Source organism: Franconibacter helveticus LMG 23732 (assembly GCF_000463115.2).
GTDB classification, from domain to species: Bacteria; Pseudomonadota; Gammaproteobacteria; order Enterobacterales; family Enterobacteriaceae; genus Franconibacter; species Franconibacter helveticus.
In genome coordinates this window covers 1-114426 of record NZ_AWFX01000049.1, presented here as the reverse complement: position 1 = coordinate 114426, position 114426 = coordinate 1, and the positions used below count along the sequence as shown (strand labels likewise).

The 114426-nt window shown below is 57.1% G+C and carries 104 protein-coding genes and 1 pseudogene (1 of these 105 only partly in view); 39 read left to right on the top strand and 66 right to left on the bottom strand.

Going from position 1 to position 114426, the window contains the following annotated elements; genetic code table 11:
* On the bottom strand, window positions 1-500 hold the 5' portion of the coding sequence (locus DW56_RS15595) for a YbaY family lipoprotein (protein ID WP_024551982.1). The gene continues 73 nt to the left of window position 1, outside the view; the window shows 500 of its 573 coding nt (coding positions 1-500); the start codon lies at window positions 498-500; the stop codon falls past the left edge of the window.
* 223 nt (window positions 501-723) lie between these two features.
* Between DW56_RS15595 and tesB the strand changes: the two genes are divergently transcribed.
* Window positions 724-1584: an acyl-CoA thioesterase II gene (gene tesB / locus DW56_RS15590; RefSeq protein ID WP_024551983.1), complete on the top strand. Its 861-nt coding sequence runs from the start codon at window positions 724-726 to the stop codon at window positions 1582-1584.
* 138 nt (window positions 1585-1722) lie between these two features.
* Here tesB and amtB read toward each other — a convergent pair whose 3' ends face one another.
* The 5 genes from amtB to DW56_RS15565 form a co-directional block, all read right to left on the bottom strand.
* On the bottom strand, window positions 1723-3009 hold the full coding sequence (gene amtB, locus DW56_RS15585) for an ammonium transporter AmtB (RefSeq protein WP_024551984.1): 1287 nt from the start codon (window positions 3007-3009) through the stop codon (window positions 1723-1725).
* Between the two features lie 28 nt (window positions 3010-3037).
* Entirely contained in the window at window positions 3038-3376 is a 339-nt protein-coding gene (gene glnK / locus DW56_RS15580) for a P-II family nitrogen regulator (protein WP_002891893.1), read from the bottom strand.
* 252 nt (window positions 3377-3628) lie between these two features.
* Window positions 3629-5407: a SmdB family multidrug efflux ABC transporter permease/ATP-binding protein gene (locus DW56_RS15575; protein WP_024551985.1), complete on the bottom strand. Its 1779-nt coding sequence runs from the start codon at window positions 5405-5407 to the stop codon at window positions 3629-3631.
* Window positions 5400-7175 carry a SmdA family multidrug ABC transporter permease/ATP-binding protein gene (locus DW56_RS15570; protein ID WP_024551986.1) on the bottom strand — a complete coding sequence of 592 codons (1776 nt, stop codon included), beginning with the start codon at window positions 7173-7175 and terminating at the stop codon, window positions 5400-5402. Before DW56_RS15570 ends, DW56_RS15575 begins: the two co-directional genes overlap by 8 nt.
* 60 nt (window positions 7176-7235) lie before the next feature.
* Window positions 7236-7703: an Lrp/AsnC family transcriptional regulator gene (locus DW56_RS15565; RefSeq protein WP_024551987.1), complete on the bottom strand. Its 468-nt coding sequence runs from the start codon at window positions 7701-7703 to the stop codon at window positions 7236-7238.
* Window positions 7704-7818: 115 nt separating this feature from the next.
* On the opposite strand from DW56_RS15565, the gene DW56_RS15560 reads away from it, so the two are divergent.
* Window positions 7819-8880 (top strand): PLP-dependent cysteine synthase family protein, encoded by a 1062-nt coding sequence (locus tag DW56_RS15560; protein WP_024551988.1) that lies wholly within the window; start codon window positions 7819-7821, stop codon window positions 8878-8880.
* 22 nt (window positions 8881-8902) lie between these two features.
* Here the strand turns inward: DW56_RS15560 and cof are convergent, their stop codons facing one another.
* A complete protein-coding gene (cof, locus tag DW56_RS15555; RefSeq protein WP_024551989.1) occupies window positions 8903-9721 on the bottom strand; it encodes an HMP-PP phosphatase in 819 nt (272 codons plus the stop codon).
* Window positions 9722-9820: 99 nt separating this feature from the next.
* Between cof and DW56_RS15550 the strand changes: the two genes are divergently transcribed.
* Complete coding sequence (locus DW56_RS15550) at window positions 9821-11533, top strand: SgrR family transcriptional regulator (protein ID WP_024551990.1); 1713 nt, start codon at window positions 9821-9823, stop codon at window positions 11531-11533.
* A 56-nt stretch (window positions 11534-11589) separates the two neighbouring features.
* Window positions 11590-12285 carry a 7-cyano-7-deazaguanine synthase QueC gene (gene queC, locus DW56_RS15545; protein WP_024551991.1) on the top strand — a complete coding sequence of 232 codons (696 nt, stop codon included), beginning with the start codon at window positions 11590-11592 and terminating at the stop codon, window positions 12283-12285.
* Here queC and DW56_RS15540 read toward each other — a convergent pair.
* The 10 genes from DW56_RS15540 to bolA form a co-directional block, all read right to left on the bottom strand.
* Complete coding sequence (locus DW56_RS15540) at window positions 12277-13116, bottom strand: MBL fold metallo-hydrolase (protein WP_024562045.1); 840 nt, start codon at window positions 13114-13116, stop codon at window positions 12277-12279. The two genes, queC and DW56_RS15540, sit on opposite strands and share 9 nt — an antisense overlap.
* Window positions 13117-13266: 150 nt before the next feature.
* Window positions 13267-13665: a YbgC/FadM family acyl-CoA thioesterase gene (locus DW56_RS15535; protein WP_024554062.1), complete on the bottom strand. Its 399-nt coding sequence runs from the start codon at window positions 13663-13665 to the stop codon at window positions 13267-13269.
* A gap of 104 nt (window positions 13666-13769) precedes the next feature.
* On the bottom strand, window positions 13770-14138 hold the full coding sequence (locus tag DW56_RS15530; RefSeq protein ID WP_024554061.1) for a ComEA family DNA-binding protein: 369 nt from the start codon (window positions 14136-14138) through the stop codon (window positions 13770-13772).
* A 145-nt stretch (window positions 14139-14283) separates the two neighbouring features.
* Entirely contained in the window at window positions 14284-16161 is a 1878-nt protein-coding gene (ppiD, locus tag DW56_RS15525) for a peptidylprolyl isomerase (protein ID WP_024554060.1), read from the bottom strand.
* Window positions 16162-16384: 223 nt separating this feature from the next.
* Entirely contained in the window at window positions 16385-16657 is a 273-nt protein-coding gene (gene hupB / locus DW56_RS15520) for a nucleoid-associated protein HU-beta (RefSeq protein WP_024554059.1), read from the bottom strand.
* A gap of 210 nt (window positions 16658-16867) precedes the next feature.
* A complete protein-coding gene (gene lon, locus DW56_RS15515; RefSeq protein WP_024554058.1) occupies window positions 16868-19222 on the bottom strand; it encodes an endopeptidase La in 2355 nt (784 codons plus the stop codon).
* Between the two features lie 185 nt (window positions 19223-19407).
* Window positions 19408-20682, bottom strand: coding sequence for an ATP-dependent protease ATP-binding subunit ClpX (gene clpX, locus DW56_RS15510; RefSeq protein WP_024554057.1), 1275 nt, complete (start codon window positions 20680-20682; stop codon window positions 19408-19410).
* Between the two features lie 128 nt (window positions 20683-20810).
* Window positions 20811-21434 (bottom strand): ATP-dependent Clp endopeptidase proteolytic subunit ClpP, encoded by a 624-nt coding sequence (clpP, locus tag DW56_RS15505; protein ID WP_024554056.1) that lies wholly within the window; start codon window positions 21432-21434, stop codon window positions 20811-20813.
* A 303-nt stretch (window positions 21435-21737) separates the two neighbouring features.
* Window positions 21738-23036: a trigger factor gene (tig, locus tag DW56_RS15500; RefSeq protein WP_024554055.1), complete on the bottom strand. Its 1299-nt coding sequence runs from the start codon at window positions 23034-23036 to the stop codon at window positions 21738-21740.
* Window positions 23037-23387: 351 nt separating this feature from the next.
* Window positions 23388-23705, bottom strand: coding sequence for a transcriptional regulator BolA (gene bolA, locus DW56_RS15495; RefSeq protein WP_024554054.1), 318 nt, complete (start codon window positions 23703-23705; stop codon window positions 23388-23390).
* Between the two features lie 301 nt (window positions 23706-24006).
* Between bolA and DW56_RS15490 the strand changes: the two genes are divergently transcribed.
* From DW56_RS15490 to DW56_RS15455, 8 genes are all read left to right on the top strand, one after another.
* On the top strand, window positions 24007-24585 hold the full coding sequence (locus DW56_RS15490; protein WP_024554053.1) for a lipoprotein: 579 nt from the start codon (window positions 24007-24009) through the stop codon (window positions 24583-24585).
* A gap of 46 nt (window positions 24586-24631) precedes the next feature.
* Entirely contained in the window at window positions 24632-26101 is a 1470-nt protein-coding gene (gene ampG, locus DW56_RS15485; RefSeq protein WP_024554052.1) for a muropeptide MFS transporter AmpG, read from the top strand.
* A gap of 502 nt (window positions 26102-26603) precedes the next feature.
* The gene (gene cyoA, locus DW56_RS15480) at window positions 26604-27551 is read left to right on the top strand and encodes a cytochrome o ubiquinol oxidase subunit II (RefSeq protein WP_035890128.1); all 948 of its coding nucleotides are present in this window, start codon (window positions 26604-26606) and stop codon (window positions 27549-27551) included.
* Window positions 27552-27570: 19 nt separating this feature from the next.
* Window positions 27571-29562, top strand: coding sequence for a cytochrome o ubiquinol oxidase subunit I (gene cyoB / locus DW56_RS15475; RefSeq protein ID WP_024554050.1), 1992 nt, complete (start codon window positions 27571-27573; stop codon window positions 29560-29562).
* On the top strand, window positions 29552-30166 hold the full coding sequence (locus DW56_RS15470) for a cytochrome o ubiquinol oxidase subunit III (RefSeq protein WP_024562044.1): 615 nt from the start codon (window positions 29552-29554) through the stop codon (window positions 30164-30166). Before cyoB ends, DW56_RS15470 begins: the two co-directional genes overlap by 11 nt.
* Complete coding sequence (locus DW56_RS15465) at window positions 30166-30495, top strand: cytochrome o ubiquinol oxidase subunit IV (RefSeq protein WP_024552980.1); 330 nt, start codon at window positions 30166-30168, stop codon at window positions 30493-30495. Before DW56_RS15470 ends, DW56_RS15465 begins: the two co-directional genes overlap by 1 nt.
* An 11-nt stretch (window positions 30496-30506) precedes the next feature.
* The gene (cyoE, locus tag DW56_RS15460) at window positions 30507-31394 is read left to right on the top strand and encodes a heme o synthase (protein WP_024552981.1); all 888 of its coding nucleotides are present in this window, start codon (window positions 30507-30509) and stop codon (window positions 31392-31394) included.
* Window positions 31395-31541: 147 nt separating this feature from the next.
* Window positions 31542-32906 (top strand): MFS transporter, encoded by a 1365-nt coding sequence (locus DW56_RS15455; protein WP_024552982.1) that lies wholly within the window; start codon window positions 31542-31544, stop codon window positions 32904-32906.
* 31 nt (window positions 32907-32937) lie between these two features.
* Here DW56_RS15455 and DW56_RS15450 read toward each other — a convergent pair whose 3' ends face one another.
* Complete coding sequence (locus tag DW56_RS15450; protein WP_024552983.1) at window positions 32938-33429, bottom strand: YajQ family cyclic di-GMP-binding protein; 492 nt, start codon at window positions 33427-33429, stop codon at window positions 32938-32940.
* Window positions 33430-33582: 153 nt separating this feature from the next.
* On the opposite strand from DW56_RS15450, the gene panE reads away from it, so the two are divergent.
* The gene (panE, locus tag DW56_RS15445) at window positions 33583-34497 is read left to right on the top strand and encodes a 2-dehydropantoate 2-reductase (protein ID WP_024552984.1); all 915 of its coding nucleotides are present in this window, start codon (window positions 33583-33585) and stop codon (window positions 34495-34497) included.
* Entirely contained in the window at window positions 34457-35050 is a 594-nt protein-coding gene (yajL, locus tag DW56_RS15440) for a protein deglycase YajL (RefSeq protein WP_024552985.1), read from the top strand. The genes panE and yajL overlap by 41 nt, the downstream gene beginning before the upstream one ends.
* Before the next feature lie 46 nt (window positions 35051-35096).
* On the opposite strand, the gene thiI is transcribed toward yajL, so the two are convergent.
* Window positions 35097-36545: a tRNA uracil 4-sulfurtransferase ThiI gene (gene thiI, locus DW56_RS15435; RefSeq protein WP_024552986.1), complete on the bottom strand. Its 1449-nt coding sequence runs from the start codon at window positions 36543-36545 to the stop codon at window positions 35097-35099.
* 213 nt (window positions 36546-36758) lie between these two features.
* On the opposite strand from thiI, the gene xseB reads away from it, so the two are divergent.
* The 4 genes from xseB (at window position 36759) to DW56_RS15415 (ending at window position 40844) form a co-directional block, all read left to right on the top strand.
* The gene (gene xseB, locus DW56_RS15430) at window positions 36759-37001 is read left to right on the top strand and encodes an exodeoxyribonuclease VII small subunit (RefSeq protein ID WP_024552987.1); all 243 of its coding nucleotides are present in this window, start codon (window positions 36759-36761) and stop codon (window positions 36999-37001) included.
* 4 nt (window positions 37002-37005) lie between these two features.
* Window positions 37006-37905, top strand: coding sequence for a (2E,6E)-farnesyl diphosphate synthase (gene ispA, locus DW56_RS15425; RefSeq protein WP_024562043.1), 900 nt, complete (start codon window positions 37006-37008; stop codon window positions 37903-37905).
* Window positions 37906-37931: 26 nt separating this feature from the next.
* A complete protein-coding gene (dxs, locus tag DW56_RS15420) occupies window positions 37932-39794 on the top strand; it encodes a 1-deoxy-D-xylulose-5-phosphate synthase (RefSeq protein ID WP_024552989.1) in 1863 nt (620 codons plus the stop codon).
* Window positions 39795-39869: 75 nt separating this feature from the next.
* Window positions 39870-40844: an aldo/keto reductase gene (locus DW56_RS15415; RefSeq protein ID WP_024552990.1), complete on the top strand. Its 975-nt coding sequence runs from the start codon at window positions 39870-39872 to the stop codon at window positions 40842-40844.
* Between the two features lie 34 nt (window positions 40845-40878).
* On the opposite strand, the gene pgpA is transcribed toward DW56_RS15415, so the two are convergent.
* The 6 genes from pgpA to nrdR all read right to left on the bottom strand — a co-directional run bounded on the left by pgpA (window position 40879) and on the right by nrdR (window position 44958).
* Window positions 40879-41394 carry a phosphatidylglycerophosphatase A gene (pgpA, locus tag DW56_RS15410; protein WP_024562042.1) on the bottom strand — a complete coding sequence of 172 codons (516 nt, stop codon included), beginning with the start codon at window positions 41392-41394 and terminating at the stop codon, window positions 40879-40881.
* A complete protein-coding gene (thiL, locus tag DW56_RS15405) occupies window positions 41372-42349 on the bottom strand; it encodes a thiamine-phosphate kinase (RefSeq protein ID WP_024552991.1) in 978 nt (325 codons plus the stop codon). Before thiL ends, pgpA begins: the two co-directional genes overlap by 23 nt.
* A gap of 52 nt (window positions 42350-42401) precedes the next feature.
* Window positions 42402-42821 carry a transcription antitermination factor NusB gene (gene nusB, locus DW56_RS15400; RefSeq protein ID WP_024552992.1) on the bottom strand — a complete coding sequence of 140 codons (420 nt, stop codon included), beginning with the start codon at window positions 42819-42821 and terminating at the stop codon, window positions 42402-42404.
* 19 nt (window positions 42822-42840) lie between these two features.
* A complete protein-coding gene (gene ribH / locus DW56_RS15395) occupies window positions 42841-43311 on the bottom strand; it encodes a 6,7-dimethyl-8-ribityllumazine synthase (RefSeq protein WP_024552993.1) in 471 nt (156 codons plus the stop codon).
* 90 nt (window positions 43312-43401) lie between these two features.
* A complete protein-coding gene (gene ribD / locus DW56_RS15390; protein WP_024552994.1) occupies window positions 43402-44505 on the bottom strand; it encodes a bifunctional diaminohydroxyphosphoribosylaminopyrimidine deaminase/5-amino-6-(5-phosphoribosylamino)uracil reductase RibD in 1104 nt (367 codons plus the stop codon).
* Window positions 44506-44508: 3 nt separating this feature from the next.
* Entirely contained in the window at window positions 44509-44958 is a 450-nt protein-coding gene (gene nrdR / locus DW56_RS15385; protein WP_024552995.1) for a transcriptional regulator NrdR, read from the bottom strand.
* Between the two features lie 151 nt (window positions 44959-45109).
* On the opposite strand from nrdR, the gene DW56_RS15380 reads away from it, so the two are divergent.
* Window positions 45110-45649, top strand: a complete 540-nt coding sequence (locus DW56_RS15380; RefSeq protein WP_024552996.1) for a SadB/YajI family lipoprotein — start codon at window positions 45110-45112, stop codon at window positions 45647-45649.
* A 349-nt stretch (window positions 45650-45998) separates the two neighbouring features.
* Complete coding sequence (locus tag DW56_RS15375) at window positions 45999-46877, top strand: nucleoside-specific channel-forming protein Tsx (RefSeq protein ID WP_024552997.1); 879 nt, start codon at window positions 45999-46001, stop codon at window positions 46875-46877.
* A 377-nt stretch (window positions 46878-47254) separates the two neighbouring features.
* Here DW56_RS15375 and secF read toward each other — a convergent pair whose 3' ends face one another.
* The 5 genes from secF to queA all read right to left on the bottom strand — a co-directional run bounded on the left by secF (window position 47255) and on the right by queA (window position 52771).
* Window positions 47255-48226, bottom strand: a complete 972-nt coding sequence (gene secF / locus DW56_RS15370; RefSeq protein WP_024552998.1) for a protein translocase subunit SecF — start codon at window positions 48224-48226, stop codon at window positions 47255-47257.
* 10 nt (window positions 48227-48236) lie between these two features.
* Complete coding sequence (gene secD, locus DW56_RS15365) at window positions 48237-50084, bottom strand: protein translocase subunit SecD (RefSeq protein ID WP_071789764.1); 1848 nt, start codon at window positions 50082-50084, stop codon at window positions 48237-48239.
* Between the two features lie 27 nt (window positions 50085-50111).
* Window positions 50112-50444: a preprotein translocase subunit YajC gene (yajC, locus tag DW56_RS15360; protein ID WP_024553000.1), complete on the bottom strand. Its 333-nt coding sequence runs from the start codon at window positions 50442-50444 to the stop codon at window positions 50112-50114.
* A 21-nt stretch (window positions 50445-50465) separates the two neighbouring features.
* Entirely contained in the window at window positions 50466-51593 is a 1128-nt protein-coding gene (gene tgt / locus DW56_RS15355) for a tRNA guanosine(34) transglycosylase Tgt (RefSeq protein ID WP_024553001.1), read from the bottom strand.
* 107 nt (window positions 51594-51700) lie between these two features.
* On the bottom strand, window positions 51701-52771 hold the full coding sequence (queA, locus tag DW56_RS15350; RefSeq protein ID WP_024553002.1) for a tRNA preQ1(34) S-adenosylmethionine ribosyltransferase-isomerase QueA: 1071 nt from the start codon (window positions 52769-52771) through the stop codon (window positions 51701-51703).
* Window positions 52772-52873: 102 nt separating this feature from the next.
* Between queA and acpH the strand changes: the two genes are divergently transcribed.
* The gene (gene acpH / locus DW56_RS15345; protein ID WP_024553003.1) at window positions 52874-53455 is read left to right on the top strand and encodes an ACP phosphodiesterase; all 582 of its coding nucleotides are present in this window, start codon (window positions 52874-52876) and stop codon (window positions 53453-53455) included.
* A 1-nt stretch (window position 53456) separates the two neighbouring features.
* On the opposite strand, the gene DW56_RS15340 is transcribed toward acpH, so the two are convergent.
* The 7 genes from DW56_RS15340 to phoB all read right to left on the bottom strand — a co-directional run bounded on the left by DW56_RS15340 (window position 53457) and on the right by phoB (window position 64823).
* Window positions 53457-54839 (bottom strand): DUF3999 family protein, encoded by a 1383-nt coding sequence (locus DW56_RS15340; RefSeq protein ID WP_024553004.1) that lies wholly within the window; start codon window positions 54837-54839, stop codon window positions 53457-53459.
* Window positions 54836-57571, bottom strand: a complete 2736-nt coding sequence (locus DW56_RS15335) for a DUF2339 domain-containing protein (RefSeq protein ID WP_024553005.1) — start codon at window positions 57569-57571, stop codon at window positions 54836-54838. Before DW56_RS15335 ends, DW56_RS15340 begins: the two co-directional genes overlap by 4 nt.
* 88 nt (window positions 57572-57659) lie before the next feature.
* The gene (gene malZ, locus DW56_RS15330) at window positions 57660-59477 is read right to left on the bottom strand and encodes a maltodextrin glucosidase (protein WP_024553006.1); all 1818 of its coding nucleotides are present in this window, start codon (window positions 59475-59477) and stop codon (window positions 57660-57662) included.
* A 166-nt stretch (window positions 59478-59643) separates the two neighbouring features.
* Window positions 59644-61008, bottom strand: coding sequence for a proline-specific permease ProY (gene proY, locus DW56_RS15325; RefSeq protein ID WP_024553007.1), 1365 nt, complete (start codon window positions 61006-61008; stop codon window positions 59644-59646).
* A gap of 71 nt (window positions 61009-61079) precedes the next feature.
* Window positions 61080-62399, bottom strand: coding sequence for a branched-chain amino acid transporter carrier protein BrnQ (brnQ, locus tag DW56_RS15320; RefSeq protein WP_024553008.1), 1320 nt, complete (start codon window positions 62397-62399; stop codon window positions 61080-61082).
* A gap of 407 nt (window positions 62400-62806) precedes the next feature.
* Window positions 62807-64111, bottom strand: a complete 1305-nt coding sequence (gene phoR / locus DW56_RS15315) for a phosphate regulon sensor histidine kinase PhoR (protein ID WP_024553009.1) — start codon at window positions 64109-64111, stop codon at window positions 62807-62809.
* Between the two features lie 22 nt (window positions 64112-64133).
* Entirely contained in the window at window positions 64134-64823 is a 690-nt protein-coding gene (gene phoB / locus DW56_RS15310) for a phosphate response regulator transcription factor PhoB (protein ID WP_024553010.1), read from the bottom strand.
* Window positions 64824-65022: 199 nt separating this feature from the next.
* Here phoB and sbcD point away from each other — a divergent pair, with 199 nt between their 5' ends.
* Both sbcD and sbcC read left to right on the top strand, forming a co-directional pair.
* Complete coding sequence (gene sbcD, locus DW56_RS15305) at window positions 65023-66237, top strand: exonuclease subunit SbcD (RefSeq protein WP_024553011.1); 1215 nt, start codon at window positions 65023-65025, stop codon at window positions 66235-66237.
* Window positions 66234-69386, top strand: a complete 3153-nt coding sequence (gene sbcC / locus DW56_RS15300; RefSeq protein WP_024553012.1) for an exonuclease subunit SbcC — start codon at window positions 66234-66236, stop codon at window positions 69384-69386. Before sbcD ends, sbcC begins: the two co-directional genes overlap by 4 nt.
* A gap of 25 nt (window positions 69387-69411) precedes the next feature.
* Here the strand turns inward: sbcC and mak are convergent, their stop codons facing one another.
* Window positions 69412-70323, bottom strand: coding sequence for a fructokinase (gene mak / locus DW56_RS15295; protein ID WP_029697309.1), 912 nt, complete (start codon window positions 70321-70323; stop codon window positions 69412-69414).
* 126 nt (window positions 70324-70449) lie between these two features.
* Between mak and rdgC the strand changes: the two genes are divergently transcribed.
* Window positions 70450-71361 (top strand): recombination-associated protein RdgC, encoded by a 912-nt coding sequence (gene rdgC / locus DW56_RS15290; protein WP_035888395.1) that lies wholly within the window; start codon window positions 70450-70452, stop codon window positions 71359-71361.
* 62 nt (window positions 71362-71423) lie between these two features.
* Here the strand turns inward: rdgC and ppnP are convergent, their stop codons facing one another.
* The 4 genes from ppnP to aroL form a co-directional block, all read right to left on the bottom strand.
* On the bottom strand, window positions 71424-71708 hold the full coding sequence (gene ppnP, locus DW56_RS15285) for a pyrimidine/purine nucleoside phosphorylase (RefSeq protein WP_024553014.1): 285 nt from the start codon (window positions 71706-71708) through the stop codon (window positions 71424-71426).
* Between the two features lie 82 nt (window positions 71709-71790).
* Window positions 71791-72468 (bottom strand): AroM family protein, encoded by a 678-nt coding sequence (locus tag DW56_RS15280; RefSeq protein ID WP_024553015.1) that lies wholly within the window; start codon window positions 72466-72468, stop codon window positions 71791-71793.
* A 263-nt stretch (window positions 72469-72731) separates the two neighbouring features.
* Window positions 72732-72923: a YaiA family protein gene (locus DW56_RS15275; RefSeq protein ID WP_024553016.1), complete on the bottom strand. Its 192-nt coding sequence runs from the start codon at window positions 72921-72923 to the stop codon at window positions 72732-72734.
* Window positions 72924-72974: 51 nt separating this feature from the next.
* Window positions 72975-73499 (bottom strand): shikimate kinase AroL, encoded by a 525-nt coding sequence (gene aroL / locus DW56_RS15270; protein WP_024553017.1) that lies wholly within the window; start codon window positions 73497-73499, stop codon window positions 72975-72977.
* 351 nt (window positions 73500-73850) lie between these two features.
* Here aroL and DW56_RS15265 point away from each other — a divergent pair, with 351 nt between their 5' ends.
* Complete coding sequence (locus tag DW56_RS15265) at window positions 73851-74624, top strand: DUF2076 domain-containing protein (RefSeq protein WP_024553018.1); 774 nt, start codon at window positions 73851-73853, stop codon at window positions 74622-74624.
* Window positions 74625-74627: 3 nt separating this feature from the next.
* On the opposite strand, the gene DW56_RS15260 is transcribed toward DW56_RS15265, so the two are convergent.
* Genes DW56_RS15260 through DW56_RS15250 form a run of 3 tightly spaced genes read right to left on the bottom strand, consistent with a single transcriptional unit; the run spans window position 74628 to window position 76054 of the window.
* Entirely contained in the window at window positions 74628-75077 is a 450-nt protein-coding gene (locus DW56_RS15260) for a YaiI/YqxD family protein (RefSeq protein WP_024553019.1), read from the bottom strand.
* Complete coding sequence (locus DW56_RS15255; protein ID WP_024553020.1) at window positions 75077-75532, bottom strand: DUF421 domain-containing protein; 456 nt, start codon at window positions 75530-75532, stop codon at window positions 75077-75079. The genes DW56_RS15260 and DW56_RS15255 overlap by 1 nt, the downstream gene beginning before the upstream one ends.
* Before the next feature lie 9 nt (window positions 75533-75541).
* Window positions 75542-76054, bottom strand: a complete 513-nt coding sequence (locus tag DW56_RS15250) for a hypothetical protein (RefSeq protein WP_024553021.1) — start codon at window positions 76052-76054, stop codon at window positions 75542-75544.
* 108 nt (window positions 76055-76162) lie between these two features.
* Between DW56_RS15250 and proC the strand changes: the two genes are divergently transcribed.
* On the top strand, window positions 76163-76972 hold the full coding sequence (gene proC, locus DW56_RS15245) for a pyrroline-5-carboxylate reductase (RefSeq protein ID WP_024553022.1): 810 nt from the start codon (window positions 76163-76165) through the stop codon (window positions 76970-76972).
* Between the two features lie 26 nt (window positions 76973-76998).
* Here proC and DW56_RS15240 read toward each other — a convergent pair whose 3' ends face one another.
* The 8 genes and pseudogenes from DW56_RS15240 to DW56_RS15210 all read right to left on the bottom strand — a co-directional run bounded on the left by DW56_RS15240 (window position 76999) and on the right by DW56_RS15210 (window position 85158).
* Window positions 76999-78417 carry a sugar porter family MFS transporter gene (locus DW56_RS15240; RefSeq protein WP_024554107.1) on the bottom strand — a complete coding sequence of 473 codons (1419 nt, stop codon included), beginning with the start codon at window positions 78415-78417 and terminating at the stop codon, window positions 76999-77001.
* Window positions 78418-78783: 366 nt separating this feature from the next.
* Window positions 78784-80319, bottom strand: coding sequence for an FAD-dependent oxidoreductase (locus DW56_RS15235; RefSeq protein WP_024554106.1), 1536 nt, complete (start codon window positions 80317-80319; stop codon window positions 78784-78786).
* A gap of 126 nt (window positions 80320-80445) precedes the next feature.
* The gene (gene adrA / locus DW56_RS15230) at window positions 80446-81546 is read right to left on the bottom strand and encodes a diguanylate cyclase AdrA (protein WP_024554105.1); all 1101 of its coding nucleotides are present in this window, start codon (window positions 81544-81546) and stop codon (window positions 80446-80448) included.
* A 103-nt stretch (window positions 81547-81649) separates the two neighbouring features.
* Entirely contained in the window at window positions 81650-81964 is a 315-nt protein-coding gene (locus DW56_RS15225; RefSeq protein WP_024554104.1) for a PsiF family protein, read from the bottom strand.
* Window positions 81965-82158: 194 nt separating this feature from the next.
* A pseudogene (locus DW56_RS23195) lies at window positions 82159-82414 on the bottom strand (alkaline phosphatase); the annotation flags it as partial.
* A 167-nt stretch (window positions 82415-82581) separates the two neighbouring features.
* The gene (iraP, locus tag DW56_RS15220) at window positions 82582-82842 is read right to left on the bottom strand and encodes an anti-adapter protein IraP (protein ID WP_024554103.1); all 261 of its coding nucleotides are present in this window, start codon (window positions 82840-82842) and stop codon (window positions 82582-82584) included.
* Window positions 82843-83089: 247 nt separating this feature from the next.
* A complete protein-coding gene (locus tag DW56_RS15215; RefSeq protein WP_024554102.1) occupies window positions 83090-84295 on the bottom strand; it encodes a multidrug efflux MFS transporter in 1206 nt (401 codons plus the stop codon).
* A gap of 164 nt (window positions 84296-84459) precedes the next feature.
* The gene (locus tag DW56_RS15210; protein WP_024554101.1) at window positions 84460-85158 is read right to left on the bottom strand and encodes an extensin-like domain-containing protein; all 699 of its coding nucleotides are present in this window, start codon (window positions 85156-85158) and stop codon (window positions 84460-84462) included.
* 131 nt (window positions 85159-85289) lie between these two features.
* On the opposite strand from DW56_RS15210, the gene ddlA reads away from it, so the two are divergent.
* Window positions 85290-86390 (top strand): D-alanine--D-alanine ligase, encoded by a 1101-nt coding sequence (gene ddlA / locus DW56_RS15205; protein ID WP_024554100.1) that lies wholly within the window; start codon window positions 85290-85292, stop codon window positions 86388-86390.
* Window positions 86391-86393: 3 nt separating this feature from the next.
* Here ddlA and DW56_RS15200 read toward each other — a convergent pair whose 3' ends face one another.
* Window positions 86394-86615 (bottom strand): DUF2754 domain-containing protein, encoded by a 222-nt coding sequence (locus DW56_RS15200; protein ID WP_024554099.1) that lies wholly within the window; start codon window positions 86613-86615, stop codon window positions 86394-86396.
* Between the two features lie 266 nt (window positions 86616-86881).
* Here DW56_RS15200 and DW56_RS15195 point away from each other — a divergent pair, with 266 nt between their 5' ends.
* On the top strand, window positions 86882-87187 hold the full coding sequence (locus tag DW56_RS15195; protein WP_024554098.1) for a DUF2755 family protein: 306 nt from the start codon (window positions 86882-86884) through the stop codon (window positions 87185-87187).
* Here the strand turns inward: DW56_RS15195 and DW56_RS15190 are convergent.
* The 3 genes from DW56_RS15190 to DW56_RS15180 form a co-directional block, all read right to left on the bottom strand.
* Window positions 87184-88305, bottom strand: a complete 1122-nt coding sequence (locus DW56_RS15190; protein ID WP_024554097.1) for a DUF1615 domain-containing protein — start codon at window positions 88303-88305, stop codon at window positions 87184-87186. The genes DW56_RS15195 and DW56_RS15190 overlap by 4 nt on opposite strands.
* Before the next feature lie 114 nt (window positions 88306-88419).
* The gene (sbmA, locus tag DW56_RS15185; protein ID WP_024554096.1) at window positions 88420-89637 is read right to left on the bottom strand and encodes a peptide antibiotic transporter SbmA; all 1218 of its coding nucleotides are present in this window, start codon (window positions 89635-89637) and stop codon (window positions 88420-88422) included.
* 167 nt (window positions 89638-89804) lie between these two features.
* Window positions 89805-90338, bottom strand: a complete 534-nt coding sequence (locus DW56_RS15180; RefSeq protein ID WP_024554095.1) for an isochorismatase family protein — start codon at window positions 90336-90338, stop codon at window positions 89805-89807.
* 205 nt (window positions 90339-90543) lie between these two features.
* Here DW56_RS15180 and ampH point away from each other — a divergent pair, with 205 nt between their 5' ends.
* Window positions 90544-91701, top strand: coding sequence for a D-alanyl-D-alanine-carboxypeptidase/endopeptidase AmpH (gene ampH / locus DW56_RS15175; RefSeq protein WP_024554094.1), 1158 nt, complete (start codon window positions 90544-90546; stop codon window positions 91699-91701).
* A gap of 35 nt (window positions 91702-91736) precedes the next feature.
* Here ampH and DW56_RS15170 read toward each other — a convergent pair whose 3' ends face one another.
* Both DW56_RS15170 and DW56_RS15165 read right to left on the bottom strand, forming a co-directional pair.
* Window positions 91737-92372 (bottom strand): helix-turn-helix domain-containing protein, encoded by a 636-nt coding sequence (locus DW56_RS15170; protein WP_234409223.1) that lies wholly within the window; start codon window positions 92370-92372, stop codon window positions 91737-91739.
* A 98-nt stretch (window positions 92373-92470) separates the two neighbouring features.
* Window positions 92471-95245, bottom strand: coding sequence for an autotransporter outer membrane beta-barrel domain-containing protein (locus DW56_RS15165; RefSeq protein WP_024554092.1), 2775 nt, complete (start codon window positions 95243-95245; stop codon window positions 92471-92473).
* 499 nt (window positions 95246-95744) lie between these two features.
* Here DW56_RS15165 and DW56_RS15160 point away from each other — a divergent pair, with 499 nt between their 5' ends.
* The 4 genes from DW56_RS15160 to olsF all read left to right on the top strand — a co-directional run bounded on the left by DW56_RS15160 (window position 95745) and on the right by olsF (window position 99981).
* Complete coding sequence (locus DW56_RS15160; RefSeq protein ID WP_024554091.1) at window positions 95745-96239, top strand: 2-oxo-tetronate isomerase; 495 nt, start codon at window positions 95745-95747, stop codon at window positions 96237-96239.
* Between the two features lie 105 nt (window positions 96240-96344).
* On the top strand, window positions 96345-96824 hold the full coding sequence (locus DW56_RS15155) for a carboxymuconolactone decarboxylase family protein (protein ID WP_024554090.1): 480 nt from the start codon (window positions 96345-96347) through the stop codon (window positions 96822-96824).
* Window positions 96825-96927: 103 nt separating this feature from the next.
* On the top strand, window positions 96928-97905 hold the full coding sequence (gene hemB, locus DW56_RS15150; protein ID WP_024562040.1) for a porphobilinogen synthase: 978 nt from the start codon (window positions 96928-96930) through the stop codon (window positions 97903-97905).
* 363 nt (window positions 97906-98268) lie between these two features.
* A complete protein-coding gene (gene olsF, locus DW56_RS15145; protein ID WP_024554696.1) occupies window positions 98269-99981 on the top strand; it encodes a bifunctional ornithine lipid synthase OlsF in 1713 nt (570 codons plus the stop codon).
* A gap of 119 nt (window positions 99982-100100) precedes the next feature.
* Here olsF and asr read toward each other — a convergent pair whose 3' ends face one another.
* On the bottom strand, window positions 100101-100496 hold the full coding sequence (gene asr, locus DW56_RS15140; protein ID WP_029589956.1) for an acid resistance repetitive basic protein Asr: 396 nt from the start codon (window positions 100494-100496) through the stop codon (window positions 100101-100103).
* A 211-nt stretch (window positions 100497-100707) separates the two neighbouring features.
* Between asr and DW56_RS15135 the strand changes: the two genes are divergently transcribed.
* Entirely contained in the window at window positions 100708-101250 is a 543-nt protein-coding gene (locus DW56_RS15135) for a GNAT family N-acetyltransferase (protein WP_024554694.1), read from the top strand.
* Between the two features lie 4 nt (window positions 101251-101254).
* Here the strand turns inward: DW56_RS15135 and mmuM are convergent, their stop codons facing one another.
* Together mmuM and mmuP are read right to left on the bottom strand one after the other, a co-directional pair.
* A complete protein-coding gene (mmuM, locus tag DW56_RS15130; protein WP_024554693.1) occupies window positions 101255-102193 on the bottom strand; it encodes a homocysteine S-methyltransferase in 939 nt (312 codons plus the stop codon).
* Window positions 102180-103583 carry an S-methylmethionine permease gene (gene mmuP / locus DW56_RS15125; protein ID WP_024554692.1) on the bottom strand — a complete coding sequence of 468 codons (1404 nt, stop codon included), beginning with the start codon at window positions 103581-103583 and terminating at the stop codon, window positions 102180-102182. Before mmuP ends, mmuM begins: the two co-directional genes overlap by 14 nt.
* 293 nt (window positions 103584-103876) lie before the next feature.
* Between mmuP and fdhF the strand changes: the two genes are divergently transcribed.
* From fdhF to DW56_RS15105, 4 genes are read left to right on the top strand one after another with little or no spacing between them, the layout of a single operon-like run.
* Complete coding sequence (fdhF, locus tag DW56_RS15120) at window positions 103877-106849, top strand: formate dehydrogenase subunit alpha (protein WP_024554691.1); 2973 nt, start codon at window positions 103877-103879, stop codon at window positions 106847-106849.
* Entirely contained in the window at window positions 106849-107337 is a 489-nt protein-coding gene (locus DW56_RS15115; protein ID WP_024554690.1) for a helical membrane plugin domain-containing protein, read from the top strand. Before fdhF ends, DW56_RS15115 begins: the two co-directional genes overlap by 1 nt.
* Before the next feature lie 17 nt (window positions 107338-107354).
* Window positions 107355-108767 carry a cytochrome ubiquinol oxidase subunit I gene (locus DW56_RS15110; protein ID WP_024554689.1) on the top strand — a complete coding sequence of 471 codons (1413 nt, stop codon included), beginning with the start codon at window positions 107355-107357 and terminating at the stop codon, window positions 108765-108767.
* Window positions 108760-109767, top strand: coding sequence for a cytochrome d ubiquinol oxidase subunit II (locus DW56_RS15105; protein WP_024562339.1), 1008 nt, complete (start codon window positions 108760-108762; stop codon window positions 109765-109767). The genes DW56_RS15110 and DW56_RS15105 overlap by 8 nt, the downstream gene beginning before the upstream one ends.
* Here the strand turns inward: DW56_RS15105 and DW56_RS15100 are convergent.
* The 4 genes from DW56_RS15100 to DW56_RS15085 are packed head-to-tail and all read right to left on the bottom strand — an operon-like array spanning window position 109737 to window position 113572.
* Window positions 109737-110690, bottom strand: coding sequence for a GlxA family transcriptional regulator (locus DW56_RS15100; protein ID WP_024554375.1), 954 nt, complete (start codon window positions 110688-110690; stop codon window positions 109737-109739). The genes DW56_RS15105 and DW56_RS15100 overlap by 31 nt on opposite strands.
* 32 nt (window positions 110691-110722) lie before the next feature.
* Window positions 110723-111937 carry an MFS transporter gene (locus DW56_RS15095; protein WP_024554376.1) on the bottom strand — a complete coding sequence of 405 codons (1215 nt, stop codon included), beginning with the start codon at window positions 111935-111937 and terminating at the stop codon, window positions 110723-110725.
* A gap of 48 nt (window positions 111938-111985) precedes the next feature.
* The gene (locus tag DW56_RS15090; protein WP_024554377.1) at window positions 111986-112747 is read right to left on the bottom strand and encodes an SDR family oxidoreductase; all 762 of its coding nucleotides are present in this window, start codon (window positions 112745-112747) and stop codon (window positions 111986-111988) included.
* Between the two features lie 15 nt (window positions 112748-112762).
* On the bottom strand, window positions 112763-113572 hold the full coding sequence (locus tag DW56_RS15085; protein ID WP_024554378.1) for an SDR family NAD(P)-dependent oxidoreductase: 810 nt from the start codon (window positions 113570-113572) through the stop codon (window positions 112763-112765).
* Window positions 113573-113998: 426 nt separating this feature from the next.
* Between DW56_RS15085 and DW56_RS15080 the strand changes: the two genes are divergently transcribed.
* Entirely contained in the window at window positions 113999-114205 is a 207-nt protein-coding gene (locus DW56_RS15080; protein WP_328586000.1) for a Hok/Gef family protein, read from the top strand.
* Window positions 114206-114426 lie beyond the last annotated feature (221 nt).

Below are 114426 nucleotides of genomic sequence, written 5' to 3'. Positions count from 1 at the left end.
GCCGCGCCGCCGCCTTCCTGCAACGGAATGGCTGTCTGCTGCACCGGAACCAGGTTCAGGTCAATTTTGGTGCCGCCCTGGTTCACCGCCGGTTTCACCTGATCGGTCACGAAGACCACTTTATTATCGATAGAGATAGCGCCACTCAGCAGAATGCGGGCATTCGGCTGAATGTCGGCCGGGTTGAACGGCAGCACAAAGCTAAACGGCGCCTGCTTACCTTCAGTGCGTACCGCTTTCTGGGCGATGACGCGGGAAGGCGCGTTAGACTGCGAAGCGTCGGCCAGCGTCACGGTCAGTACCGCATCCGGCGGCAAAGCCACTTTCTGGCGGATCCAGACTGTACCTGAAACGTTAGGCTGTTTGATTACCGGCTGCGTCGCCACGCCAGCTGTGTTCGGATTCGGCGCCGGGACCGCTATGTCCGCGCTTTTATCCTGTGCGCAACCCGCCAGAGCAACCGCAACCGCTAAACCACTTAACATGTGCACGAGTTTCATTGCGTTCTCCTTATTTTCAATGCACCAGTGAGCGCGATAACTCACCAGAAGTGAGTGGTCAGAACTTGCTTGTCGTGCTAAGTGTGGCACAGGTCACTGATTTTCGCCTGGTATTGGCCCGCCATTAAGACAATTCCACCCCTCTGACCAGTTACCGTTCTGCGTTATACTCACCTTACTTTCCCGGCACCGCTGTGCTTTTTTTTGTTGTTGAGGACCCGTTATGAGTCAGGCGCTGAGCAACCTGCTGTCACTGTTAAATCTGGAAAAAATTGAAGAAGGGCTGTTTCGCGGCCAGAGCGAAGATTTAGGCCTGCGCCAGGTGTTTGGCGGCCAGGTCGTCGGGCAGGCGCTTTATGCAGCGAAAGAAACCGTACCGGCAGAGCGCCTGGTGCACTCTTTCCACAGCTATTTTCTGCGCCCGGGCGACAGCCAGAAGCCGATTGTCTATGACGTCGAAGTGCTGCGCGACGGCAACAGCTTCAGCGCCCGTCGCGTGGCGGCCATTCAGAACGGCAAGCCTATTTTTTATATGACCGCCTCGTTCCAGGCGCCGGAAGAAGGGTTTGAGCACCAGAAAACCATGCCCTCAGCGCCTTCACCGGAAGGGTTGAAATCAGAAACCGACATCGCCCGCGCGCTGGAAAAATTTCTGCCGCCGCAGGTAAAAGAGAAGTTCATGTGCGATAAGCCGCTGGAGATCCGCCCGGTAGAGTTTCATAACCCGCTTAAAGGGCATGTGGCAGAGCCTGCGCGCCAGGTCTGGATCCGCGCCAGCGGCGCCATGCCTGACGATTTCCGCGTTCATCAGTCGCTGCTCGGCTACGCTTCTGATTTCAACTTTCTGGTGGTGGCGCTGCAACCGCACGGCGTGGGTTTCCTGGAGCCTGGCATGCAGGTGGCGACTATCGACCATTCCATGTGGTTCCATCGCCCTTTCAACATGAACGAGTGGCTGCTCTACAGCGTGGAAAGCACCTCCGCTTCCAGCGCGCGCGGTTTTGTGCGCGGCGAGTTCTGGAGTATGGACGGCAAGCTGGTGGCCTCCACCGTGCAGGAAGGGGTAATGAGGAAACGCAGTTAACCTGCGTGACTCTGCGCGACAAAGAAAACGGCGGACCGCGCTTACGCTCATCCGCCCTGCCCGCGCACTCTGCCTCCCCCATAAAAAAACCTCCCGCAAGCGGGAGGTTTTGGGCTAAGGAGATACTCAATACTTAACTTATGCGTTGTAAGCGTTCTCGCCGTGGCTGTTGACGTCCAGACCTTCGCGCTCCTGGTCTTCCGGTACGCGCAGGCCAACCGTCATATCCGCCAGTTTGTAGCCGATGAACGCGACCACGCCGGACCAGACCACGGTAACCGCAATACTTTCAAGCTGCACCAGCACCTGGTGCCCCATGGTCACGCCTTCTGCATAACCCACGCCGCCAAGCGAGCTGGCCGCAAATACGCCGGTCAGGATGCAACCTACGATACCGCACACGCCATGCACGCCGAACACGTCGCACGGGTCATCCACGCGCAGCCAGCGCTTCAGCATGGTGACGCCCCACAGCCCTGCGAGGCCCGCTGCGACGCCCACAATTAATGAGCCGCCGACGCCGATGTAGCCGCAAGCCGGGGTAACGCCTACCAGCCCGGCGATTGCGCCGGAGCAGGCGCCCAGCAGAGAAGGTTTGCCGCGCAGCGCCCATTCGCCGAATACCCAGGCGAGGATTGCCGCAGCGGTCGCCACCACGGTGTTCACGAAAGCAAGACCGGCGATTTCGTTCGCAGCACTTGCAGAGCCGGCGTTGAAGCCAAACCAGCCAAAATAGAGGATCGCGGTGCCGATAAAGACCATCGGCAGGTTATGCGGCTTGAACGCCTCTTTGCCGAACCCTACGCGTTTGCCCACGAGGTAAGCGCCCACCAAGCCCGCTACCGCCGCGTTAATATGCACAACGGTGCCGCCTGCGAAATCCAGCGCGCCGTGAGAGGCCAGCAGGCCGCCGCCCCAGACCATATGCGCGACAGGCACATAAGAAAGCGTCAGCCACACCACCACAAAGATAAGCACGGCGGAGAAACGGATACGTTCCGCCAGCGCGCCGACAATCAGCCCCACGGTGATACAGGCAAACGAGCCCTGGAACGCCACGTGGATGTACTGGTAGAAACTCCCCATCAGATCGGTGATGTTAATGCCTTTCAGCAGGATCCAGTTCAGGTTGCCGAAGAAGCTGCCGCCCGCGCCAAACGCCAGCGAGTATCCGTAAACCACCCAGAGAATGCAGACCAGCGCGAAAGTCACGGAAACCTGCGTCAGCATAGAGAGGACGTTTTTACCGCGCAGCAGGCCGCCGTAAAAGAGCGCGAGGCCAGGCACAGTCATAAAGAGCACCAGCGCGGTGCAGATCATCATAAAAGCGTTGTCCGCTTTGTCTGCCACCGCCGGAGCGGCCATGGCAAGGCCAGGCAGAAGCGCAAGCAGGCCGAGGCCAGATTTCAGTGCTGTGTGTTTCATCTTTTCCATTCCTGTCACGGTTGGCCAGTTACAGTGCCGCTTCGTCGGCTTCGCCGGTACGAATACGAATCACGCGTTGCAGCTCGGCTACGAAAATTTTGCCGTCGCCAATTTTGCCGGTGTAGGCAGCCTTACTGATTACATCAATCACTTCATCGAGCTGATCGTCTGCAATGGCAACGTCAATCTTCACTTTGGGCAGGAAGTTAACGCTGTACTCGGCACCGCGGTATAGCTCGGCGTGGCCTTTCTGGCGGCCAAAGCCTTTCACCTCGGTCACCGTCAGGCCCTGAATGCCAATTGAAGAGAGCGCCTCGCGCACGTCTTCCAGTTTGAATGGTTTGATTACCACGGTAACCAGCTTCATAAATCCCCTCCAGTCGAATTGGGTAATGGCCGCAGCTAACGCATGAACTAAAGCAAGCGGCGTGCCAGGAATGATGAAGCGAGGGATTTCGCCTGCTGCGGGCGGGCATTCACGCAGTGAATACGTAAGAGAAAAGTGTGACCGGGATTCAGATTGTTCCTGGAAAGCAAAAACGCACCATGCTGGTGCAGGGTGCGTTGCAATTTTGCACCAGCGAAGCAAGCGGCGGGTGCGGCGCGTTTTTTTAGTGCATCAGGCGATAAGCGACTCTTCACGCCCGCTGGCTTCAAGCTCTTCGCCCGCCAGCTGGAGCTGATACATCTGCCAGTACCGCCCTTTCGCGGCGAGCAACGCCTGGTGCGTACCGCGTTCAACGGCCTGACCGCGATGCAACACCATGATGGTATCCGCTTCCACAATAGTAGAAAGGCGGTGGGCGATAACCACCAGCGTGGTGCGTTCGCGTACTGCCGCCAGCGCCTGCTGAATGGCCTGCTCGGTGCCGGAATCAATATTGGCCGTGGCTTCATCCAGAATAAGGATTTGCGGCGTATCGACCAGCACCCGCGCCATCGCCAGCAGCTGTTTTTGCCCCACCGAGAGGTTGTTCCCCTGCTCGCCAAGCCGGGTATGGATGCCCTGGGCCATGCCGCGCGCCAGCTCCGCCAGTTGAACGGTTTCCAGCGCCTGCCAGACCTGCGCTTCGCTGATGTCGCGCCCCAGCGTCACGTTGGCGAAGAACGAGTCCGCCAGCACCACCGGGTCTTGCTGCACCATCGCCACGCCCTGGCGCAGCACGCCGTGGCTCAGGCTATGGAGCGGCCTGCCGTCAAGACGGATTTCGCCGCGGGTAAGCGGGTAATAGCCCATCAACAGGTTCGCCAGCGTGCTTTTGCCGCTGCCGGTATGGCCGACCAGCGCGACGAAATGGCGTGACGGCACGCGCAGATCGATATCCTGCAAAACCAGCCGATCGTCGCGATAGGCAAACGAGACATTATCAATATCGATCGATCCGCTTTGCAGCGGGCGTTCATCCTCGCCATAGTTCTGGCGCGGCCTGTCCATCAGCTCAAAAACGCGCTCGCCCGCTACCACCGCCTGTTGCAGTATCGACTGCTGGGTGGTGAGTTCGATTAGCGGTTCATTGAGCCGCCCAAGGTAGCTGATGAAGGCATACAGCACCCCCACCTCAATTGTGCCGACGGAAGTAAAGCCGAACAGCATCAGCAGACCGCAGAGCACCAGCGCGGAAAAGAGGCTCAACAGCGGGCGAAGCAGGAAACCATCCAGGCGCAGCGTCTGCATACGCGCCAGGTAGTGCGAATGGCTCGCTTCATTCATCCGCTCGCCGAAGCGCGCCTGCTGGCGAAACTGCTGAATAACGCTCATGCCGTTGATCACTTCGTTAAAGCCGTCGTTGATGTCCGCCAGATAAGCGCGCACCCGGCGTACTATCGGCGTGCTGTAGCGCTGATAAATCAGCATCACAATCAGCACCGCCGGGAAGATAGCGATGGCAACCAGCGCCATGCGCCAGTCGAGGCTGAACATCGCCACCAGCATCGCGCCGATGAGCGCCGCGCTGCGCAGCACCGTCGCCACAACGGTGACGTAGAGATCGCGAATGACTTCGGTGTCGTTGGTGACGCGGGAAATCAACTGGCCCACCGGTTGCGTGTCGAAGGCGCCGAGCGGCTGGCGCAGCGCGGCGTCCATGGCGTCGGTGCGCAACTGCTGCACCACGCCTACCGCCGCTTCATTAAACAGCAGCGCCTGCCAGTAATGCAGCCCGGCGGCCAGCAGTTGCAGCAAAATGTAAACCGCCGCCAGGCCGCTCACCAGCGCAAGCGGCATGCGGTGTTGCGCCACGAGATTATCAATAAAGTAGCTGATAAGCGCCGGGCCGCTGACTTCGGCCGCAGCAGCCACCCAAAGCATCACGACCGCCATGGAAAGCGGTTTGCGCCAGGGATTGCCATACGCCAGCAGACGTTTTAACGTCGGCCAGAGTTGACCAAAGTTACGCATCCAGCGCCTCCTGTGGGTTTTCTTCCGGCGCGTCGTCCAGCGCCGCTTCAAGCTGTTGATAGCGGTACATATCGCGATACCAGCCCGGCTGGCTCGCCAGCTGTTCGTGCTGGCCGCGCTGGGCCACATGGCCATGTTGCAACACCAGGATTTCGCTTGCTTCGGTCAGCGCTGAAAGGCGGTGCGCGCTGATGATAACGGTGCGATCCTCTCCCCACTGGCGCAGATTATGCAGGATCTGGTGTTCAGTGCGGCCGTCCACGGCGGAAAGCGCATCATCAAGAATCAGCATTTCCGCATTCAGCAGCAGCGCCCTGGCAATAGAGATTCGCTGTTTTTGCCCGCCGGAAAGCATAACGCCGCGCTCACCCACTTCGGTATCGTACCCTTGCGGCAGGCGCAGAATGTCGTCATGCACGCAGGCGAGCTTCGCCACATGCTCGATTTCCTGCTGCGTGGCTTCCGGTTTGCCGAGGGCGATGTTGTTCGCTACGGTGTCTGAAAAGAGAAATGGCGTCTGGTTCACAACCGCGAGCCGCGCGCGCCAGTCGTCCAGCTTCAGCCGCGGCAGCGGAATATCGTGAAAGCGAATATCGCCTTCATCGACGTCAAAATGGCGCTGGATAAGCGTCAGCACCGTGCTTTTTCCGGCGCCCGTCGGCCCGCAAAGCCCCAGCATCTGCCCCGGCTTCAGGGTGAAGTTGAGATTTTGCAGCGTCGGCTGCGTGGTTTGCGGATAGCGGAACGCGCGAATGGCGACGCGCAGTTCGCCGCGCTCCGGCGGCGCGCTTTCGTTACCGTCATTCACGACCGGCGCTTCCGCAAGCGTGGCGCGAATACGGCTGTAAGCGGCGCTGCCGCGCTCGACGATATTAAACATCCAGGCCAGCGCCAGCATCGGCCAGATCATCAGCCCCAGATACATAGTAAAGCTGGTGAGCTGGCCGAGCGTCAGCGTGCCGTTCATTACCATCCAGCTGCCGCCGCCGATTGCCAGCAGGTTCGCCATGCCGATAGCGATGTAAATCGTCGGGTCAAAGCGGGCGTCGACTCGCGCCACCCGCAGGTTTTTTTGCCCTGTCTCGCGGGCATCTTCGGCGAAGAGCGCCGACTGGCGGTCTTCAAGGCCGAACGCTTTAATCATGCGGATGCTGGTCATGCTCTCCTGGGTGCGATCGTTAAGCGAGGAGAACGCCGCCTGCGCCGCCTTGAAGCGCTGGTGCAACTGGTCGCCGTAACGCTTAATCACCATCGCCATAACCGGCATCGGCAACAGCGCCAGCAGCGTAAGCTGCCAGCTTATCTGCGTGCTCATGACTATCAGCACCGCGCAGCCCATCACCAGCGAATCCACCAGCGTTAATACCCCTTCGCCGGCGGCAAAGACTACGCGGTCAACGTCGTTGGTGGCGCGCGCCATTAAATCGCCAGTGCGATGACGCAGATAAAATTCCGGATGCTGGCGGCTGAGCTGGCGATAAAAATCCCGGCGCAGTTCAACGGCCAGTTGATAAGAGGCTCCGAACAGCAGTACGCGCCAGACATAGCGCAACAGATAGACAACGACCGCAATCGCCACCATCACGCCTGTCCATTGCAGGATCTGCCCGGCGGTGTAATGGCGTTGGGTTACGCCATCCACAATCACACCTACCAGCTTCGGCGGTATGAGTTGCAGAATGGCGATAATGATAAGCAGGGCTACGGCGCCGAGATAGCGTCGCCACTCCCGGCCGAAATACCAGCTTAACTGAGCAAATAATCGCAAAACGTTTTGTCCTGAGTCTCTTGAATGACGATAAAAGCAGGAATGGCGTACAGGTGGCCGCTAAAGGTTAGCCTCTACCGACAGGGCTGTGGTGTATTTTATCTGCTCCATGGCAAAACTCGAAGTGACCTCAGAAAAACCGGGTACCTGGTTTACCAGTCGCTTGTAAAATTCGTCATAGCGTTTCATATCCGCTACCTGGACCCGCATCAGGTAGTCGTACTCCCCCGCCATGCGCCAGAAGCCCAGCACTTCCGGCATGCTGCTCACGACCGAGACGAAGTGGCTATACCATTCGCGGTTATGGTGCTGTGTCTTAATCAACATAAACGCGGTCAGGCCGAGCCCCAGTTTTTCCGGGTTCAATAATGCGACCTTCGCGGTAATGTAGCCCTCTTCTTCCAGCCGACGCAGCCGTTTCCAGCAGGGAGTAGTAGTGAGATTAACGGCATCTGCCAGCGCCTGCAAAGAGCGGGTGCAGTCGCTTTGCAACAATGAAAGCAGTTTACGATCGATTTTATCTAACATACGGCTTTCCTGGAGAAAAATATTCTCTAATTCAAGCCAGGCTAAGGAAAATTGGCAACCATTTTCCCCGCGCTCTTCGCTACTCTAAGCACAAATTGACAAACGGGAAATGCTTATGAACCGCGCCTGGGTACGCCATGCCATCAGTGAAATCAATGCCGATAATCAGCGTTCCGCAGACACGCATCTGCTGCGCCTGCCGCTGCCCGCGTTTCCGGGCATTTACCTTTATCTGAAAGATGAGAGCACTCACCCAACCGGCAGCCTGAAGCATCGTCTTGCCCGCTCGCTTTTTCTTTATGCCCTGAGCAATGGCTGGATCAACGAAGGCACGCCGATTATCGAAGCCTCATCCGGTTCTACCGCCGTTTCTGAAGCCTGGTTCGCCCGGCTGCTGGGCCTGCCGTTTATCGCCGTTATGCCTGCCTGTACGGCGAAGCGCAAAGTGGAGCAGATTGAATTTTACGGCGGCCGCTGCCACTTCGTGGAAAGCGCGTGTGAAATTTACGATGCCTCCGAGACGCTGGCGCGCGAGCTTGGCGGTCATTATATGGACCAGTTTACCTATGCCGAGCGCGCTACTGACTGGCGGGGCAATAACAATATCGCCGACAGCATTTTTCGCCAGATGCGCCATGAGCCGCATCCGGTGCCGGATTATCTCGTCATGAGCGCCGGTACCGGCGGGACTTCCGCGACGCTTGGCCGCTATCTGCGATACCAGGGCTACAGCACGAAGCTGATGGTTGTTGACCCGCAAAATTCGGTGTTTATGGATTACTGGCACTCACGCGATAAAACCCTGCGAAGCGGGATCGGCAGTAAAATAGAAGGGATTGGCCGCCCGCGCGTCGAGCCGTCGTTTATTCCTGACGTCGTGGATGAAATGCTGCGTGTGCCGGATGCGGCAAGCATCGCCACTATGCAGTGGCTGGAGACGCAGCTTGGCCGTAAGGTGGGCGCATCTACCGGCACCAATATGTGGGGCGCGTTGCAACTGGCGGCGCGCATGCGCGACGAAGGCCGTCAGGGCGCGATAGTCACCCTGCTCTGCGACAGCGGCGAACGCTATCTCGATACCTATTATCAGCCGGAGTGGGTAGCGAAAAACATCGGCGATCTGACGCCGTACCAGCACAAACTGGCTACGCTGCTGGAAGAAAAGAAGCCGGGCTAACCCGGCTTGCTGGAAAGCCTCATCATTCGGGGGAATAAGTAAGGTGCGGTGTATCCAGCCAATGCGTCAAATAGTGGGAAACCGCCTGACGGCTACAGTGGCCGATGACCGGCAGATGGGGTAAATCGGCAATCAGCTGCGGCATGGCGTTGCCCATAATCAAACCATGGCCGACCAGCGAGAGCATTTCACGGTCGTTCATGGCATCGCCAAAGGCCATGCACTCCGCCAGGGTGTAACCGAGGTGCTCGCTTAGTACCGTCAGCGCCGCCCCCTTGTTGCACCCGGGCGGCAACACTTCCAGACAATCCGTGGCCGAGAAACATAAATGCGCCTCATTCCCTAGCGCTTCATTAAGCTGAACGCGCAGGCGACAGAGATCGTCGTGATCGCCGCAAAAGCAGATTTTAGTCACCCGGTGCGCCGGGATCCGCCTGAGATCGACCAACTGATAACGAAAGCCGCTGTAAAGATGCGCGACCAGCAACTCTGGCATGTCGCGATCGGTCATCCAGCCATCGTCATTAAACACATGGGTGCTTGCCTGCGTTTCCCAGTGGCTGTGCAGCACCGTTTCCGCCACCGCAGGAGAGAGATCCTGGCTGTGCAACAGCTCCCCTTCAAGGGTATGGATACGGGTGCCGTTGCCGGTTATCAAAAAAGCGTCCAGAGAAAATTGACCGAGGATGGGGCGCATTTCCATGACGTGTCGGCCTGTCGCGAAAGCCAGCGCCACTTCCCGCTCGCGCAGGCGACGCAGCACGTTAATGGTTTTATCGCCCAGCCGGTGGTCTGGCATTAACAAGGTGCCGTCCATATCAAAAGCAGCGAGTTTCGCCATGGTTATCTCCCGTCTGAAGCCGAAGGCATGCCGGGAAGTATTGCCTGGCATATGCGGAACTAATAGTGAATACTTTGCAGAAACAGTTCCGGGTTTTGTATGCGACTGCTCAACCGTCTTAATCAGTTCCAGCGTCTCTGGCAGCCCTCGTCAGGCGCCCCTCAGCAAACCACCGTGGCAGAGCTGGCGGCGCGCTGCTTTTGCAGCGAACGCCATACCCGCTCGCTTTTGCGCCAGTTAGAAGCGGCAGGCTGGCTTAGCTGGCAGGCGCAGTCGGGCCGGGGAAAAAGAGGCACCCTGCGCTTTCTGGTCACGCCGCAAAGCGTGCGGGCCAGCATGATGGAACAGGTATTAAACCAGGGGGAACACCATAACGCCTTAACGCTCGCGCAACTGGCGCCGGAACAGCTTCGCCATCTGCTGACGCCTTTCCTGGGCGGGCAGTGGCAAAACGATACGCCAACGCTTCGTATCCCTTATTACCGACCGCTGGAGCCGCTAACGCCCGGGTTTCTGCCAGGCCGGGCCGAGCAGCATCTGGCGGGCCAGATTTTTGCAGGACTGACGCGATTCGATGCCGCAAGCCTGCGCCCACAAGGCGACATGGCGCATCACTGGGATATTTCATCCGATGGGCTTATCTGGCGATTTTATCTGCGCCCTACCCTGCACTGGCATGACGGCAAGCCTGTAGAAACAGGCCAGTTGCTCGCAAGCCTTAACCAGCTTTTGGCCGTTCCGGCGCTGCGCCAGCTTTTCGCCAGCGTGAAAGCTGTCGATTCGCCGCATGCGCAGTGTTTGCGCTTTACGCTCTTCAGGCCTGACTACTGGCTTGCCTGGCGTCTCGCCAGCTATTGCAGCTTTCTTGCGCATCCGCAGAGTAATCAGACAGGCTGCGGCCCGTTTCGGCTGACCGGTTTTTCTCCTGAACTGGTACGGCTTGAGAGCCATGAGTTTTACCATCTTCAACATCCGTTGCTGAAAGCGGTGGAGTACTGGATAACACCTTTGCTTTTCGACCGCGCGCTCGGTACCAGTTGCCGTCATCCGGTTCAGATAGCGCTAGGTCAGGAAGAAGAGCTGGCGAACCTGCGCCCCATCAGCAACAGCGTCAGCCTCGGGTTTTGTTATCTCGGCGTACGTCAGGGAGGCCGCCTTTCGCCCGCACAGGCGCGGCGGCTTATTAGCCTGATCCGTGAAAGCGGCATGATTGAGGCGCTGCCGCTGGATGAGGGCCTTATTACGCCGAGCCGGGAAATGCTGCCGGGCTGGGCTTTGCCACTCTGGACGCCAGAAGCGGTGACATTGCCGCCGCGGCTGACGCTTTTTTATCACCTGCCGGTTGAGCTGCATGTTATGGCGCAGCAGTTACGCGAACAGCTGGCGATACTGGGCTGCGAGCTAACGGTTCACTTTCACGATGCGAAAAACTGGGACGGTTGCGGTGAGCTGGACAGCGCCGATATTGTGATGGGCGACAGGCTGATTGGCGAAGCGCCAGAGTATACGCTGGAGCAGTGGCTGCGCTGCGACGCGCTCTGGCCGCACCTGCTGACGCCTTCGCAACAGCATCATCTGCACGCCACGCTGGATTCAGTGCAGCGCTACCCTGACGACGAAACGCGGAATACCGCCCTGAAAGCGGTGTTTTATGAACTGATGTCCGACGGAGTTATTACCCCGCTCTTTAATTATCGTTATCAGATAAGTGCGCCGCCGGGCATCAACGGTGTAGAACTCAATGCGCGCGGCTGGTTTGATTTCACCCGCGCCTGGCTGCCGCCGCCGGCAAGCGGCGAAGAAGCTGGTTAGCGTGGCGTTACGGCGCTACCATACCGTTTTTGCGATTAAGAACCACAGGGTTGACTATGAAACGTGCCGTTGTTGTCTTCAGCGGAGGACAAGACTCCACCACCTGCCTGATTCAGGCGCTACAGCAGTATGACGAAGTGCACTGCGTGACGTTTGATTACGGCCAGCGCCACCGTGCTGAAATTGATATCGCCCGCGAACTGGCCGTCAGGCTGGGCGCCCGGGCGCACAAAGTGCTGGATGTCACGCTGCTGAATGAACTGGCGGTAAGCAGCCTCACCCGCGACAGTATCCCGGTGCCGGATTACGACCCGCAAGCAAGCGGTATTCCCAGCACTTTTGTTCCGGGCCGCAATATTCTTTTCCTGACGCTGGCGGCCATTTACGCTTATCAGGTGCAGGCGCAGGTGGTTATTACCGGCGTTTGCGAGACCGACTTTTCCGGCTACCCGGACTGTCGCGATGAATTCGTTAAAGCGCTCAACCACGCGGTAAGCCTTGGCATGGCGCGGGATGTCCGTTTTGAAACGCCGCTGATGTGGCTGGATAAAGCCGAGACCTGGGCGCTGGCAGACTACTGGGGCAAGCTTGAGCTGGTTCGCCATGACACGCTGACTTGTTACAACGGCATTAAGGGCGAAGGCTGCGGCGACTGCGCCGCCTGCAACCTGCGCGCCAACGGTCTGAACCGTTATCTGAACGATAAAACGGCTGTGATGACCGCCCTCAGGCAAAAAACCGGGTTACGCTAACCGCGCTTCGTCCGCTTTCAACCGCTCGAACTCTTTGGCGTCATGGCTGCAAAACAAGGTGACGCCAGCATGAGTATCCGCAGCCAGCGCTCTTAAACGGCGCTGGTTATTTAAACGCGCCGTTTTGTCGGTCTGCATCATGGTCTGGTAAAAGCGCAGCCCTGGGGTACAGCGATACGTGGGCGCCATCTCTTCGCGAAAAAACCATGCATCACCGCCGTGCAGCAGCCAGCCATCCGGGGTATCGATCGCTACGCCTGCATGCCCCTGGGTATGTCCCGGCAGTGGAATAAGCAAAATTTCCGGCGGCAGGCCTTTTAAGTCTCTGACCGTATCGAAACCGAACCACGCCTCTCCTTTTGCCTGATAGCCGTGCCAGCCTGATACCGCCCCCCACTGGCCTGGGCGATAGCGTTCCCGCGCCAGCCAGCCATGCCGGTCGCTGGCGGTATCGATTTCCGCTTCCATTAAGTGGATTTGCGCATTGGGAAAATCACTTAAGCCCCCCGCATGGTCAAAATCGAGATGCGTGAGAACAATGTGGCGGACGTCGCCTGGCGTAAAGCCCAGCGCCGCAAGCTGATAAGCGGCCGTCAGCTCTTTGCGGTACTGAATGTTATTCATAGCCCGGAAAAACCACGGCAAACGGTGAGACGGCTCCGCCATATCTTCCAGCCCAAAGCCGGTATCAACCAGCACAAGGCCATGCTGGTCTGTTTCTATCAGCAGGCAGTGGCAAATTAAATGCGCATGCGCCCCCTTACTAAACCCGTCGTAAAGTTTGCCGCCAAGTGGGCACATACAGCCGCAGTTAAGATGGTGGATCCGCATTACACCTCCGCTCTGTTTCACAGGATATTGATTAAAAAGTATAAGCCCGACTCGCGAAAAACAGCGACACGGCAAGGGTGGATAAATCCTGAGAGAAGAAACGAAGAGTGGCAGGAGGCGTTTGCCGTCATGACAAACGCCTTTGTGACTTCAGACGATCATGGCGTTAAGCTTTTCACGCAGTTCGCCTTCAATCGGCAACGCTTTTTGCGTTTTAAGATCGATGCAGACAAAGGTTATTAACGCATCAGCGACTTCCTGTCCTTCCGGATCAAGCGTTATAACCTGGCTTAAAACACCGCTTTTGCCGTTAAGCTGCTTCATTTCGCTGGTTATGGTCAGGCGATCGCCCAGTACAGCGGGACGGCGATAGTTGATATTAATATTCACGACCACAAAAGCGATGTTGTTGGCCGTCATCCACTGGAAGCCCTCTTCATGCTCCAGCCCATCCCAACGCGCTTCCTCAAGAAATTCCAGATAACGGGCGTTATTAACGTGTTGATAAACGTCGAGGTGAAAACCCCGCACTTTAATTTGTGTCTGCATAGCGCAAAAACCCTTGTCATTGTTTTAATGGATACAGAGGCCACACCACTGGTATGACCTCTTTAGTCTGGCAAAAGTTTTTAACTCTGCAAGAACAGATGTCGTTAAAGTTTGAGGTTAGACAGGTTTCGCTCCACCAGTGAATCGCCCATGCCCGGCACCTGTTTGAGATCGTCCAGCGCTTTGAAAGGACCATGCTCTTCACGGTAGCTGACAATAGCCTGCGCTTTTTTCTTCCCGACGCCGTTCATCGCTTTCGCCAGTTCATCAACTGTGGCGGTGTTAATGCTGACGGTCGTTTCTTCGCTTTCTGCTGCGTTTGCAGTGGACTTCATGGCTTTGTTATCAGCACTGTCGGGCCGGGCTTGCGTCATTTGCGCTTTACCTGCGGAAGGCGCCGCCAGCGAAGTGCTGCTAAGGCCGCAACTTGCTACAGCCAATGCCAGACAGAGTGCTTTGATTCCACGTTTCATGCTGTTTTCTCCTTGTTTGTTGACAGCAAAGCCACCTTATTGCGCGCGTCACAAACAGACAAACAGCAAACCTTAAAAATGGAAAAGGCCGCGTAAGCGGCCTTTGTTGGTTGCAATCCATTGCACAAATGTGCGAGATGTCTCGTTACTGCTGCTGCTCTGTCACGATATCGCCCATTTTAATTTTGGCGTCTTTACGCAGGTTGCTCATCAGCGCTTCAAAAGCGACCTGCGCGTTATTCTGCGTGATCCCCTGCACCATCGCTTTTTTCTGTTCTTCCGGCAGCGTGCCGCTGCGCACTTCGTCCAGCGCAAGCAGAACTACATTGCCCTGCATATCGTTGCCGATACCGTAGGCTGGCTTGTCTTTCGCCGGCAGCGGCAGCGTAAAGGCGGTCTGGCTCAGCGGATCTTGTCCGGTACGGCTTAACGTTTTCACTTCGCCGAAGCTCAACCCTGCCGCTTTCAGCGCCTCATCGCCTTTGCCTGCTTTCAGCGCGCTCAGCAGTTTCTCTGCGTCAGCTTTCGCTTGCTGCTCCGCTTTCTGATGCTTAACCGCGTTCACAACCTCGTTGCGTACTTCATCCAGCGGCTTTGTTGCTTCCGCTTTGTGGTCGGTAATACGCAGTACAAAAGCGCGATCGCCTTCCACGGTGATGATGTCAGAGTTACTGCCCGGCGTGCCGTTCTCGCCAACCAGGTTGCCGCTGAAAATCGCATCTGCAACCGGTTTGAAATCCAGCGCCTGCGGCAGATTATCGCGACCGAACCAGTCGGTTTGCACAGCTTTCACACCGGCCGCCTGCTCAGCGCCCGCCAGCGATTCATTATCATTGCTGGCCGCCTCGCTCACTTTCTGTTGCAGGGCGAAATAAGCGTCCAGCGCTTTTTCATGTTTCACTTTATCGGCAATGGCATCATGCACTTCCGCCAGCGGTTTGACCTGCGCTGGCTGCACGTCGTCGAGACGCACCACCAGGAAGCCAACGGAAGATTTAATGACGCCGGAAAGCTGGCCTTTTTCTTTGAGACCGGCGTTTTTCAGTTCTTCCGGCGTAGTGGCAGGCTCAAGCCAGCCCATATCGCCGCCGTTGCGGGCAGAGATGATGTCAGCCGACTTTTCTTTCGCCAGCGTCGCGAAATCACCGCCCTGCTTTAGCGCATCCAGCACCGCTTTAGCTTCAGCTTCCGTTTTGGTCTGAATCACGCTGTAGCGGCTGCGCTGCGGTTGAGTGAACTCATCCTGATGCTGGTCGTAATAAGACTGAATATCCGCCTCGCTCGCGTTCTCCGGCATAGCGGCAGCATCCAGCTTGATGTAGCTTACGCGGAACTGTTCCGGCGCCACGAAGCGATCTTTGTTCTGCTGGTAGTAGTTGTTGATTTCCGCATCGGAAACCTGCTGTTTCGCCGCCAGCGCGTTGACGTCAATCGTGGCTTCACGTACCAGGCGCTGCTGGGAAACCAGCGCCGCCAGCTCGTCAGTCTCGCCATTGAGCATAAAATCGGTGCCGACCACAGCGTTAATCAGCTGTTGAGTCGTAAGCTGGTTACGCAGAGCCTGCGCGTATTGATCCGCCGTCATTCCCATCTGGTTGACGATAGCGTTATAGCGCGTGTTGTCGAATTTGCCGTCGCTCTGGAAAGCGGGCTGCTTAAAGATGGCCTGCTTCACCTGCTCATCGCTGATGCCAAGCCCCAGCTTTTTCGCATACTGATCAAGGAGGGTTTCATCGATCATGCGCTGGAGTACTTGCTGGCGCATGTTTTTCATGTAGTTTTCATTCGCCGCCAGCGCAGAGAATTGATCGCCCAGCTGCTGCTGCATGCGGTTGCGCTCGCCTGCGACCGCGTTTTCGAACTGCGCCCGGTTGATCTCCTGGCCGTTAACTTTTGCGGCATAATTATTGTTACCGCCAATCAGGTAATTACCCACGCCCGTCAGAATGAACGAGACGATAATTAGTCCCAATATGATTTTGAGCACGACGTGATTCGCCGCCGCGCGTAAATTGTCCATCATGGTGTAACAACACTCCGCTGTAGTGTGACTCGTAAACTCTGCACAGAAACGTCTCGCGTCCTTCGGAACACGGCTCTGCCGCTGCGCCCTGAGACGTATTGTGACAAGAAAACGGGGCGGTTGTCAGCCCACGCGCCGCATAAAATTCCGGGCATATAAAAAAGGCACATCTGACGATGCGCCCTTACTTTCGAAAACCTTACGGATTGTCCGCAAGCGTTTCTTAGTTTACCGCGTCTTTGAGTGCTTTACCGGCGCGAAAGCCTGGCACTTTAGCCGCAGCAATAGTGATTTCTTTGCCTGTTTGCGGGTTGCGGCCGGTGCGGGCAGCACGTTCACGAACAGCAAAAGTACCAAATCCTACCAGAGCCACTTCGTCCCCAGCTTGCAGAGATTCAGTAACGGAAACAATTAAAGCATCTAACGCACGTCCAGCCGCGGCTTTAGAAATATCAGCGCTTGCGGCAATTTTGTCTATCAGTTGAGATTTATTCACTCTTCTCTTCCTCTCTTTATTATTTATATCGCACCAGATCCCTTCGTGGCGCGACCGCGCAGCAGTTATAACAGGCATGCATCGCCCTTACAACATCAGTTATTGATGGCACGCCTGGTCAGCAATCTAAATTAGCTATACAAAAAAAAGCTGGCAAGTGACAAATCACTCGCCAGCCCTGTTTTTATCAAGGGTCTTTGCGTCAGGTCACTATTTCGCGGTGACCACCTGCATACCGAATGGCTCGTTCTGCAACGCCAGCGTCAGCACCTCTTCGATGCGTTTCACCGGATGGATGTCGAGATCGGCAATCACGTTTTCCGGGATCTCTTCCAGGTCGCGCTTGTTGTCGTACGGGATCAGGACGGTTTTGATGCCGCCGCGATGCGCCGCCAGCAGTTTTTCTTTCAGACCGCCGATAGGCAGCACCTGGCCGCGCAGCGTGATCTCGCCTGTCATAGCGACATCAGCGCGTACCGGGTTGCCGGTCAGGCAGGAGACCAGCGCAGTACACATGGCGATACCTGCACTCGGGCCATCTTTCGGAGTAGCGCCTTCCGGCACATGAACGTGAATATCGCGTTTTTCGTAGAAATCCCCGTTGATGCCGAGTTTTTCCGCGCGCGCGCGCACCACGGTCAGCGCCGCCTGAATAGATTCCTGCATCACTTCGCCAAGCGAACCGGTATAGGTCAGCTTGCCTTTACCCGGCACGCAAGCGGTTTCAATCGTCAGCAGATCGCCGCCCACTTCCGTCCAGGCAAGGCCAGTCACCTGTCCCACACGGTTTTCATTATCGGCGCGACCATAGTCGAAGCGTTGAACGCCCAGATAATCTTTCAGGTTATCGCCAGTAATGGTGATGTGCTTAAGCGTCGGCTCCATCAGCAACTGCTTCACCGCTTTACGGCACAGCTTGGAGATTTCACGCTCAAGGCTGCGCACGCCCGCTTCGCGGGTGTAGTAACGGATGATGCCGATGATGGCGCTGTCTTCAACAGTCAGCTCATTGGCTTTTAAAGCGTTACGCTCAATCTGCTTCGGCAGCAGATGGCGTTTCGCAATATTCAGCTTTTCATCTTCGGTATAACCGGAGAGACGAATGACTTCCATACGGTCCAGCAGCGGCGCAGGAATGTTCATAGAGTTAGAAGTCGCCACGAACATAACATCGCTGAGATCGTAATCCACTTCCAGATAGTGGTCGTTAAAGGCCACGTTCTGTTCGGGATCAAGCACCTCAAGCAGCGCAGAAGCCGGGTCGCCGCGCATGTCAGACGACATTTTGTCAATCTCATCCAGCAGGAACAGCGGGTTTTTCACGCCCACTTTCGCCATCTTCTGGATAAGTTTGCCCGGCATGGAGCCGATGTAAGTGCGGCGGTGACCGCGAATTTCCGCTTCATCACGTACGCCGCCCAGCGCCATACGGACATATTTACGCCCGGTGGCCTTGGCAATGGACTGGCCCAGCGAGGTTTTACCTACCCCCGGCGGCCCTACCAGGCACAGAATCGGCCCTTTGATTTTATTCACGCGACTCTGTACAGCGAGATATTCCAGGATGCGGTCTTTTACGCGGCCAAGACCGTAATGGTCGGTATCCAGGATCTCCTGCGCCTGGCGCAGGTCTTTTTTCACTTTGCTGCGCGCGTTCCACGGAACCTGAACCATCCAGTCGATATAGCCGCGCACTACGGTTGCTTCCGCAGACATCGGCGACATCATTTTCAGCTTCTGTAGTTCCGCTTCCGTTTTTTCTTTCGCCTCTTTCGGCATTTTCGCCGCGTCGATTTTGCGCTTCAGCGCTTCGTTCTCGTCCGGCGCATCGTCCATTTCGCCCAGTTCTTTCTGAATGGCTTTCATTTGCTCATTCAGATAGTACTCGCGCTGGCTCTTTTCCATCTGCTTTTTAACGCGGTTGCGAATACGCTTTTCAACCTGCAACAGATCGATTTCCGACTCCATCATCGCCATGAGGTATTCCAGACGCTCGTTGACGTCGGACATTTCAAGCACGGACTGTTTGTCGGCAAGCTTAAGCGGCATGTGGGCAGCGATGGTATCCGCCAGGCGCGCCGGGTCGTCGATGCTGTTCAGTGAAGTCAGCACCTCCGGAGGGATCTTTTTGTTGAGTTTGATGTAGCCTTCAAACTGGCTGATTGCGGTGCGAACCAGCACTTCCTGCTCGCGCTCGTCGATAGCCGGCGAGTTCAGGTATTCGGCTTTCGCCGCAAAGTGTTCGCCGTTATCCGACAGGGTAGTAATACGCGCGCGCTGTAAACCTTCCACCAGCACTTTCACAGTGCCATCCGGCAGTTTCAGCATCTGGAGGATGGAGGCCACTGTACCTACAGTGAAAAGATCGTTCACACCCGGCTCATCCGTTGAAGCTTCTTTCTGCGCTACGAGCATGACTTTTTTGTCATTATCCATAGCCGCTTCAAGACAACGAATGGATTTTTCCCGTCCCACGAATAAAGGAATAACCATGTGCGGATAAACCACCACATCGCGCAACGGCAATACGGGGATTTCAATGCGTTCAGAACGCTCAGGATTCATAGAGCTCTCTCTTAGTTTAGTTTCCGCCAGGTGATGGGTGCACGTGAACGCATTTCACGGCATCACCAACAAGTAAGTCAGTATATGGGGATGTTTCCCGGACATTCAATGTCAGGATGGCAGGAAAAATAAATGGGGGATTATTTCCCCCATTTATTGTTTAACGGATTGTATAAAGAGGCTATTTATTCGCCGGATGCCTGCTGGGCTTCCGGTTTGCCATAAATCAGCAGCGGTTCAGACTGGCCGGCAATGACCGATTCGTCGATAACCACTTTCTCGACTTCTTCCATCGAGGGCAGGTCGTACATCGTATCCAGCAACGCGCCTTCGACGATAGAACGCAGGCCGCGAGCGCCGGTTTTACGCGACATCGCTTTCTTAGCGATAGCCTCAAGCGCTTCGTCGCGGAACTCAAGCTCAACGCCTTCCAGGTTGAACAGCGCCTGGTACTGTTTAGTGAGGGCGTTCTTCGGCTCTTTGAGAATCTGAATCAGCGCTTCTTCGCTCAGTTCGTTCAGCGTCGCCACAACCGGCAGACGACCGATAAACTCAGGGATTAAGCCGAACTTGATGAGATCTTCCGGTTCAACCTGGGAAAGCAGCTCGCCTTCCGTCGCCTTTTGCGACTTACCTTTTACCGTTGCGCCAAAACCAATGCCGGAGCCAGTTTCCACACGGTTTGCGATAACTTTATCCAGCCCGGCAAATGCGCCACCGCAAATAAAGAGGATTTTGGAGGTGTCGACCTGCAAAAACTCCTGTTGCGGATGCTTGCGCCCGCCCTGCGGCGGTACGGCCGCCACGGTGCCTTCGATCAGTTTCAGCAGCGCCTGCTGTACGCCTTCGCCGGAAACATCGCGAGTGATAGACGGGTTGTCGGATTTACGGGAGATTTTATCAATCTCATCAATGTAAACGATGCCGCGCTGCGCTTTCTGTACATCGTAATCGCATTTTTGCAGCAGCTTCTGGATGATGTTTTCCACATCCTCGCCCACATACCCCGCTTCAGTCAGCGTGGTAGCGTCCGCCATAGTGAATGGCACATCCAGCAGACGGGCCAGCGTTTCGGCAAGCAGCGTTTTACCGCTACCGGTCGGGCCAATCAGCAGAATGTTGCTTTTGCCCAGCTCAACGCCGTTTGAGCTGTCGCCGTTACGCAGACGCTTGTAGTGGTTATATACCGCTACCGCCAGCACTTTTTTGGCTTTTTCCTGACCAATTACATAATCATCAAGATGGCTGCGGATCTCATGCGGCGTAGGCAATGCGCTACGTTCGCGATGCGGAGCCACTTCTTTAATCTCTTCGCGAATAATGTCGTTACATAAATCGACACACTCGTCGCAGATATACACGGACGGCCCGGCAATTAGCTTACGCACTTCATGCTGGCTCTTGCCGCAAAAAGAGCAGTACAACAGTTTGCCTGAACCGTCTTTGCGCTTATCTGTCATGAGTCAAAACCTCTTTTCTGTTCTTTGTGCCGCACGCGACCACGCAATGCCCCATACAGGCGCCAGCCGCCAGGGTGACTAAGGCAGCCGCTCACTAACTATAGTATAGCGGCGGCCTGTGGCGGGCATTAGTTACGATGGGTCAAAATGGAGTCGACCAGGCCATACTCTACCGCTTCATTAGCAGAGAGGAAGCGGTCGCGCTCAGTGTCTCTTTCAATTTGCTCAAGAGATTGACCCGTATGTTGCGCCATAAGTTCATTCATGCGTGCTTTCACTTTCAGGATTTCACGGGCGTGGATTTCGATATCCGTCGCCTGTCCCTGATAACCGCCGAGCGGCTGATGAATCATCACACGAGAGTTGGGCAGGCAGAAGCGCTTACCTTTAGCCCCCGCCGTCAGCAGGAAGGCGCCCATCGAAGCCGCCTGGCCCATACAAATGGTGCTGACGTCCGGCTTAATAAATTGCATGGTGTCGTAAATAGACATCCCGGCGGTAATGACGCCGCCCGGCGAGTTAATGTAGAGATAGATGTCTTTTTCCGGGTTTTCCGCTTCCAGAAACAGCATCTGCGCCACAATCAGGTTAGCCATCTGGTCTTCGACCTGGCCTGTCAGAAAAATGACACGTTCTTTAAGCAGACGGGAGTAGATATCGTAAGAACGCTCACCGCGTGAGGTTTGTTCAACCACCATCGGCACCAGCGCCATATGGGGTGCAAATTGATCTCGTTCGCCACTGTATGACATATCCGTCTCCTGGATAAAAATTCTGAGTAACCTGCTGTACTGATCCTACATGAACCGGCTTTCAGGATAACGATGCTCAAAGCGGCTCTCAACCTTTACGGACGGATTATCAGTCAGGGTCTTTACGCTGCCTAACCCTTTAATGGGGATAAGTTTGGCCTGTTTCAAGCATAACAATCTTTTGCTGTTACGCTAACACCCAAAGACGCTATTTGGACCTGTTGATGTCGGTTGTCGCATAAAAAAGCCCGCCACCACCGGTGACGGGCCGATAAAGCACTTCCTGAGTCGATGAAAACGGGCTTATGCCTGTTGGTTCATCAGCTCGTTGAAAGAGGTCGCTTTTTCAGAGACTTTCGCTTTAGCGAGTACCGCTTCGACAGCCTGCTCTTCCAGCGCGACGTTGCGCATATTGTCCATCAGCTCTTTGTTTTTGCTGTAGAACTCAACAACTTCGCTCGGATCTTCGTAAGCGGAAGCCATCTCTTCGATCAGAGACTGTACGCGCGCTTCGTCAGCTTTCAGCTCGTGGGTGCGGATAACCTCGCCCAGCAGCAGACCAACGATAACGCGGCGTTTAGCCTGCTCTTCAAACAGCTCGCGCGGCAGTTCCAGCGCCTGCTTCTCGTTGCCGCCGAAACGCTGTGCAGCCTGACGACGCAGTACGTCGATTTCGCCGTCGATCAGCGCAGCCGGCACGTCGATAGCGTTAGCGTTGACCAGACCGTCGATAGCCTGAGACTTGATGCGGTTACGCACAGCGCCTTTCAGCTCGCGCTCCATGTTTTTACGCACTTCCGCGCGCAGACCGTCAACAGAGCCATCTTCCACGCCGAAACGCTTGATGAAATCGGCAGTCAGTTCCGGCAGCTCACGCTCTTCCACTTTCTTCAGGTTGATAGCGAACTTCGCTGCTTTACCTTTCAGATTTTCTGCGTGGTACTCTTCCGGGAAGGTCACGTCGATGGTGAATTCTTCGCCCGCTTTGTGGCCTTTGATGCCTTCTTCAAAGCCCGGGATCATACGACCCTGGCCCATCGCCAGAACGAAGTCAGAGGCTTTGCCGCCTTCAAACTCTTCGCCGTCGACAGAACCGGTGAAATCGATGGTAACACGGTCTTCAGCGTCAGCTGCGCCGTCTTTGTCTTTCCAGGTCGCCTGCTGTTTGCGCAGGGTATCAAGCATGGTGTCCACGTCAGCTTCGGTCACTTCTACAACCGGCTTCTCAACTTCAATGGATTCCAGACCTTGCAGTTCTACTTCCGGATAAACTTCGAACTCCACCGCGTAGGTGAAATCTTCACCCAGCTTATATTCGCCCGGAACATAGTTCGGCGCGCCAGCCGGATTGATTTTTTCTTTGATGATGGCGTCAACGAAGTGACGGCTCATCAGGTCGCCCAGCACGTCCTGGCGAACAGAGGCGCCATAACGCTGAGCAACGACATTCATCGGTACCTTGCCCTTACGGAAGCCATCGATACGCACTTTTTTCGCCACGTTGACCAGCTCGCTTTTTACAGCGTTTTCGATGCTGTCAGCAGGGATAGTAATCGTTACACGGCGCCCAAGGCCCTGAGTGGTTTCAACTGAAACTTGCATCTTGTTACCTCAAAAAATCACAGTGCTCGGTCAACTCTGGAAGCCCTTATGATGGTCATCGCTTCGCAGAACCGGGATCTCTTCTGAATCAGAATCACAATCCCTGTCGCCAGAATCATCCCAAGACATTCCGAAAAATAAGACGCGCATTATAGCGGCATCCCTGGGGGTAGTCGAGAAAAGCAAATGTGCCGCTTTGCGGCTTTTTTCACACTTCCCGGCTGTTTTTTGCCTGAACAGGCGTTAATGTGCGCAAAATTCAGACAAAATAAAACGGCCCGCAGGCCGTTTTATACGTTTAGCTATGGCGCAACATACTGGAAAAAGCGTAGCGGTTGCAAATTCCTCTGTTCAGGCGATGCTGCCCGCGCCGCGACAAGGCGGAGAGGCGAAAACCGTATCCTGCAATCCTTCCCACTCTTTGATGGTATAGGTATGCAGCGCAAGAGCATGAACAGAGCCGGCCAGCTCTTCGCTCAGCGTGCCGTAAATCAGACGGTGACGGTTTAAAAAACGCTCGCCGGTGAAGCGATCGCTGACCAGCACAACTTTAAAGTGGCTTTCGGAGCCAGCGGGAACATTGTGACGATAGCTTTCATCCACCACTTCCAGAAATACGGGATCAAACGCTGCCCTTAATTTTGATTCTATTTGCTCGCGTACCATCATAACGATCTCCTCGACAACGCTGTGATGCCTGCCATCACTGTAAAGGTTAGCCGCATTTGCCGTTTCCATAACCGGCAGGCAACAAAATTTTAGCTTTTCATTCCATTATTTCGATGAATGCCTCATAGCGTAAAGCTAAACGGCTGCGTCGACGCGTTTTTCTGGCAAAAAACAGGTTGCTTGCTCAGAAAAAGCCCAACGCGATGAATTTACATCCATTACCTCTTCCCCTTGCGCATGGCGATGTTATGATGGCGAGAATTTTATTCTTGACAGCCCAAGGTATTCCGAGAGCCACAACATGTTAAAAAAACTCTTTTTCCCGCTGGTTGCCCTTTTTATGCTGGCTGGTTGCGCTACACCGCCTACCACTATTGATGTTTCGCCGAAAATCACGCTGCCGCAGCAGGATCCAAGCCTGATGGGCGTTACCATCAGCATTAACGGCGCCGATCAGCGTCCCGATCAGGCGTTGGCTAAAGTAACGCGTGATAACCAACTCGTTACGCTGACCGCAACCCGCGACCTGCGTTTCCTGTTACAGGAAGTGCTGGAGAAACAGATGAGCGCCCGCGGTTATATGATTGGGCCGAGCGGCGCGGTGGATTTGCAGATCATCGTTAATCAGCTGTATGCCGACGTTTCTCAGGGCAATGTGCGTTACAACATCGCGACGAAAGCCGACATCTCTATCATCGCCACGGCGAAGACAGGTAACAAGATGACGAAAAACTACCGTGCAAGCTACTCCGTTGAAGGGGCGTTGCAGGCGTCCAATAAAAACATTGCCGACGCGGTCAACTCTGTCCTGACTGATACTATTGCCGATATGGCGCAGGACACCAGCGTTCACGAGTTCATTAAACAGAACGCCCGTTAATCTTACCTTCACTGGCCCGGCATCCCGGGCCAGTCTTTAAATGCCCATGTCCAGTCACGCGCTTCGTATTTTTCAGCAGCCTAAATCCGCCATCCTTCTTATGCTGGGCTTTGCCTCAGGTTTGCCGCTTGCGCTGACCTCCGGCACTCTGCAAGCCTGGATGACAGTTGAAAACATAGATCTGAAAACCATCGGCTTTTTTTCGCTGGTGGGGCAGGCCTATGTTTTTAAATTTCTCTGGTCGCCGCTTATGGACCGCTACACGCCGCCGCTGTTCGGGCGTCGCCGGGGCTGGCTGTTACTGACCCAGCTTCTGTTGCTGGTCGCTATCGCGGCGATGGGCTTTCTGGAGCCGGCAAGCCAACTGCGCTGGATGGCGGCGCTGGCGGTGATCATCGCGTTTTGTTCAGCGTCGCAAGATATTGTGTTCGATGCCTGGAAAACGGATGTTTTACCTGCTGAAGAACGCGGCGCGGGCGCAGCCATAAGCGTATTGGGCTACCGTCTCGCCATGCTGGTGTCCGGCGGGCTGGCGCTCTGGCTTGCCGATCGCTGGCTTGGGTGGCAGGCGACATACTGGCTGATGGCTGCATTGCTCATTCCCTGTATCATTGCAACGCTCCTTGCGCCAGAACCGCACAACGCGGCCCCCGTTCCGCGCAGCCTTGAACAGGCGGTAGTCGAGCCGCTACGTGATTTTTTCGGTCGCAACAATGCCTGGCTTATTCTGCTGTTGATTGTGCTTTATAAACTTGGCGATGCCTTTGCCATGAGCCTGACCACCACCTTTCTTATTCGCGGCGTAGGGTTTGATGCAGGCCAGGTCGGCGTGGTGAACAAAACGCTTGGTCTGTTCGCGACTATCGTGGGTGCGCTTTATGGCGGTGTATTAATGCAGCGCCTTTCTCTGTTTCGCGCGCTACTGATTTTTGGCGTGTTGCAGGGCGCTTCTAATGCCGGCTACTGGCTGCTCTCTGTTACAGATAAACAGATGATCAGCATGGCGGCGGCGGTATTCTTTGAAAACCTCTGCGGCGGCATGGGCACTGCGGCGTTTGTCGCTCTGTTGATGACGTTGTGCAATAAATCCTTCTCCGCCACCCAGTTCGCTCTGCTTTCTGCCCTTTCTGCCGTAGGCCGCGTCTATGTCGGGCCGATTGCTGGCTGGTTTGTGGAAAGTCACGGCTGGCCGAGCTTTTACCTCTTCTCTGTTGTAGCGGCGGTGCCAGGGATTTTATTGCTGCTGGTTTGTCGCAACACGCTGGATTACACCCAACGAACCGACAGTTTTCAACCCCGTAGCGCTTTTCGACAGGCTTATCGCTTCGCCCTGTGGTTGCTGAGCGCAGGCGCGCTGCTGTTGGGCGCATGGCTGCTGTTGCTTATCGCCGATTCGCTGGGCCTGTTCGCTTTCGCCTGGAGCGCAATGTTGCTTGAAGCTGGCGCACTGCTCGCCGTAGCAGGCGTGATGACAGGCGCTGCGCTGGATTATTTCGCGCTGCGTAAGGAAGCCTGACGGTTCGCTTAAGGCGGAATTACGCAGTCATAAAAAAATGTTATTTGCCGTGGCAATCACGAAGCGTAATTATGACGGCGAAATAAGCAACAATTTATTTACCGCGATTTTTGTTTTTTTGTGCGACTAAAATTGGCGAAAATTATTCAACCAAAAAATATGAATAAATTACCTTTATCGATTCAGCTCAGGTAATATTAATTTTAGGTTTTTAATTTGTCCTTTTATTGATAATTAATTGTTAATTATTTGTGTGTTTAATTTCGCCTTTATGCCCTTACCCGGCTGGTTTTCCCTCCTAAAGCCTCTTTCGTTATAAGCCTTCTCAGTTGGCGATTCATTGTATAAATTTGAAATGCGCTGAAACAGCTGTGACACAGGCGGCAGAAGCCGCTAACGCGGGCCTGACACTACTTCAACCATGTTTACAGTAATGTAACCTTCCCGTAAAATGCCGCCACACTTTAAGCGACAATAGAGCCCCCTGAATTGAGGTCGTTAAATGAGACTCAGGAAATACAATAAAACTTTGGGATTGTTGTCATTATTCGCAGGCACTGTATTACTCAGTGGTTGCGATGCTGCACTTCTCAATCCAAAAGGACAGGTTGGACTGGAGCAACGTTCGCTGATACTGACGGCCCTCGGGCTGATGTTGATTGTCGTTATTCCGGCCATCGTGATGGCGATTGGCTTTGCCTGGAAATATCGGGCAACCAATAAGGACGCTAAATACAGCCCCAACTGGTCGCACTCGAACAAAGTTGAAGCTGTAGTCTGGACCATTCCTATCCTTATCATTATCTTCCTTGCAGTACTGACGTGGAAAACCACGCATTCGCTTGAGCCCAGCCGTCCGCTGGCGCATGAAGCGAAGCCGGTTACCATTGAAGTGGTTGCACTGGACTGGAAATGGTTCTTCATTTATCCGGAGCAAGGTATCGCTACGGTGAATGAGATCGCCTTCCCGGCAAACACCCCGGTGGAATTCAAAATCACCTCTAACTCGGTGATGAACTCCTTCTTTATTCCGCGCCTTGGTAGCCAGATCTACGCGATGGCGGGCATGCAGACTCAGCTGCACCTGATCGCTAACGAAGCCGGCACCTATAACGGCATCTCCGCTAACTACAGCGGTCGCGGCTTCTCCGGCATGAAGTTTAAAGCCATCGCCACGCCGGATACCGAAACCTTCAACCAGTGGGTTGCGAAAGCGAAGCAGTCTCCGAACGCCATTAATGATATGGCGACCTACGAGAAACTGGCCGCGCCGAGCGAATACAACAAGGTTGAATACTTCTCCAGCGTCAAACCGGGTTTGTTTAAAGATGTTATTAACAAATTCATGGGACACGGGAAAAGCATGGACATGACCCAGCCGGAAGGGGAACACGCGTCCCATGAAGGTATGGAAGGCATGGACATGAGCAAAGCGGAAACCTCTCACTAAGGGGCCGAGGAATATTACGATGTTCGGAAAACTTACACTGGATGCAATCCCGTACCATGAGCCGATTATCATGGTTACGGTGGCTGCGATTATCGTCGGGGGACTGGCGCTGGTTGCAGGTATCACTTACTTCGGTAAGTGGTCATATTTATGGAACGAGTGGCTCACCTCCGTGGACCACAAACGCCTCGGGGTTATGTATATCCTCGTCGCTATCGTCATGCTGGTGCGCGGCTTCGCCGACGCCATTATGATGCGTACCCAGCAATTGCTGGTTTCCGCTGGCGAACAAGGCTTCTTGCCGCCGCACCACTACGACCAGATCTTTACCGCCCACGGCGTTATCATGATCTTCTTCGTGGCGATGCCGTTTGTTATCGGTCTGATGAACCTCGTGGTGCCGCTGCAAATCGGCGCTCGCGACGTGGCCTTCCCTTTCCTGAACAACCTGAGCTTCTGGTTCACTGTTGTCGGGGTTATCCTGGTGAACGTATCGCTGGGTGTGGGCGAGTTCGCGCAGACCGGTTGGGTGGCTTATCCGCCGCTTTCGGGCATTGAATACAGTCCGGGCGTGGGTGTTGACTACTGGATCTGGAGCCTCCAGCTCTCTGGTATCGGTACGACGCTGACCGGTATTAACTTCTTCGTCACCATCCTGCGCATGCGTGCGCCGGGCATGACAATGTTTAAAATGCCGGTATTTACCTGGGCGGCGCTGTGCACCAACGTGCTGATTATCGTCTCCTTCCCGATCCTGACCGTTACCATTGCGTTGCTAACCCTGGACCGCTATCTGGGCACCCATTTCTTTACCAATGATATGGGCGGCAACATGATGATGTACGTGAACCTGATCTGGGCCTGGGGCCATCCGGAAGTGTACATCCTGGTTCTGCCGGTGTTCGGTGTCTTCTCTGAAGTAACCGCCACCTTCTCCAGAAAGCGTCTGTTTGGTTACACCTCACTCGTTTGGGCGACTATCGCGATTACCGTGCTGTCGTTCATCGTGTGGCTGCACCACTTCTTTACCATGGGCAGCGGTGCGAACGTTAACGCCTTCTTCGGTATCACCACGATGATTATCGCCATCCCGACCGGGGTGAAGATCTTCAACTGGCTGTTTACCATGTATCAGGGCCGTATTCAGTTCCACTCCGCTATGCTGTGGACCATCGGCTTTATTATCACCTTCTCTATCGGTGGTATGACCGGCGTGCTGCTGGCCGTTCCGGGCGCAGACTTCGTTCTGCACAACAGTCTGTTCCTGATTGCGCACTTCCATAACGTGATTATCGGCGGTGTGGTGTTCGGTTGCTTCGCAGGTATGACTTACTGGTGGCCGAAAGCCTTTGGCTACACCATGAACGAAACCTGGGGCAAACGCGCCTTCTGGTTCTGGATCATCGGCTTCTTCGTTACCTTTATGCCGCTGTACATCATGGGCTTCATGGGCATGACCCGTCGCGTAAGCCAGGACATCGACCCGATGTTCGAACCGCTGATGATTGTGGCTGAAATCGGCGCGCTGCTGATTGCCTGCGGTATCTTCAGCATCGTTATGCAGATTTACACCTCTGTACGCGATCGCAATAAGAACCGTGACCTGACCGGTGACCCGTGGGGCGGCCGTACGCTGGAGTGGGCAACCTCTTCTCCGCCGCCGTTCTATAACTTTGCCGTAGTGCCGGAAATCCAGGAGCGCGACGCGTTCTGGGAAATGAAGAACAAAGGCGAAGCGTATAAGCAGCCAGCGCATTATGAAGAAATTCATATGCCGAAAAACAGCGCTGCGGGTATCTACATCGGCTTGTTCAGCACCATCTTCGGTTTCGCCATGATCTGGCATATCTGGTGGCTGGCTATCGTTGGCTTCGCAGGCATCGTTATCACCTGGATTGCGAAGAGCTTCGATGAGGACGTGGATTACTACGTACCGGTCGCTACCGTTGAGAAACTGGAAAACCAGCACTTTGATGAAATTAGCAAAGCAGGGCTGAAAAATGTCAACTGATTCTCTTGCACACTCCGGAGCCCATGCGCACGATGTAGGGCACCACGATGCGGGAGCCAATAAAGTCTTTGGCTTCTGGATCTACCTGATGAGCGACTGCATTCTGTTTGCATGTCTGTTCGCCACCTATGCCGTTCTTGTGAACGGCACGGCGGGGGGCCCGACCGGGAAAGATATTTTTGAACTGCCGTTTGTGCTGGTTGAAACTTTCCTGCTGCTGTTCTCCTCCATTACTTATGGCATGGCGGTTATCGCCATGAACAAAGACAACCGCAGCCAGGTTATGGCCTGGCTCGGTCTGACTTTCCTGTTCGGCGCAGGCTTCGTCGCGATGGAAATTTATGAGTTCCATCATCTGATCGCCGAAGGCTTCGGTCCCGATCGCAGCGCGTTCCTCTCCGGGTTCTTCACCCTGGTAGGCACCCACGGCGTTCACGTGACCTCTGGCCTTATCTGGATGGCGGTGATGATGTTCCAGATTTCCCGTCGCGGTCTGTCCAGCATGAACCGCACCCGTCTGCTGTGCCTGAGCCTGTTCTGGCACTTCCTGGACGTGGTCTGGATCTGCGTATTCTCTGTAGTCTATCTGATGGGGGCGATGTAATGAGTCATTCTACCGATCACGCAGGCGCCCACCACGGCAGCGTAAAAACCTATCTGACCGGCTTTATCCTTTCCATCATCCTGACGGTTATCCCGTTCTGGATGGTGATGAATGGCTCTGCGTCTCACGCGGCCATTCTGGGTACCGTACTGGTGACGGCGGTGGTACAGATTCTGGTTCACCTGGTGTGCTTCCTGCACATGAACACCTCTTCTGAAGAGCGCTGGAACCTGGTGGCCTTTGTCTTTACCGTGCTGATTATCGCCATCCTGGTGGTAGGCTCAATCTGGATTATGTGGAACCTCAACTACAACATGATGGTTCACTAAGAGCGGCGAGTATGTTTAAGCAATACCTGCAAGTAACGAAACCAGGCATCATTTTCGGCAACCTGATCTCCGTGATCGGGGGGTTCTTGCTGGCCTCTAAAGGCAGCATTGACTATCCCCTCTTCCTCTTCACGCTGGTTGGGGTGTCGCTGGTAGTGGCGTCGGGTTGTGTGTTCAACAACTACATCGATCGCGATATCGATCGCAAGATGGAAAGGACCAAGAATCGGGTGCTGGTAAAAGGCCTGATCTCTCCGCAGGTCTCGCTGGTGTACGCCGCGTTGCTGGGTATTGCTGGCTTTATGCTGCTGTGGTTTGGCGCCAATCCCCTGGCCTGCTGGCTGGGGGTGATGGGGTTCGTGGTCTATGTGGGCGTTTACAGTCTGTATATGAAACGCCACTCCGTCTACGGCACGCTGATTGGTTCGCTTTCCGGCGCTGCGCCGCCGGTAATTGGCTACTGCGCCGTGACGAATGAGTTCGACAGCGGCGCGCTCATTCTGCTGGCTATTTTTAGCCTGTGGCAGATGCCTCACTCGTATGCCATCGCGATTTTCCGCTTTAAGGATTATCAGGCGGCGAACATTCCGGTACTGCCGGTCGTGAAAGGCATCTCTGTCGCCAAAAACCATATCACGCTTTATATCATCGCATTTGCTGTCGCTACGCTGATGTTGTCGCTTGGCGGTTACGCCGGCTACAAATATCTGGTGGTGGCGGCGGCGGTAAGCGTCTGGTGGCTCGGCATGGCCTTGCGAGGCTATAAAACCGAGAACGACAAGGTGTGGGCGCGCAAGCTGTTCGTCTTCTCCATTGTCGCTATCACCTCGCTTAGCGTAATGATGTCGGTCGACTTTATGGTGCCTGACTCACATAATCTGCTGACTTACGTCTGGTAAGACGTAAGAGCGTTAAAAGGGTGCTTCGGCACCCTTTTTTATTAGCAGCATCAATAGATAACCCCTGAAATATTTCCTAAATAACGGATTATTTACCCTCCCCCGCCGTGGCACTACACTAGGGCCTGCTTTTTATCTGAGGTGGTAATGAACGATAACAAAATGACGCCCGTCGAGCTGCGAGCGACGTGGGGTTTAGGGACGGTATTCTCGCTGCGCATGCTCGGCATGTTTATGGTGCTGCCGGTTCTTACTACTTACGGTATGGCGCTCCAGGGCGCGAGCGAAGCGCTGATAGGCTTCGCGATTGGCATTTACGGCCTGATGCAGGCCATTTTCCAAATTCCTTTCGGCTTGCTTTCCGATCGCATCGGCCGCAAGCCGCTGATTGTAGGCGGCCTCGCTATTTTCGTTGCTGGCAGCGTACTGGCTGCGCTGTCCGACTCCATCTGGGGTATTATCCTTGGCCGTGCGCTACAGGGCTCCGGGGCGATTGCCGCCGCGGTTATGGCGCTGCTTTCCGATCTCACCCGCGAGCAAAACCGCACGAAAGCGATGGCGTTTATCGGCGTGAGTTTTGGCATAACCTTCGCCATCGCCATGGTGCTGGGGCCAATAATTACCCATGCGCTGGGCCTACAGGCGCTTTTCTGGATGATAGCCCTGCTCGCCACCTGCGGCATCGCTCTTACCCTTTGGGTGGTGCCAGACAGCACGACGCACGTGCTGAACCGCGATTCCGCGATGGTAAAAGGCTGCTTTACCAGGGTGTTAGCTAACCCGCAGTTGCTTAAGCTGAACTTCGGCATTATGTGCCTGCATATTTTGCTGATGTCGACGTTTGTCGCCCTGCCCGGCCAGCTTGAAGCCGCTGGCTTTGCCGCCGCGCAGCACTGGAAAATTTACCTCTGCACCATGCTGATCTCGTTTGCTTCTGTGGTGCCTTTCATTATTTATGCTGAAGTGAAACGCCGCATGAAGCGCGTATTCCTGTTCTGCATCGCCGTGCTGCTGATTGCTGAAATCGTGCTCTGGGGCTCCGGTCCGCACTTTTGGGAGTTAGTCGCTGGCGTGCAGCTTTTCTTCCTTGCCTTCAACCTGATGGAGGCGTTGCTTCCTTCGCTTATCAGCAAAGAAGCCCCGGCGGGTTATAAAGGCACGGCCATGGGCGTTTATTCCACCAGCCAGTTTCTCGGCGTGGCGATTGGCGGCTCGCTTGGCGGCTGGATAGACGGGCTCTTTGATTCTCAGACGGTCTTTTTGATTGGCGCGCTGCTGGCGACCTTCTGGTTATTAGTGAGTTCCACGATGAAAGAGCCGCGCTATGTCAGCAGCCTGCGAATTGAATTGCCGGAAGGCGCAGAAAACGATGACGGGTTGCAGCAGCGCCTGTTGGCGAAAGACGGGGTGAGCGAGGCGGTGATCGTCGCCCAGGAGCGCAGCGCCTACGTTAAAATCGACAGTAAAGTGACGAATCGCTTTGAGATTGAACAGTTAGTGAAAGGCGCATAAAAAAAGGGCGGAATATCCGCCCTTTCTTTGCTTAGTCGCGGAAGTTTTTAAACTGGAACGGCTGCCCCAGGTTACCGCCGCGCACCAGCGCCATTGCAGATTGCAGGTCATCACGGGATTTGCCCGTTACGCGGATCTCTTCGCCCTGAATCTGAGTTTGCACCTTGAGCTTGCTGTCTTTAATCAGCTTAACGATCTTTTTGGCCACGCTGGCCTCAATGCCCTGCTTGAGCTTCGCTTCCACGCTCCAGGTTTTGCCGCTGTGCTCAAACTCTTCCGGCACATCCAGCGAGCTGTTTTCAATGCCGCGTTTCAGCAGCTTAGCGCGCAGGATATCCAGCAACTGGTTCACCTGAAAATCGGACTCGCTCAGTACTTTGATAGACTTGTTAGCATCATTCAGCTCAAAGCTTGCAGTCACATTGCGAAAATCAAAGCGCGTATCAAGTTCGCGGGTGGCATTTTCCACCGCGTTGCGCACTTCCTGTAGATCAACTTCCGACACAATATCAAAAGATGGCATGTTTTCTTCTCCCTCTCTTTTTGTTGCGATGCATAATACCCGCAAAGTGGCATAAAACAACCCGTAATCAGGCCGCCAGCCGCGGCCTGAATTGATAACGCTATAATAGACGCAGTATAAGACGCCTGGCGCCGTTGCAGGTGGGGAGGAGCAATGAAAATTACCGTACTGGGGTGCGGTGCGCTGGGGCAATTGTGGCTTTGCGCGCTAATGAAGCAAGGCCATGAGGTGCAGGGCTGGCTGCGGGTGCCGCAACCTTTTTGTCAGGTTACGCTTCAGGAAACGAACGGCGCCCTGTTTAACGCCTCGGTTATGGCGAACAACGCCGCTTTCCTGGCGCAAAGCGACCTGCTTGTGGTCACGCTAAAAGCCTGGCAGGTCTCCGGCGCGGTGAAAGCGCTGGCCGAGCGCCTGCCAGCTACCAGCCCGGTTCTGCTCATCCATAACGGCATGGGCACGATTGAAGAGCTGAAAAACCTGGCGCAGCCGCTGTTGATGGGCGTAACCACGCATGCGGCACGCCGTGAAGGCCATCTGATTATTCATGTTGCCGGCGGCGTTACGCATATCGGTCCGGCCTCTTCCTGTCGGCAGGATTACAACCCGCTTGCGAAGGTGTTGCATTGCGCCCTGCCCGACGTCGCCTGGCATGAAGATATCAGCGCCGCCAGCTGGAAAAAACTGGCCGTAAACTGCGTCATTAACCCGCTAACCGCGCTTTATGATTGCCCTAACGGCGAACTGCGGCAACGCCCGGATGAAATTCGGGAGATTTGCGAGGAAGTGGCGCAGGTTATGGTGAGCGAAGGCCTGCATACCTCCGCCGAAAGCCTGTTTTTCTATGTTGAGCAGGTTATGGAAAGCACGGCGCAAAACATCTCTTCCATGTTGCAGGACATTCGCCAGCAGCGGCACACGGAAATCGACTATATCACCGGCTACCTGTTGCGCCGCGCCCGGGCGCATGGGCTGACGCTGCCCGTCAACACTCGCCTGTATGAACAAATTAAGCGTAAGGAGAATCACTATGAGCGCATCGGCGCTGGTCTGCCTCGCCCCTGGCACTGAAGAGACCGAAGCGGTCACCACTATCGACTTGCTGGTACGGGGCGGTATAAAAGTCACCACGGCAAGCGTGGCGAGCGACGGCGATCGGGTTATTACCTGTTCTCGCGGCGTAAAACTGCTGGCGGATGCGCCGCTGGTGGAAGTGGCGGACGGCGATTACGACGTCATTGTCCTGCCGGGCGGGCTGAAAGGGGCCGAATGTTTTCGCGACAGTCCGTTGCTGGTGGAAACCGTCCGACAGTTTCATCTCTCAGGCCGCATTGTCGCGGCAATTTGCGCCGCCGCGGGCACGGTGCTGGTGCCGCACGATCTCTTCCCCATCGGGAATATGACCGGCTTTCCGGGGCTGAAAGAGACGATTCCGCAGGAAAAGTGGATGGATAAACGCGTTGTCTGGGACCCGCGCGTTAAGCTGCTGACCAGTCAGGGACCCGGCACGGCGATGGATTTTGCGCTAAAGATCATCGACCTGGTTGTGGGACGTGATAAAGCGCGCGAGGTGGCGGAACAACTGGTATTGCCGCCCGGCATTTACAACTATCACGACGAATAAAAAAAGCCTCCGCAAAGGAGGCTTTTTCTTTACGCGCAATACCGCGTTACGGGCGATAAACTTTCACGTTTTTAAAGCCCTGCTCATGCAGATAGAGCGCCTGCAAACGGCTCATCACACCGCGCTCGCACCACAGCAGGTACGTTTTGCTCTGGTCAAGATCGCCGAATTTGGTGCTGAGCTTATAGAACGGCAGGCAAACCACCTCCACGCCTTCTACCTTCAGCGGCTTGTCGTCCTGTTCGTCGATGGAGCGAATATCCAGAATGGCGTCGTCAGGGCCAAAACCGCTTACGGTTTCAACTTCCACGACTTCCTGTTCTGTCTGCTCGGCGATTTCGCGAATATCCACGTTAGTGGCGTTTTCCACTACGCTGTCGAGGATAGAGAAATCGAAGTTCGCCTCTTCCGCTTCAATTTTCGCTTTTACAGCCTTAACCGTCGGGCTTTTGGAAATGACGCCGCAATATTCCGGCATCGTGCGGGCAAAATCTTCGGTGCCGATTTTACGCGCAATATCAATAATATGCTCTTTATCGTGAGAGATAAGCGGACGCAGGATAAGCGTATCAGAGACGTTATCAATAAGACGCAGGTTGGTCAGCGTCTGGCTGGAGACCTGGCCCAGCGCTTCGCCAGTCACCAGCGCCTGCACGCCGTAGCGCTCGGCGATTTTCGACGCCGCGCGCACCATCATGCGCTTAAGCACCACGCCCATCTGGCCGTCATCCACTTTCTCGAGAATTTCGCCCACTACCGGTTCGAAGTTAATGGCGACAAAACGCACGCGGTGGGAGCTGCCAAAGCGGTTCCACAGATAATGCGCCACCTGACGCACGCCGATTTCATGCGCCGCGCCGCCCAGGTTAAAGAAGCAGTAATGCACGCGGCAGCCGCGACGCATTAACATATAGCTGGAAACGCCGGAGTCGAAGCCGCCGGAGATCAGCGACATCACATCTTCCTGGGTGCCGATAGGGAAGCCGCCGATGCCTTCATAACGCCCTTTTACCAGCAGCAGACGGTCATCTTCGATCTCCAGATGCACGGTGACATCCGGGTGCGTCAGTTTCACCTTCGCGGATTCAATGTGCTGATTGAGGCCGCCGCCGACGTAGCGTTCTACTTCAATAGAGCTAAACTCATGCGTACCGCGACGCTTTACGCGCACGCAGAACGTTTTGTTTTCCAGCTTGTCACGCCAGTCGGCAAGCGTTTTTTCGAAAATATCGTGCAGGTCGGTAAAGGGTACGTCCTCTACTTCCAGAATATGGTGAATGCCCGGAATACGGGTCAGCGCGTCGCGCACGACCGGACGCTGTTTTTCTTCTTTAGCGCGGACTTCGATATGGTCCCAGTGGCGGACCACGGCGATCTCTTCGCTGTAAGGTTTCAGGACGTTACGGATGTTCCCGGTCAGAATTTTAATAAAGCGCAAACGCACAGATTGGCTTTTAATGGTGATTTCCGGGAACAATTTAATGATAAACTTCATGGCGGCTATGATTCGTTGGCAAGCCCTTCGGGGCTCAGAAAGAAGTACCGCAAGGCAACCATCGCGCTTGCATCGTGAGCGCGCAAGTATATCACCATCGTGATGCGACTGCGCACATAACCAACCCACAAGGCGTTATTTGCTAATCATTTCGTCTCCGCTACCATGCAATGTTGCGAAGATGATAATTAACCCAAGAGTCAGACACTCACTATGCCGAAGAAAAACGAACGCCCGGCCAGCTTTGAAACGGCGCTGGCGGAGCTTGAGCAGATTGTCAGCCGTCTGGAAAGTGGCGATCTGCCGCTGGAAGAGGCGTTAAACGAATTTGAACGCGGCGTGCAGCTGGCGCGCCAGGGGCAGGTGAAACTGCAACAGGCCGAACAGCGGGTGCAAATCCTGCTCTCTGACAGCGAAGAGGCGCCGCTGACGCCTTTCACCCCGGACGCTGAGTAACGCAATGGATTTCAATCAACAGCTCAAGCGGCAGGCTGAACGGGCTAACGCCGCGCTACAACACTTTCTTTCCCCCCTGCCGTTTCAGAACAGTCCACTGGTTGAAGCGATGCACTACGGCGCACTATTAGGCGGAAAGCGCCTGCGCCCGTTTCTGGTTTACGCCATCGGCGAGATGTTTAATGTCTCTCCCCAGGCGCTGGATGCGCCCGCCGCCGCGGTTGAATGCATTCATGCTTATTCGCTGATGCACGACGACCTGCCTGCGATGGATGACGACGATCTGCGCCGCGGCCAGCCAACCTGCCACATTAAATTTGGCGAAGCTAACGCAATTCTCGCCGGTGACGCGCTGCAAACGCTCGCTTTCTCTATACTTACGGATGCGCCGATGCCCGACGTTGCGCTGCGCGATCGGCTGGCGATGGTTTCTGAGCTGGCGCGCGCAAGCGGCGTGGCGGGGATGTGCGGCGGGCAGGCATTGGATCTCGCGGCGGAAGGCCAGCAGGTGTCGCTGGAAGCGCTTGAGCGCATTCATCGCCATAAAACCGGGGCGCTAATCCTTGCGGCGGCGCGCATGGGCGCGTTCTGCGCAGGCGACGCCGGACGCGAAGCGATGCCTTATCTCGACCGCTACGCGCAGAGCATCGGCCTCGCGTTCCAGGTACAGGATGACATTCTGGATGTGGTGGGGGATACTGCGACCCTTGGTAAACGTCAGGGCGCCGATCAGCAACTTGGCAAAAGCACCTACCCTGCCCTGCTGGGTCTTGAGCAAGCCCAGGCCAAAGCGCGGGATCTCTGCAATGATGCCCTCGCGGCCCTGCAACCGCTGGCCGCACAGTCGCGAAATACCGCGACACTGGAAGCGTTAGCGAATTATATAATTCAACGTGATAAATAACGTATAAACACCACGACGAGTCTCTGATGAGTTTTGATACAGCCAAATACCCGACCCTGGCACTGGTGAACGCCACGCAGGAGTTGCGCCTGTTGCCGAAAGAAAGCCTGCCGAAGCTGTGCGACGAACTGCGTCGCTACCTGCTCGACAGCGTGAGCCGCTCCAGCGGCCACTTCGCCTCCGGGCTTGGCGCAGTGGAACTGACCGTGGCGCTGCATTATGTCTATAACACGCCTTTCGACCAGCTTATCTGGGATGTCGGCCACCAGGCTTACCCGCACAAAATCCTGACCGGACGACGCGACCGCATCGGCACCATTCGCCAGAAAGGCGGCCTGCATCCTTTTCCCTGGCGCGGCGAGAGCGAATATGACGTACTGAGCGTCGGTCACTCCTCCACGTCCATCAGCGCAGGCATTGGCGTGGCTATCGCGGCGGAGAAAGAAGGTAAAGACCGCCGCACCGTCTGCGTGATCGGCGACGGGGCGATCACAGCCGGCATGGCGTTTGAAGCGATGAACCATGCGGGGGATATTCGCCCTAATATGCTGGTTATCCTTAACGACAACGAAATGTCGATTTCCGAAAACGTCGGCGCGCTGAATAACCATCTGGCGCAGCTGCTTTCCGGCAAGCTCTACTCCACGCTGCGCGAAGGCGGAAAAAAAGTGTTTTCCGGCGTGCCGCCGATCAAAGAGCTGCTTAAGCGCACCGAAGAGCATATCAAAGGCATGGTGGTGCCGGGCACGCTGTTTGAAGAGCTGGGCTTTAACTACATCGGGCCGGTGGATGGCCATGATGTGCTGGGGCTGGTGCATACGCTTAAGAACATGCGCGACCTGAAAGGCCCGCAATTCCTGCATATCATGACCAAAAAAGGCCGGGGTTATCTGCCGGCGGAAAAAGATCCTATTACCTTTCACGCCGTGCCGAAATTCGACCCGAAAAGCGGCACGCTGCCGAAAAGCAGCGGCGGTCAGCCGAGCTATTCGAAAATCTTTGGCGACTGGCTTTGCGAAACCGCGGCGAAAGACGACAAGCTGCTGGCGATTACCCCCGCCATGCGCGAAGGCTCCGGCATGGTGGAATTTTCCCGCCAGTACCCGAGCCAGTATTTTGATGTGGCGATTGCCGAGCAGCATGCAGTGACGCTGGCGGCGGGCTTCGCTATTGGCGGCTATAAACCGGTTGTCGCCATTTACTCAACCTTCTTACAACGCGCCTACGATCAGGTTATCCACGATGTGGCTATCCAGAAGCTGCCGGTGCTGTTCGCCATCGACCGTGCCGGCATTGTGGGCGCCGACGGGCAAACTCACCAGGGCGCTTTTGATCTCTCCTTCCTGCGCTGTGTGCCGGATATGGTCATCATGACGCCAAGCGATGAAAACGAGTGTCGCCAGATGCTCTTCACCGGCTATCACTACAGCGAAGGCCCAAGCGCGGTACGTTACCCGCGCGGCAATGCGCTGGGCGTGGAGCTTGAGCCATTGCAGAAGCTGCCGATAGGCAAAGGCGTGATTAAGCGCCAGGGAGAGAAGGTCGCTATCCTGAACTTCGGCACTCTGCTGCCGGAAGCGGCAAAAGCGGCCGAAGCGCTGGGCGCCACGCTGGTTGACATGCGCTTTGTGAAACCGCTGGATGAAGCGTTGATTCTGGAGCTGGCGGCGCGTCACGAGTCGCTGGTGACGGTAGAAGAGAACGCCGTTATGGGCGGCGCGGGCAGCGGCGTAAACGAGGTGCTGATGGCCCACCGCAAGCCCGTACCGGTGCTTAATATCGGCCTCCCGGACTGGTTTATTCCGCAGGGTACTCAGGACGAAGCCCGTGAAGAGATCGGCCTTGACGCCGCCGGTATGGAAGCCAAAATCCGCGCCTGGCTCGCCTGAGCCTTCCCGCCCTCCCCTTTCCGCTCCTGCTATGCTTAAAGGTAACCTTTGTTACCCTATGGCAGGAGTGGAACCATGCAATACAATACGTTAGGAAAAACCGACCTCAGGGTTTCCCGGCTGTGCCTTGGCTGCATGACTTTCGGCGAACCCGACCGCGGCAAGCACGCCTGGACGCTTCCCGAAGAGAGTAGCCGGCTTATCATCAGGCACGCCCTGAACAGCGGCATTAACTTTTTCGACACCGCCAACAGCTATTCCGACGGCAGCAGCGAAGAGATCCTTGGCCGCGCGCTGAAAGATTTTGCCCGTCGCGATGAAGTCGTGGTCGCCACCAAGGTTTATCACCAGGTGGGCGATTTGCCTGAAGGGCTTTCCCGCGCGCAAATTCTGCGCTCCATCGATGACAGCCTTACGCGGCTCGGCATGGACTATGTCGACCTTTTGCAGATCCACCGCTGGGATTACAACACGCCAATTGAAGAGACGCTCGAAGCGCTTAACGATGTCGTAAAAGCGGGTAAAGCGCGTTATATCGGCGCCTCTTCCATGCACCCTGAACAGTTTGAGCAGGCGCTGACTCTTCAGCAGAGCAACGGCTGGGCGCGCTTTGTCACGATGCAAAATCACTACAACCTGATTTATCGTGAAGAAGAGCTGGAGATGTTGCCGCTCTGCCTGCGCGAAGGCGTTGCGGTGATCCCCTGGAGCCCGCTGGCTCGTGGCCGTCTGACGCGTCCGTGGGGTGAAACCACGGCCCGCTCCGTGTCTGATGAATTCGGCAAAACGCTTTATGATGAAAACGACCAGACCGACGCCCAGATTGCCGAGCGCCTGGGCCGTATCGCAGAAGATAAAGGCGCGACCCGCGCGCAGGTGGCTATCGCTTGGGTGTTAAGCAAGCCAGGCATCGCGGCGCCGATTATCGGCGCATCCCGCGAAGAACAGCTTGAAGAGTTAGTGCAGGCGGTGGAAATCACGCTAAGCGAGAGCGAAATCGCCGAACTGGAGATGCCTTACCAGCGCCATGCGGTGGTGGGCTTTAAATAACAGGCTTCCCCTCTCCTGCCAGAGAGGGGAATACTCAGATAATGCCAATCGGCCAGTGATGGCCAATGTAGTAAAGGATCCCGGCGGAGATAATACCGGCGACAATATCATCCACCATGATCCCCATGCCGCCGTGGACGTTGCGGTCAAACCAGCGGATCGGCCACGGCTTCCACATATCAAGAATGCGGAAAATCACGAAACCTGCCGCGACCCATTGCCAGTCATTGGTGGGCAGCGCCATCAGCGTAATCCACATGCCGATAAATTCATCCCAGACGATGGCGCCATGGTCATGCACGCCCATATCCCGCGCAGTCTGGTGGCAAAGATAAACGCCAAGACTGATGCCGAGCATGACCACCAGCGAGTAAAGCTGCCAGGGCAAAAAAGTCATCAGATACCAGAACGGGATAGCGGCAAGCGACCCCATGGTGCCGGGCACCCAGGGGCTTAACCCGCTGCCGAACCCTGTCGCCAGCAGGTGCCAGGGATTACTCAGTTTCAGGCGGCCTTTCGCCACATCCTTAAGCGGTTTTGAAGTGGTCATAGCCTTTCCAGTTCAGGTTTACCGGCTCGCCGTCGCGCACAAACTGCATGCCTTCGGATGGCGGCATCACCTGGCCGATGCAGGTAAAAGGCACGCCAAGGTGTCCGAGCGCCACATCCAGCGCGCCGCGGTTAAGCTCCGGCACAGTAAAGCAGAGTTCATAATCTTCGCCGCCGGAAAGCGCCCAGCGCTGCGCCTGTTCGAGGGTCGTCACGCTGCGCAGCGATTCCGAGAGCGGCAAATCGTTGAGTTCTATGCGCGCGCCGCAGTCGCTCGCCTTAAGAATATGACCGAGGTCGGAGATGAGCCCGTCGGAAAGATCGATGGCGGCGCTGGCGCGCTCGCGAAGCGCCTGACCCTGCAACACGCGCGGCGTGGGCCGCAAATGCCGCTGCACCAGATAATCGGCGCATTGGGCGTGTGAAACGTGAAGTTCTTTTTGCAGGATAGCCAGCCCAGCCGCGCTGTCGCCCGGCGTGCCGGTGACATAAATCCAGTCGCCTGGACGGGCGCCCGAGCGTTTAAGCGCGCGCCCGACCGGTACAAGCCCGTGAATGCCAAGCGTCATGGAAAGCGGCCCGCGGGTGGTATCGCCGCCAATCAGCTGCATTTCGTAATAGCTCAGTTGCTCAAACAGGCTGTCGCTGAATGCGGAAAGCCAGGCTTCGTCCACTTCCGGCAAGGTGAGCGCCAGCGTCAGCCAGGCGGGGGTCGCGCCCATCGCGGCAAGATCGCTTAAGTTAACCGCCAGCGCCTTGTAGCCCAGATCGCGCGGGTCGATATCCGGCAGAAAATGGATGCCTGAAACGAGCGTATCGGTGCTTATCGCCAGCGTCTGTTTTTCCGGCACGTTCAGCAGCGCGCAGTCGTCGCCAATCCCGGCTTCCACATCCAGGCGGGCCGTTCTGACGCGATCAAAATAGCGAGCAATTAATGAAAATTCGCCGCAAGCCATACGTTATGCCTCAGCAGGAAAAAGAAGAAAGGGCCGGAAACCGGCCCTGATGTTACTTTTTGTGGGGGCGGATCTGCGGGGCGGCTTTATCGAGAACGCCGTTGACGAACTTGTGGCTGTCTTCAGCGCCGAAGGTTTTCGCCAGCTCGATCGCTTCGTTGATGGCGACTTTATACGGCACATCGTCACGTTTAGAGAGTTCGAACAGCGCGATACGCAGCACCGCTTTCTCGACCTGGCCCAGCTCTTCAAGCTGACGGGACAGGTAAGGCTTCATCAGCCCATCGAGATATGCGCTGTTGGTCGCCACCCCGGAGAGCAGTTCGCGGAAATACATGACGTCCACATCTTTTACGTCCTGTTCCGCCAGGAACTGGTATTCAACATCAGCGATGTCGTTCTGGGACAACTGCCAGGAGTAGAGCGCCTGGACGGCACACTCACGGGCGCGGCGACGAGCAGCAGGTTTCACGGAATTCCCCTTACAAAATTCAGGCTTTGATAGCTTTCAGGACATTAATCATTTCAAGCGCGGTAAGCGCCGCTTCGGCGCCTTTGTTACCGGCTTTAGTGCCAGCGCGTTCGATGGCTTGTTCAATACTTTCAGTGGTGAGTACGCCAAAGGCTACCGGGATTTCGCTCTCGTGTGCTACGTGAGCCAGGCCATTGCTGGCGCCGCCCGCCACATATTCAAAGTGGGCGGTGCCGCCGCGAATCACCGTGCCGAGCGCGATAACCGCGTCGTACTTGCCGGTTTTGGCCAGCGCCTGCGCCGCCAGCGGCAGCTCATAAGCGCCAGGCACCCAGACCACGGTGATATTTTCATCTTTTACCTGACCGATGCGCTTGAGCGCGTCGACCGCGCCTTCAAGCAGGCTGTCGTTGATGAAGTTGTTAAAACGCGCGATGGTGATGGCGACGCGAGCGTCCGGGGCAGCAACGGTAGCTTCAATAATGTTCATACTCTTCCTTAACGGGTTCGTTTAGCCCCCGCAGGGGGGCGGATTTTATCATAATCTTTGCAGCACTGCTTACGTTTTACCGCGTGGGTTTCACACAGGCGCTAAATGCAAACAGACGTCGGGGCCGACGTGGCGTATCTCTTTGAATGTAAACTGCGGCGCGTCGGCAAGCCGATCAAGGCCTGGCAGGTGAAACAGGCCGCGCGCATCATCGCCCAGCAGTTTCGGCGCCAGGTAAACTATCAGCTCGTCCACCAGACCTGCCTGCAACAGCGCGCCCGCCAGCTGCGCGCCCGCCTCCACCCAAATGCTGTTAATCTGCCGCTTGCCGAGCTGCATCATCAGCAAGACTAAATCGAGATGGCCGTTATGCTCCGGCACAATAAGCTGTTCAACAGACTGCGGCCAGGTTTCGTCGCCGCTACGGGTGCGGGCAAGCCACGTTTCCCCCGGCTCCTGCACGATGCGATGCGCTGGCGTAACGCGATTCTGGCTGTCGATGATAATGCGCACCGGCTGGCGAAGGTTGTCTTGCGGGTAGAGCGCCTGGGTATCCGCCCCAAGCTCATTCCAGCGCACCGTGAGCGCCGGGTCGTCCGCCAGTACCGTTGCGCTGGTAGAGAGAATGGCGTGGCTTTGCGCCCGCAGGCGCTGCACGTCGCGACGCGCTTGCGGCGAGGTGATCCACTGGCTCTCGCCATTCGCCATTGCCGTGCGCCCATCCAGCGATGCGCCAAGCTTTAGCTGGATATACGGAAAGCCGGTGCGCATGCGCTTAAGAAAGCCTTTATTTAGCGCTTCGGCTTCGCTCATCATCAGCCCGTGGCTGACTTTGACGCCCTCCTGTTGCAGGCGATACAGCCCGCGCCCGGCAACCTGCGGGTTCGGGTCTTGCATCGCGGCCACAACGCGGGTAACGCCTGCGGCGATAAGCGCTTCGCAGCAGGGCGGCGTGCGCCCATGATGGCTGCATGGCTCAAGCGTGACGTACGCCGTCGCGCCGCGCGCTTTCTCCCCCGCCATACGCAGGGCATGCACTTCCGCATGCGGCTCGCCGGCGCGAAGATGAAACCCTTCGCCGACAACTTCGCCATCCTTAACGATAACGCTGCCGACATTAGGGTTAGGATGCGTGGTAAAACGGCCATGGCCCGCAAGCTTTAGCGCGCGCGCCATGTAAAGTTCATCGGACATGCATTAATCCTGTAAGCGGGCGATCTCTTCGCCAAATTCGCGGATATCTTCAAAGCTGCGGTAAACCGAGGCGAAGCGGATGTAGGCGACTTTATCGAGCTTTTTCAACTGATCCATCACCAGATTGCCGATCATTTTGCTGGGCACTTCGCGCTCGCCAGTGGCGCGCAGATGCGATTTGATATGGTTGATGGCCATCTCCACGTCGTCGGAGCTGACCGGGCGCTTCTCCAGCGCCTTTTGCATCCCGCTGCGCAGCTTGTCCTCATTAAAGGGTTCGCGCACATCATTGCTCTTTACCACGCGCGGCATAACCAGCTCCGCCACTTCAAAGGTGGTGAAACGCTCGTGGCAAACCAGGCACTGGCGACGACGGCGAACCGAAGAACCTTCGCCTACCAGGCGGGAATCAATGACTTTGGTATCCACAGCGAGACAAAATGGGCAATGCATAGCGCTTCCTGAAAGACAAAGTTAACTTTCGGTAGTTTACCCTGAACTGCCGGGACTACAAAGGCGCAGCGTTTTTGAGAATAAATCGCTATGGCAACAAGGGTAGCCCGTTCTACGCTTAGCAGAGACACTTTTTTAAGGAATATCTGCAATGACAAGACGTTACCTGAAGCTGTTAACCGCCGCCAGCGCGCTGGTACTGAGCGCCTGCGCGCCGCAAAGCGAAGTGCGGCAGATGCACCAGAGCGTGAGCACCTTAAACAATGAAATGACCCAGCTGAAAAAAGAAACGGTAAAAATCACCCAGCAAAACGCACTTAATGCCAAATCCGCCAGCGGCGTTTACCTGCTGCCGGGCGCCAATACCCCGGCGCGGCTTAACAGCCAGCTTGGCATGCTGCGCATGTCGGTAAGTAATATCAGCGCCACGGCTAACGGCACGCAGATTACGCTTAATATTCACGGGGAATCCAACACGGCGCTGCCCGCTTTTAACGGCACCGTAGAATGGGGGCAGTTGCAGGGCACGACCGAAAATTATCAGGAGGTCAACGTCCAGAACCAGCAGTTCAGCGCCCCGGCAAGCCAGCTGGCGCCGAGCGATCTCGCCATCCCGCTTACGCTTAGCGGTATCACGCCGGACCAGCTGGGCTTTGTGCGCGTTCACGATATCCAGCCGCTGTTGCAGTAACCTTTTCCTGAAGGCCGGGCAGAAACCGGCCTTGCCTTTTTGTTACAAATCGCCACGGCTCGCCTGTTCGCCTTCTTATATTTTTCGTACAAATTTCATCCAGACGTCATACATTTCTGCCGTTTTGTTTGGCTTGAAAAACCAAAGCCGCTAGAATCGCGACGTTCAATCTACGCAAACGTGAACGCAATCGATTACGTTGGTGAGAAGAATGTGAAACAACACATATTTTTGTGAGCGAGGATTTCTATAATAGGGGCCTCATCCAGACGGTATCGGTTGTTCGCGAATTACCGGGTGCGTTTTACTCTCCCCGCTTACGGGATTTCCTAAAAACAGTGGCATAATTATGAAAAAAATTATTCTGGCTGCCGGTGCTGCACTGGCGCTTTCCGCTTCTTTCACTGCAAACGCGGCTGAGACCAGCAACAGTGAGTTCGTTTCTGACTGGTGGCACCAGAGCGTTAACGTCGTAGGCAGCTATCACACCCGCTTCGGACCGACTATCCGCAACGATACCTATCTGGAATACGAAGCGTTCGCGAAAAAAGACTGGTTTGATTTCTATGGTTATCTGGATGCGCCGGTGTTCTTCGGCGGCAATACCGATGCAAAAGGTATCTGGAACCATGGCTCCCCGCTGTTTATGGAGATCGAACCACGTTTTTCCATCGACAAGCTGACCGGCACCAGCCTGGCGTTCGGTCCGTTTAAAGAGTGGTATTTCGCCAACAACTACATCTACGACATGGGCCGCAATGAGTCTGGCCGTCAGAGCACCTGGTATATGGGTCTGGGCACTGATATCGAGACGGGCCTGCCGATGAGCCTCTCCCTGAACGTGTATGCCAAATACCAGTGGCAAAACTATGGCGCGGAAAACCAGAACGAGTGGGATGGTTATCGCTTCAAAGTGAAATACTTTGTGCCTATTACCCAGCTGTGGGGCGGTAACCTGAGCTATATCGGCTTTACCAACTTTGACTGGGGCTCAGATCTTGGCGATGAATCTGGCTATGCGCTGAATGGCGTGAAGTCTCGTACTAACGACTCTATTGCCTCCAGCCATATTCTGGCGCTGAACTACGACCACTGGCACTACTCAGTTGTGGCCCGTTACTGGCACAACGGCGGCCAGTGGAATGACGATGCCGAACTGGCCTTTACCCGCTACAACACGCGCACTACCGGCTGGGGTGGTTACTTGGTTGTGGGTTATAACTTCTGATAATCCTTTAAGCCAGCCGTTATTTAGCGGCTGGCTTTTTCTACCCTGCCTTTTCTTTCCTCCTGCGCAAAAATCTTGTATCGCTACTCTTCCCGCTCGCAAATCCGCCGCCAGCGGGTACCGATAGCAGGCATACCATAACCACCGTTTCTCGCCAGACGGACACGGCGAACCATTTCACATAAAAGGCGCAAGCGCTTCCTGGCTCTGGAGCTGGATTTCAAAGCAGTTAAGCAGCGTAGCCATTCTCTTGTTCTGTTTGTTTCTCATCGAGACAAGCGTAACGTTTCGCGCCTGCAAATGGCCTGTCAGACGCTTTTCTTCAGGCGAAAAAAAACCGCAGGTATAAACCTGCGGTTTTTATCTGTTGCCTGAGCTTAAGGCAGAATGGACGGCTGATCCGCCCCTTCCTTCTCGACCTTCTGCTGTAACAGATGTTCGCGCTTCATACCCAGCTTCAGCGCCAGCGCGGAAGCCACGTAGATGGACGACGCGGTACCGATGGAAACACCGATAAGCATCGTCAGCGAGAAGCCCTGCAACATTGCGCCGCCAAAGAGGTAAAGCATCAGGATCACCACAAGCGTTGTGCCGGAAGTGATTAAGGTCCTGTGCAGCGTCTGGGTCAGAGACACGTTAAAGATTTCGTAAGGCGTTCCACGGCGGATCTTGCGGAAGTTTTCACGAATACGGTCGGAAACCACGATACTGTCGTTCAGCGAGTAACCAATAACCGACATCAGCGAGGCGATGATGGTCAGGTCAATCTCAATATGAAAGAGCGACAGTACGCCCATCGTAATCACCACGTCGTGCGCCAGCGCGATAACCACGCCCGCCGCCAGGCGCCACTCAAAGCGGAAGCCTACGTAGACGAGAATGGAGATCAGCGCGACCAGCAGAGCCATCGCGCCCGCCTGGGCGAGATCAGCGCCAACGCTTGGGCCGACAAACTCGATACGTTTCACCGCGGCGTTCTGGCTGGTGGCCTCGTTAATGATGTTGACCACTTTACTGCCGAGTTCCTGACCGCCGGTTTCACCCTGGGCAGGCGGCATGCGCACCATGATATCGCGGCTGCTGCCGAAGTTTTGCAGCAGCGGCTCTTCAAAGCCCGCTTTCTCCAGCGCTTCACGCATCAAATCCATGTCCGCTGGTTTTTCCAGCGAAATTTCAATGACCGTACCGCCGGTGAAATCCAGCCCCCAGTTAAAGCCGCGCACGCCCATGATCACAATGGCGGCGACGAGCAGCAGACCAGAGATGGCGAAGGCCCAGTAGTCCCAGCGCATAAAGTCATAGACTTTACGGCCATGGTTCAATTGTTCAACGGTATATTCCTGTGCCACAACGCACTCCTCAGATAGACAGCTTGTTGATGCGTTTGCCGCCGTACAACAGGTTTACGATGGCACGGGTGCCGACGATGGCAGTAAACATAGAGGTCGCCACGCCAATACCGGTGGTGATGGCGAACCCTTTGATCGCGCCCGTCCCCACAGCATACAGAATGATAACCTTGATAAGCGTCGTGACGTTCGCATCGAAAATTGAACTGAACGCGCCGCGGTAGCCTTCGTCAATCGCTTGTTGCACCGTACGACCGTTCTTAAGCTCTTCTTTAATACGCTCGTTGATCAGCACGTTGGCGTCCACCGCGACCGCAAGGGTTAGTACGATACCCGCAATCCCTGGCATGGTCAGCGTGGCGCCCGGCAGCAGCGACATGATGCCGACAATCAGCACCAGGTTGGCAATCAGCGCGCTGGTCGCGATAAGACCAAACTTCTTGTAGAAGAAGACCATAAAAATAATCGAAACAGCGAGACCGGCGAGGCAAGCTTCCAGACCCTGCTTGATGTTTTCCATCCCAAGGGTTGGACCGATGGTGCGCTCTTCAACAATCTGGATCGGCGCAATCAGCGCGCCCGCACGCAGCAGCAGCGAAAGCTGACGCGCTTCGTTCGGGTTGTTGATGCCGGTAATACGGAAGCTGTTGCCCAGACGCGACTGAATATTCGCCACGTTGATGACTTCTTCCTGCTTCACCAGCACCGCGCGGCCATTGGCGTCTTTCTTACCGCTGTCCTTGTACTCCACAAACAGGGTCGCCATCGGCTTGCCGATGTTGTCCTTAGTGAAGTTGGACATGATGTTGCCGCCCGCGCTGTCCAGCGAAATGTTAACCTGCGGCTGGTTGTACTCGTCCATGCTGGAGGTGGAGTCGGTGATATGGTCACCGGTCAGAATAACGCGTTTATACAGCACGACCGGCTGGCCTTCGCGCATCTGCTTCACTTCGGAGTCGCCCGGAACGCGGCCTGAAGCGGCGGCAGACTGGTCGACATTGGTGTTCACCAGACGGAATTCCAGCGTCGCGGTCGCGCCCAGAATCTCTTTCGCGCGCGCGGTATCCTGAATGCCTGGCAGTTCAACCACGATGCGATCAGCGCCCTGGCGCTGCACCAGCGGTTCGGCAACGCCGAGCTGGTTTACACGGTTACGCAGGATATTGATGTTCTGCTGCACCGCATATTCGCGCGCTTCTTTCAGACGAGCGTCGGTCATTACCGCACGCAGGCTGGTGTCGCCCTGATTAGAGATAACCAGATCGCGGTGGCGGCCCGTGAGCCAGGTGACCGCGTTATCACGCGCGGAAGCATCGCGAAACGCGATGGTCACGCCATAGTTATCCGCTTTGCGTACGTTGGTGTAAGGGATGCCTTTTTCGCGCAGGTCGCTGCGCAGGCCGTCGATATTCTGCTCCTGCAACTTGCCGAGCGCGGTATCCATATCCACTTCCATCAGGAAGTGAACGCCGCCGCGCAGGTCAAGACCCAGCTTCATCGGTTCGGCGCTCAGCGCCGTCAGCCAGCGGGGCGTTGCGGGCGCGAGGTTGAGCGCGACGACATAGTTGTCGCCCAGCACGCCCATCAGCGCTTCACGGGCACGAAGCTGTGTGTCGGTGGAGTCAAAACGGGCGAGAATAGCGCCCTCTTCCAGTGCCACAGACCTGGCGGTAATTTTTTCTTCTTTTAAGGTGTTCTGGACCTGGATCAGCGTTTGCTCACTGGCGGCGACGCCGCGCGCGCCAGTGATCTGAACAGCCGGATCCTCACCATACAGGTTGGGAAGTGCGTAAAGCAGGCCGACGAGAATCACGACGACCAGCATGATGTACTTCCACAAAGGATAACGGTTTAACACGGCAGTTCCCTTTGGGAAAACGAAAGATTACAGCGCCTTCATGGTGCCTTTCGGCAGGACGGCTGCGACGAAGTCACGTTTAATAACCACTTCGGTGGTGTCGTTCAGCGCGATAGCAATGTAGCCGTTTTCCGCTACTTTGGTCACGCGGCCGACCAGGCCACCGTTGGTCAGCACTTCATCGCCTTTCGCGATGGAGTCCATCAGCTTTTTATGCTCTTTGGTGCGCTTCTGCTGCGGGCGCAGGATCATGAAATAGAAGATCAGACCAAAAACCACCAGCATCAGGATCAGTGACATCGGGCTGCTCTGTCCCGGAGCACCTGTCGCCGCTACCGCATCAGAAATAAAAAAGCTCATTAAAATTCCCTCATTATTAAATTAATCAACGTTCAACGGAGGCACCGGCCGCCCCTGACGTTGGTAGAAGTCCGCTACGAAGTGCTCTAATTTACCCTCTTCAATAGCCTTGCGTAAACCAGCCATTACGCGCTGGTAGTAGCGCAGGTTATGAATGGTATTCAGCCGCGCGCCCAATATTTCGTTGCAACGATCGAGATGATGCAAGTAGGCGCGTGAATAATTGCGACAGGTATAGCAATCACACTCTTCATCAAGCGGCGCCGTGTCGCTTTTGTACTTCGCGTTACGGATTTTTACCACGCCGGTGGTGACGAAAAGATGGCCGTTGCGGGCGTTGCGCGTCGGCATGACGCAGTCGAACATATCGATGCCGCGGCGCACCCCTTCAACCAGGTCTTCCGGTTTGCCCACGCCCATCAGGTATCGTGGCTTGTCCGCCGGGATCTGCGGGCAGACATGCTCCAGAATGCGGTGCATATCTTCCTTCGGTTCGCCGACCGCCAGGCCGCCGACAGCGTAGCCATCAAAGCCAATCTCTACCAGCCCCTTCACGGAGATATCGCGTAAATCTTCGTAAACGCTGCCCTGAATAATGCCGAACAGCGCGTTTTTGTTGCCAAGCGAGTCAAAGCGGTCGCGGCTGCGCTTCGCCCAGCGCAGCGACATCTCCATGGAGCGCTTCGCGTAATCCCAGTCCGCAGGGTAAGGCGTACATTCGTCGAAGATCATCACAATGTCGGAGCCGAGATCGTACTGGATCTCCATCGACTTTTCCGGGTCGAGGAAGATCGCATCGCCGTTGATCGGGTTGCGGAAATGTACGCCCGCCTCGGTGATTTTGCGAATGTCGCCGAGGCTAAAGACCTGGAAGCCGCCGGAATCGGTGAGGATCGGCCCTTTCCATTGCATGAAATCATGCAGGTCGCCGTGCAGCTTCATGATCTCCTGACCCGGGCGCAGCCACAGGTGGAAGGTGTTGCCAAGGATAATCTGCGCGCCGGTGGCTTCCACTTCTTCCGGCGTCATCCCTTTTACGGTGCCGTAGGTGCCAACGGGCATAAACGCCGGGGTTTCCACCACGCCGCGATCGAAAATAAGACGGCCGCGGCGCGCGCGCCCGTCAGTGGTTTGCAGTTCGTACTTCACATTTCCTCCAGCATCAGAGAAACAGTCTGATGAGTAAACAAGCGCCGCAGAGTATTTCTGCGGCGGGCAATTCGGTCTGAACGGTCTCCCGAAGGAGCGCCAAAAGCTTAAACGCCGGGGCGTTCGTTTACGGCCTGCGGATTATGCGTGATATACATCGCGTCGCCGTAGCTAAAGAAGCGATATTCCGCTTTTACCGCCTCTTTATAGGCGTGCATCGTATGCTGATACCCGGCAAACGCGGAGACCAGCATAATCAGCGTGGATTCAGGCAGGTGGAAGTTGGTCACCAGCGCGTCAACCACTTTCCACTGGTAGCCCGGGTAGATAAAGATTTGCGTATCGCCGAAAAACGGCTCGATAAGGTCGTTTTTCGCCGCCTGCGCCGCGCTTTCCAGCGAACGCACGGACGTCGTGCCTACGGCCACCACTTTATTGCCGCGCGCTTTCGCCGCCAGCACCGCATCAACGACATCCTGCGGCACTTCCGCATATTCGGAATGCATGATGTGGTCTTCGATGCTGTCCACACGTACCGGCTGGAAAGTGCCTGCGCCGACATGCAGCGTCACAAACGCCATCTCGATGCCCTTTTCACGCAGCGCCGCCAGCAGCGGTTCGTCAAAATGCAGGCCCGCCGTCGGCGCGGCTACCGCGCCCGGCTTCTGGCTGTAAACGGTCTGGTAAAGCTCCCGGTCCGCTTCTTCGTCCGGGCGCTCAATGTAAGGCGGCAGCGGCATATGGCCGATAGCGTTAAGGATGTCCAGCACCGGGCGCGCGTCGTTAAACTGCACTTCAAACAGCGCGTCGTGGCGCGCTACCATGGTAGCCTGTACGCTTTCATCATCGCCCAGCAGCAGTTCGGCGCCCGGTTTCGGCGCTTTTGAGGCGCGGATATGCGCCAGCACGCGGGTCTCATCCAGCATGCGCTCCACCAGAAGCTCGATCTTGCCGCCGCTGGCTTTGCGGCCATAGAGGCGAGCCGGGATCACGCGGGTGTTGTTAAACACCAGCAGGTCGCCGGGCTTGAGCTTATCGAGCAGATCGGTGAAAGTGCCATGCGTAAGCTGCCCCGTCGGCCCGTCAAGCGACAGCAACCGACAGGCGCTGCGTTGCGGCTGGGGATAATGAGCAATCAAGGATTCAGGCAGTTCAAAGGAGAAATCAGCTACGCGCATGGCAAGAAACTCAGACATAAAAAACAAGCGGCTTAGTCTAGTGCCGGGGCGCTTTCCCTGCAACCAGTAACCGCTTTATCACCCTTTTCGGAAAAGAGAATTATGAATTTCCTCGCTCACCTGCATCTCGCCCATCTGGCTGAAAGCTCATTGCTTGGCAATCTGCTGGCGGATTTCGTTCGCGGCAATCCCAACGACGCGTGGCCTGAAGCCGTCGCGGCGGGCATCCACATGCACCGGCGTATTGACGTAATGACCGATAATCTGCCGCAGGTGCGTGAAGCGCGTGAGTGGTTTCGCCCTGAAACGCGCCGCGTGGCGCCCATCACGCTTGACGTAATGTGGGACCATTTTGTCTCCCGCCACTGGGAAAAACTCCACCCGGCCATGACGCTGAGCGAGTTTATTGATCTTTCACGGGCGGAAATCGTGCCGGCGTTGCCCGCCACGCCGCCGCGCTTTGTTAACCTCAATAATTATCTCTGGTCTGAACGCTGGCTTGAGCGTTACAGCGAGATGGCTTTTATCGCTAACGTTTTGCAGGGCATGGCGAACCGCCGGCCGCGCCTGGCCGCCTTAAGCGACTCCTGGCACGACCTGGATGCGCATTATGAAAAGCTTGAGGAAAAATTCTGGCAGTTCTACCCGCGCATGATGGCGCTTGCGCAGGAGAAAGCGCTGTAAATCAGCCCGCTTTCCCGGCGTTAATCTCCCGCCACAGTCGCCAGGCGAGCAGCAGCAGCCCGGCGGCGCCCGCCACAAGCACGCCCCAGATAAGCCAGGTTTGCAGCTGGCCGCGCTGCGCGGCCGGGTCTTTCGCCGTCAGGCGCGCCTCCCCGCCCAGCTCAACAAGATTACCGGCCTGCGCATAAGGCAGCGTATCCAGGCGCGTCTCTTTATTCCCTTGTTGGGGTATCAGCGTCTCAAGCGCCAGCGTCTGGGATGACGCCGCGCCATTACCCCAGGCCAGCAGAAACGGCCCGTTGCCCTGCGCGTTAAACACCAGCGTTTGCTGGTCGCGCTCGCCGGTCACTTCCGCCAGATTATCGCCCCAGCGCTGGTTTATGGCTTTCACGCGGATAGCCTCAATAACCTCGCCCTGAAGCGGCAGCGATAAAGCAGGACGATCCGCCAGTCGATAAATCACGGTGCGGGCCAGCGGGCGCCACGCCGCTTTTTCGTCGCTGCGGTAATCAATTTCCACAGGCATCACGGCGTTATCCTGCGCCGGGCGCAGCGTTAGCGCATCCAGCGCCTGCGGGCGCGCCCAGCGGTAAACCGCCGTATCGTCCGCCTCTTTTACGCCCTGCGCGGGTAAAGGGACGCGCTGCGGCTCAGGGTGTTCCGCCTGCCATTGTCCAGTGACTGAAGTGAAACTGAGCGGCGCGCTGGCGTTTTTCATTATCACCAGCAGGTATTTAGCGCCAAAAGCGAGCCGCGAGTCGAAATCAAGCTTATCGAGCAGTAAACGGTTATCGCCAGAAGCAAGATCCATTAGCGGCGCGTCAATAACCTCCGGCTGCCAGTGGCGCAACCCCTCGCTGCTGAAAATATCGACCCGCGCCTGCCAGCCCTGGCTCTGGCGCGGCCAGCTAAAGCGCAGTTGACTGAGCGAACGGTAGGCTTCGCCTTCGCCCAGCGGAATAAGCCATGTGCCGCTTAGCGTCTCGTCACGCTGGCTGTCGAGGCGGATCTCCACGCCGCTGGGCGTTTTCAGCAGCACGGCGCGATCCCCTTCTTCATCCTTTTGCTGTAGAGGCTGCGGTTCAAGCTTATAAAGCGTTAAGGGAACCGTCTGCGGTGCTGGCGCGGGTGGAACCGTGGTTTGCAGCGCGAAAGGCAGGCTCGCGCCCTGCTGGTTAAAAACGCGGATATCACGCAGGTCCGTCCAGGCGCTTTGCTGATAAACCGCCTCCGGCAGCGGGAATTGATACCACGGGGCGCGGCCTTCTGTTTTCAGCTCAATGCCGCGCGCGTAATCCTGCGGAGTTTCCGGCGCGGTTTGCCCGTAGCAGAGGGCGGAAAAGAGCGCTGTCGCCCCGATAAATCCTGCATATAACCTTTTCATTGCGCCTCTCCTTGATCCGCAGACTCCGGCTGCGCCGCTTTGGGCGGCAGCGGAGAAAAATAGCCGACGATAAGCACCAATACCGCCACGCCGATAAACGCCACGGCGCGGGCCAGCCCGCCGCCGCCTGCGCTGTCCACCAGCATTAGTTTCACAATCACCACGCCCAGCAGGCCCGCGCCGCAAAACCAGCGCTGGCGCGCGCGTTGCCGGGTGGCGCGCACCATGACCAGTAGCGCAAGCAACATCCACAGCAGAGCAAAAGTCGTCTGCACCAGCCGCGAATGCCATAGCGCCTCCATTTGCCAGGGAATAGCGCCAGCCCAGGAGAGCGCTCTTAGCACCGCGCCGTTGCCCCACCAGAAAAGCAGCGCCGGTAAAATCAACGGCGACCAGGACGGCAACTGGCGCAGCCGCGCGGGCCAGAAACGGCTTAACAGCCGCCACCAGACCACCAGCGCCAGCAGCGCAAAGCCAGCGCTGAGCTCAAGCGGGTTGATAAGCGGCAGATAACGCCACGTCGTCATCACGCCATCCATCAGGTTAGCGGTCGTCAGCAACAGCAGCAGAACGGGCGCCAGCGGCAATAAACCGGGGCCGCAGTAAAGCGCAGGCCACGAGACAAAAGGCCATAGCCGACGGCGCAGCGCCTGATCCACCAGCAGCACGATAAGCGCGCCTGAGACCAGCGCAATACCGGTCTGCCACTCCTCGCTGCCCCAGGGGAGATGTTGCGTAAACACCCAGAGTTCCGCACCCAGGGCCAGCAGCACTATCCAGAAAAGCGCCAGGTGAAGCCCTTGCTGAACCCGGAGGTCGCACGCCCCGGCATCCCGTCGCAACAGCCACAAAGCCGTTGGCAGCGCCAGAAGCCAGACAAGGCCCGGCCACCCCGCCCGCAGCAGCGTGCCATCAAGCGCCAGTTGACAGGCAAGCGCCGCCGCCATGCCCGGCCACAACAGCCAGACGGCGAGCGCCAGATCCGGCCAGCGGAGCCGAAGCGCGCCGATTCGCCATAGCCAGACAGACAGCGTTAACAGCCCCAGCATGCCGGCGACGCTGGCGCCCGCCCCGGCAAACAGCCAGCTCGCCGCCTGCACCAGCGCCGTGAGCCAGAAGAATAGCCCGCCGCCAGCCAACACGCGGCTGATAAGGCGCTCCTGCTCGCGCCAGAGCCAGCCGCCGGCCAGCCAGCAAAGCGCCAGCACAGCGCTGATAAACGCAGCGTTCAGCAAGTCCAGCCCGTCTGCCCAGGCGTAAACGCCGCTCGCCGCCGCCAGCACAAGTAGCGCGCTGCCGCTGTAGCTCATGCGCCGCTGCCCCTGTAGCAGGCCAAACCACAGCAGCCCGGTTCCTTCCAGCGCCCAGGCGATGGCCGTCCAGCGCGCCGAAAGCGCCAGCGGAATCGCCAGCGTGACAAACGATCCGCCAAGCGCCAGCCCGCCGAGCGCCAGCATTTTTCCCTGCTCCGGATAACGGCGCAGGGCGACTTTTGCGAGCAATAAATAAGCCAGCCCGAAGCCGAGCGCTGAAAAGGCGGGGCCGTAAGCCCAGTGGCGCGTAATGGCATATTGCATGCCGAACCCCACCAGCGGCGGCACGAACAGCAGCACGCCGTCGATAATTTTTCGCTGTTTTTGCGCGCGCAGCGACAGCGCCACGCACAGCACGCCGAAAAGCAAAATATTGGCTATCAGGAACAGCTGGCAGCTTAGCCAGTGCGCAGGCTGCCAGCTGTTTATGCCCCACAGCCCGGCCACGCCGAAGGTAAACAGCAGCCCCAGCAGGTTCAGTTCACGCCAGTGCTGCCACCAGCTTATCGCCGCAATGCCGAGCGACAGCAAAAGATAGAAAGAGAAAAGCGCGATATGGCTGCCGCCGCCGCTTGAGAGGAGCAGCGGCGCAAGATAACCGCCAAGGCTTGCCAGCATGGCAAGGCTTAACGCCCGCTGTAGCACCGCCAGCGCCACGCTCGCCGCGCAGACCACAAGCATCAGCGCGAAAGCGAGCGGCATCGGCAGCATCTGCCAGAGCCGAAAGGCGCCGAAAATCGTGATATAGAGCGCGCCTGACGCGCCGCCTTGCAGAATGAGCGCATACAATGGCGATTTGCGCCGCAGCCCCCAACCAAACGCCAGCAGCGCCAGCGCGGCGACGCCTGCGCCCGCTACGCGCAGCTCCAGCGGCAGCATGTCCCGTTCGACGCCGTAGCGCAGCAGAAAAGAGAGCCCAAGAAAAAGCAGAATAACGCCGATTTTGGCCAGCGGATTGCCCTGCATAAACCAGCGCAAAAGGCTGGTGAGCAGACCGCCCGCCTCACGCTGCGGGGCCTCGTCGTTATGCGCGCTAACGCGCCGGCGCGGCAAGGATTTGCGCAGACTTTCTGTCGCCTCTTCCCGCACAGTGCGTACCGCCCTCGACCAGACCGACGGCGCAGCCTCGTCGGCTGGCGCGGGGTCAGGAACCGGTTCAGGCGTTGAGACAGGCAGCGGCGACGCCTGCGTGGGGGTTGTCGTTTCCGGCGTCGCGACAGCGGGGTGAGTTTCCGCTTCGCTTGCGGCGGCACGGGGCGCGGCAGCAAGCTGCGCCTCAAGCGCCGTTATTCGCTCGCGCAGCCTGCGGATTTCAAATTCGTTACGTCCGCTTTTATTGAGCGCCATGATGGCCAGCACCGGCACCACGACAACGCAAAAAAGCCCAACAAGTGCAGCAAAAACAAAAATCTCATCCATTGATTTCAGACCCTGCGGCGAAAGTGCGGCTACTTTCCCATATCTGAGCGCAAAGCGGTATTCCTTTACCGCGTTTGCGCTACGCTCGTCAGGCGGAGCGCCACACCGCCGCCGTGTTTGCTGAAAGCTTCAGCGTCTGCCCGGCAAGCTCGCCCTCACCTTCCTGATGTTGCCAGTTGGCCTTATCCAGCAGCGGCTCTTCAGCCAGCGCAACTTCGCAGGCTGCGCCGCGGTTTATCGCCACCAGCACCCGCTCGCGCTGGTAAACACGGACGAAAACAAACACATCCCCTTCGGCATACAGTACCTGACAGCCCCCGGCGCGCAGTGCGCGGCTACGGCGGCGCAGTTTCGCCATGCGCTGGTAAAGCGCTAACAGATCGCCGTCCTGCTGTTTTTTATCCCAGGGGAAAGGCTTGCGGCAGAAAGGATCGTGATCGCCATCTACCCCCACTTCGTCGCCATAATAAATACAGGGCACGCCCGGCCAGGTGAACAGCCACACCACGCCAGCCGGCAATCGCGAAACATATTTACCCAGCCGGGTTTTAAAGCGCGGCGTGTCATGGCTGTCGAGCTGGTTAAACATTCTCAGTTGCTGCTGGTGCGAAAGCCCGGCGCGGTATTGATTCATCCAGGCGGCGCAGTCGGCGGCATCAAGCTGTTGCGGCTCATTCTGGTTATCGACACAGGCGAGAAAGCTCCATACCGGTATCGAAAATCCGCGATAGTTCATCGCTGCGTCTTCAGCATCGTTTTGCAGCCACTGGCGGGCGTCGCCGAAATGCTCGCCCACAATGTAAGCCTGCGGATTCACCGCTTTAGCAGCCTGAGAAATAGCGGCGACGTGAACAAGATTGTTTTTCGCCCCGCCCGCTTCGCCAATCATATGCGCCACGTCCAGCCGCCAGCCGTCCATGCGCCATGGCTCGTTCAGCCAGTATTTGACGATGCTGTTCTCCCCTTCGTAAATCTCATTCACCAGGCCTGCTGAGCGGAAGTCGAGTTTGGGCAGGCTGTCGTAACCGAGCCAGGCCAGCGCATGACCGTCCGGCGAAAAGTTATACCAGTCGCGCCAGGGAGAGCGAGGATCATGGCTCGCCCCTTTCCCGTGCGCTTTGTGTCGGTCAAACCACGGATGCGTTTCACCGCTGTGGTTAAAGACGCCGTCAAGGATCAGCTTCATTTGCGCTTTATGCGTTTTCTCACGCAGGCGCAGCAGCGCTTCGTCGCCGCCGAACTGCGGGTCAACGTGACGATAGTCCTGGGTATCGTATTTATGCACGCTGGGCGCGCTGAACACCGGGTTCAGGTAGAGCGCGGTAACGCCGAGCTTTTTCAGGTAGGGCAGCTTTTCGCAGATACCGTCGAGATCGCCGCCGTAGAAAGTAGAGCCGCCGCCCTCCGCCGTGACCGGCGCATCCCAGTCGCGCAGTTCTATATCGCGCTGGGCGGCATGGTAGTAATAAACGTTATCCTGCCCCGGTTTGCGAGGTTCGCTGCGGGCGAAACGGTCGGGGAAGATTTGATAGAAGATCTGATCCTGCACCCATTGCGGCCCTTCGTCGGGCAGATCAACGGCGAACATTTCAAGCCTTGCGGGCGGATAAGCGCTAAAGCCTTGCGGCGAGAACCAGCGCTGGCGGTCTTTCCACAGCAGCTTGAAGGCGTAACGGCGCCGCGGCTGCCCTTCGTTGAGGCCGATAGCCGCACGAAAGGCGATAACGCCTTTCGCCACAGAAGCGCTTTGCCGCTTCATCTCAAGCTGCATCTCTTCGTTGTCCAGCTCATGACGCATGATCACCTTTTCCGGCAGGTCGTCGCCCGCCAGCCAAAGGGTGATATACAACCGTTCTTTACGCTCCTGAAGGAATGGCGCGACCGGCAAATGCCAGGCTTTCAACATTCTGCTGCTCCCCGTGTCAGAAAATGCGCTCACCATGCCATACCCGCTTCGCAAACCCCTCCTCGCTGAGGCGGATTTTGCAGGAGGAGACGGGAGGCGGAGTTAACTATCGAAGCGTAGAGCGAAAACGACATCCCCGCCAGACGGCGGGGATGAAGGGGAAAGGTTAAGCAGCCTGGCGCGCGTCGCGGCGGCGTTTAAACACCCAGCCGACCAGCAGCAGCGCTATCCACGCAAAGCCCACATAGAGCGAAATGCGGGTATCGGGATGGTAGCCGATCAGCGCGATGATAAATGCCAGGAAAACCAGCCCGGCGATAGTGGTCGCCACGCCGCCCGGCACTTTAAACTTCAGCGCCTGCACCTCTTCTTTCGACAGGCGGCGGCGGAACGCCACCTGCGACAGCAGGATCATTATCCATACCCAGACGGTTGCGAAGGTCGCAAGCGACGCGATAACCAGGAAGACATTCTCCGGCATCACGTAATTGAGATAGACCGCCAGCAGCATGGCGAAGCACATCACGACCACCGTGACCCACGGAATGCCGTTGCGGGAGGTTTTAGCGAACGCTTTCGGCGCGCTGCCCTGCTCCGCCATACCGTGCAGCATGCGGCCGACGCCGAAAACGTCGCTGTTAATGGCGGACAGCGAAGCGGTCAGCACCACAAAGTTAAGGATACCCGCCGCAAAGGTGATGCCCATATGCTGGAAGGTCAGCACGAACGGGCTGCCGTTGGTGCCCACTTCATTCCACGGGTAGATGGACATAATCACAAACAGGGTGCCGACATAGAACACCAGAATACGCAGCGGCACAGAGTTAATGGCGCGCGGAATCGACTTCGCCGGATCTTTCGCTTCCCCGGCGGTGATGCCGATAATTTCAATGCCGCCATAAGCGAACATCACCATTTGCAGCGCCATCACGGTGCCAATCCAGCCGTTGGCGAAGAAGCCGCCGTTGCTCCAGAGGTTATGAATGCCGGTAGGCTGGCCGCCGTTGCCAATGCCCCAGATGATGATGCCAAAGCCCGCCAGAATCATGATGATGATAGTGGCGACTTTAAAGAACGAGAACCAGAACTCCATCTCGCCGAACACTTTCACGCTCATCAGGTTAATGGCGCAGATAATCAGCACCACGCTCAGCACCCAGACCCAGTGGGGCACGCCAGGGAACCAGACGCCCATATAAATGCCGAATGCGGTGACGTCGGCGATGGCGACAATCAGGATCTCAAAGCAGTAGGTCCAGCCGGTAATGTAGCCCGCCAGCGGCCCCAGGTTTTCCTGGGCGTAGCGCGAAAAAGAGCTTGCCGCTGGGTTATGCACCGACATCTCGCCCAGCGCGCGCATGATGATATAGGCCGCGACGCCGCCGATAATATAGGCCAGCAACACGCTCGGCCCGGCCATTTTGATCGCATCCGCCGAGCCATAAAAAAGCCCGGTGCCGATTGCGGAGCCGAGCGCCATAAAACGGATGTGTCTGGTGCTCAACCCGCGTTTGAGCTTGTTGTTTTCCATCGTTCCAATACCACTTAACAAAATAAAAAACCACGGGGCGGGACCCCGTGGTTAAACATTAACCCATAAATTTAGTGGGCGGCGGAGGTAACCTGCCGTCCGGCGGCGCGGTCCCAGATCGCGGTGATGATAACCATCGCGACGGTCGGCAGCAGCCACGCCAGATTCTGGTCGCCCAGCGGCAGGTGTGCGGTCCAGCCGGGGAGTATACCGCTCAATGCCGACGCTTTCACGCCATCAATTAAGCCAAACAGCAGGCTAATGAGCATCGCCGGGGCGATAACGCGCGCGGAGCGGTTCCACCACGGGCGGGTGAAGCTCAGCACCACCAGCACGATGCACGGCGGGTAGATGGCCGTCAGCACCGGAATAGAAATCTGGATCAGGTGGCTTAAGCCCAGGTTCGACACCACCATAGAGAAACCGCCCAGAATAAAGACCAGGGTGCGGTAAGAGAGCGGCAGATACTGAGCGAAGAACTCCGCGCACGCGCAGGTCAGGCCCACCGCCGTGACCATACAGGCGATGAAAATCAACGCCGCCAGCAGGAAGCTGCCCGCGCCGCCGAAGGTGTGCTGAACGTAAGCGTGCAGGATTGCCGCGCCATTAGCGGACTGCTCTACCAGCGCCGAGCTGTCGGAACCCAGGCGGAACAGCGCCAGGTAAAGCAGCGTCAGGCCGATGCCTGCCATCAGGCCCGCCCAGATGGTATAGCGGGTCAACAGGCGAGACTCCGTTACGCCGCGTGAACGCGCGGCATTCACGATAACAATACCGAACACCATCGCGCCCAGGGTATCCATCGTCAGGTAGCCATTAACGAAACCGTTGGAAAACGCCGCTTTCTGGTAAGCGTCGGTCGCGACGCTGATGTCGCCCGCCGGCCAGACAATCGCGGCCACGGCCAGAACGATCAGCGCGATAATTTTCAGCGGCGCGAGGAAGTTGCCGACGGTATCCAGCAGTTTGCCCGGGTAGAGCGACACCAGGATAACCAGCGCGAAGTAAACCAGGCTGTAGATAAGGAGAGGCAGCGCGCCGTCGCCGGTCAGCGGGGCGATACCCACTTCAAACGATACGGTAGCGGTTCGCGGCGTGGCGAACAGCGGCCCGACCGCCAGATAAGCGACGGTAGCAAGCAGAATGCCCGCGCCGCGGCCAATCGGCGTGCTGAGGCTGTCGATGCCGCCGCCCACGCGGGCGAGCGCCACCACGGTCAGCACCGGCAGGCCCACTGCGGTAATCAAAAAGCCCAGCGCGGCGATCCAGACGTGTTCACCCGCCTGCAACCCCACCATGGGAGGGAAAATGATATTGCCCGCGCCAACGAATAACGCAAAGGTCATAAAGCCCAGAGCGATAATGTCGCGCGTTGTTAACTTGTGGGTCATAAGATTTACTGCCTGTGGATGTGGTGTTGAAATCGTTGAAATTATTACGTTCGCCGCACGACGAAACGCGGCCATTTCAGACAATAGACAGCGGGATATGCTTCCCGATTGCGTTGGCGGAGCATTGTTTTTCGATTAACCACGCAAATTCAGTCGGTCTGCCAACGGCAGGGGCGCAATTTAAACGCTTATAACGTTTGAAGGCAATACGGGATCGTAAAACCAGACCATTATTCTGCATACAAGAATCCAACCAGATAAAAACGCTAAAATATAAAAATAGCACCGCCTGTTCATGCGAACAAAAAATAATCAACAGTCAAATATCGGGTATAAGAAAACGTAATGGAAAGAAACAAGGCCAGTGAAACTGGCCTTTGGCAAGCGGGGTTTACAGCAGAGAGAAATTATTCGGCCGGGATCTTCGCTTTGGCAATCAGCCGTTCCGGCAATAGGAAGGAGAAACGGGCGCCTTTGCCGGGCGCGCTGTCGATTTCAAGCCGCGCGTCGTGGTGGCTGATAGCATGCTTTACAATAGCCAGCCCAAGTCCGCTGCCCCCCGTCTGGCGCGAGCGCGCTTTATCAACGCGGTAGAAGCGCTCTGTCAGGCGCGGGATATGTTCCGCCGCGATGCCCGGCCCGTTATCTTCAACGCTGAAGAGCGCGCCGTGCGGCGCACGCTGCCAGCGCACCGTGATATGCGTGCCATCCGGCGTGTGGTTTACCGCGTTATAAACGAGATTCGACATGGCGCTGCGCAACTGTTCTTCATTCCCCAGCACTTTAAGCGCCGGGTCAACCTCAAACAGCAGGACGTGGCGCTGCTGGCTCAGGGTGGCGGCTTCGCGCTCCACCACGCGCAGCATCATCGGCACGTCGATTTCTTCGTTGAGTTGCAGCGCCGGCGAAGCTTCAATTTTCGACAGCGTCAGCAGCTGTTTCACCAGACCTTCCATACGCGACGTTTGTTCACGCATGGTATGCAGCGCTTTGTCACGCAGCGGCCCCTCCAGCGCCTGTTCCTGCATCATCTCCAGGTAGCCCTGCAACACGGTCAGCGGCGTGCGCAGCTCATGGCTGACGTTGGCAAAGAAGTTGCGCCGCGCCCCTTCAAGCTGGTGCATCTGCGTCACGTCGCGCGCCACCATCAGCCACTGTTGCTCGCTATAGGGCATGACGCGAAATTCCAGATGGCGACCATTGCTCAGCACCAGATTGAGCGGACGGGAAAACTCTTTGGTACGGACATAGCGGGTAAATTCGGGATAGCGCAGCAGGTTGAGGATATTCTGACCGTTGTCGTCTGGCCAGCGCAGGTTGAGTAACTGCTGCGCAAGACCGTTGCACCAGAAGATGGTGCCCTCCTCGGTGGTGAGGATCACCGCGTCAGGCAGCGACTCGGCGCCGCTGCGAAAACGCTTGATAAGGTTGCCTAACTCACGGCGGCGCTTTTTATTGCGCAGTTGCATCTGGTGAAGCCCGTAAAGCAGCGGCTCCCAGCTTCCCCGGCCCGGCGGCGGCGTCATACTGCGATCGACCCAGAGCCACCAGGAGAGGCGCAGCAAGTTCGCGTAATGCCAGATAAGCAGCCCAACGACAGCGGCCAGTAAAAACCAGGCCAGATAGCCAAAAAACGCCCCGAGGATCAGCGCCGGGATACAACACAACACCAGCTCCAGAGCCAGCCTTTTCCATGACAGCCGTTCGAGCACGCGTCACACTCCAGGTTATGAGTTAAAAACGGGTTGAGAAACGATACCCCGTGCCGCGCACCGTCTGCACCATTCTGTCATGCCCGCTGTGCTCCAGCGCCTTGCGCAGGCGACGAATATGCACATCCACAGTACGATCTTCAACATAGACGTTGGTTCCCCACACATGGTTCAGCAGCTGTTCGCGGCTGTATACGCGCTCCGGGTGCGTCATAAAGAAATGTAATAGCTTAAATTCGGTAGGCCCCATATCAAGCGGGTTTTCGCCAGTCATAACGCGATGCGAGGTAGGGTCAAGGCTTAAGCCTTGCATTTCAATCACCTCTTCCACCGCCATCGGCGAGATGCGGCGCATAACGGCTTTGATGCGCGCCACCAGTTCTTTTGGCGAGAATGGCTTGGTAATGTAATCGTCCGCGCCGGTCTCCAGCCCGCGCACGCGGTCCTCTTCTTCACCGCGCGCGGTCAGCATCATCACCGGAATGTCGCGGGTCATCGCTTCGCGCTTGAGGTGTTTAATAAACTGAATGCCGGATCCGCCGGGCAGCATCCAGTCAAGCAGGACCAAATCGGGCCAGGGTTCGTTGAGCTGATTCACTGCGCTGTCATAATCTTCCGCTTCAACAGGCTGGAAGCCATTTTGCTCAAGTACAAAACAGACCATTTCACGAATGGGTGCTTCATCTTCTACGACCAGGATACGTCTCGCCATGATTAGCCCTGTAATATAATGTTAACATTATCCAATGCCGCGCCATTATGCGTCAGATTTATGACAGATTTATGAAAAAGATGACCGTCTGATGACCCCTTCGCGCGCCGTCGTAACGCCTGTCTGGTAAGCCGTTCAGGACACCAGCCCGCCAGCTTGTTTATAATCACCCTCTCGCTTTTTCGCCACAGGGACTATCATGCGCATCCTCCACACTTCCGACTGGCATCTCGGTCAGAATTTTTATACCAAAAGCCGCGCCGCCGAACACCAGGCTTTTCTCGACTGGCTGCTGAAAGCGGCGGTGGAGCATGAGGTCGACGCCATCATCGTGGCGGGGGATATTTTCGATACCGGCTCGCCGCCAAGCTACGCGCGCGAGCTTTACAATCGGTTCGTCGTTAATCTTCAGGCTACGCAGTGCCAGCTGATTGTGCTGGCGGGCAACCATGACTCGGTGGCGACATTAAATGAATCGCGCGAGCTGCTGGCCTGTCTCAATACCCGCGTGATCGCAAGCGCGCAGCAGGATCCCGCCAGCCAGGCTCTCCTCCTTAACCGGCGCGACGGATCGCCCGGCGCGGTGCTCTGCCCTATTCCCTTCCTGCGCCCACGCGACATATTGCGCAGCCGCAGCGGCCAGTCGGGCAGTGAAAAGCAGCAGCAGTTGCTGGAAGCCATTACCCAGCATTATGAAGCGTGCTACAACGCCGCCTGCGCCCTGCGCGGCGAACAAACGCTGCCCGTTATCGCCACCGGCCACCTGACCACCGTGGGCGTGACGAAAAGCGACGCGGTGCGCGACATTTACATCGGCACGCTGGATGCTTTTCCTGCCCATCTTTTCCCGGCGGCGGATTACATCGCGCTCGGCCATATTCACCGGGCGCAGAAGGTGGCGGCAAGCGAGCATATTCGCTACAGCGGCTCGCCTATCGCCCTGAGTTTTGATGAAACGGGCAAGGAAAAAAGCGTCTTCCTGGTGGAGTTCGCTGAGGGCAAGCTGCGCGACGTTACCGCATTGCCGGTGCCGGTAAGCCAGCCCCTGGCGGTGATAAAAGGAACGCTGGAAGAGATTGCCCGGGCGCTGGAACAGTGGCGCGACGCGCCGGCGGAGCCGAAGGTGTGGCTCGACATTGAAATCGCCACCGAACAGTTCCTGCATGATATGCAGCGCCAGATAACCCGGCTTACGGAGGATTTGCCCGTAGAAGTCGTGCTGCTGCGCCGCAGCCGGGAGCTTCGGGAAAAAAGCCTCGGCACGCTGCAAACCGAAACGCTGAGCGAACTGGGCGTTGAAGAAGTATTCGAGCGCCGTTTGCAGCAGGAAGCTTTAGAAGAAGAAGAGGCGCGGCGGCTGCGCACGCTGTTTGCACAAACGCTGGAAAGCCTGCATCAGGAGGAAGAGGCGTGAAAATTCTCAGTCTGCGGTTAAAAAATCTCAACTCGCTGAAAGGCGAATGGAAAATCGATTTCACCGCCGAGCCCTTTGCCAGTAATGGCCTGTTCGCCATCACCGGCCCAACCGGCGCGGGAAAGACCACGCTGCTCGACGCCATCTGCCTTGCGCTTTATCACCAGACGCCGCGTCTGAACACCATTTCGCAGACGCAGAACGACCTGATGACCCGCGATACCGCCGAATGTCTGGCGGAAGTGGAGTTTGAAGTCAAAGGCGTCGCGTACCGCGCTTTCTGGAGCCAGTACCGCGCCCGCAACCAACCGGACGGCAAGCTTCAGGCGCCGCGGGTGGAGCTGGCCCGCTGCGACAGCGGCAAGATCCTCGCCGACAAAGTCAAAGACAAGCTTGATCGCATCGCCGCCCTGACCGGCCTCGATTATGACCGCTTCACCCGCTCGATGATGCTCTCCCAGGGGCAGTTCGCCGCCTTTCTTAATGCCGATGCGAAAGACCGCGCCGAGCTGCTGGAAGAGCTGACCGGCACCGAAATTTACGGGCGGGTCTCCGCTCGCGTTTTTGAACAGCATAAGCTTGCGAAAACGGCGCTGGAAAAACTCGAAGCGCAGGCGCAGGGCGTGAAGCTGCTAAGCGAAGAGGAGCAACAGCAGTTGCGCGCCGGTTTGCAGGCGCTTACTGATGAAGAAAGCGCGCTGCTGGCGACGCAGCAGCAAACGCAGCGCCAGTATGAATGGCTGGCGCAAAAAACGAAGCTTGAGCAGGCGCAGGCCGCCGCCCGGAGCGGCCTGGAAAACGCGGCGCGCGAACAACACGCCGTCGCGCCGGACCTGGCAAAACTGGAAGCCGCGCTGCCCGCCGAAAAGTTACGGCCTTTCTGGCAACGCTTGCAGGAGCAGGAGACGGCGCGCGCTGAAACAGAGCGGCAATATGAAGAAGTAAGCGTTCGCTTACATGCCGCCAGAACGCGGCGCCAGCAGATCCGTCAGGCAGCCGCTGGCGAGCTTGAGCGCTGCGACGTTAACCTTCGCCAGCTTGCGCAATGGCTTGCCGAATACGAGCGTTTTCGCTTGTGGAACAGCGAGCTGGCAGGCTGGCGCGCCGCTTTCAGCCAGCAGAAGCGCGACCAGCAGCAGGCGCAGGCCCTGCGCGAAAACCTTGCGGGCATTGATAACAAGCGCGCGGCGCTAACGCCGGTAAGCCTTGCGCTCTCGCCGGAGGATATCGACGAACAGCTGGCCGCCAGCGCCCGCCTGCGCGCGCCGCGGGAAAGGCTCGCAGCGCTGCACGCGCAGTTTGCCCCGCTTGCGCAGCGTAAATCCCGCCAGGCGCAGGCGCAGGCTACGCTTGAGCAGGAGCGGCAACAGCTGGAAACCCAGCTGGCCGGCAAGCGCCAGCTTTATAAAGCGAAGCAGGAAGAGGTCGCGCAGCTAAAACAGCTCTGCGAACTGGAAAGCGCCATCGCAAGCCTGGTGGAGCAGCGCAATCGCCTGCAACCTGGCAGCCCCTGCCCGCTCTGCGGCGCGACGGAACACCCGGCGGTGGAACATTATCAGGCGCTGAAACCCGATCTCAACAAGCAGAAGCTGGCGGCGCTTGAGCAGGAAAAAGAACAGCTGGGGACAGAAGGCGCCGCTCTGCGCGGCCAGCATGAAAGCCTGCTGAAGCAGAAGCAGCGGCTTGAAAGCGAAGCGGCAAGCTTGTTGCAGGAAGAGCAAGCGCTCACCTCCCAATGGCAGGGCCTCTGCGCAACGCTGGAGATTGCCTTCCAGCCAGAAGACAATATCGCTTCCTGGCTGGAAGCGCAGGCGCAGCGCGAGCAGCAGCTTTATCTGCTGCAACAACACCAGATGCTGGAAAGTCAGCGCCAGCAAACGCAGCAGCAGCTGTCGCAGCTTGAAGCCATGCTGCGCGACAGGCAGGAAAACCTGCATCAGCAGTTTAGCGAGCTGGCGCTAACGCCGCCGCAGCCCGGCGATGAAGCGCGCTGGTTTAGCGAACGCGAGGCAGAAGCGCAAAGCTGGCAGCAAAAGCAGGAGCAGCAAACGCAGTTGCGTGACAAGCGCGCAAATTATGAATCGCTGCTTGCCACTCTGCCGCAGGCGCAGGACGCAGAGCCTTTGGCGCAATCGCAGTGGCAGGCGGCGTTAAGCGAAGGTCAGCAAAGCCACTCGCTTTGCCTGACGCTTGAAGCGCGCAGCCAGGCGCTGCATCAGCAGCTTGCCCAGGAGCAATCCCGTTGCCAGCGGGCGCAGGCGGATTTTGACGCGGCGCTGGCGGCAAGCCCCTTTAGCGATCAGACCGCTTTCTCCGCCGCCCTGCTGGACGAAACAACGCTTCGCGAACTGGAGGCGCTAAAAGCGCGCCTTGAACGCCAGCAGCATCAGCAGCAGACGCTGCTGGCGCAGGCGCAGGCTCAACTGGCGCAGCACCTTGCGCAGCGCCCGGCTGAGCTACGCGAGCAGGAAAATAGCGAGACATTGCAGCACGCATTGCTGACGCTTGCCGCACAGCTTCGCGATAACGCCAGCCGCCAGGGCGAGGTACGCCAGCAGTTGCGTCAGGATGAGCACAACCGCACGCAGTTGCAGACGCTGATGCAGGATATCGCGCTGGCGACGCGCACGCTGGCGGAATGGGGGCACCTTAATATGCTTATCGGCTCGCAAAAGGGCGATAAGTTCCGCAAGTTTGCGCAGGGGTTAACGCTCGATAACCTGGTGTGGCTCGCCAATAACCAGCTGACGCGCCTGCATGGCCGCTACCTGCTCAAGCGCAAGCTTAGCGAAGAGCTGGAGCTGGAAGTGGTTGATACCTGGCAGGCTGACGCGGTGCGCGATACCCGCACGCTGTCCGGTGGTGAAAGTTTCCTGGTAAGCCTTGCGCTGGCGCTGGCGCTCTCTGATCTGGTAAGCCACAAAACGCGCATCGACTCGCTGTTTCTGGACGAAGGGTTCGGCACGCTGGACGCCGAAACGCTCGATACCGCCCTCGACGCCCTGGACGCGCTGAACGCCAGCGGTAAAACCATCGGCGTGATAAGCCACGTCGAGGCGATGAAAGAGCGTATTCCGGTGCAGATTAAAGTGAAAAAGGTCAACGGGCTTGGCTTTAGCCGACTGGCGAGAGACTTTGCCGTGGCATAACCAAGGGCGCATTACGCGCCCTCTTTTATGCTTCCAGCGGCCAGAGCCACGCCGCGCCGCGCACGCCGCTGGAATCGCCATGGCGCGCCTTGCGAATGGGGGTTTCGCACTCGCCGCCGAATACCCAGGGCTTGATAAGCTGCGGGACGGTTTTATAGAGCCGGTCAACGTTGCTCATGCCGCCGCCCAGCACTATCACGTCCGGATCGAGAATATTAACGATATGGGCAAGCGACTTCGCCAGCCGCAGCTCGTAGCGGCTCAGCGCCAGCTCCGCCAGTGCATCCTGTTCATCAACCAGGCGGATAATTTCGTTGCCCTTAAGCGCATGTCCGCTCAGACGCTGATAGTCGGTGGCAAAGCCGGTGCCTGAAATAAACGTTTCGATGCAGCCCTGCTTGCCGCAGTAACAAGGCACCTCTTCGCGATAGCGGAGTTCATCTTCATCCATCCATGGCAGCGGGTTATGGCCCCACTCGCCCGCGTTGCCGTTGCCGCCGATATGACTGTGGGCATTAAGGGCGATGCCCGCCCCGCAGCCAGTGCCGATGATCACCGCGAACACCGTCTGCGCGCCCGCCGCTGCGCCATCCACCGCTTCGGAAACTGCAAGACAGTTGGCGTCGTTCGCCAGACGAACCTCGCGCCCCAGACGCGCGCTGAGATCTTTATCGAAGGGCTGGCCGTTCAGCCAGGTGGAGTTGGCGTTTTTCACCACGCCGGTATAAGGCGAAAGCGTACCGGGAATGCCGACGCCGACGGTGCCGCGCTCGCCCGTCGCCTCTTCCGCCAGGCGCACCAGCTCAGCAATGGTCTCAATGGTTTGCCGATAGTCGTCGCGCGGCGTTGGCAGGCGGTGGCGAAAACGCTGCTCGCCCTGGTCGCTAAGCGCGATAACTTCAGTTTTAGTACCGCCTAAATCAATCCCAATACGCACATGTTGCTCCTTATATCTGGTGAATTATCAAGAGAGTAGAAGGCGCGCCCCGGAAAGGCAATGAAACGGAACCCCCGATTCGCTATCATGCCCGCTGCGTTTACTAAGCAGGCCGTGGAAAAGATTATGCTGTGGTTCAAAAATGTAATGGTATACCGTTTAAACCGCGACGTTTCCCTTCGCGCGGATGAGATGGAGAAACAGTTAGCGCCCCTTTCTTTTACCCCTTGCGGTAGTCAGGATATGGCGAAAACCGGCTGGGTGTCGCCCATGGGCTCGCACAGTGATGCATTAACCCACGCCGCCAACGGGCAGATTGTGATTTGCGCCCGTAAAGAAGAAAAAATGCTGCCGGCGCCCGTGATCAAGCAGGCGCTGGAAGCGAAAATTGCGAAGCTGGAAGCCGACCAGGGCCGCAAACTGAAAAAAACCGAAAAAGATTCGCTGAAGGACGAAGTGCTGCACTCGCTGCTGCCGCGCGCCTTCAGCCGCTTCAGCCAGACCATGATGTGGATAGATACGGTTAACGGTCTCATTATGGTGGATTGCGCGAGCGCCAAAAAAGCAGAAGACACGCTGGCGCTGCTGCGTAAAAGCCTGGGCTCGCTGCCGGTGGTGCCGCTGACGCTGGAAACGCCGATTGAACTGACGCTCACCGAATGGGTGCGCAGCGGCAGCGCGGCGCAGGGCTTTCAATTGCTGGACGAAGCCGAGCTGAAGGCGATTCTGGAAGGCGGCGGCGTCATTCGCTGCAAGCAGCAGGAGCTGGTAAGCGATGAGATTGCGGTGCATATCGAAACGGGCAAAGTCGTCACTAAACTCGCGCTCGACTGGCAGCAGCGCATCCAGTTTGTGCTGGCGGACGACGGCTCCATCAAGCGCCTGAAATTTGCCGATGAGCTGCGCGACCAGAACGAAGATATCGACCGTGAAGATGTCGCGGCGCGTTTTGACGCGGATTTCACCCTGATGACCGGCGAGCTGGCCGCGCTCATTCAGAACCTGGTGGAAGGGTTAGGCGGCGAAGCGCAGCGCTAACCGGCATCCTCGCGTAACAAAAAAGCACCGTTTAACGGTGCTTTTTTTATGCCGTGTCGCTATCAGAGGTAGCGGCAAAGATAAGAGGTTGTGTCAGCCACTTGCAGATGAAATTCGCTGTGCCCCGGCACATTGAAAACCTGGCCCGCTTCATAGGTTTTCCATTCGGTTTCGCCCGGCAGCAGGACATGCAGCGCGCCGCTTACCACCGTCATCTCTTCAGGCTGCGCGGTGCCAAAGGTGTATTCGCCCGGCTCCATCACGCCTACGCTCGCGCGGCCCGTGCTGCTGCTGGTAAAACCGATGGATTTCACTTTACCGGAAAAGTACTCATTACTCTGAAGCATGGCCTTGCCCTTTTTTAAAAATGGTTGGAAAAACAATATAGAGGGCAAGCTGCGAGCCTGTCACGTAAATTGTGAGGCGGCCTCAGACCAGCAGTTCCGCCGCAAGCCGCGCCACCAGTACATTCGAAAGCAATACCGGCACATCCAGCGCTTTTTGCAGCAGATCACGGTGTTTTTGGTAAAATCCAAGACAGTCCAGCACCAGCACGTCGGCGCCGCGGCCGATGAGGTCGCGCCCGGCTGCAATCAGCTCGTCATCAGTGCCGAACACCGGGTTCGCCAGTGCGTAAAAAGGGGCTTTTTCCAGGGTCTGCCATTTTTGCGCCTGCACGCTCAGCAGTTCCGGCACGGGAATGACAACGCCTACCTGATGTCCGTCGACGATAGAAGCCACCAGAGGCGGGATGATACGCTCCGGCTCCAGCAGCATGGAATTGTGCGCTTTCAGGTAGTTAAAGCGGTAGGTGCTCATCAACAAAATAACGTCGTAGCCCTGGTTATCCAGCACTTCGATCAGCCCCTGCAACGCTTTTTCCACTTTATTACGGGAAACTTCCGCCCCCCGGTTATCATTAAGCAGCGTCAACATCACCTCATCGCCCGGATCGGGTGAATAGTCTTCCATCACCTCTTCGCGAGAGATTTTTCCAAGCAGGCTGAGATGGGTTATCTGATCTTCAGAAATATGTTCGGTTAATAACGGCAGAACTGCACTTACCGGCACCACACCGACAGTGAGTATCGCCAATGTTGCACTCATTCTTCTACCGCCTTTCTTAACGACTATTTGCTGCAATGCAGACGACCTGACCTGGCAGGCTGTACGGGGGAGTTCAAAAAGCGTAGCAGCTTTGCTTTAATGCGCCGCCCCTCTTTTTGCCTCTTGCGCCCAAGGGTATAACTTAATAGTAACGGATTATTAACGAGGCGAATGAATTAATGGTGTGATAATTCCAGGCGGGAACGTTTTTTCGGAATCAGGGACAGGGTTGCAGGCGCAACCCCCTTCCCTTGTTATCGCGGTCAGGTTTTATCGGGGTCTTCGTAACGACGCTGCGCATCAAGCGCTTCCTGTTCGGTCTCATGCTCGCTGATCAGGGTGTCCGGCTCCGGGTGATCCGCACGCAGCTGATACCAGGTGACGGTTTTATCCGTGCCGCCTTTTTCGACGGTAACGATGTGCGACTCGCGAGGGTATGGGGGTCTGGTTGGCATAATGCTTCCTTTTTATTGTGCAGAAGCAGTAAGTATAGACAATCCCGGCGCTTAGCTTGCCTGCGCCAGACGCAGCGCCGCAATGACCGCCTCGACAATCTCTTCTGGCGGCCGGGCGGCGTTGATCACATGATGCGCGGCCTGGCGGTAGAGCGGCTCGCGCTCGGCGAGCACCTCGCTTATCTCCTGCGCGACAGGCTTGCCGGTCAGCGTCGGGCGCTGCCCCGCTTCCGGAAAAGCTTCCAGCCGGCGCGCCAACTCCTGCGGCGGCGCCTGTAAATAGATAACGGCCCCTTTTTCACGCATAAACAGGCGGTTTTCCGGCGCCAGCACCATACCGCCGCCGGTGGCGATGAGCGTGGAAGGCGCGGTAACACTCTTCAGCGCCTGCGTTTCCCGGGCGCGAAACCCCGGCCACCCCTCGCTTTCAACAATCTCCGCCACGGTCATGCCCGAGCTTTCAAGCAGCCAGTGATCGGTATCGACAAAGGCGTATTCCAGGGCTTTCGCCAGCGCTTTCCCAATGGTGGTTTTGCCGCAGCCGCGAGCGCCGACCAGGAAAATGGGTTGAGTCATGGATGGAGGATCCTCAGTCGCTGTCGCCAGGACGGGTTAAGCGTAAATAGCGTAGTGGAGGCGTTATCATATCATCACGCTAGTACAATGGACAGCTGTAAAATAAAAGTTACAGTTTTGTTTCAAGTGGCTGATATTAAGATTTAATTTCAGTCGAAAGTAAACCAAAGCTGTAAAGCTTATCTTGCACATTCAGAAACGCCCACCTTACTTGAAAACGCAGGCCGGGTACAACCCCTGCGCGCGAGCCTCTGGTAACACATTTCTTAATAGCTTTACGAATCAGGGTGTTTACAACCGCGGAATTTTCTCCAGACTTAGTTTTATGACCCAATCACAGAGGTAGGCATCATGCAATCGGAAGAACAGCGTCTGATTGACGGACTCTTTTCCAGACTGAAAACCGCTGAGGCTAACAGCGCGCCGCGCGACGCCGCCGCCCAGCAACTTATTGAACAGCATCTGCGCGAGCAGCCTGCGGCCGGTTATTACATGGCGCAAACCATCCTGATTCAGGAAGCCGCCATTAAAGAACTCAACAGCCGTGTTCAGGGGCTTGAGGCGCAGGTAGCGCAGTTGCAGCACGCCTCTAAACAACAGCAGAGCAGCGGCGGGTTTCTGGCCGGGCTGTTTGGCGGCGGTTCACGCGCAGCCGAGCCGCAACAGCAGGCTCAGGCGGGACGCAGCTCAGATGCCATCCCGGGCGCGCAAAACTACCAGAATGCCGCGCCAGGCAGCTATAACAACGCGCCGGCGCAGGGATACGCCCAGCAAAGCTACAGCGCGCCGCGCGGCGGCGGCTTTATGGCAGGCGCCCTGCAAACGGCGGCGGGCGTCGCAGGCGGCGTGGTGCTTGGCAATATGCTGACCAGCATGTTCAGCCATCATCAGCCGCAGGAGATTGTGAATATTATCAACGAACCGGCGCAACCCGCAGACAACGGCGCCGTTAACGCGGTGGAAGATTACAACCAGGCGGATGACAGCCAGTTTTTGAATCAGGATGCAGGCTTACAGCAGGACAACACCAACGATTATTACGCCAACGAAGATTTCAATAATGACTTCGGCGGCGATGATTTTGGCGGTGATGATTTCGGCAATGACGACGATAGCTGGGTCTAAGCCTTAACGCGTTTTGCCGCTAAGCCATTTATCAAGCTCGGCGGCGAAACGTTGCCGGTCACGCTGGCTCAGGCTGTCAGGCCCGCCGGTCTGGATGCCGCTTGAGCGCAGCGTCTCCATAAAATCGCGCATGGTCAGCCGCTCTTTTATGGTCGCTTCGCTGTAAAGCTCGCCGCGCGGGTTTAACGCCGCCGCCCCTTTCGCCAGCACTTCCGCCGCGAGCGGAATATCAGCGGTAATCACCAGATCCCCCGGTTCGCATAAGCGGACAATCTCGTTGTCGGCTACATCAAAGCCCGCCGGCACGCGCATGGCGCGGATAAACCGCGAGGGCGGCACCCGGATATTCTGGTTCGCCACCAGCGTTACAGCGATTTGCGTGCGTTCCGCCGCGCGAAACAGCACTTCTTTTATCACGTTAGGACACGCATCGGCATCCACCCAAACTGGCATTACGCCTCCTGTTTTTCTGCGGGAATCACGGCTATCTTGCCGTTTTTCTCAAGGATGGCGAATTTTATCTGATCCAGCCGCTCAATGCCCTGGGCGCTGCGCGCCGAACTCAAAATATCTTCTTCGGAAATGCCGGATCTTCGCATGCGTTTTTCCAGCAGCTTGCCGTTCTCCACCAGGATCAGCGGCGATCCGTCAATAATCAGATCAAGCCGCGGGATCGCGTTTTTCAGGTAGCTGAAAAGAATATCAAGCACAATCAGGGTGATGATGGTAATGGCCGCGCCAGTGAACGAGAAGTCGTTGCCAAGAAGCGCCTGTTGCGTCGCCTCGCTGATGATAAGCAACAAAACAAAATCGAAAGAGTTCATCTCAAGCAACGTGCGCCGTCCGGCAATTTTCAACACAATCAGCAGCAGCACGTACATTCCCGCCGCGCGAAGTACGCTTTCCATGTTTCTCTCCTAAGGATATACCCACTGTTTCAGCGTGACGGGAGCCGTTCCGTCAAGGGTTATCTGCGACGTTAAAAGCCCCGCGGTCTGCGGCTGCGTCATTAACCAGACAGCATGCTCCCCCGATGGGGTGGCAGGGAAAGTGAGTAAAAGCGCATGGGTAGAAGCGTGCGTTATCAGCGGCTGGGGGCGCAGCGTCTGAATAACGAATTTATCCATAAAGTCGCCTGAAAGCCGCACCGTTGCCGGCTGATTCGGCTCGCCTTTAATGCGAAGCGTGAAGGGCTCGTCGCTTTCCGAGCGTAAAAAACGCTGGTATTCCACCATCAGCGAACCCTGCGCATTGGTCTTCGTCGTTTCGCTAAGCCAGCCGTCGGAAAAGCCGCCAAGCAGGGCGACTATCACTATCGCGTAAAGCAGCCAGTTGCCGCCGCGCTGTAATACCCACTCTACCCGCTGGGCGCGCATGTCTTCGTGAATCGGATAGCGACGGCTGCGGTATTCATCCGTTGTCTTGTCCATGTCACCTCCTCATTTTCAGTTAAGCGTAGCCGAAGCCTTAACGGATCGCCCAAAAGCGCGTTAAGCTAGAGCCCCTCTGATACTTAAGCGACAAAACGGAGCGACGCGGTGGAAAAGAAAATAGGGTTTATCGGTTGCGGCAACATGGGTAAAGCGATTCTCGGCGGGCTGCTCGCCAGCGGCCAGGCGCGGGCGGAGCAGATTTGGGTCTATACGCCGACGCCGGAAAATGTCGCTGAGCTGCGCGAAGCGTACGGCATTAACGGCGCCCAGAGCGCGCAGGAAGTGGCGCAGACCGCCGATATCGTTTTCAGCGCGGTTAAGCCGAACATCACGGTGAAAGTGCTGAGCGATATCGCCTCCAGCTTTAATAAGGAGTCGCTGGTGGTTTCTATCGCCGCAGGCGTGACGCTGGATCAGCTTGCCACTGCGCTCGGCCATGACCGTAAAATCATCCGCACCATGCCTAACACGCCGTCGCTTGTGCAGGCGGGCATGACTTCCATCACCCCCAATGCGCTGGCGACCCAGGAAGATATCGATACGGTACTGACCATTTTCAGAAGCTTCGGCGAAGCGGAAGTCGTGGCGGAATACCTGATCCATCCGGTGGTGGGCGTTAGCGGCTCGGCGCCAGCCTATGTCTTTATGTTTATCGAAGCGATGGCCGACGCCGCCGTGCTCGGCGGCATGCCGCGCGCTCAGGCCTATAAATTCGCCGCGCAGGCGGTAATGGGCTCGGCGAAGATGGTGCTGGAGACGGGCAAGCATCCGGGCGAGTTGAAAGATATGGTCTGCTCCCCTGCCGGTACGACGATTGAAGCGGTGCGGGTTCTGGAAGAGCGCGGTTTCCGCTCTGCGGTGATTGAAGCGATGCAGGCCTGTATGGCGAAGTCGGAAAAGCTCAGCAAAGGCTAAGAAAAAGGCCCCCGCGGGGGCCTTTTTTACTGTCCGATATCGCGAAGCTTCTTGCCCGCCATCAGGTTTTTCTCGATATGCTCAAGGGTGACGTTTTTGGTTTCCGGAATAAGCCAGAAGGTTACGCCGATAAACGCCATGTTCAGCAGCGTGTAGATCCAGAACGTGCCCGCCGCGCCGACGCTATCAATCAGCGTCAGGAAGGTGGCGCCGATTATCATATTCGACACCCAGTTCGTCGTTGTTGAACAGGTTACGCCGAAGTCGCGGCATTTCAGCGGCTGGATCTCAGAACAGAGGATCCACACCACCGGCGCGGCGCTCATGGCGTAGCCTGCGATGCACATCATGGTCATGCCGACGGAAAGCCAGGAAATACCGCGCGAAATCTCCCCGCCGTTTACCTGCATCAGACAATAGCCAAGCACCAGCGTACCTGTCGCCATAACGCTAAAGCCAATCTTCAGCGCGGGTTTGCGCCCGGCTTTATCAACGGTAAACACGGCGATAAACGTGGCGAGCATAAAGGTTAGTCCAACCACTACGGTCGCTATCATCTGCTGCTCCGTGCTGGCGAACCCGGCCATTTCGAAAATTTTCGGCGCGTAGTACATGATGATATTCATACCGGTAAACTGCTGCATCGCCTGTAGCAGCATGCCGAGAAAAACAGCGCGGCGCACGTTGCGGTTGGCTTTAAACAGCGACCAGCCGCCCTGCTTCACCTTCAGGCTTTCGCGAATGTCGTTCAGCTCCTGGCGCGCCTTTTCAGAAGTGTCGCGCAGCATACGCAGCACCTCTTCCGCTTCGATATGCTTACCCTTCGCCGCCAGCCAGCGCGGGCTGTTAGGCAGGAAGATAACCATAATCAGCAGCGCAATGGCAGGCAGCGCCAGCACGCCGAGCATGGCGCGCCAGTTGCCGCTGTAGCTCAGCGCCGTATCAGACAAAAAGGCGAGCAAAATACCCAGCGTGACCATTAATTGATAAAGGCTAATCATTTTGCCGCGCACATTTTCCGAGGCCATTTCGGAAAGATAGAGCGGCGCGGTATAAGAGGCGATGCCCACCGCCACGCCCAGCACCACGCGGGAAATAAGTAAAATCTCAAGCGAGGTGGCGAAAGCAGAGCCAAGCGAGCCGAGGATAAATAAGATAGCGCCCGCCAGCAGACTGTATTTTCGTCCCAGCCGCGAGGAGAGCCAGCCGTTAAAAAGCGCACCCAGCGCGGCGCCCAACATCATACTGCTTACGACCCACTCCTGCGCCCTGCTGCCCAGGGAAAAATGGTCGGTAATAAAGGGCAAGGCTCCGGCAATAACGCCAATATCCAGTCCGAATAATAATCCGGCGACGGCGGCGGAAACCGATACGAATAAATTCATGCGGCGCACTTTACGCTCGTGCGCCGTTAATCCAGGCGTGACATCACTTACCGAGGACATCTTTACTTCTCCCGTTCAGAGGCACGTTGCCAACACGATAACGGTAGAAGAATCCTGCAAGAAGAGTCAGGCGCTAAAGCGGCGCAGATATGGACTAACCAGCTACACACCTCGGTTTTGTGACGTACCTGTCAAAATGAAATGGCGAACAGCATCACCTTATTGCTTACTTAACAGCCAAAAATTGTGACTGACGCACAATTAGCCGCTTCGCCATGCTTCTTTAGTTAAAAAGCGGACATGGACGATTATGCAACCTGACTCAGGTTGTCTGGCGCCAGGCCGCGCCCGTTCTGTCCATAAAAAAACCGGGCCGCCAAAGGGCGGCCCGGTTAATTTTCCCGTCAGCTAAAAGGCTATACCGTTTTATCCCTGCGCCGATAAAATAATTTCCTGCGCCTCTTCAACCGTTATCGGCTGCTGCATGCGTAACAGCAGTGCCGCTGTGCCGGTATAATATCCGCAGCTCAGCACCGCTTTTAACAGGCCCGCCTCGCCATAAAGCGCGATAAATTTTTTCTCAGCGAACGAGCCGATAAATTTATAGTTATCCCAGCTTTCAGCGTGCCCAAGATATTCATAGCGAGTGCCGTAATGCGTCGTCCAGAAAAAAGGCGCGCGATCGAAGACTTCCTGTTTACCCAGCATATTCAGCGCGGCGACACGCCCCTGCTGTTGCGCCACGCGCCAGTGCTCGACGCGGCGCAGGCCCTCCGGCGCGGGGTAGCTTGCAATATCGCCTGCCGCCCAGATATTCGCCGCCGCTTCCAGCCGGTTGTTGGTGCGCAGGCTGCCATCCTCTTCCTGAATGAGGGTATGCGTAAAACCGGTAACCGGCTTGATGCCGGTGGCGAACACCACAACCTGGGCAGCGATCTTGCGGCCATCTTTTAGCGTCACGCTATGAACATGCTCGTCTCCTTCCAGCGCCTGCGGCTCGCCGGTGACAAAGCGCACGCCGTTTTGCTCATGCAGTTCGCGAAAACCGCGCGCCGCCTCTTCGCCGAACTGCTTTGCAAACGGCAAGGCATGGCGCGCTATCACCGTGACGTCGATATCCTGGTTGCGCAGCGCAGCAGCCAACTCCAGGGCGATAAAACTGTTGCCGATAATCACCAGCTGCTGCTCGCGGTCAACTTCTTTGAGCAGGGCATCGGCCTGTTCGATGCTGCGCAGCAGATGCACGCCTTTCAGCCGGTTGCCAGGCAGTTCCGGGCGCTGCGGCGCGCCGCCTGTCGCCAGCAGCAGCTTGTCAAAAGTCAGCGTCTCGCCGCTTTCCAGCCGCAATTCGCGAAGCGCAGGATCAAGCGATTCCACTTCTTCGCGAATCACCTCCACGCCAGGCTGCTGCCAGAAATTTTCGTCCAGCGGATGCGGCACTTCACTGATTTTCATTTTGCCGGCGGGCACGAATTTGCTAAGCGCGGTGCGGTCGTAAGGCGCTTCGCGCTCGCGGTCGATAAGAATAAGTTTGCCGTTGAAACCTTCATCGCGAAGCGTAATAGCTGCCGCGCTGCCCGCCGCCCCGGTGCCGAGAATAACAAAAGTTTGCGTTTCCTCGCCGCGGATCTGCGCACGCAAGGCGGGCGACATCGCTTTCGGGCTAACGTAAACTTTTCCTTCTTCCACGCGCACCGGATACTGACGCAGGCTGGCAAGGGCTAAGGGTTCGCGCCATGCGCCGTTGCTGATATCAAACACCGCTTTATGCCACGGGCAGACCAGATGCCCCTCGCACACTGCCCCCTTTTCCAGCGGCGCGCCTGCATGCGGGCATTTACTCTGAAAGGCACGCACTGTCTCGCCGGTACGGATCAGCACCACTTCACTTTCACCTGCTTCCGCTTTTTGCGGCTGGCTTTCCGGCAGGTCTTTCACCCTGGCGACATAAAGGTAATTCATGACATTGCTCCTCCTGATTTTTATTGTGCGTCGGCGCGGCTGCTCCGCCACGTTGCGCGAGAAAAACGTGACGCAGCGCTAAGTTAAGCCTGGCAGAGATAAACGGGTGAGCAAACGCAGGGGCGATCAGGCGGCGACTTCAGTACGGTTGCGGCCCGCTTTTTTGGCTTTATACAGGGCGTTATCCGCCGCTTTCAGCCATTCGCGGTAGTGCGTCATTTGCGGCGTTAAAGGCGCGACGCCGACGCTGATGCGCACGCGCAATTCAGGCGCGCAGTCAAAGCGGTAATCATCAAGATGTTCATGTACGCGATGCATAGCGGCAATGGCGCTTTGTACGGAGGTGCCGGTCATGAAAACAGCAAATTCATCGCCGCCGAAGCGGCCAATCACATCTGTGGTGCGCAGGGTGAGCTGTAAATGCTGGGTGATCGCCAGAATGGCTTCATCGCCGACATCGTGCCCGTAAGTGTCGTTAATAGACTTGAAATGATCGAGATCGATAAGCAACAGCGTGGACACCCGCTGGTAGCGCCGGCAGTTATCAAATTCATTATGCAGCAAGTGTTCCCAGTGGCGGCGGTTATAAACGCCGGTCATGCCATCGCGGGTGCTGAGCAACTGGAGCCTGCGCTTACGTTCGGCAAGGTTAATGGCGGTGCGGTAAGTCACAAAGCCGAAAAAGACCGGGTAAATAAGCAGCGCAGGCAGGCAGATCCACATCTCAAGCGGCGTGGTGGTAATATCCACCGGCAGGTTGATTATCGCAAGGGTGGTAAAGCAGGCCGCGGCCTGCAACAAAAGGCCGACCAGAAAGAGCTTTACGCCGCCCGCCCCCATGTTGTTCATGTTAACCATCATCAGGATAAGGATCGACGGCAGCGCGTTTAGCCCTGTTACTGCGATCCAGACGCCGCCCATCACGGCATCAAACGTCAGGTTGCGCTGTTCAGCCGCTTTTGGGTTCGCCGCGCGGTCCGCCAGCAACCAGGCGAGATGCGGCCAGATAAACGCGTAAACCGACAACACCAGCCACCACCAGCCGGAGAGCGGTTGAGTGAGTAGAATCGGGGCGAGAAAAAGAAAACTAATGCCGTGTCCCACGGTGCGCGGCAGCCAGATACGGCGTGCGAAGCGTTGCCCCGAGCGCAGATAGTCATCCGTAGGGCGCGCCTGGTTGCGGGCCTGCGAGGAGATCCAGCGGATAAATATCTGTTGTTGGTTCATTTTCTCGGGACGGTTGTGCAACATTGCCCAAAGTATAAGAAGAGGGCAAACGGGCCGAGTATGAAATTTCGGGTGAGCGTTTTTACCCGGTCACCCGTAAGAACTACCCGTCAAATGGCGCCATACACTCGCTAATCGCACGGCGGCGCGCGTCGACATCCAACTGGTTTGCCTGCCTGCGGCATTTGTTCATTTGCTGCTGACGGGGCGTAAGGCTTTTCTCGCCGGGGGCGCTCTGACGGTTGCGTAAACAGTTTCGAAGGTAGGTTTCACGGGCCTTGCCGGTTATTTGCGCGGCGGTAGCCTGCTGGTTGCAGGTTGTGCGGGAAGAAGGCGGCAGAACCGACCGTTCGGCGGCATAGTCGGGGCCGGAGGAGAGCATCCCCATCACCAGCGTGGTCAGCAGCGTCGTTTTCATTCTTCCTCCAGCAAGCGTGAATTGCGCTTTAAGCCTGGGCAGAAGAGGAGAAAAACACCACCGGAGAGCATCAGGAATGCTTACCCGGTAACAGTTTTTATAACGGCACGAAAGGGGGTTTCATGAGGGTAAAGAGAAGGTTTTCGCCCGTTAAGCCCACTACAGGCAGGCTGAAGACAGCAACACCCTGTTGTATCAACGCAATAGCAGATGAAATACCCTGTAAAAGGCAGCGCATTCATGCTTTTAAAAAGCCGCCGGCACCCTCGGCGTGATGGCGCGCTGCCGTTATTCCCGATCGTCCATCCCGTTGCCGGTGAGTAAAATACGCTTTTTCGCGGGCTTATTATTTAATAACGCACGCAACGCTTTAGTTTGATTGCTCGTAAGACGACATGCATCGCCTGGCTGAGTAATATCTTTTTGCGCCGCCCGTTTTTTTGAAACGGGCATTTACGCGTACGCTTTACTTGCCGCGCTGAACCACTCTGGAATGAAAGCAATCGTTATCGCCCTCTTTTTTACTCTGCTAACTTCCTTTTAAAAAGAAATAAAAAAGAGAGACGATAAAAACAAATTATGACGATCTCATAACAGAGTATGAGGCCGTTAACTGACTAGCTTCTGGGGTGCCGCAAAAGCTTTTTTAGATATTGGTTGAGTAATTCGCTGTCGCGATGGGGAACCTCGCTTGGCGGATTCACTTCCCGCAAGGCGTCTTCAATGCCCTGGATAAGCGCATCCTGCTCTTTTTGCTCCATCCGGCGCAGCATAGCAGTCACGACAATCTCCAGCGCCTCGACCTGGGCCACCAGCTCTTTTGACTCTTCCTCTTTTTGTGCAAGCTTGACCAGCAATTCGGCAATAAGATTTTTCATAACCCAATTCCCTTAGTTAATATCGGGGGAAAGTTATCACCCCGCTTGCCGGTTGCAAAGTAAAAAAATCGTTATTTTTATATTAATTTAATAGAAGTGTGGCGCGGCACAAAAAATGATCAACGGCAGAACATTTTTATTATTTAAGGTAAATCCCCGGAAAGTTTGACCCTATAAAAAATGCATATTAAATAATGAAAAGCCGCTCAGTAAATCCCAAAGCATTATATATCATTGCGTTATCTCCTCATTTTTGCGCAGCGCTTAGCCTGCGCTGACGCAGCGCCCAGGCAAGCTGAACCACATTAACCAGCACGACCAGGGCGGTGGCGATGAACACCCAGCGGTAGCCCGCCATCGCCGATATCCCTGCCCCCATGAGCGGGCCGAGCACATTGCCGAGGTACATAAACGACTGGTTATAGCCGAAGATACGCCCCGTGACCTGATCGCTTGAGTATTTTACTAACAGCGTTTGCACTGCCGGCAACATGGCGCCATCCGCAAAGCCCAGTAAAAAGCGCAGCACGGCAAGCTGCGTGGGCGATGTCACAAACGACATAGCGAAAAAGAGCGCGACGGCGAAAACAAGCGTCGCCATCAACACCCGGGCGGTGCCGATGCGGTCGCCCAGTTTGCCCAGCCGCGGCGCGGAAAGCAGCGCCGAGACGCCGGGCACAGCAGCGATCATCCCACTCAGAAAAGCGATATTCGTGCTCTCTGGCGACAACGCCTTGATAAACAGCGCCAGTATCGGGCTGATGGAACCGTTGCACAGTTGAATAACCATGGTAGTGACGAAGAGGCTAATAACCAGCTTCGGATAGGGCAGCGAGGCGAATACGGCCTTGCCGGAAAGCCGCTGCGCTTTGCTGACGCTGACGCGCGCCCCTTCTTTGATCAGCAACAGCGTCACCAGGAAGCTAATCATCAACAAAAGCGCCGTGACGAAAAAAACGGTGCGCAGGCCAAGATGATCCGCCAGGAAACCGCCCATCAACGGGCCGCAAATTACGCCGCTGATTTGCGCCGTGGAGAGCGTACTGAGCGCCCAGCCGCTGCGTTCACGCGGCACCTGCGAGGCCACCAGCGCCATGGCGTTGGGAATATAGCCTGAGGTGAGCCCCATAATGGCCCGCAGGAAAAAGAGTTGCCAGACGTTAGTGGCGAAGGCCTGAAGCAGAATCGCTATCGCCATGCCGAGCGAGGCGCGCAGCAGCATGAGCTTGCGCCCTTTGCGATCGGCAAGGCTGCCCCACATTGGCGAGACGATGGCCGAAACCAGAAAGGTGACGCTGAAGGTTAAGCCCGACCACATCGACAGGGCTTCATGAGACGTCACGCCCAACTGGGCGACGTAAAGCGGCAGGAACGGGAGGATTTGACTGATGGCAAGGCCGGTAAAAAAGCAGCCGAACCAGACCGAGATAATATTGACCTTCCAGGATTCCATACGCCTACGACACAATAAATTGATGAATATAATCCACCATACCAGCCCGTTTCTGCGCTGGTGTGGCATCCTTTGCGCTGCCAATCATTTCAGAATTTTATCTTCCAGAATGAACTATTTGTGATATTTATCACACAAACCGGGGCCGCAACGCCGCTTTTTCGCTAGCGGCAGATACCAAAGCCGCGCATGCCTAAATGAAAATGGTTAGCGTGGGCGGCGTTATAATCCGGGCCCAGCGCGTTGCCGAAAAAAGGGCAGCTCTGGTTAAAGAGCGCGCGCAGCGTCTCTCCCCGCGCGTTTTGCTCGTCCCACCCCTTCAGCACGGTTACCTGCTGGCCGTTGGCAAAGCGAAAGCCGCTGATATCGAGCGCATCCGCCGTAGCGTGTTCGCTTAAACGCGCGCCAGGGCGATTATAAATATTACGGCAGGCGTAGCTGCCTAAGTGATCGATGCGTGTCAGTTCGCTTTTCATTAGGACGGCGGCGACGGGCTTCGCGCGCTGATGAACGAACATGGCGCTGCTGAGCGCCAGCGGGCAACTGGCGAGAAACGAACTGCTGAGCCCTACGTCGCCAAAGCGCGTAACGCGTACCGGGGCGTCGAGCGGGCATTTCCCCGCCACATTATTTTGCTCGCGAAAGCTTATCATCCCCTGCTCGCCTGCCTGCTTAAGGATGGCGAGGCAAGCCTGCGGATCGCTGGCCATCTGGCGCAGTTTGTAGCGGGTGACCATGGTGGGCGGGTCGCCGGGTGAAAGCGGCGCAAATGGGTTGTACCAGTCCGGTAGCCAGTGGTACAAGCTATACGCGACAAGCGCCGCTAACCCCAGTCCCGCCACTGCGCCTCCTGCTTTCGCCATGCGCTCTCCCTTTCGTTTTATCAGAGTTCTGAGTATAGCCGTCTCTTCCCGACGCACCGCAGGAAGGGCATGAAACGCATCTTATCGCGTGCTATGTTGTCAGCTTTGGTCAGTATTGGATGGATTGTGTAATGGCAAAACTGCGCGTGGGCATCGTCTTTGGCGGAAAATCGGCGGAGCATGAAGTGTCGCTTCAGTCGGCGAAAAATATCGTCGACGCCATAGATAAAGAAAAATTCGAAGTCGTGCTGCTGGGGATTGATAAACAGGGACAGTGGCACGTTAATGAAGCGTCGGGTTATCTGCTGAACGCTGACGACCCTGCGCGTATCGCGCTTCATCGCTCGCAGAAAAATGTCGCGCTGGTGCCGGGCCTGAGCGAAGCGCAACTGATTGAAGCAGACAACCGCCAGACGCTGGATCAGGTGGATGTGATTTTCCCTATCGTGCACGGCACGCTCGGCGAAGATGGCTCGTTGCAGGGCATGCTGCGTATGGCCAACCTGCCCTTCGTCGGTTCCGGCGTGCTGGGTTCGGCGGTGAGTATGGATAAAGATGTGGCCAAGCGCCTGCTGCGCGACGCAGGCCTGAACGTCGCCCCTTTTGTGACGCTCACCCGCGTCAGCCGCAACCGCGTAAGCTTCAGCGAGCTGGAGGAAAAATTCGGTCTGCCGCTGTTTGTGAAGCCGGCAAACCAGGGTTCATCCGTAGGCGTCAGCAAAGTGACCAGCGAAGCGCAGTACCACGAAGCGGTGGCGCTGGCGTTTACGTTCGACCATAAAGTTGTGGTGGAGCAAGGCATCAAAGGGCGTGAGATAGAGTGCGCGGTGCTTGGCAACGACGAACCGGAAGCCAGCGTCTGCGGCGAAGTGGTAGTGAACGATGAGTTCTACTCCTACGACACCAAATACATTGACGATAAAGGCGCGCAGGTGGTGGTTCCCGCCGCGCTCGCCCCTGACATCAACGATAAAATTCGCGCTATCGCCCTTCGCGCTTACCAGGCGCTGGAGTGCTGCGGCATGGCGCGCGTCGATGTTTTCCTGACGGCGGATAACGAAGTGATTATTAATGAAATCAATACGCTGCCGGGGTTTACCAACATCAGCATGTACCCGAAACTGTGGCAGGCAAGCGGGCTTGGCTATCAGGCGCTTATCACCCGTTTGATTGAGCTGGCGCTGGAGCGCCACCGCGCTGACAGCGCGCTGAAAAGCACGATTACCCGTTAAGCGTTATTCCTGCGCCGCGCCCGGTTTCTCTTCGTCCGGGCGCCGGCGAATAATCAGTCCCGCCAGCCAAAAGCCAATCACCCAGGTCACCAGGCCTACGGCATAGTTTTGCCAGCCTTTCGTTTCAAAGCCCAGCAGGCCGATAATTCCGTTAAGAATAAAAATGAGTCCAATCGCAAAGGCGTAATAGTGCCAGTCGCGGCGGATTTTCACAGGCAGGTTCATTGCGGCTCCGGGAGGAAAAAAAGCCATCATCGCACAACTTATTCAGGCTGTCTGTGGCCCAGGTCGCGGTGGTTGGGGAAAATCTGAAATGTTACCTGTTGATTAATAAAGTTACGTAAATGTGAGTATCTACATAAAACTGACATCCAGGAGTAATCTTCCCCTGAAATTACCAGAAATCCGATATTGACATTTACTAACTCCTGTCAAACTCACCTTAGTCAGCTGGCATAACGCCAGCGTGCAGGTACACCCCGGAGGTCTGTATGGCAGAGATTATGTTATCGAAGCCTGGCTTTGCCAGGAAACAACGCGAAACAACCCTGCCTGGCAATATCGCTTATGCCGTGTTTGTGCTGTTCTGCTTTTGGGTGGGCGCGCAAATACTGAACCTGCTGGTTCATGCGCCAGGCGTGTTTGACCATCTGATGCAGATGCAGGAAAACGGTCGGCCCCGCATAGAAATGGGGCTGGCGGTGAGCACGCTGTTCGGCGTGGTTCCTTTTCTGCTGGGTTGCGTCATGGCGGGCGCTTTTGCGCTTTATTTGCGCCTGCGCCGCCGCTATTTCTAACCCTTCTTCATACAACGGACCCGACGCTCGTCCACGCGTTTAGCAAACCAGGCGGTGGTTAAATTGCGGGTGATCTTCGGGCTCTCCAGCTGGATGCCAGGCAGCATCTCCCTCGCCAGTTTTCTTCCCGTCTTCTGTTCGGCCAGTTGGTAGACTTTTTCATAGAGATCGGTCTTCTCGAAATCCAGGCTGTCGCCCTTGCTGAGCGCGCGGTGAATAGCGCTTTCGCTCATATCCAGCTTGCCTGAAAGCTTGCGCACGGCAAGCTCTGTCTTGCCCGGCTCGTCGCTGTTGTAACGAATTAAGTCGCCGTCCAGCGCCAGCTTCACGCCGCTTGCCTTGCTGACCGCATTCTGAAAGGCGGCGTTGCGGCTGGCATACCAGCCCGCGTTAAAATCGGCAAAGCGATAAAGCGGCTGGGTATAGCTCGCCGGATAGTTAAGCAAATGATATGTGCCGAACCAGAGTCCGCCGCGCCGGGTAAAGACCTCCTGGCGCACCGTACCCTCTATTTTGTACGGGTAGCCGCGCTCGTGCTGCTCGGCGAAGGCAATGCTTACCTGCATCGGTCCGCCGGTATGCACCGGGTTGAGATTGCCGAAAAGCGTCTGGCCAAGCGGCACCATGCCGATAAAGTCGTCAAAAATGGCGCTCAGCTGTTTTTCCGTTTTTACATTATCAAGCCGCTCGCTGTAGCTTTTGCCGTTGGGCGATTTGATAAGCAGCGCGGTGCGCACCACAAAAGCGGGAATGTGCAGCTTCCCGGCGCGACGCTCGATCTCCTGCCAGGCGATTTTATTCAGCCCCGGCACGGCCGGGTCCGCCTGATAGTTCGCCTCCTGCTCCGCCACGGCGAGCACGGAGCAGATGTTCTCCTCCGTCGCCGGCAGCTTCTGGCTTTCAAAGGCGGTGGCGATATCTTTCGCCCAGCCGTCCCGGTCCTTCACGCTCGCCGGCATTTTTTGTTTCACCACGGCTTTCACATCCAGCGGCTTCGCCTTTTCCGCCGTTGGTTCGCTTGTTTTACTGGTGCAGCCTGCCAGCGCCAGAAAAGCCGCCAGACCAAGCGCAAGAGAGAGCCGCGACGGGCGCGCGGCGAGAGGGAGCGCGTTTTCCATACCGTTCCTGTTTCGTCGTGAAAGTGCGCCCGAGCGTAACATTTTCACCCAGGCGGGAAAATCGGAATCGGCTGGCGTTGCGGCGTAGAAAACGCCCCCGGAGGGGCGTCGTGATTACAGCGCCTGCTGTGGTTCGTTAAGCGGCGCGTTATCCAGCTCGCGCTCAAAGCTGCGCAGACGTTTATAGATGGACATTAACTCGACAAGCGTTGTCCAGGAGCTGATCAGATACTGGAACGAGCCGCGCACCTGGCCGAACACGTTGTTGATCTGCTGCATCAGGCCAAGCGTGATGGCGCCGGAAACGATAGACGGGAACAGCAAAAACAGGCCGAACACGTTATCGACCTGCAAATACAAAATGCGGGCAATGTTGAAATACATGTAATGAAAATAGAGGCGGAAATAGTTGCGCCGCACGTTGTTAAACAAATCGCGCACCGTTGGCGGCGTGGCGCGGGTTGGGTCGTCTTCGCCATAAACCAGCTCTTTACGGTAGGCGGCTTCCACGCGCTGGTTTTTAAACTCCAGCCCTGGCAGCTTTATGCCCACCGCCGCCAGCAGCCCCGTGCCGAGCAGCGACCAGACAATAGCGGCAATCACCAGACCGTAAGGCACATGCCCGATAATCGGCAGCTCCTGCACGTGCGGAGACAAGGCCACCAGCACTGGCAGAAAAGCGATAAGCGTCATCACCGCGCTGATAAAGCTCACGCCCATATCTTCAAGCGTTGAAGCGAAACGCATGGTGTCTTCCTGCACGCGCTGCGCGGCGCCTTCGATATGGCGCAACCGCTGCCAGTGCGCCATATAATATTCGTTCATCGCCGTACGCCAGCGAAACACGTAATGGCTGATGAAAAAGTTATTCAGCACGCCCACGACCACGGCTATCAGCGCAATACCGAGAAACACGGCCACTTCATGGTAAAACTGCTCAATTTTTACCTTATGCGGCGCGCTTAACGCCGTCTGGATAAGGTCATAGAAAGGCGCATACCAGGCATTGACCGCCACGCCCACTTCCACCAGAAACCAGGTGACGAAAATAATCAGCGCCGAGCCGAGAATCGACCAGTATTGCCAGCGGTGCGGGCTGTAGAGCATCCAGAAAAGCGCAAAAACGCCGACGCAGAAGGCGTAATAAGCGTAAAAGGTGAGATAGTTCACCGACCAGAAACGCGCGGCGCTAATCGGCACCTCTTTTTCCGCGCCGGTAAGACGCAGCAGCCAGTCGCCGCCGCCCGCCTGCCAGAAAATGACGGCAAGCATCGCCCAAATAAAGGCCGACACGAAAAAAGCGGTCGGCCGGGGGAAAAAAGATTTAAACATGACTTACTCCTGCACTTCTGATTGTTATCGCCTTGCTGCGCTTCATTTTCGCCGTTTTTTATTCAGGACGGCGTTAGCTTACCTAAAACCGTTTGTCAGGCGCGGTCAATTTGTTGCGAAAAATAAAGGCCGCCGCGCCGCGCCTGTTGAGACAAAACGTGAAAAGGTTAGTTCGCCTGCCAGGCGGCAAGAATTTGGCTCACCGGCAACACCTGCGGCGGATTCGCCGGGGCGATAAACGATCGCCAGACATCGTTATAGTGGCGAATCAGCACATCGGCGGGCGCCGCCGCACGGTTGGCGGTGGTATGCGCATCTTCTGCTACGGTAATGCGATAACCCCGGCTGACGCCGTTTTTAAAGGTGGCATCCACGCAGTAATCCGTCGCGCAGCCGCAAAGCACAAAATCGCGGATGTTCTGCTCGCGCAGCAGGGCTTCGAGCGAAGTGCAGTAAAAGGCGTCGCAGGCGGTCTTCGTCACGTAAAAGGCGTCTGCGGGCTGGTTTAGCTCCGGCAAAAGCGCGAAATCGTCACTTCCCTCCCGCAATTCATCCTCTGCGGTATGCTGAATGAAGATAACCATGTCTGCCGCCTGGGTAAGCGCGTTGATCCGTGCGGTACACCCTTCCCGGTCAGAACGCGGCGTGGTGAAAACGCCATTTTGCATATCGACGACGATAACGGCGCGACGGCTTTGCATGAAAGACTCCTTAACGGCTAACAAGATAAACGTGCACCTACCATAACGTAACGGCCAGAAAGGGCGAACCCCGGCCAAAGAAAAAACGCTGTAATTACTCGTCGTTACGCTTTTTCACGATTTATGGCGCTTATCGGCCCTTTGCACAACGGCGCAGAGTAGTATAAATAGCCTTTACCCTTTAATGACTCTGTGGATCCGTCCGTTGAAACGTTGCCTGTTTTTTTTCGCCGCGCTGACTGCCGCGGTTATGCCTGCGGCCCAGGCCGCCTCAGCCTCCCCCGATCCGGTTTTCGCTTCTGAAATTGTCGATCGTTATGCCAACCATATTTTTTACGGCAGCGGCGCTACCGGCATGGCGATGGTGGTGATTGATGGAAACCAGCGCGTCTTTCGCAGCTTCGGCGAAACCCGCCCCGGCAACAATGTGCGTCCGCAGCTTGATTCGGTTATCCGCATTGCCTCTTTGACCAAACTGATGACCAGCGAAATGCTGGTAAAGCTTCTCGATCAGGGCGTCGTGCAGCTTAACGATCCGCTCAGCAAATATGCGCCTGCCGGCGCGCGCGTGCCGACGTATCAGGGCAAACCCATTACGCTTGTGAATCTTGCTACCCATACCAGCGCCCTGCCCCGCGAGCAGCCCGGCGGCGCGGCCCACCGGCCGGTATTTGTCTGGCCGACACGTGAGCAGCGCTGGAACTGGGTGAGCCAGGCGAGCCTGAAAGCGGCGCCAGGTTCTGTCGTTTCCTATTCCAATCTGGCGTTTGACTTGCTGGCGGATGCCCTCTCCCGGGCGGCAGGGAAACCTTATGCGCAGCTGTTTGAGGAGCAAATCGCCCGTCCGCTCGGCATGAAAGACACGACTTTCACGCCATCGCCCGACCAGTGTAAGCGGCTGATGGTGGCGGAAAAAGGCGCCAGCCCATGCAATAACACGCTGGCGGCTATCGGCAGCGGCGGCGTTTACTCCACGCCAGACGACATGATGCGCTGGATGCAGCAGTTTCTCGCCTCCGACTTTCACTCCCGCAACGCGCAGGCGGACCGGATGCAAACCCTGATTTACCAGCGTGCGCAGTTCACCCGTGTCATCGGCATGGACGTGCCGGGCCGTGCGGACGCGCTGGGGCTGGGCTGGGTTTATATGGCGCCGAAAGCGGGCCGTCCCGGCATTATTCAGAAAACGGGCGGCGGCGGCGGCTTCATTACTTATATGGCGATGGTGCCGCAAAATAATGTCGGCGTTTTTGTGGTGGTGACGCGCTCGCCGTTAACCCGTTTTGTGAATATGAGCGACGGCGTTAACGATCTGGTCACGGAACTGAGCGGCAACAAACCATTGCCATCGCCAGCGCTTTGACATAAACCGGCCATGCGGGCAGCAACCCCGCATGGTCAATAATTATTCGGCAAGCGGTTAACCGCAATTAATTTCCCTTTGCTCATTTCAATGTAATTTCCTTTGCGCAACGCGGCGAGAATCTCTGCAATGACGGAACGGGAAATATGGGTTCTTTTTTGTATAAAGTTAATCACGCCAATCTTTGATCGTATCTCTTTATCCCAGTCTGCCATTATTAATAACGTAGAGCGGATTTGCGCATAGGTACTGGCGCCCGTAAAACATGCATCCCGCCATTCAAATATCCGCATTTGCCAGGCTTGCCAGTGGGAATACGCCTTCCATAATTGATGCTTATCAATTTGTTCAAAAGCCAGGTCGACAGGCAAATAGAATCCCTTACAACGCGTTTCGGTGACCATATGATATTGTTGTGTTGTAGGAATGAGATCGTTGGCAAAAGTCAGCAGGACGGGGGACGAAACCAGTTCCAGCAACAGCTCGTTTGATTCACGATAAATACTCAGGCTGCCATGTTGCAAAAACCAGCAATAATGTTCTCCTTTTTCGTCGTTAAACCGGATAGTTTCTTTCGGCGGAATATCAAAATTTTTTGCTGCCGGGGCCAGGCCCGTGCGCAACATTTCCAGATAATTGACAGGCTTGATGAAACTAATCACTTTACTCATCCATGATTTGTATATGAATGCCCATCCATTCCTGGATGGGCATTTTTACTCCTGAAATAGCACTTTTCAGCCGAGGCGCATCTGCTGAAAAAGCACTGTTACCAGGTATATTTGACCCCTACGTTGGCCGCCCAGTCCTGATCGACATCGCCACCGCCAAGGTAGTTAACATCAGCGTAGCTGCTAAAGTTTTTGGTGAAGCTGAACTGGCCGCCCAGACCCGCCCGTACTGCGGAGCCTTCCACGCCATTATCAATGCTGTCGCCGTTAACATCAGCGCTGTTGCTGTTTGCATCATCATAGACATAAGCCAGTTTGGCATAGGGCATAAACGCCTGATCGTTGCCGTAGCTGACGGTATAGCCCAGATCCAGGCCCAGCTCATAACGCAGGCTGTCGTAAGACTGGCTGTCAACATCCATGCCGTTGCTAAGCTGGTAATCATCGCCATCCTGGAACAGGCCGGAGATAGCGGCATACGGAGTCAGATAACCTTGCGGGTTAAACTGCCAGTCGTAGCCCGCTTTCAGGCCAAAGCCCCAGGCGTCGGTAGAGATATCGCCATTCACCGCCGCGCCGTTGCTCATTACCGCGCTCAGGTCGTTGCTGTAGTGGCTGTAGCTCAGAGTGGTATCGATAAAGACGTTATTGCTAAAGCGCCCGGAGGTGTAGAAGCGCGCAGACTGGCTGTCCTGATCGACCTGGCCGCTGTGGTCGCTGATGTCGCCCTTGGCAAAGCCCGCCGCGGCGCCCACTGTCCATTTGGCCATGTTGCCGTCGATTTGTTTATCCAGGCCGACCATAATGCCGTTAACGTCCTGATCGTAATCCAGCGTGTGGGTGTCGGCATTATAGTTGCCGCCGAAATAGCTCACCCATGCGCCGCCCGTATCCCCTGCCGTGTGTCGACCCTGCGCCAGGCGAGTTGCGAGCGTGTCCTGCTCCAGGTTCCAGATATTGGTGTTGGCGGAAGGAATACTCAGCGCCATGTTGGCGTAATCGGTTAATTCCTGCTGTTCCAGCACCACCGTATCGCCCTGCTGCTGCGCTTCATAGGTGTACGCGCCGAGATCGGCCTTGTTCGCCGCCGTGAAGGTGGCGGAGGTGGCGGCGTCATTATCATAAACGCGGATCACCTCGTTATTTTTATAATCCGCGATTGCGCCCGCGCCGGTGGCGTTATCAATGCGCACGGCGTAGTTGCCCGCCACGTCGCCGTTTACCGCCAGATGCCCGTCGGCATTCAGGGCGATAACGCCATAGTCATAGTCCGCGCTATGTATATCGTTGGTCACGTAACGCACGTTGTTGAGATCTGAATTTAACGTGTAGTCGCGGCTCGCCACGTTAAACACGCCGCCGTCGGTCAATTGCAGATTACCGGTATCAAGCTGGCCCAGCCCCAGCGCCAGTTGAGCGCCGTTGTCCACGGTAACGGTATTGGCCTTCAGTTCTGCCGTCTCTTCGGTGAGAGTGAGCTGGCTTAAGGTGTCGAGAGTCAGATGATCGGTTGCGACCGCGCCGGAATCGCCAATGTTCAGCGAGGAAGCATTGCCGAGCGCGATGCTGTCCGCCAGCAACGAGGAGTCTTCCACATTCACCTGGGAGCGGTTGTTCACCGTCAGGGTATCGATATTGGACGCTTTACGGGTGTCCCACTCCGAGCCGTTATCCAGCGTGACATTGAAAAGGCCGCTCTGGTAGACCGCATTGCCGACCACATGGCCTGCTTCGTCAAAGGCGCTGTCGTTGTTTTCCACGCCATAGACGGAAGTCGGCCACAGGCTGTTGGGCTGGTAATCATACAGTTCTGCGGTAGCTTCCACGCTGGAGATAGCCGCGCCCACCCATTTGCTGCCGTTGGTCAGCGTCAGATCCAGACGGTCGGTGTTATCCCAGCCGTTAGAATCCGCCACGCCGTCGCCGTTAACGTCATAGGCATCGACATGGGTAAAGGTGTTGTCGCCGTTGTCGATATCGTAGCCGCCGAAGTTTTCATCGAAGCTGCTGACGAACACCACATCCCCCGTCAGCGTGGAGTGGTCAAACGAGGCGGTCGTTTGCATGGCGTTGTCGGCGTCGGCACTGGCGACGACGGTCAGCGCGGCATCATCCAGCGTAGCGCTGTTGCTGTAGTCGCTGGCTTTATCGCTGCGGCCATAGAAGCCATTCGTACCCTCATCGCTCCATGAGCCGGAGGTCAGGACGGAATCTTTGACCACCAGGGTATTATTAAAGATTTCGTTGCTGTTTACGCCGCCGACGGTCGCGACATTTTCATAATCTTCCCACTCATATCCCTGCGTCAGGGTAATACCCGCGACGTGCGAATTATTCTGGATAACAATATCGGATTCCTGATCCAGGGTGATCGCCGTACCGAGGTCGTAAACGTCCACTGACGCAGTGTTATAACTGCTGCCATTCGCCGCATAATAATTAAAATGCTCGAAGTCATCGTCAATGGTGGAATTATCCACGTTCAGCGCCAGGCGATCGTAAACATAATCAGAGCCACGCGTACCGCAGTCCGTGGTCATACAGGCAGATGTCACCATGCCATGAATTGTACTGTCTTTAATCGTTAATGCGTTCGAATTATTATTAACGCCGTTGTCATTATCCAGATACCAGGTGGAGATAACGCCGTTTACCGCCGCGCTATTGATGGCCGGATAAATATTACCATCAAGGGTATCTACATTATTCCAGCCAGCATAGCCTTGATATATTACTTCGCCGTTAATACCGTCGTAATAAAACGTATCATACGTGGTACCAGAAATATCTTTAGCAGAGGCCTGAGAAGCGATTGCCATAGTACAGGCCAATGCCAGTTGAGATAATACTAGTTTCTTTTTCCAGGAGTGCATTAGTCATCCCTCCTCAGGGACGTAATCAAAGTTGGTCCATCAATTAACAATGCAGCCAGCATATATGAATAACGCTGGCCTGATGATTATGCGGCCCGGAACAGAAAAGGTTCAATTGCTGATTACCGGTTGTCCGCTTTCATACCTGTTACAATTAAACGCTTTCAAAATAAATACATATCCTTTATGTATTACCTCTTTTGAGGTACTTAATGAATAAATAATGGGTCAGTCATTAGTTGAACCAATAATAAGTAAATACGCACTGCCCTCTGCAATCCTGTAAACAGCGCTTTATTAAAACATAAAAAAGACACACGCCGTGTATCTTTATATTGCTTTAACTTATTTTTTATGCCGCTAAATTTATTATTAATAAAAATAAGAAGACCAAAATGATTGGTTAAATCAATCCAATTCTTAGCGAATAAAGCGGACGCGCGGGTTACTCCGCCAGTTTCATCTATACTTTAAACGGTTCTGGATAGAGGAGATAAAAATGAGCGATGCTATTGAACGCGCTACCACCAAAGTTAAAGATTATCTTCGCGCAAAGGGCTTAAAACTCGCGACGGCGGAGTCCTGCACCGGCGGGCTTATCGCCTACTCTCTTTGCGCCACTGGCGACACCACCGATTTCTTTTCCAGCGGCTTCACCACTTACACCAATAAAGCGAAGCACAATATGCTGGGCGTGAGCGAAGAGACGCTGCGTCTTTATACCGCCGTCAGCGAACAAACCGTGAAAGAGATGGCGCAGGGCGCGCGCGACCGCTCCGCAGAAGATGTGAGCTTATCCGTGAGCGGCTATGCCGGGCCGGACGGCGGTGAAGACGGTACGCCCGCCGGCACGGTCTGGTTCGGCTGGGCGCTAAACGATGGCAGCGTTGTGGCGGAAAAGCGCCATTTCAACGGCGACCCGGAAACGGTGATCAATCAGGCAGCGGCGTTTGCGCTTGAGCGCCTTGTTGAATTGCTGAAAGAGCGCGAGTAAGCCTGCCTTATGGTCTGCCTGAAAAGCCCAAACTTGGCACTATAAGGCAGACCATGCTCCCGGCAAAATGACGTCCGTTCATTCAAACACGTCGGGAGAACCACCATGTCACAACGTCTTAACTACTTCCAGGCCGCGGGCGATCTGGCGAACAAGTGTATGGAACTCAGTGCCGCGCTTAGCCGCAAGCCGGTGATAAAAGAGCTGGGGCAGCTTATTATGCTGCGCGCCTCGCAGCTTAATGGCTGCGCCTTCTGCGTGGATATGCATGTGAAAGAGGCGAGAATGCACGGCGAGCGCGAGCTGCGTCTGCATCATGTCGCCGTCTGGCGTGAATCTACCCTCTTTTCAGCCCGCGAGCGCGCCGCGCTTGGCTGGACCGAAGCGTTAACCCGCCTGACCAACCGGGAGGTGTCAGATGAGGAATGGATTGCCGTGCGGGAATATTTTACCGAAGAAGAGATTGCGCAAATCAGTTTCCAGATAGCGGCCATCAACAGCTGGAACCGTATGGGCGTGGCGTTTCGCACCGTGCCCGGCTCTGCGGATGCCGCTTACGGGCTGGATAAAGCGGGTCTTAACTGACGCCGAAAGGCCAGGGATGGCCGTTTAGCGACCATAATCGTAAAACGCCGGCAAATTATTCGGGTAAAATAAGGGTCTTTCTGGCAGATAAAAGATAATGACCATGTCCGATTTTTCCCTGATTTCCCGTCCGCGCCGCCTGCGCAAATCGCCCTCGCTGCGCGCCATGTTTGAAGAAACCACGTTAAGCCGCAGCGATCTGGTGCTGCCTATTTTTGTTGAAGAAGGGCTGGACGACTACAAGCCCATCGCCGCCATGCCGGGCGTGGTGCGCATTCCTGAGAAATACCTTGCGAAAGAGATTGAGCGCATCGCCAAAGCGGGCATCCGCTCGGTAATGACCTTTGGCATTTCTCACCACACCGATGAGTGCGGCAGCGACACCTGGAACGAAAACGGTCTGGTGGCGCGGATGTCCCGCATCGCTAAAGAGGCGGTGCCGGAAATGGTCGTTATGTCCGATACCTGCTTTTGTGAATACACTACGCACGGCCACTGCGGCGTGCTGTGCGACCACGGCGTCGATAACGACCAGACGCTGATTAACCTTGGCAAGCAGGCTGTCGTCGCGGCGGCGGCGGGCGCCGACTTCATCGCCCCTTCCGCAGCGATGGACGGCCAGGTGAAGGCGATTCGCCAGGCGCTGGACGCAGCGGGCTTTACCGACACCGCCATCATGTCTTACTCCACCAAGTTCGCCTCTTCTTTCTACGGCCCGTTCCGTGAAGCGGCGGGCACTGCGCTGAAAGGCGACCGCAAAACATACCAGATGAGTCCGATGAACCGCCGCGAGGCGATTCGCGAATCGCTGCTCGACGAAGCGGAAGGCGCAGACGCGCTGATGGTTAAACCCGCTGGCCCTTATCTTGATATCCTGCGCGATATCCGCGAGCGCACTACGCTGCCGCTCGGCGCCTATCAGGTAAGCGGCGAATACGCGATGATCAAATTTGCCGCCCAGGCGGGCGCCATCGACGAAATCAACGTCACGCTGGAAAGCCTGGGCGCAATTAAGCGCGCTGGCGCCGATCTTATCTTTACCTACTTCGCGCTCGATCTGGCGGAGAAAAACATCATTTAAGCGTGATAAAAGCGGCCTGCGGGCCGTTTTTTCTTTGAAACCGAAAAACAATCGTATCTGGCAGTGAAAATCGGTTTCTTCTGCGTAAAATAGCTCACTGCATCCCCCGTCAAAAAAGAGCCCGCTCGCCAGCGCAGCTATGGTTAACATTTACGCTACAACACAAATCAACCGCTACCAAAACCACCTTTTTTACTAAGTTAACCTGTTTTTATAGCGCGCTTAATTTTTCCAGTTGCTATAACGCCTTAAACTTTCAATCTTGCTTTTTACTCGCGCTGTGACGTTACCGTCATCAGCCTGACACGGCGCCGTCATCTTTACTGGTTATGTTCACCCTCGTTAACGCGAGGAGAGCCTGGCATGTTCAGCATCGACGACGTTCTGCACGACCTGTACCCCCAAAACAGCACTTCCCCCTGGCTTAAACGCGTATTAAAAAAACTGCTTCACGAAGAGGAATTTCAGGCCTTCGCCGCCCGCCATCGCCATCTGAAAGGGCTGGATATGGTGGAGCAGGTGCTTGAGCATCTGCACATTCGCTGCGATATCGCTGCCAGAGAGCTGGAGCAAATCCCCGACAGCGGGCCGCTGGTTGTGGTGGCGAACCACCCTACCGGTACCCTCGACGGCCTTGTGCTGCTTTATGCGCTTTCCCGCGTGCGGCGGGATGTCAAAGTCGTGGCTAACCGCATGCTGAGCCACCTTGAGCCGCTCTCTTCGCTGTTTATCGCCGTGGATAACCTTGGCAACCGCACCCGCAAAAGCGCCGTCAGGCAGATGGAAGCGCAGCTTGAGCGCGGCGGGGTGCTGCTCTTTTTCCCGGCAGGGGAAGTATCGCGCCCGGCGGCGCAGGGCATCGTGGATAAAACCTGGAACCCGGGATTTGTGAAGCTCGCCAGCCGCTATCGCGCCACCGTGCTGCCTGTGCATCTGGGCGGGCGCAACAGCCTCGCTTTTTATAGCGCCTCGCTGCTATCGCCAGGCCTTGCCATGCTGATGCTGATTGGCGAAATGTTTCGCAAGCGCGGTGACACGCTGCCCGTCACCATTGGCGAGCGTATCCCGTGGCGTTACTGGCATGAGCCTGACGCCGCAACAAAAGAGACGGCGGCGCGTTTTCGCCAGCATGTGTTGCGGCTGGGCCAGGGCCGCAAGGGCGTTTTTCGCAGTGAATGCGCTATAGCGCGGCCGGAAGACCGGGCTACGCTGCGCCACTCGCTCGCGCAGGCGGAAGTGCTTGGCCAGACGCCGGACGGCAAAACAATTTACCTCTGGCAGCGGCAAGGGGCGGAAGAAGCGCCGGTACTGCGGGAGCTGGGACGGTTGCGGGAGATCGCTTTTCGCGCCGTTGGCGAAGGCAGCGGCAGACGCCGTGACGTTGACCGTTATGACGACGATTATCAACACCTGATCCTCTGGGATGACGCCGCGCTGGAAATTGTCGGCGCCTATCGCTTCACCCCCTGCGCCGATCTAGTGGCGCAACATGGCCCCGAGGCGCTCTACAGCCACACGCTTTTTCACTATGACGACAGAATGCGCGCGGTGTTAAGCCAGGGAATTGAGCTGGGACGCAGCTTTATTCAGCCGCAATACTGGGGACGACGCGGGCTGGATTACCTGTGGAGCGGCATCGGCGCTTATCTGGCGCGGTATCCGCACTATCGCTACCTGTTTGGCCCGGTATCGATTTCCGGCGGGCTGCCGCCTGCGGCGCGCGATTTACTGGTGGCCTTTTACCGGCTCTGGTTCCCGGCGTCTGAAGCGCTGGCCGCCTCCCGCTGTCCTTATCCCGTTTCGCTGCCCGAAGCGCTGGCGCAGTTCAGCGGCGAGGATTATGTAGAAGATCTGACGCGCCTGAAATCACTGCTTGGCAACCTCGGCTGCGGCATACCGCCGCTTTACAAACAATATTCGGAGTTGTGCGAGCCAGGCGGCGTGCAGTTTATCGATTTCGGCAGCGACCCGGCGTTCAACAACTGTGTGGACGGGCTGGTGCTGGTCGACTTAACGCGCCTTAAAGCATCCCGGCGCGACCGCTATATCGGCGCGCACCAGCCAATGCCGCGATAAACACGGCGTCTCTTCCCGGCGGCCTTTGAAAGCGCGTTACGCGCTGAATTTACGCCGTAAAACCCATAAAAAAACACCCGGCGAACCGGGTGTTTTGCGGGGGGACGAACGAATGAAACTTACGCGGCAGGCTGAGCGGCCGGTTTAGCGGCGGTGTGTTTTACCGCTTTTTTGTGATGCTTTTTGGCCGCCTGCGCTTTCTGCTCTACCGGTTTCTGCGCGGTAGTGGCCGCCGCTTTTTTGTGGTGCTTTTTAGCCGCCTGCGCTTTTTGCTCTACCGGTTTCTGCTCGGTAGTGGCAGCCGCTTTTTTGTGGTGCTTTTTAGCCGCCTGCGCTTTTTGCTCAGCCGCTTTTTTATGCGCTTTCTTGTGATGGGTTTTCGCCGCCGGGGCTTTTGCCGGCGCGGCGGTAGTGGTGGTCGCCGTCGGCGCTGGCGCAGCCGCGTTATCTGCGGCGAAAGCGGCGGCAGACAGGCCCATGGTCGCAGCAACAATCAGTGCTAATACTTTTTTCATCTCTTTACCCTCAACGTTGTTTGTTCGCTACCCCACTGCGGGGCCGTTGAAGTCACTATAGAGAAGCCGCGCCGTCGCTTCCGTGAGTGATTGGTATCGGCGTGTAACGGATTGTACAAGCCGCGCTTCCCTTTGTTCAGGTAGCTATTTTCTGGCGGCGTTTCAGGTTAAAAAAAGAAGCCTGTTCACCTGATCGGAGCGCTAAATAAACGTGATAATCCATTCTCAACGCTTGCTGTTTCGCCCTGTGACCGAAGCAGACACCGACGCGCTTTTTCGCATCTACGGCGACCCGGCGACCAACGCTTTTAACCCTGCCGGGCCTCACCCCAGCCGCGCGCATTCCGCAAGCGTGATGGCGCGCTGGCTAAACCACTGGCATGAAAAAGGCTTTGGCGACTGGGCGATAGCGGCTGTCGGGTCGCCTGAGCACATTCTCGGCTTCGGCGGCCTGAACGTTATTCATTCCGGCGGGCAGTGGATGAACAACCTTGGCTACCGTTTCGAAACAGACGCCTGGGGGAAAGGCTACGCCACGGAGTTCGCGAGGCATGCCGTACGCTACGGTTTTGAAACGCTGAACCTGAGCGAAATTTCAGCGCGGGTACGCCAGCATCATCTCGCCTCGCAGAACGTGCTGCTGAAGGCGGGGCTGGCGCACACGGGCACCATAGACGACGTCGCAGGCGCGCCGCCGAGCCTGCTGTTTTGCCTGAACGCCGCCGACTGGCGTCAGCGGCAAATCTTGCGCTAACGCTTTACGCCAGGCAATGGCGGGCAAGTGAGGCGATATCCTGCGGCCTGGTGCGACAACAGCCGCCGATAAGCTTCGCGCCCGCGTCCCGCCAGGCGGGGAGATAATGTTCAAGCGTGTGGCAGGCGTGACCGCTGTGGCGCCAGGTTTTGCTTACGGCGTCATACTCCTCGCCGGAGTTGGGATAGACCACCAGCGGCAGCGGCGTTAAGCCGTGCAGGTGCGAGAGCGCGGCGGTGGTTTTCTCCAGCGCGATACAGTTAATGCCAAGCGCTATAACTTGCGGGCAGGCTTTCAGCGCGGCGGTCACGTCCCTGAGCGGCGTGCCGTCGCTGATGTGTTCGCTGTCGCGAAGCGTGAAAGAGAACCACGCGCGGGCCTGTGGAAACTCCGCCAGCAGCGCCGCTAACGCCCTCGCCTCGGCAAGCGACGGCAGCGTTTCGCAGGCCAGCAGATCCGCTCCCGCCTCCAGCAGCGCCGCAACGCGCGGACGATGAAACGCTTTAAACGCCTCTTCGCTGCGCTGGTAGTCGCCCCGGTATTCCGAGCCATCCGCCAGAAACGCGCCGTAAGGCCCGACCGAGCCTGCCACCAACAGCGGCCCTGCCTGCGGCTGTTCTTTAAGAAAATCCTCCCGCGCCTGGCGCGCCAGCGCCACGCTTCGGGCTATCAGCTCGCAGGATTGCGCCTCATCCAGCCCGCGCGCAGCAAAGCCCGCTGGCGTGGCCTGGTAGCTTGCGGTAATAGCGCACTGCGCCCCGGCGCGAAAGTAATCCAGATGCACCTGGTAAATCAGCTGCGGGTTTTCCATCAGCACTTTCGCCGACCAGAGGCTGTCGGCAAGGTTGCAGCCGCGCGCTTCAAGTTCGGTGGCAAGCGCGCCGTCCAGCACGACGAAAGGCTGCTGGCTCAGCAGCGCATTTAAAGAATTATTCAGTGACATGGCGCGGCTCCTCACCGGTCTGACGCTTTGAAAAGGCGTGCGTAACATAATAGGCGCCATAGCAGAGCGCAACAAACGGCAGCCCGCACCACAGCGCGATGCGCTGACTCGGGTCGAACGCCAGCCCGACGCAGGCCACAAGGCAAAGCACAAAGCCCAGCACTGGCGTCAGCGGGAACCACGGGGCGCGGTAGTGCAGCGCATCAAGCGAGCGCCCCTCGGCCAGATGACGGCTGCGGAAAAGGTAATGCGAGGCGCAAATGCTCAGCCACACCGCCACGACGGCAAAACCGGAAATCGCCGACAGCGCGACGAAAACCGTATCGGGCGCAATAACGCTTGAGAGCAGCGCCAGCACCCCGCCAAGCATACTCACCGACAGCGCGGTCAACGGCACGCCGCGGGGCGTCAGACGAGAAAAGCAGCGCGGCAGCGTGCGTTCGTTAGCAAGCGACCAGAGCATGCGCCCGGAGGCATACAGCCCGGAGTTCGCCGCCGATAAAATGGCCGTCAGGATGACGAAATTGAAAATATCAGCCGCATAAGGAATGCCGACCTTCTCAAACACCAGCACAAACGGGCTTTTCACCACCCCCGCCTGGTCCATCGGGATAAGCGCCGCCAGCACCAGCACCGTGCCGATAAAAAAGATAATCAGCCGGGCGATGGTGGTGCGAATAGCTACCGGCACCACTTTCTGCGGGTTCTCAGTTTCGCCTGCGGCGATGCCGATAAGCTCGGTGCCGGAAAAGGCGAAGTTCACCGCCACCATGGTCATCAGGATAGGCAGCACGCCGTGCGGGAACCAGCCCGCCGCCGTCAGATTATGCAGCAACGGCGCGGGCGAGCCGTCTTTCATCGGCAGCCAGCCGAACATCGCGGCCCCGCCGAGCAGGATAAACGCAATAATGGTGATCACTTTAATCAGCGAGAACCAAAACTCCCCTTCGGCAAAAAGCCGGGTAGAGAAAACGTTAAGGGCGAAAATCACCACGCAGAAAACCAGACACCAGATCCAGACCGGCACCTGCGGAAACCAGTACTGCATGCAGAAGCCTGCGGCGGTAAAGCTTGAGCCGAGCGCCACAGTCCAGGTGAGCCAGTAAAGCCAGGCGACCGTGTAGCCGGTAGCCGGGCCAAGGTAGCGCGCCGCATAAACGTGGAACGCGCCGGTTTCCGGCATGGCGACCGCCAGCTCGCCAAGGCATTGCATCACCAGCCAGACCACCAGCGCGCCAATAAGATAGGCAAGCAGCGTGCCCGCCGCGCCGGTAGTGGAAATAATGTAGCCAGTATTAAAAAAGAGCCCGGTGCCGATAACGCCCCCTAGCGAGAGCATCACCAGATGCCGGGTTTTCATGGTGCGTTGTAACTGTTGCGATTCCTGCATATCACCTTCTATACGTGCAGACGTCTAAACATCCATGAGCGAACGTTATACCGACATGCGCGGCAAATTGCAAAACGGCTGTTTTAGCAGGCGGTGATTCGCCTGTTTTCTGTACGCTCGCCGCGTCTCTCAGGGGAAACCGTACATACTTCGCAACATCCCAGCCTGGCGAAGCCCTGGGGGCGTAGCTACCTTTAAACCACTATAACGAGAGCGCATCCCGCCGGGATAAGACGTTCTTATTTGCTGCGGCGCGCTACGCCAGCAGCCACTGGCAAGGTTGAGGAAGCAGAATGAGCGAGTCTCTTTGTACCCTGTTTTACGACGGGAGGCCGGTTACTGGCCCGGCGAATATCCCGCTAATCGATTTTCTTACCGCAGGCGGCCTGAAACTGCCCCACGTCTGCTACCACCCTTCGCTGGAGCCAATGCAAACCTGCGACGTTTGCTGGGTGGAATATCAGGGCGAACTGGTGCGCGGCTGTACGCTGAAAAGCGCGCAGGGAATGCAGATAACCAGCCGCACGGAAAAAGCCGAGGCGGCGCAGCACGAAGGCATGGACAGGCTGCTGGCGAAGCATGAGCTTTACTGCACGGTCTGCGAACACAACACCGGCGACTGCACGCTGCATAACACCATGGCGGATATGCATATCCCCATTCAGCGCTACGAATACCAGCGCAAGCCTTACGTGAAAGACCATTCCAACCCGTTTTACACCTACGACCCGGATCAGTGCATCCTCTGCGGCCGTTGCGTGGAGGCGTGCCAGAACGTCGAGGTTAACGAGACGCTCAGCATCGACTACACCATGGAACACCCGCGCGTGCTCTGGGACGGCGGAGAAACCATCGCCGGGTCGAGCTGCGTAAGCTGCGGCCACTGCGTCACCGTCTGCCCCTGCAACGCCTTGCTGGAGAAAACCATGCAGCCGGACGCCGGGCCGTTCACCAGCATGAAGCAGACGCTCAAGCGCCCGATGATCGACCTCGTCAAAGCGATTGAGAACAGCACCGGCGCGGAAATCGTCACCGGCATTTCCGTTATGGACATGCACTGGCGCCAGCCGGAGATCAAACGCACCAAAACCGTCTGCACTTACTGCGGCGTGGGTTGCAGCTTTGAAATGTGGACGCGCGACCGCCACGTGCTGAAGGTGCAACCGGTGGCCGACGCGCCCGCCAACGGCATTTCCACCTGTGTGAAAGGCAAGTTCGCCTGGGATTTTATTAACGATAAAGCGCGGCTCACCACGCCGCTTATCCGCGAAAACGACCGTTTTCGCAAGGCGAGCTGGGACGAGGCGCTGGAGCTGGTGGCGCGCCGCCTGTTGCAAATCCGCGACCAGCATGGGCCGCAAAGCATCGGCTTTATCGGCTCCAGCAAGGCGAGCAACGAAGAAGCTTACCTGACGCAGAAAATCGCCCGGCTGATTATCGGCACCAACAGCGTGGATAACTCATCGCGCTACTGCCAGAACCCGGCCACTAAAGGGTTATTCCGCACCGTTGGCTACGGCGGCGACGCAGGCACCATCGACGATCTGCAAAAAGCGGATCTGGTGATTATCGTCGGCAGCAACACCGCTGAAAACCACCCGGTCATCGCCTCGCGCCTGAAAGCGGCGAAAAAACACCATGGCCAGAAGCTGCTGGTGGTGGATCCGCGTCGCCACGAAATGGCCGAGCGCGCCGACCTTTATCTGCGCATTCGTCCCGGCACCGATATGGTCTGGGCTTCGGCAATGTCGCGCTATTTGTTTGACAACGGTTACGCCGACAGCGCGTTTCTGGCGGACCACGTGAATCAGGTAGATGAGTATCGCCAGTCGCTGGCCCCTTTCTCGCTGGCCTTCGCCGCGAAAACGACTGGCCTTTCCGAGGAATCGCTGACTGCCGCCGCCGAGCTTATCGGCAACGCGGAGTCGGTCTGCATCGTCTGGGCGATGGGCATAACCCAGCACACCCACGGCGCAGACACCAGCACGGCGCTTTCGAACCTGCTGCTGGTCTCCGGCAATTATGGCCGTCCCGGCACGGGCGGCTACCCAATGCGCGGTCACAATAATGTGCAGGGAGCGAGCGACTTCGGCTGCCTGAAAAACTACTACCCAGGGTATGAGTCGGTCAGCGACGAAAGCGTGCGCGCCAAATGGGCCAAAGCCTGGGGCGTGGAGCCGGAAAAACTCTCGCTTGAGGTGGGCTCCGATAACTTCGAGATGGTCGAACACGCGCGCACGAAGCAGGTTCGCGCTATGTACGTTATCGGCGAAGAAACCGCGTTTTCGGATGCCGACACCACCAATGTGCATGAAGGCTTTACCGATCTCGATTTTCTGGTGGTGCAGGATCTCTTTTTAAGCCGCACCGCGCAGTTCGCCGACGTGGTCTTGCCCGGCTGTCCGAGCGTGGAAAAAGAGGGCACCTTCGTTAATACCGAGCGGCGCATCCAGCGTTTTTACGAGGCGATGGCGCCGCTTGGCGACAGCCGCCCGGACTGGCGCATTCTCACTGAGCTTGCCGCGCGCATGGGGCACGACTGGGGCTATACCCACCCTTCGCAAATCATGGCGGAAGCGGCGGGCATCGCCACGATTTTCGCCGGCGTCAGCTACGGGCGGCTGGAGGGGTGGAATTCGCAGCTCTGGCCGGTCAAGCCCGACGGCGAGAGCACGCCGCTGCTTTATACCGAAGGCTTTAAATTCCCGGACGGGCGCGCCGTGCTTTATCCGCTGAGCTGGCAGCCGCCCGCCGAAGCGCCGGATGACGAATACGACCTGGCGCTGAATAACGGGCGCATGCTGGAGCATTTCCAGTCCACCAACCAGAGCGGGCGCGGCGGGCGCACCCTGTCGCTCTCCCCGGACTGGTTTGTGGAAATCAGCCCGCAGCTTGCCAGCGAGCGCGGCCTCGCAGAAGGCGACTGGGTGAAACTCACCTCAAGGCGCGGTTCGCTGGAGGTGCCGGTGGTCGTGACGGAACGGGTGGAGGGCGGCTCGCTCTTTATCTCCATTCACCAGGGCAAGCCGGGCATTAACCAGCTCACCGGCGAACATCACGATCCGGTGGTCAACACCCCGGCCTATAAAGAGCTGGCGGTGAAGCTTGAGAAGCTCTCCCGCGAACCGCACCCTTCTCCCCTGCCGCGGCATAATTTCCGCTATGGCAAGCGCACCCCCATCACCCATGTGCCGGTCGAGGCGAAATGGCAGCGTGACGACTACACGCCGCCGCCCGCACAGGAACCGCATCCGGAGAAATTTTAATGGCTAAAGCGATTGAGTATCAGGTGGAGCCGCCGAAAATCGGCCCCACCGCCGAAGAAGAACTTCAGCGCCTGTTACAGACGCTGCATGAGCATGGCGTGCTGCGGCTCGCCAACGATTTAGTGGCGTCCAACAACGAGTGGATGCAGGTGATCGTCAACGGCCTGAGCCGCAAAGGGTCGCTCAACACCATCCAGAACATCTCCGTGCTGCTGCTGGCGCTCTCCACTATCCCGCCCAAGCGTATGTACAAGCTCGCCTTCGGCCTGCGCGATTTTATGGCCGAACTGAGCCGCGAAGAAGAGCAGCCCGAAAGCGCCAGCAACAGCGCCCCGGGGGCGCGCGGCGCGTGGAAAATGCTGCATGACGATGAGCTCTGGCATTCGCTTACGCCGCTGCTGAACGGCCTGAAGGCCTTCTCCCGCCGCATGGAGGAAGAAGTGGATAAACCTATTTCGTCGTTCAGCGGTAAACCGAGCGACGCCTGAGTTTCAGCGGAGGAAGCATGCTAAGCCAGGAGACGGCTTTATTGCTGGCGCGCGGCCAGTTCGCGTTTACCATCGGCTTTCATATTGTGCTGGCGGCCTTCACCATCGGCCTTGCGCAGTGGCTGATGCTGCTGGAAGGGCTGTGGCTGTGGCGCAAGCAGCAGGTCTACCTCAACCTGTATAAGTACTGGAGTCGGGTATTCGCGCTTAACGTGGCGGTGGGCGTGGTGACCGGCGTGCTGATGGAGTTCCAGTTCGGCACCAACTGGGGCGCGCTCGCCAGCCGGGCCGGCGCGGTAATGGGGCCGATGATGTATATGGAAGTGCTCATCGCCTTTTTCCTCGAAGCGGGATTTATGGGCGTGGTGCTGTTCGGCATGGGCAAGGTGCGCCCCTGGGTGCATTTCTTCGCCACTTGCGTGGTGGCGGCAGGCTCGGTTTTCAGCGCGTTCTGGATCCTCTCCGCCAACTCTTGGATGCAAACGCCTGCGGGCTTTATTACCGGGGCGGACGGCCGCTTTCAGCCGGTCGACTGGTGGGCCGTTATTTTCAACCCTTCGTTTCCGTACCGTTTTGTCCATATGACAATAGCGGCGATGCTCGCCGCCGCCTGCCTGATCGCCGCCACGGGCGCCTGGCATTTGCTAAAGCGCCCGGATAACCGCGGCGCGCGGCTGATGTTCTCCTGGGGGCTGTGGTTACTGCTTTTTGCTGCGCCTTTACAGGCCGTGGTGGGCGACCTGCACGGCGAGAACACCCGTGACCACCAGCCGGTGAAGCTCGCGGCGATGGAAGGAAGCTGGAACCCGCCGCCGCCAGGCGAAGGCGAGCCGCTGCGCCTTTTCGCCATTCCGGATATGCAAGCGCAGCGCAACCATTTCGAGCTGGCGATTCCGAATATCGGCTCGCTTTATCTGCGCCATAACCTCTCAGGCACTATCCACAGCCTGAACCAGTACCCGGCGGACGAACGCCCCTGGGTGCCAGGCGTCTTTTTTTCTTTTCGCGCCATGGTCGGGCTGGGCTTGTTAATGATTTTCTTTGGCTTCGCCGGGCTGGTTGCCCGACTGCGCGGCAGGCTCTGGACCTCGCGCTGGCTGCAACGCGGCATGGTGGCGATGGCCCCGGCAGGCTTTATCGCCATGCTGGCGGGATGGCTTGTAACGGAAACCGGGCGCCAGCCCTGGACCATTTACGGCGTGCTGCGCACCGCCCACAGCGCCTCGCCCGTCGCCCCTTCGCTGGTGCTGACGTCGTTTATCGCCATCGTGCTGGTTTACCTGGCCACTTTCGCTATCGGCCTTTTCTTTTTGCTGCGTCTGCTTGGCAAAGCGCCGCACGACGATGAAAAAGAGGCCAATGCCGAAGTTGCGGAACAGACCGGGCGCGGCATTCTGCCGCAGAGCATAAGGGGACGATACGATGCTTGAGGCTGCCCTCTCTCTGCCGTCGTTAACGCTGCTTAGCGCCATGGCGCTGGCATGCGGCGTGCTGATTTACGTCCTGCTTGACGGTACCGACCTCGGCGTCGGGCTGCTGGCGCCGTTTCAGCCATCCGGGGCGCGCCAGCAGATGAACCTCACCATTTTGCCGGTGTGGGACGGCAACGAAACCTGGCTTGTGCTGACTGCGGGCGCGCTGCTGGCGCTGTTTCCCGTCGCGTTTAGCATTCTCTACAGCGCCCTTTATTTGCCGGTCTGGATCATGCTGCTGGCGCTGGTTGTGCGCGGCATGGCTATTGAATTTCGCCACCAGCGCCCGGCGCTTTTCGACGCGCTGTTTATTGCTGGCTCCTGGTTAGCCTCCCTGAGCCAGGGGGCGACGATGGGGGCGTGGATCGAAGGGATCGACCATAACGGCCAGCATTTTACCGGATCCGCCATGGCCTGGCTGTCGCCCTTTTCGCTCTACTGCGCGGCGTCGTTAAGCGCAGGCTACGCGCTGATGGGCGCCTGCTGGCTTATCTGGCGCTGCGAAGGCGAGCTTGCCGCGTGGAGCCGCCGCCAGGCGATGCGGCTTGCGCCGCTGACCGCCGCGCTGCTGGCAGGGCTGGTTATCTGGACGATGCAGCTTCATGAAAGCTACCGGCTGCATCTTTTGGCGTGGCATTACAGCGGGCCGCTCGCGCTTGTCGCCCTGCTGGCGCTGGCCGGGCTTGGCGCCGCGCTCAGAAGCAGGCGTGAATTTCTGCCGCTGGCGATGACGCTGACACTGTTCATCGCGGCTTTCGGCGGCATGCTGCTGGCGGTTTTTCCTTATCTGTTGCCGCCGGATCTGCTGCTGACCCAGGCCGCTGCGCCGCCCGCGACGCAAAAGCTGATGCTTATCGCCTTCGGCGCATTTGTGCCCGTCACGCTTATCTATAACAGCTGGGGTTTCTGGATTTTTCGCGGCAAGGTTCACGCCGCGCGGGAAGAGGAGCGCCCCTGACGCAGCGCCTGTGGCGGCACGCCGAAGCCGCGCACGAACACTTCGCGCATGTGGCGACGGTCGCGAAAGCCCGCTTCGCGGGCAATGGCGTCCATGGAAAGACGGCCTTGCTCAATCATCAGGCGCGCCGCCTCAAGCCGTAAGCCTTCAATGGCCTTCGCAGGCGATTTGCCCGTCTCTTCGCGAAACAGGCGGCTAAACTGGCGCGGGCTTAAATGCACGGCGCTGGCGAGGTCGTCCACCGTCAGGGCGCGGCTTAAGTTTTTACGCGCATACTCCAGCGCGCTCTGGATGCGGTCGGAGCGCGGCGAAAGCGAGAGCATTTCAGAGTGCTGCGTCTGCCCGCCCGAGCGGCGGTGGTGCATCACCAGCCGGTGCGCCACCCCGCGAGCCGCCTCCGCCCCCAGATCTTTTTCCACGATGCCAAGCGCCATATCCAGCCCGGCCGTCATGCCCGCCGAGGTCCAGACCGCGCCGTCGGTGATGAAAATGCGATCCGGCTCCAGCAGCGCCGTCGGCACCTTCGCTTTTAACGCTTCAGCATGCGCCCAGTGGGTGGTGACGCGCTTGCCGTCCAGCAGCCCCGCTTCGCCCAGCACAAACGCCCCGGTGCAGATGCCTGCGATGCGGCGGGAGTGGTTGCTCGCCGCGCGCAGGAAATCGACCACCGCCGCGGTGGGCGGCGCGTCCAGGGGATTAATAACGCCGCCCACAAGCCAGGTGTCGGCGCGGGAAAGCGCGCTGAGCGGCTGGCTGCTGACCGTAACGCCCGCCGACGAGCGCACCGCCCCGCCCTGCTCCGACCAGGTTTCCAGTTCGTAAAACGGCTCGCCGATCACCAGATTGGCAAACTCAAACACCGAGGGAGTGGAGAGCGCCAGTAGTTGAAAACCGTCCGCCAGTAAAAAGCCAATCTTGTGCATGCAAGCCTCCGGGGCAAAGAAGAGATATTGTTTTACGATAAAAGGCGCGTCGCGGAACAGGGGGCGGCGCAATTTTCCTTCTCATGCCGCCGCGCCCGCTCGGAAACCGCCAGGCTTGCCAGCGCCAGCGCCAGCAGCACTACCGAAAGCCCCAGCAGGCCGCCGTAGCCGAAGCGCGGGTAAACCCACGCCGCCACCGCCGAGCCGAAGCCAATGCCGCAAAACATAAAGGCGCTGGTGAGCGCAAGCGCGATGCCCCGCCACGGCCCGGCCACCTCCACCACCCGCCGCTGCTGGGTCGGCCAGAGCAGATCGGTGGCAAAAGCCCAGAGGCTAAGCGCAGCGAAAAGCAGCGCAAGATGCGGCGGTGCAGCCAGCATCAGCAGCATGTCGACCATCAGCAACCCAATGCCCGCCACCAGCAATGTTTGCGCGCTGAAATGCCGCGCCGCGCGGGCAACCACCAGGTTGCCGAGAATGCCCGCCACGCCCAGCACCGCCAGCGCGAGTGAAACATCCTGCGCCGTGCCGTGGAAGCTGTCGCGCACTACCGGGGCGATAAACGCATAGGTGGCGAAGACGCCAGCGGCGATAAAAAAGACCACCAGGAAAGCGCTCAGCAGCTTCGTGTTGGTCAGCACTTCGCCTACGGTCGCAAGGCGAATGCGTGCGCCCGCGCCGGTTTCCGGTACCGTCAGGCGGATATTCAGCGCCACCAGCAGGCTGACCGCGCCGACCGCGCCAAACAGCGCTCTCGGCCCCCAGGTGCTGGCGACCCAGGCGGCGAGCGGGATCCCGACCATACTGGCAAGCGACAGCCCGAACAGCACTTTCGCAATGGCGCTGCCGCGCTCTTTTTCCTCTACCAGCTCGGCGCCAAGCCCCACCAGCACCGGCCCCATCAGCGAAGCGCCGATCCCCATGACGATGCGCGAGGCGGCAAGCACGCCGTAGTCTGGCGCCAGCGAAAAGAGAAACGCGCCGCCGCCGAAGATAGCCACGCCCCGCAACACCAGCTTGCGGCGCGGCAGATGGCCGAACAGCACCTGCGAGAGCGGCGCGGCAATGGCGAAAGTCATACCGAACAACGCCAGCAGCCAGGCGCTTTGCGATTCGCTGATGGCCCACTCGCGGGCAATCGGCACCAGGCTGCCGGAGACCGCCAGCGAGCCGGTGGCCTGTACGAAATAGGCAAAGCTTAACGCCCGCAGCGCCCGGCGCCCGGACAACGAAAGAGAAGCGTTCATGGGTGTCTCCGCCTGCGAAAAAACCGGGCGCGCGGCCCGGCATAAGGGTTAATGAACCGGAATGGGGTTTTCCACCATCGCCTGGTTGAACTGGTTCACCAGCGCATGTTCATGGCGGCCCGGGTTGTCGCGTACCGGCAGCACACGCTCGACAATCGCTTCCTCTTCGCCCGCCGCCAGCTTCTCAAGCGTCTCGCGGATAAAGTCATCCAGCGGCATGGCGCGCTCGTCGCCGCTTTTGTAGATAAGGTCGGTGTCCACCCACGGCGGCGCAATCTCCACCACTTTCACGCCGGTGTCGCGCAGCAGGAAGCGCTGCGAGAGCGTATAAGAGTGGATAGCCGCTTTGGTGGCGGAGTAAAGCGCGGTGGCGGCGAGCGGCAGGAAAGCCAGCACCGAACTGTTGTTGATAAGCCATGCCTGAGGCTGTTTTTTCAGATGATCGATAAAGGCGGCGCTGACGCGCACCGGCCCCAGCAGGTTGGTGGTGACCAGCGTCACCGCCTGCTCGTCGTCCAGCTCGCCTGCGGCATCATCAAACGGCATGATGCCCGCATTGTTAATGACGACGTTAAGCTGCGGATATTTCGCGATCAGCCGTTCTGCGGCCTGTTTGATCTGCTGCGGGTCGGTAATATCGAGCTCGACGAAATCCATGCCAGGGTTAGCCGCGCTCACCTCCTCCAGCAGCGCCCTACGACGCCCGGAGATAATCACCTGGTTGCCAAGGTTGTGCAGCGCTTGCGCCAGCCCGCGGCCAATGCCCGAAGTGCCGCCGGTGATGAAGATAGTGTTGTTGGTCAGTTTCATGATTTTTCTCCAGTGTTATTCGTGAGCGGCCTGATAGCGAGGCGCGGGTTTATTAACGGAAAGGTGTTGCATCATGGCCTGGCGCGCCGCTTCAAACGCCAGCCATTCGCCTTCATCCTGCAAGGAAGGGAGCGTAATCAGCTCGCCGCGATCGAAGCCCACCAGCGCGGCGTCTACCAGCGCCTGCGGGGTCATGACGATAGTCGGGTCAAGGTGCTCAAGCGCCAGCCCGCCGGTCGCCCAGAAGTCGGTGGCGGTCGCGCCGGGCAGCACCGCCTGTACCTGAATGCCCTGGCCGTGCAGCTCGTGGTGCAGCGACTGGCTGAAAGCCTGGACATACGCTTTCGAGCCGCCATAGACGCCGTTCAGGATCTCCGGCGCGATGCTGACGATAGAGGCGATATTGATAATCGCCCCGCGCCCGCGCGCCACCATGCCGGGTACGACGGCGTAGGTCAGCCGGGTCGGCGCGATAACGTTGAGATCTATCATGCGCTCCATCTGGTCAACGTCGCTTTGCAGCAACGCGGTGTGGGTGCCGACGCCAGCGTTATTCACCAGCAGCGTGATGCTGGCGTCCTGGCGCAGTTTTGCTTCCAGCGCGCGCAAATCCTGCGGGTCGTTCAGGTCAGCCGCCGCCACTTCCACGCTGCGTTGCGTTTCGGCGGAAATATGGCTGGCGAGCTGGTTCAGCTTGTCGCGGTTGCGGGCGACAATAATCAGGTCGTAGCCGCGACGCGCCAGCCGGTCGGCGTAAACCGCGCCGATGCCGCTGGAAGCGCCGGTGATCACCGCGGTGCCTTTATGCTCTGCTGCTTTGCTCATGGGTCTTCTCCGGTTCAGGTAAGGCGTTGTTGTGTCGATGAACAGAGATTACGTGAACTCAGCATGGCCAGAATGACGAATAGGGTAGTGATTCAGGACATCCTGCCAGAAAGCGGCGCAAAACTGTCCTGAGCGCTTAACGGCGTTGATTAACGGGAGCAGTAATAAGAGGAGGCAGGTTTTTTAATAAAATGAAAACGAATGAAAATTGAAAATAAAAATGCGAGGCCGCTCTAAATAAAATAAAGGTAAACGTTCACTTTAAAATAATAACGGCAAAAGTACGCACTTCATTAGAAATAATTAGAGGCACAGGGAAAGGTCACTTATTATTTGCGCGGGCGCCTGAGGCTTTCTGGTTTCAGGCAATATGTGTCTCCAGAAAGATGAAGGCCCCGAGTTAATAACTTAACCCGAGGCCGACACATGAACCCAAACAGTCATGATGTTAGCCTCTTACTCGCCTCACGGCAAGGAGAAAAGGCTATGAAGCACAACACTTCTGTATGGCGCCTGGCTATCGTCTGCGCGACGTTGCTGGCAATAATACTCCTCACCCGGGAACGGCTTTACGAACTTCGCTACCGGAATGGGGAAAAAGAGGTTACGGCTTTATTAGCCTGTAAACCCTGAAAGTAAGTCTCTGCGCGGGGAGTGATCCCCGCGAATCAGGCTGTCAGGTTTATGCCTCAACGGCGCCTTCTTTATTATTCCAGTAACGGCTTCTCGTAAGCCGTTATTATTTCCCTGGCCTTGTCTGAATTTATTTTCGTCACGCGCGGGTGATGCTGCCAACTTACTGATTTAGTGTATGATGGTGTTTTTGAGGTGCTCCGGTGGCTTCTGTTTCTATC

What these genes read in the sequence shown, in the direction of transcription:
- tesB (WP_024551983.1), top strand. Translation starts at nt 724, where the DNA reads ATGAGTCAGGCGCTGAGCAACCTGCTGTCACTGTTAAATCTGGAAAAA.
- amtB (WP_024551984.1), bottom strand. Translation starts at nt 3,009, where the DNA reads ATGAAACACACAGCACTGAAATCTGGCCTCGGCCTGCTTGCGCTTCTG.
- glnK (WP_002891893.1), bottom strand. Translation starts at nt 3,376, where the DNA reads ATGAAGCTGGTTACCGTGGTAATCAAACCATTCAAACTGGAAGACGTG.
- DW56_RS15575 (WP_024551985.1), bottom strand. Translation starts at nt 5,407, where the DNA reads ATGCGTAACTTTGGTCAACTCTGGCCGACGTTAAAACGTCTGCTGGCG.
- DW56_RS15565 (WP_024551987.1), bottom strand. Translation starts at nt 7,703, where the DNA reads ATGTTAGATAAAATCGATCGTAAACTGCTTTCATTGTTGCAAAGCGAC.
- DW56_RS15560 (WP_024551988.1), top strand. Translation starts at nt 7,819, where the DNA reads ATGAACCGCGCCTGGGTACGCCATGCCATCAGTGAAATCAATGCCGAT.
- cof (WP_024551989.1), bottom strand. Translation starts at nt 9,721, where the DNA reads ATGGCGAAACTCGCTGCTTTTGATATGGACGGCACCTTGTTAATGCCA.
- DW56_RS15550 (WP_024551990.1), top strand. Translation starts at nt 9,821, where the DNA reads ATGCGACTGCTCAACCGTCTTAATCAGTTCCAGCGTCTCTGGCAGCCC.
- queC (WP_024551991.1), top strand. Translation starts at nt 11,590, where the DNA reads ATGAAACGTGCCGTTGTTGTCTTCAGCGGAGGACAAGACTCCACCACC.
- DW56_RS15540 (WP_024562045.1), bottom strand. Translation starts at nt 13,116, where the DNA reads ATGCGGATCCACCATCTTAACTGCGGCTGTATGTGCCCACTTGGCGGC.
- DW56_RS15535 (WP_024554062.1), bottom strand. Translation starts at nt 13,665, where the DNA reads ATGCAGACACAAATTAAAGTGCGGGGTTTTCACCTCGACGTTTATCAA.
- DW56_RS15530 (WP_024554061.1), bottom strand. Translation starts at nt 14,138, where the DNA reads ATGAAACGTGGAATCAAAGCACTCTGTCTGGCATTGGCTGTAGCAAGT.
- ppiD (WP_024554060.1), bottom strand. Translation starts at nt 16,161, where the DNA reads ATGATGGACAATTTACGCGCGGCGGCGAATCACGTCGTGCTCAAAATC.
- lon (WP_024554058.1), bottom strand. Translation starts at nt 19,222, where the DNA reads ATGAATCCTGAGCGTTCTGAACGCATTGAAATCCCCGTATTGCCGTTG.
- clpX (WP_024554057.1), bottom strand. Translation starts at nt 20,682, where the DNA reads ATGACAGATAAGCGCAAAGACGGTTCAGGCAAACTGTTGTACTGCTCT.
- clpP (WP_024554056.1), bottom strand. Translation starts at nt 21,434, where the DNA reads ATGTCATACAGTGGCGAACGAGATCAATTTGCACCCCATATGGCGCTG.
- tig (WP_024554055.1), bottom strand. Translation starts at nt 23,036, where the DNA reads ATGCAAGTTTCAGTTGAAACCACTCAGGGCCTTGGGCGCCGTGTAACG.
- bolA (WP_024554054.1), bottom strand. Translation starts at nt 23,705, where the DNA reads ATGATGGTACGCGAGCAAATAGAATCAAAATTAAGGGCAGCGTTTGAT.
- DW56_RS15490 (WP_024554053.1), top strand. Translation starts at nt 24,007, where the DNA reads ATGTTAAAAAAACTCTTTTTCCCGCTGGTTGCCCTTTTTATGCTGGCT.
- ampG (WP_024554052.1), top strand. Translation starts at nt 24,632, where the DNA reads ATGTCCAGTCACGCGCTTCGTATTTTTCAGCAGCCTAAATCCGCCATC.
- cyoA (WP_035890128.1), top strand. Translation starts at nt 26,604, where the DNA reads ATGAGACTCAGGAAATACAATAAAACTTTGGGATTGTTGTCATTATTC.
- cyoB (WP_024554050.1), top strand. Translation starts at nt 27,571, where the DNA reads ATGTTCGGAAAACTTACACTGGATGCAATCCCGTACCATGAGCCGATT.
- DW56_RS15470 (WP_024562044.1), top strand. Translation starts at nt 29,552, where the DNA reads ATGTCAACTGATTCTCTTGCACACTCCGGAGCCCATGCGCACGATGTA.
- DW56_RS15465 (WP_024552980.1), top strand. Translation starts at nt 30,166, where the DNA reads ATGAGTCATTCTACCGATCACGCAGGCGCCCACCACGGCAGCGTAAAA.
- cyoE (WP_024552981.1), top strand. Translation starts at nt 30,507, where the DNA reads ATGTTTAAGCAATACCTGCAAGTAACGAAACCAGGCATCATTTTCGGC.
- DW56_RS15455 (WP_024552982.1), top strand. Translation starts at nt 31,542, where the DNA reads ATGAACGATAACAAAATGACGCCCGTCGAGCTGCGAGCGACGTGGGGT.
- DW56_RS15450 (WP_024552983.1), bottom strand. Translation starts at nt 33,429, where the DNA reads ATGCCATCTTTTGATATTGTGTCGGAAGTTGATCTACAGGAAGTGCGC.
- panE (WP_024552984.1), top strand. Translation starts at nt 33,583, where the DNA reads ATGAAAATTACCGTACTGGGGTGCGGTGCGCTGGGGCAATTGTGGCTT.
- yajL (WP_024552985.1), top strand. Translation starts at nt 34,457, where the DNA reads ATGAGCGCATCGGCGCTGGTCTGCCTCGCCCCTGGCACTGAAGAGACC.
- thiI (WP_024552986.1), bottom strand. Translation starts at nt 36,545, where the DNA reads ATGAAGTTTATCATTAAATTGTTCCCGGAAATCACCATTAAAAGCCAA.
- xseB (WP_024552987.1), top strand. Translation starts at nt 36,759, where the DNA reads ATGCCGAAGAAAAACGAACGCCCGGCCAGCTTTGAAACGGCGCTGGCG.
- ispA (WP_024562043.1), top strand. Translation starts at nt 37,006, where the DNA reads ATGGATTTCAATCAACAGCTCAAGCGGCAGGCTGAACGGGCTAACGCC.
- dxs (WP_024552989.1), top strand. Translation starts at nt 37,932, where the DNA reads ATGAGTTTTGATACAGCCAAATACCCGACCCTGGCACTGGTGAACGCC.
- DW56_RS15415 (WP_024552990.1), top strand. Translation starts at nt 39,870, where the DNA reads ATGCAATACAATACGTTAGGAAAAACCGACCTCAGGGTTTCCCGGCTG.
- pgpA (WP_024562042.1), bottom strand. Translation starts at nt 41,394, where the DNA reads ATGACCACTTCAAAACCGCTTAAGGATGTGGCGAAAGGCCGCCTGAAA.
- thiL (WP_024552991.1), bottom strand. Translation starts at nt 42,349, where the DNA reads ATGGCTTGCGGCGAATTTTCATTAATTGCTCGCTATTTTGATCGCGTC.
- ribH (WP_024552993.1), bottom strand. Translation starts at nt 43,311, where the DNA reads ATGAACATTATTGAAGCTACCGTTGCTGCCCCGGACGCTCGCGTCGCC.
- ribD (WP_024552994.1), bottom strand. Translation starts at nt 44,505, where the DNA reads ATGTCCGATGAACTTTACATGGCGCGCGCGCTAAAGCTTGCGGGCCAT.
- nrdR (WP_024552995.1), bottom strand. Translation starts at nt 44,958, where the DNA reads ATGCATTGCCCATTTTGTCTCGCTGTGGATACCAAAGTCATTGATTCC.
- DW56_RS15380 (WP_024552996.1), top strand. Translation starts at nt 45,110, where the DNA reads ATGACAAGACGTTACCTGAAGCTGTTAACCGCCGCCAGCGCGCTGGTA.
- DW56_RS15375 (WP_024552997.1), top strand. Translation starts at nt 45,999, where the DNA reads ATGAAAAAAATTATTCTGGCTGCCGGTGCTGCACTGGCGCTTTCCGCT.
- yajC (WP_024553000.1), bottom strand. Translation starts at nt 50,444, where the DNA reads ATGAGCTTTTTTATTTCTGATGCGGTAGCGGCGACAGGTGCTCCGGGA.
- queA (WP_024553002.1), bottom strand. Translation starts at nt 52,771, where the DNA reads ATGCGCGTAGCTGATTTCTCCTTTGAACTGCCTGAATCCTTGATTGCT.
- acpH (WP_024553003.1), top strand. Translation starts at nt 52,874, where the DNA reads ATGAATTTCCTCGCTCACCTGCATCTCGCCCATCTGGCTGAAAGCTCA.
- DW56_RS15340 (WP_024553004.1), bottom strand. Translation starts at nt 54,839, where the DNA reads ATGAAAAGGTTATATGCAGGATTTATCGGGGCGACAGCGCTCTTTTCC.
- DW56_RS15335 (WP_024553005.1), bottom strand. Translation starts at nt 57,571, where the DNA reads ATGGATGAGATTTTTGTTTTTGCTGCACTTGTTGGGCTTTTTTGCGTT.
- malZ (WP_024553006.1), bottom strand. Translation starts at nt 59,477, where the DNA reads ATGTTGAAAGCCTGGCATTTGCCGGTCGCGCCATTCCTTCAGGAGCGT.
- proY (WP_024553007.1), bottom strand. Translation starts at nt 61,008, where the DNA reads ATGGAAAACAACAAGCTCAAACGCGGGTTGAGCACCAGACACATCCGT.
- brnQ (WP_024553008.1), bottom strand. Translation starts at nt 62,399, where the DNA reads ATGACCCACAAGTTAACAACGCGCGACATTATCGCTCTGGGCTTTATG.
- phoB (WP_024553010.1), bottom strand. Translation starts at nt 64,823, where the DNA reads ATGGCGAGACGTATCCTGGTCGTAGAAGATGAAGCACCCATTCGTGAA.
- sbcD (WP_024553011.1), top strand. Translation starts at nt 65,023, where the DNA reads ATGCGCATCCTCCACACTTCCGACTGGCATCTCGGTCAGAATTTTTAT.
- rdgC (WP_035888395.1), top strand. Translation starts at nt 70,450, where the DNA reads ATGCTGTGGTTCAAAAATGTAATGGTATACCGTTTAAACCGCGACGTT.
- ppnP (WP_024553014.1), bottom strand. Translation starts at nt 71,708, where the DNA reads ATGCTTCAGAGTAATGAGTACTTTTCCGGTAAAGTGAAATCCATCGGT.
- DW56_RS15280 (WP_024553015.1), bottom strand. Translation starts at nt 72,468, where the DNA reads ATGAGTGCAACATTGGCGATACTCACTGTCGGTGTGGTGCCGGTAAGT.
- DW56_RS15275 (WP_024553016.1), bottom strand. Translation starts at nt 72,923, where the DNA reads ATGCCAACCAGACCCCCATACCCTCGCGAGTCGCACATCGTTACCGTC.
- aroL (WP_024553017.1), bottom strand. Translation starts at nt 73,499, where the DNA reads ATGACTCAACCCATTTTCCTGGTCGGCGCTCGCGGCTGCGGCAAAACC.
- DW56_RS15265 (WP_024553018.1), top strand. Translation starts at nt 73,851, where the DNA reads ATGCAATCGGAAGAACAGCGTCTGATTGACGGACTCTTTTCCAGACTG.
- DW56_RS15260 (WP_024553019.1), bottom strand. Translation starts at nt 75,077, where the DNA reads ATGCCAGTTTGGGTGGATGCCGATGCGTGTCCTAACGTGATAAAAGAA.
- DW56_RS15255 (WP_024553020.1), bottom strand. Translation starts at nt 75,532, where the DNA reads ATGGAAAGCGTACTTCGCGCGGCGGGAATGTACGTGCTGCTGCTGATT.
- DW56_RS15250 (WP_024553021.1), bottom strand. Translation starts at nt 76,054, where the DNA reads ATGGACAAGACAACGGATGAATACCGCAGCCGTCGCTATCCGATTCAC.
- DW56_RS15240 (WP_024554107.1), bottom strand. Translation starts at nt 78,417, where the DNA reads ATGTCCTCGGTAAGTGATGTCACGCCTGGATTAACGGCGCACGAGCGT.
- DW56_RS15235 (WP_024554106.1), bottom strand. Translation starts at nt 80,319, where the DNA reads ATGAATTACCTTTATGTCGCCAGGGTGAAAGACCTGCCGGAAAGCCAG.
- adrA (WP_024554105.1), bottom strand. Translation starts at nt 81,546, where the DNA reads ATGAACCAACAACAGATATTTATCCGCTGGATCTCCTCGCAGGCCCGC.
- DW56_RS15225 (WP_024554104.1), bottom strand. Translation starts at nt 81,964, where the DNA reads ATGAAAACGACGCTGCTGACCACGCTGGTGATGGGGATGCTCTCCTCC.
- iraP (WP_024554103.1), bottom strand. Translation starts at nt 82,842, where the DNA reads ATGAAAAATCTTATTGCCGAATTGCTGGTCAAGCTTGCACAAAAAGAG.
- DW56_RS15215 (WP_024554102.1), bottom strand. Translation starts at nt 84,295, where the DNA reads ATGGAATCCTGGAAGGTCAATATTATCTCGGTCTGGTTCGGCTGCTTT.
- DW56_RS15210 (WP_024554101.1), bottom strand. Translation starts at nt 85,158, where the DNA reads ATGGCGAAAGCAGGAGGCGCAGTGGCGGGACTGGGGTTAGCGGCGCTT.
- ddlA (WP_024554100.1), top strand. Translation starts at nt 85,290, where the DNA reads ATGGCAAAACTGCGCGTGGGCATCGTCTTTGGCGGAAAATCGGCGGAG.
- DW56_RS15200 (WP_024554099.1), bottom strand. Translation starts at nt 86,615, where the DNA reads ATGAACCTGCCTGTGAAAATCCGCCGCGACTGGCACTATTACGCCTTT.
- DW56_RS15195 (WP_024554098.1), top strand. Translation starts at nt 86,882, where the DNA reads ATGGCAGAGATTATGTTATCGAAGCCTGGCTTTGCCAGGAAACAACGC.
- DW56_RS15190 (WP_024554097.1), bottom strand. Translation starts at nt 88,305, where the DNA reads ATGGAAAACGCGCTCCCTCTCGCCGCGCGCCCGTCGCGGCTCTCTCTT.
- sbmA (WP_024554096.1), bottom strand. Translation starts at nt 89,637, where the DNA reads ATGTTTAAATCTTTTTTCCCCCGGCCGACCGCTTTTTTCGTGTCGGCC.
- DW56_RS15180 (WP_024554095.1), bottom strand. Translation starts at nt 90,338, where the DNA reads ATGCAAAGCCGTCGCGCCGTTATCGTCGTCGATATGCAAAATGGCGTT.
- DW56_RS15170 (WP_234409223.1), bottom strand. Translation starts at nt 92,372, where the DNA reads ATGAGTAAAGTGATTAGTTTCATCAAGCCTGTCAATTATCTGGAAATG.
- DW56_RS15165 (WP_024554092.1), bottom strand. Translation starts at nt 95,245, where the DNA reads ATGCACTCCTGGAAAAAGAAACTAGTATTATCTCAACTGGCATTGGCC.
- DW56_RS15160 (WP_024554091.1), top strand. Translation starts at nt 95,745, where the DNA reads ATGAGCGATGCTATTGAACGCGCTACCACCAAAGTTAAAGATTATCTT.
- DW56_RS15155 (WP_024554090.1), top strand. Translation starts at nt 96,345, where the DNA reads ATGTCACAACGTCTTAACTACTTCCAGGCCGCGGGCGATCTGGCGAAC.
- hemB (WP_024562040.1), top strand. Translation starts at nt 96,928, where the DNA reads ATGTCCGATTTTTCCCTGATTTCCCGTCCGCGCCGCCTGCGCAAATCG.
- olsF (WP_024554696.1), top strand. Translation starts at nt 98,269, where the DNA reads ATGTTCAGCATCGACGACGTTCTGCACGACCTGTACCCCCAAAACAGC.
- asr (WP_029589956.1), bottom strand. Translation starts at nt 100,496, where the DNA reads ATGAAAAAAGTATTAGCACTGATTGTTGCTGCGACCATGGGCCTGTCT.
- mmuM (WP_024554693.1), bottom strand. Translation starts at nt 102,193, where the DNA reads ATGTCACTGAATAATTCTTTAAATGCGCTGCTGAGCCAGCAGCCTTTC.
- mmuP (WP_024554692.1), bottom strand. Translation starts at nt 103,583, where the DNA reads ATGCAGGAATCGCAACAGTTACAACGCACCATGAAAACCCGGCATCTG.
- fdhF (WP_024554691.1), top strand. Translation starts at nt 103,877, where the DNA reads ATGAGCGAGTCTCTTTGTACCCTGTTTTACGACGGGAGGCCGGTTACT.
- DW56_RS15115 (WP_024554690.1), top strand. Translation starts at nt 106,849, where the DNA reads ATGGCTAAAGCGATTGAGTATCAGGTGGAGCCGCCGAAAATCGGCCCC.
- DW56_RS15110 (WP_024554689.1), top strand. Translation starts at nt 107,355, where the DNA reads ATGCTAAGCCAGGAGACGGCTTTATTGCTGGCGCGCGGCCAGTTCGCG.
- DW56_RS15105 (WP_024562339.1), top strand. Translation starts at nt 108,760, where the DNA reads ATGCTTGAGGCTGCCCTCTCTCTGCCGTCGTTAACGCTGCTTAGCGCC.
- DW56_RS15100 (WP_024554375.1), bottom strand. Translation starts at nt 110,690, where the DNA reads ATGCACAAGATTGGCTTTTTACTGGCGGACGGTTTTCAACTACTGGCG.
- DW56_RS15095 (WP_024554376.1), bottom strand. Translation starts at nt 111,937, where the DNA reads ATGAACGCTTCTCTTTCGTTGTCCGGGCGCCGGGCGCTGCGGGCGTTA.
- DW56_RS15090 (WP_024554377.1), bottom strand. Translation starts at nt 112,747, where the DNA reads ATGAAACTGACCAACAACACTATCTTCATCACCGGCGGCACTTCGGGC.
- DW56_RS15085 (WP_024554378.1), bottom strand. Translation starts at nt 113,572, where the DNA reads ATGAGCAAAGCAGCAGAGCATAAAGGCACCGCGGTGATCACCGGCGCT.
- DW56_RS15080 (WP_328586000.1), top strand. Translation starts at nt 113,999, where the DNA reads ATGAACCCAAACAGTCATGATGTTAGCCTCTTACTCGCCTCACGGCAA.